At 73.4% G+C, this 115343-nt stretch carries 83 protein-coding genes and 2 pseudogenes (2 of these 85 running past the window's edge); 37 read left to right on the top strand and 48 right to left on the bottom strand.

Annotation, left to right across the window (positions count from 1 at the left end):
- From WMF20_RS16930 to WMF20_RS16915, 4 genes are all read right to left on the bottom strand, one after another.
- A protein-coding gene (locus tag WMF20_RS16930) for a serine/threonine-protein kinase (protein WP_437614885.1) crosses the window boundary here: on the bottom strand, nucleotides 1–1042 show its 5' portion. 419 nt of this gene lie to the left of the window's left edge; 1042 of the gene's 1461 nt are visible here — the first part of the coding sequence; it begins with the start codon at nucleotides 1040–1042; the stop codon falls past the left edge of the window.
- A 157-nt stretch (nucleotides 1043–1199) separates the two neighbouring features.
- Entirely contained in the window at nucleotides 1200–3329 is a 2130-nt protein-coding gene (locus tag WMF20_RS16925) for a DUF2169 domain-containing protein (RefSeq protein WP_437614884.1), read from the bottom strand.
- A 182-nt stretch (nucleotides 3330–3511) separates the two neighbouring features.
- Entirely contained in the window at nucleotides 3512–4372 is an 861-nt protein-coding gene (locus WMF20_RS16920) for a hypothetical protein (protein WP_437614882.1), read from the bottom strand.
- Nucleotides 4373–4381: 9 nt separating this feature from the next.
- Nucleotides 4382–6001, bottom strand: coding sequence for a hypothetical protein (locus WMF20_RS16915; RefSeq protein WP_437614880.1), 1620 nt, complete (start codon nucleotides 5999–6001; stop codon nucleotides 4382–4384).
- A gap of 269 nt (nucleotides 6002–6270) precedes the next feature.
- On the opposite strand from WMF20_RS16915, the gene argJ reads away from it, so the two are divergent.
- From argJ to WMF20_RS16885, 6 genes are all read left to right on the top strand, one after another.
- Nucleotides 6271–7446: a bifunctional glutamate N-acetyltransferase/amino-acid acetyltransferase ArgJ gene (gene argJ / locus WMF20_RS16910; RefSeq protein WP_437614878.1), complete on the top strand. Its 1176-nt coding sequence runs from the start codon at nucleotides 6271–6273 to the stop codon at nucleotides 7444–7446.
- A 332-nt stretch (nucleotides 7447–7778) separates the two neighbouring features.
- Complete coding sequence (locus WMF20_RS16905; RefSeq protein WP_437614876.1) at nucleotides 7779–8639, top strand: hypothetical protein; 861 nt, start codon at nucleotides 7779–7781, stop codon at nucleotides 8637–8639.
- A gap of 164 nt (nucleotides 8640–8803) precedes the next feature.
- A complete protein-coding gene (locus WMF20_RS16900) occupies nucleotides 8804–9382 on the top strand; it encodes an OmpH family outer membrane protein (RefSeq protein WP_237245400.1) in 579 nt (192 codons plus the stop codon).
- A gap of 41 nt (nucleotides 9383–9423) precedes the next feature.
- Nucleotides 9424–9891, top strand: a complete 468-nt coding sequence (gene fabZ, locus WMF20_RS16895; protein ID WP_020735442.1) for a 3-hydroxyacyl-ACP dehydratase FabZ — start codon at nucleotides 9424–9426, stop codon at nucleotides 9889–9891.
- 23 nt (nucleotides 9892–9914) lie between these two features.
- Complete coding sequence (locus WMF20_RS16890) at nucleotides 9915–10565, top strand: TlpA family protein disulfide reductase (protein ID WP_437614874.1); 651 nt, start codon at nucleotides 9915–9917, stop codon at nucleotides 10563–10565.
- A 28-nt stretch (nucleotides 10566–10593) separates the two neighbouring features.
- A complete protein-coding gene (locus WMF20_RS16885) occupies nucleotides 10594–11694 on the top strand; it encodes an enolase C-terminal domain-like protein (protein WP_437614872.1) in 1101 nt (366 codons plus the stop codon).
- 33 nt (nucleotides 11695–11727) lie between these two features.
- On the opposite strand, the gene WMF20_RS16880 is transcribed toward WMF20_RS16885, so the two are convergent.
- Both WMF20_RS16880 and WMF20_RS16875 read right to left on the bottom strand, forming a co-directional pair.
- Nucleotides 11728–12402, bottom strand: a complete 675-nt coding sequence (locus WMF20_RS16880) for a pseudouridine synthase (RefSeq protein WP_437614869.1) — start codon at nucleotides 12400–12402, stop codon at nucleotides 11728–11730.
- A 14-nt stretch (nucleotides 12403–12416) separates the two neighbouring features.
- Nucleotides 12417–13643, bottom strand: coding sequence for a protein phosphatase 2C domain-containing protein (locus WMF20_RS16875; protein WP_129575335.1), 1227 nt, complete (start codon nucleotides 13641–13643; stop codon nucleotides 12417–12419).
- Nucleotides 13644–13879: 236 nt separating this feature from the next.
- Here WMF20_RS16875 and WMF20_RS16870 point away from each other — a divergent pair, with 236 nt between their 5' ends.
- Both WMF20_RS16870 and WMF20_RS16865 read left to right on the top strand, forming a co-directional pair.
- Nucleotides 13880–14029, top strand: a complete 150-nt coding sequence (locus tag WMF20_RS16870; protein WP_020735437.1) for a hypothetical protein — start codon at nucleotides 13880–13882, stop codon at nucleotides 14027–14029.
- Between the two features lie 261 nt (nucleotides 14030–14290).
- Nucleotides 14291–15253: an FHA domain-containing protein gene (locus tag WMF20_RS16865; RefSeq protein ID WP_437614866.1), complete on the top strand. Its 963-nt coding sequence runs from the start codon at nucleotides 14291–14293 to the stop codon at nucleotides 15251–15253.
- A gap of 132 nt (nucleotides 15254–15385) precedes the next feature.
- On the opposite strand, the gene WMF20_RS16860 is transcribed toward WMF20_RS16865, so the two are convergent.
- The 7 genes from WMF20_RS16860 to WMF20_RS16830 all read right to left on the bottom strand — a co-directional run bounded on the left by WMF20_RS16860 (nucleotide 15386) and on the right by WMF20_RS16830 (nucleotide 22135).
- Entirely contained in the window at nucleotides 15386–16525 is a 1140-nt protein-coding gene (locus WMF20_RS16860; RefSeq protein WP_437614864.1) for an acyl-CoA dehydrogenase family protein, read from the bottom strand.
- Between the two features lie 77 nt (nucleotides 16526–16602).
- Nucleotides 16603–16746 carry a hypothetical protein gene (locus tag WMF20_RS16855; RefSeq protein ID WP_020735434.1) on the bottom strand — a complete coding sequence of 48 codons (144 nt, stop codon included), beginning with the start codon at nucleotides 16744–16746 and terminating at the stop codon, nucleotides 16603–16605.
- The gene (locus WMF20_RS16850) at nucleotides 16746–17024 is read right to left on the bottom strand and encodes a CcmD family protein (protein WP_437614862.1); all 279 of its coding nucleotides are present in this window, start codon (nucleotides 17022–17024) and stop codon (nucleotides 16746–16748) included. The genes WMF20_RS16855 and WMF20_RS16850 overlap by 1 nt, the downstream gene beginning before the upstream one ends.
- Before the next feature lie 4 nt (nucleotides 17025–17028).
- Nucleotides 17029–17814, bottom strand: a complete 786-nt coding sequence (locus WMF20_RS16845) for a cytochrome c biogenesis protein (RefSeq protein WP_437614860.1) — start codon at nucleotides 17812–17814, stop codon at nucleotides 17029–17031.
- 118 nt (nucleotides 17815–17932) lie between these two features.
- Entirely contained in the window at nucleotides 17933–19324 is a 1392-nt protein-coding gene (locus WMF20_RS16840; protein WP_437614858.1) for a TolC family protein, read from the bottom strand.
- A 62-nt stretch (nucleotides 19325–19386) separates the two neighbouring features.
- The gene (locus WMF20_RS16835) at nucleotides 19387–20967 is read right to left on the bottom strand and encodes a sigma-54-dependent transcriptional regulator (RefSeq protein WP_437614856.1); all 1581 of its coding nucleotides are present in this window, start codon (nucleotides 20965–20967) and stop codon (nucleotides 19387–19389) included.
- A 22-nt stretch (nucleotides 20968–20989) separates the two neighbouring features.
- The gene (locus tag WMF20_RS16830; protein WP_129575329.1) at nucleotides 20990–22135 is read right to left on the bottom strand and encodes a diguanylate cyclase; all 1146 of its coding nucleotides are present in this window, start codon (nucleotides 22133–22135) and stop codon (nucleotides 20990–20992) included.
- Nucleotides 22136–22314: 179 nt separating this feature from the next.
- Here WMF20_RS16830 and WMF20_RS16825 point away from each other — a divergent pair, with 179 nt between their 5' ends.
- A complete protein-coding gene (locus WMF20_RS16825; RefSeq protein WP_437614853.1) occupies nucleotides 22315–23289 on the top strand; it encodes a COX15/CtaA family protein in 975 nt (324 codons plus the stop codon).
- 12 nt (nucleotides 23290–23301) lie between these two features.
- Here the strand turns inward: WMF20_RS16825 and WMF20_RS16820 are convergent, their stop codons facing one another.
- Nucleotides 23302–23997 carry a hypothetical protein gene (locus WMF20_RS16820; RefSeq protein WP_437614850.1) on the bottom strand — a complete coding sequence of 232 codons (696 nt, stop codon included), beginning with the start codon at nucleotides 23995–23997 and terminating at the stop codon, nucleotides 23302–23304.
- Nucleotides 23998–24058: 61 nt separating this feature from the next.
- Between WMF20_RS16820 and WMF20_RS16815 the strand changes: the two genes are divergently transcribed.
- Entirely contained in the window at nucleotides 24059–24634 is a 576-nt protein-coding gene (locus tag WMF20_RS16815) for a DUF99 family protein (protein ID WP_129575326.1), read from the top strand.
- Between the two features lie 9 nt (nucleotides 24635–24643).
- Here WMF20_RS16815 and WMF20_RS16810 read toward each other — a convergent pair whose 3' ends face one another.
- Complete coding sequence (locus WMF20_RS16810; RefSeq protein ID WP_437614848.1) at nucleotides 24644–25720, bottom strand: hypothetical protein; 1077 nt, start codon at nucleotides 25718–25720, stop codon at nucleotides 24644–24646.
- Nucleotides 25721–26355: 635 nt separating this feature from the next.
- On the opposite strand from WMF20_RS16810, the gene WMF20_RS16805 reads away from it, so the two are divergent.
- From WMF20_RS16805 to WMF20_RS16790, 4 genes are all read left to right on the top strand, one after another.
- Nucleotides 26356–26925: a bactofilin family protein gene (locus WMF20_RS16805; protein WP_437614846.1), complete on the top strand. Its 570-nt coding sequence runs from the start codon at nucleotides 26356–26358 to the stop codon at nucleotides 26923–26925.
- 168 nt (nucleotides 26926–27093) lie between these two features.
- Complete coding sequence (locus WMF20_RS16800) at nucleotides 27094–27927, top strand: SRPBCC family protein (protein WP_437614844.1); 834 nt, start codon at nucleotides 27094–27096, stop codon at nucleotides 27925–27927.
- Between the two features lie 472 nt (nucleotides 27928–28399).
- Nucleotides 28400–31531 (top strand): PD-(D/E)XK nuclease family protein, encoded by a 3132-nt coding sequence (locus WMF20_RS16795; RefSeq protein ID WP_437614841.1) that lies wholly within the window; start codon nucleotides 28400–28402, stop codon nucleotides 31529–31531.
- Nucleotides 31528–35502: a UvrD-helicase domain-containing protein gene (locus tag WMF20_RS16790; RefSeq protein WP_437614839.1), complete on the top strand. Its 3975-nt coding sequence runs from the start codon at nucleotides 31528–31530 to the stop codon at nucleotides 35500–35502. Before WMF20_RS16795 ends, WMF20_RS16790 begins: the two co-directional genes overlap by 4 nt.
- 48 nt (nucleotides 35503–35550) lie before the next feature.
- Here WMF20_RS16790 and WMF20_RS16785 read toward each other — a convergent pair whose 3' ends face one another.
- The 5 genes from WMF20_RS16785 to WMF20_RS16765 form a co-directional block, all read right to left on the bottom strand.
- The gene (locus tag WMF20_RS16785) at nucleotides 35551–36339 is read right to left on the bottom strand and encodes an SDR family oxidoreductase (protein ID WP_437614837.1); all 789 of its coding nucleotides are present in this window, start codon (nucleotides 36337–36339) and stop codon (nucleotides 35551–35553) included.
- A 265-nt stretch (nucleotides 36340–36604) separates the two neighbouring features.
- On the bottom strand, nucleotides 36605–39019 hold the full coding sequence (lon, locus tag WMF20_RS16780) for an endopeptidase La (protein WP_437614835.1): 2415 nt from the start codon (nucleotides 39017–39019) through the stop codon (nucleotides 36605–36607).
- A gap of 51 nt (nucleotides 39020–39070) precedes the next feature.
- Nucleotides 39071–39916: a hypothetical protein gene (locus tag WMF20_RS16775; RefSeq protein ID WP_437614833.1), complete on the bottom strand. Its 846-nt coding sequence runs from the start codon at nucleotides 39914–39916 to the stop codon at nucleotides 39071–39073.
- 110 nt (nucleotides 39917–40026) lie between these two features.
- Nucleotides 40027–42003 (bottom strand): hypothetical protein, encoded by a 1977-nt coding sequence (locus tag WMF20_RS16770; protein WP_437614832.1) that lies wholly within the window; start codon nucleotides 42001–42003, stop codon nucleotides 40027–40029.
- The gene (locus WMF20_RS16765) at nucleotides 42003–43007 is read right to left on the bottom strand and encodes a PEGA domain-containing protein (protein ID WP_129575317.1); all 1005 of its coding nucleotides are present in this window, start codon (nucleotides 43005–43007) and stop codon (nucleotides 42003–42005) included. The genes WMF20_RS16770 and WMF20_RS16765 overlap by 1 nt, the downstream gene beginning before the upstream one ends.
- A 151-nt stretch (nucleotides 43008–43158) precedes the next feature.
- Here WMF20_RS16765 and WMF20_RS16760 point away from each other — a divergent pair, with 151 nt between their 5' ends.
- Complete coding sequence (locus WMF20_RS16760; protein ID WP_437614830.1) at nucleotides 43159–44901, top strand: OmpA family protein; 1743 nt, start codon at nucleotides 43159–43161, stop codon at nucleotides 44899–44901.
- Between the two features lie 85 nt (nucleotides 44902–44986).
- Nucleotides 44987–47194, top strand: coding sequence for a thrombospondin type 3 repeat-containing protein (locus WMF20_RS16755; RefSeq protein WP_437614827.1), 2208 nt, complete (start codon nucleotides 44987–44989; stop codon nucleotides 47192–47194).
- A 170-nt stretch (nucleotides 47195–47364) separates the two neighbouring features.
- On the opposite strand, the gene WMF20_RS16750 is transcribed toward WMF20_RS16755, so the two are convergent.
- The 3 genes from WMF20_RS16750 to WMF20_RS16740 are packed head-to-tail and all read right to left on the bottom strand — an operon-like array spanning nucleotide 47365 to nucleotide 51145.
- Complete coding sequence (locus tag WMF20_RS16750; protein WP_437614825.1) at nucleotides 47365–48270, bottom strand: hypothetical protein; 906 nt, start codon at nucleotides 48268–48270, stop codon at nucleotides 47365–47367.
- Nucleotides 48267–49400, bottom strand: a complete 1134-nt coding sequence (locus tag WMF20_RS16745; protein WP_437614822.1) for a PEGA domain-containing protein — start codon at nucleotides 49398–49400, stop codon at nucleotides 48267–48269. The genes WMF20_RS16750 and WMF20_RS16745 overlap by 4 nt, the downstream gene beginning before the upstream one ends.
- A 44-nt stretch (nucleotides 49401–49444) precedes the next feature.
- Nucleotides 49445–51145 carry a protein kinase domain-containing protein gene (locus WMF20_RS16740; protein WP_437614820.1) on the bottom strand — a complete coding sequence of 567 codons (1701 nt, stop codon included), beginning with the start codon at nucleotides 51143–51145 and terminating at the stop codon, nucleotides 49445–49447.
- A gap of 249 nt (nucleotides 51146–51394) precedes the next feature.
- Here WMF20_RS16740 and hisB point away from each other — a divergent pair, with 249 nt between their 5' ends.
- Nucleotides 51395–51982, top strand: coding sequence for an imidazoleglycerol-phosphate dehydratase HisB (gene hisB / locus WMF20_RS16735; protein WP_020735415.1), 588 nt, complete (start codon nucleotides 51395–51397; stop codon nucleotides 51980–51982).
- Between the two features lie 3 nt (nucleotides 51983–51985).
- Complete coding sequence (hisH, locus tag WMF20_RS16730; protein WP_129575312.1) at nucleotides 51986–52663, top strand: imidazole glycerol phosphate synthase subunit HisH; 678 nt, start codon at nucleotides 51986–51988, stop codon at nucleotides 52661–52663.
- A 16-nt stretch (nucleotides 52664–52679) separates the two neighbouring features.
- Here the strand turns inward: hisH and WMF20_RS16725 are convergent, their stop codons facing one another.
- Nucleotides 52680–53579, bottom strand: a complete 900-nt coding sequence (locus tag WMF20_RS16725; protein WP_437614816.1) for a sensor histidine kinase — start codon at nucleotides 53577–53579, stop codon at nucleotides 52680–52682.
- Nucleotides 53580–53945: 366 nt separating this feature from the next.
- Here WMF20_RS16725 and WMF20_RS16720 point away from each other — a divergent pair, with 366 nt between their 5' ends.
- Nucleotides 53946–54422, top strand: a complete 477-nt coding sequence (locus WMF20_RS16720) for a pyridoxamine 5'-phosphate oxidase family protein (protein WP_129575310.1) — start codon at nucleotides 53946–53948, stop codon at nucleotides 54420–54422.
- Between the two features lie 57 nt (nucleotides 54423–54479).
- Here the strand turns inward: WMF20_RS16720 and WMF20_RS16715 are convergent, their stop codons facing one another.
- The 9 genes from WMF20_RS16715 to WMF20_RS16675 all read right to left on the bottom strand — a co-directional run bounded on the left by WMF20_RS16715 (nucleotide 54480) and on the right by WMF20_RS16675 (nucleotide 67972).
- Nucleotides 54480–55895 (bottom strand): HAD family hydrolase, encoded by a 1416-nt coding sequence (locus WMF20_RS16715; RefSeq protein WP_437614813.1) that lies wholly within the window; start codon nucleotides 55893–55895, stop codon nucleotides 54480–54482.
- A 103-nt stretch (nucleotides 55896–55998) separates the two neighbouring features.
- Nucleotides 55999–56790, bottom strand: a complete 792-nt coding sequence (locus WMF20_RS16710; RefSeq protein WP_437614811.1) for a Cof-type HAD-IIB family hydrolase — start codon at nucleotides 56788–56790, stop codon at nucleotides 55999–56001.
- A 262-nt stretch (nucleotides 56791–57052) separates the two neighbouring features.
- Complete coding sequence (locus WMF20_RS16705) at nucleotides 57053–57937, bottom strand: PP2C family protein-serine/threonine phosphatase (RefSeq protein WP_165374029.1); 885 nt, start codon at nucleotides 57935–57937, stop codon at nucleotides 57053–57055.
- A gap of 931 nt (nucleotides 57938–58868) precedes the next feature.
- On the bottom strand, nucleotides 58869–61397 hold the full coding sequence (locus WMF20_RS16700; RefSeq protein ID WP_437614808.1) for a penicillin acylase family protein: 2529 nt from the start codon (nucleotides 61395–61397) through the stop codon (nucleotides 58869–58871).
- 768 nt (nucleotides 61398–62165) lie between these two features.
- On the bottom strand, nucleotides 62166–62849 hold the full coding sequence (locus tag WMF20_RS16695; protein ID WP_437614806.1) for an HAD-IB family phosphatase: 684 nt from the start codon (nucleotides 62847–62849) through the stop codon (nucleotides 62166–62168).
- A gap of 47 nt (nucleotides 62850–62896) precedes the next feature.
- Complete coding sequence (locus WMF20_RS16690) at nucleotides 62897–63934, bottom strand: aldo/keto reductase (protein WP_437614804.1); 1038 nt, start codon at nucleotides 63932–63934, stop codon at nucleotides 62897–62899.
- 177 nt (nucleotides 63935–64111) lie between these two features.
- Nucleotides 64112–64654: a non-canonical purine NTP pyrophosphatase gene (locus tag WMF20_RS16685; protein ID WP_129575305.1), complete on the bottom strand. Its 543-nt coding sequence runs from the start codon at nucleotides 64652–64654 to the stop codon at nucleotides 64112–64114.
- Nucleotides 64655–64666: 12 nt separating this feature from the next.
- The gene (locus WMF20_RS16680; RefSeq protein ID WP_129575304.1) at nucleotides 64667–65509 is read right to left on the bottom strand and encodes an SIR2 family NAD-dependent protein deacylase; all 843 of its coding nucleotides are present in this window, start codon (nucleotides 65507–65509) and stop codon (nucleotides 64667–64669) included.
- Between the two features lie 282 nt (nucleotides 65510–65791).
- Nucleotides 65792–67972, bottom strand: coding sequence for a response regulator (locus WMF20_RS16675; protein ID WP_437614801.1), 2181 nt, complete (start codon nucleotides 67970–67972; stop codon nucleotides 65792–65794).
- Nucleotides 67973–68371: 399 nt separating this feature from the next.
- Here WMF20_RS16675 and WMF20_RS16670 point away from each other — a divergent pair, with 399 nt between their 5' ends.
- The 6 genes from WMF20_RS16670 (at nucleotide 68372) to WMF20_RS16645 (ending at nucleotide 74756) form a co-directional block, all read left to right on the top strand.
- Nucleotides 68372–70018: a protein kinase domain-containing protein gene (locus tag WMF20_RS16670; RefSeq protein WP_437614799.1), complete on the top strand. Its 1647-nt coding sequence runs from the start codon at nucleotides 68372–68374 to the stop codon at nucleotides 70016–70018.
- A gap of 76 nt (nucleotides 70019–70094) precedes the next feature.
- On the top strand, nucleotides 70095–71087 hold the full coding sequence (locus tag WMF20_RS16665; protein WP_437614797.1) for a hypothetical protein: 993 nt from the start codon (nucleotides 70095–70097) through the stop codon (nucleotides 71085–71087).
- A gap of 77 nt (nucleotides 71088–71164) precedes the next feature.
- Nucleotides 71165–71890, top strand: a complete 726-nt coding sequence (hisA, locus tag WMF20_RS16660; RefSeq protein WP_437614795.1) for a 1-(5-phosphoribosyl)-5-[(5-phosphoribosylamino)methylideneamino]imidazole-4-carboxamide isomerase — start codon at nucleotides 71165–71167, stop codon at nucleotides 71888–71890.
- Between the two features lie 37 nt (nucleotides 71891–71927).
- Entirely contained in the window at nucleotides 71928–73610 is a 1683-nt protein-coding gene (locus WMF20_RS16655; RefSeq protein ID WP_437614793.1) for a tetratricopeptide repeat protein, read from the top strand.
- Nucleotides 73600–74256 (top strand): CDP-diacylglycerol--glycerol-3-phosphate 3-phosphatidyltransferase, encoded by a 657-nt coding sequence (gene pgsA / locus WMF20_RS16650; RefSeq protein WP_437614790.1) that lies wholly within the window; start codon nucleotides 73600–73602, stop codon nucleotides 74254–74256. The genes WMF20_RS16655 and pgsA overlap by 11 nt, the downstream gene beginning before the upstream one ends.
- A gap of 44 nt (nucleotides 74257–74300) precedes the next feature.
- Complete coding sequence (locus WMF20_RS16645) at nucleotides 74301–74756, top strand: hypothetical protein (protein WP_437614788.1); 456 nt, start codon at nucleotides 74301–74303, stop codon at nucleotides 74754–74756.
- A gap of 82 nt (nucleotides 74757–74838) precedes the next feature.
- On the opposite strand, the gene WMF20_RS16640 is transcribed toward WMF20_RS16645, so the two are convergent.
- Nucleotides 74839–77100, bottom strand: a complete 2262-nt coding sequence (locus WMF20_RS16640; RefSeq protein ID WP_437614786.1) for a hypothetical protein — start codon at nucleotides 77098–77100, stop codon at nucleotides 74839–74841.
- Nucleotides 77101–77323: 223 nt separating this feature from the next.
- Between WMF20_RS16640 and epmA the strand changes: the two genes are divergently transcribed.
- The 3 genes from epmA to WMF20_RS16625 all read left to right on the top strand — a co-directional run bounded on the left by epmA (nucleotide 77324) and on the right by WMF20_RS16625 (nucleotide 79919).
- The gene (gene epmA, locus WMF20_RS16635) at nucleotides 77324–78610 is read left to right on the top strand and encodes an EF-P lysine aminoacylase EpmA (protein WP_437614783.1); all 1287 of its coding nucleotides are present in this window, start codon (nucleotides 77324–77326) and stop codon (nucleotides 78608–78610) included.
- Nucleotides 78607–79158, top strand: coding sequence for a hypothetical protein (locus WMF20_RS16630; protein ID WP_437614781.1), 552 nt, complete (start codon nucleotides 78607–78609; stop codon nucleotides 79156–79158). Before epmA ends, WMF20_RS16630 begins: the two co-directional genes overlap by 4 nt.
- A gap of 368 nt (nucleotides 79159–79526) precedes the next feature.
- Complete coding sequence (locus WMF20_RS16625) at nucleotides 79527–79919, top strand: DUF423 domain-containing protein (protein WP_437614778.1); 393 nt, start codon at nucleotides 79527–79529, stop codon at nucleotides 79917–79919.
- A 30-nt stretch (nucleotides 79920–79949) separates the two neighbouring features.
- Here the strand turns inward: WMF20_RS16625 and WMF20_RS16620 are convergent, their stop codons facing one another.
- The 4 genes from WMF20_RS16620 to WMF20_RS16605 all read right to left on the bottom strand — a co-directional run bounded on the left by WMF20_RS16620 (nucleotide 79950) and on the right by WMF20_RS16605 (nucleotide 90810).
- Entirely contained in the window at nucleotides 79950–83243 is a 3294-nt protein-coding gene (locus WMF20_RS16620; RefSeq protein ID WP_437614776.1) for an efflux RND transporter permease subunit, read from the bottom strand.
- Nucleotides 83244–84449 carry an efflux RND transporter periplasmic adaptor subunit gene (locus tag WMF20_RS16615; protein WP_437614774.1) on the bottom strand — a complete coding sequence of 402 codons (1206 nt, stop codon included), beginning with the start codon at nucleotides 84447–84449 and terminating at the stop codon, nucleotides 83244–83246.
- A gap of 284 nt (nucleotides 84450–84733) precedes the next feature.
- Nucleotides 84734–86290, bottom strand: coding sequence for a hypothetical protein (locus WMF20_RS16610; RefSeq protein ID WP_437614772.1), 1557 nt, complete (start codon nucleotides 86288–86290; stop codon nucleotides 84734–84736).
- 98 nt (nucleotides 86291–86388) lie between these two features.
- Nucleotides 86389–90810, bottom strand: a complete 4422-nt coding sequence (locus tag WMF20_RS16605) for a DEAD/DEAH box helicase (protein ID WP_437614770.1) — start codon at nucleotides 90808–90810, stop codon at nucleotides 86389–86391.
- Nucleotides 90811–90934: 124 nt separating this feature from the next.
- Between WMF20_RS16605 and WMF20_RS16600 the strand changes: the two genes are divergently transcribed.
- Nucleotides 90935–91588, top strand: coding sequence for a Uma2 family endonuclease (locus WMF20_RS16600; RefSeq protein ID WP_437614768.1), 654 nt, complete (start codon nucleotides 90935–90937; stop codon nucleotides 91586–91588).
- Nucleotides 91589–91764: 176 nt separating this feature from the next.
- On the opposite strand, the gene WMF20_RS16595 is transcribed toward WMF20_RS16600, so the two are convergent.
- The 5 genes and pseudogenes from WMF20_RS16595 to WMF20_RS16575 form a co-directional block, all read right to left on the bottom strand.
- Complete coding sequence (locus tag WMF20_RS16595) at nucleotides 91765–92976, bottom strand: alpha/beta hydrolase (RefSeq protein ID WP_437614766.1); 1212 nt, start codon at nucleotides 92974–92976, stop codon at nucleotides 91765–91767.
- Between the two features lie 455 nt (nucleotides 92977–93431).
- Nucleotides 93432–93644: pseudogene (locus tag WMF20_RS16590) on the bottom strand (dihydrodipicolinate synthase family protein); the annotation flags it as partial.
- Between the two features lie 179 nt (nucleotides 93645–93823).
- The gene (locus WMF20_RS16585; RefSeq protein ID WP_437614764.1) at nucleotides 93824–95134 is read right to left on the bottom strand and encodes an MFS transporter; all 1311 of its coding nucleotides are present in this window, start codon (nucleotides 95132–95134) and stop codon (nucleotides 93824–93826) included.
- A 269-nt stretch (nucleotides 95135–95403) separates the two neighbouring features.
- A complete protein-coding gene (locus tag WMF20_RS16580) occupies nucleotides 95404–96039 on the bottom strand; it encodes a hypothetical protein (protein ID WP_437614762.1) in 636 nt (211 codons plus the stop codon).
- Between the two features lie 334 nt (nucleotides 96040–96373).
- Nucleotides 96374–96616 carry a hypothetical protein gene (locus WMF20_RS16575; protein ID WP_437614759.1) on the bottom strand — a complete coding sequence of 81 codons (243 nt, stop codon included), beginning with the start codon at nucleotides 96614–96616 and terminating at the stop codon, nucleotides 96374–96376.
- 9 nt (nucleotides 96617–96625) lie between these two features.
- Between WMF20_RS16575 and WMF20_RS16570 the strand changes: the two genes are divergently transcribed.
- On the top strand, nucleotides 96626–96787 hold the full coding sequence (locus WMF20_RS16570; protein WP_437614757.1) for a hypothetical protein: 162 nt from the start codon (nucleotides 96626–96628) through the stop codon (nucleotides 96785–96787).
- Between the two features lie 76 nt (nucleotides 96788–96863).
- Nucleotides 96864–98018: an NADH:flavin oxidoreductase/NADH oxidase gene (locus WMF20_RS16565; RefSeq protein WP_437614755.1), complete on the top strand. Its 1155-nt coding sequence runs from the start codon at nucleotides 96864–96866 to the stop codon at nucleotides 98016–98018.
- Nucleotides 98019–98067: 49 nt separating this feature from the next.
- On the opposite strand, the gene WMF20_RS16560 is transcribed toward WMF20_RS16565, so the two are convergent.
- Together WMF20_RS16560 and WMF20_RS16555 are read right to left on the bottom strand one after the other, a co-directional pair.
- On the bottom strand, nucleotides 98068–98910 hold the full coding sequence (locus WMF20_RS16560) for a helix-turn-helix transcriptional regulator (RefSeq protein WP_437614752.1): 843 nt from the start codon (nucleotides 98908–98910) through the stop codon (nucleotides 98068–98070).
- Nucleotides 98911–99342: 432 nt separating this feature from the next.
- Nucleotides 99343–99672: a DUF6289 family protein gene (locus WMF20_RS16555; RefSeq protein WP_437614750.1), complete on the bottom strand. Its 330-nt coding sequence runs from the start codon at nucleotides 99670–99672 to the stop codon at nucleotides 99343–99345.
- 343 nt (nucleotides 99673–100015) lie between these two features.
- Between WMF20_RS16555 and WMF20_RS16550 the strand changes: the two are divergent.
- Nucleotides 100016–100786 (top strand): annotated as a pseudogene (locus tag WMF20_RS16550) (TauD/TfdA family dioxygenase); the annotation flags it as partial.
- A 20-nt stretch (nucleotides 100787–100806) separates the two neighbouring features.
- On the opposite strand, the gene WMF20_RS16545 reads toward WMF20_RS16550, so the two are convergent.
- The gene (locus WMF20_RS16545) at nucleotides 100807–101919 is read right to left on the bottom strand and encodes a D-alanine--D-alanine ligase family protein (protein ID WP_437614748.1); all 1113 of its coding nucleotides are present in this window, start codon (nucleotides 101917–101919) and stop codon (nucleotides 100807–100809) included.
- A 166-nt stretch (nucleotides 101920–102085) separates the two neighbouring features.
- Complete coding sequence (locus WMF20_RS16540; protein ID WP_437614746.1) at nucleotides 102086–102832, bottom strand: 2TM domain-containing protein; 747 nt, start codon at nucleotides 102830–102832, stop codon at nucleotides 102086–102088.
- 87 nt (nucleotides 102833–102919) lie between these two features.
- Between WMF20_RS16540 and WMF20_RS16535 the strand changes: the two genes are divergently transcribed.
- The gene (locus WMF20_RS16535) at nucleotides 102920–104110 is read left to right on the top strand and encodes a serine/threonine-protein kinase (RefSeq protein ID WP_437614744.1); all 1191 of its coding nucleotides are present in this window, start codon (nucleotides 102920–102922) and stop codon (nucleotides 104108–104110) included.
- 45 nt (nucleotides 104111–104155) lie between these two features.
- Here WMF20_RS16535 and WMF20_RS16530 read toward each other — a convergent pair whose 3' ends face one another.
- Complete coding sequence (locus tag WMF20_RS16530) at nucleotides 104156–108040, bottom strand: M36 family metallopeptidase (RefSeq protein ID WP_437614742.1); 3885 nt, start codon at nucleotides 108038–108040, stop codon at nucleotides 104156–104158.
- 338 nt (nucleotides 108041–108378) lie between these two features.
- On the opposite strand from WMF20_RS16530, the gene WMF20_RS16525 reads away from it, so the two are divergent.
- From WMF20_RS16525 to WMF20_RS16510, 4 genes are all read left to right on the top strand, one after another.
- A complete protein-coding gene (locus WMF20_RS16525; RefSeq protein WP_437614739.1) occupies nucleotides 108379–109137 on the top strand; it encodes a CDP-alcohol phosphatidyltransferase family protein in 759 nt (252 codons plus the stop codon).
- Nucleotides 109138–109291: 154 nt separating this feature from the next.
- Nucleotides 109292–111892, top strand: coding sequence for a hypothetical protein (locus WMF20_RS16520; RefSeq protein ID WP_437614737.1), 2601 nt, complete (start codon nucleotides 109292–109294; stop codon nucleotides 111890–111892).
- Nucleotides 111893–112395: 503 nt separating this feature from the next.
- Nucleotides 112396–113751, top strand: a complete 1356-nt coding sequence (locus tag WMF20_RS16515) for a hypothetical protein (RefSeq protein ID WP_437614735.1) — start codon at nucleotides 112396–112398, stop codon at nucleotides 113749–113751.
- Between the two features lie 152 nt (nucleotides 113752–113903).
- Nucleotides 113904–115343 carry the 5' portion of a L,D-transpeptidase gene (locus WMF20_RS16510; RefSeq protein WP_437614733.1) on the top strand. 255 nt of this gene lie beyond the right edge of the window, so 1440 of the gene's 1695 nt are visible here — the first part of the coding sequence; the start codon lies at nucleotides 113904–113906; its stop codon lies beyond the right edge, outside the window.

Genomic DNA, 115343 nt, shown 5'->3' with positions numbered 1-115343 from the left:
CGTCCGAGCTCACGAGCGCGTCGGCCGACACGGACGCGATGTTCGCGCGCACGATCGACAGCGTCCTGTCCCCGTGGAACTGGAACGAGGTGACCGGCCCGACCGGGCCGCCCGCCAGGATGACGGGGCGGACGCGCTGGTACTGCTCCAGGTACACGCGGAGCGTCAGGTCGTGCGGATCCCCCCAGCGCGTACTCTGCGCGCCCAGGAGCGCGGCCTCGATCTCCTCGAACGACTGGAAGCGGTCCTTCGGGTCCTTGGCCAGGCAGCGCTCCAGGATGACCTGCACGTCCTCGTCGAGCTCGGGCCGGAGCGCCCGCGGCCGCGTCGGGATGTCCTGCCGGTGCGCGAGCAGGAGCGGCAGGAGGTCCTGCTCCTCGAACGGCCGCTGCCCCGTGGCCGCGTGGTAAAAGGACGCGCCGTAGCTGTAGATGTCCGCGCGCGTGTCGCTCTCCTGCGGGCTCCACGCCTGCTCGGGCGCCATGTAGTACGGCGTCCCGAGCACGGTCCCCATCGCCGTGAGGGGCTGCTCGCGCAGGGCCGTGGGCCCGGTCGTGGCGGTCAGGCGCGCGAGGCCGAAGTCGGCGACCTTCAGCTCTCCGGACGGCGCGATCAGCATGTTCGACGGCTTCAGGTCGCGGTGCATCACCCCGAGCTCCGTCGCGGCGGCCATCCCCCGCGCCGCGTGGAGCATGTAGCGCCGCAGGTCGTCGAGCGGCAGCGGCCCGCCCTGGAGCCGCGCGGCCAGCGACGGGCCGCCCACGTACTCCATCACCATGAACGGCGACCGGCTCGAGAGAAAGCCGAAGTCGTAGCAGCCCACCACGTGCGGCGACTTGATGAGCGCCGAGATGCGCGCCTCGCGCAGCATCCGCTCGCCTGCGTTCGGCTCCGCGTGCCCCGTGAGCACCTTGATCGCCACGTCCCGCGCGAGCGCGAGGTGGCGCGCGCGGAAGACGGCGCCCATGGAGCCCACGCCGAGCAGCCCCTCCACGCTGTACCGGCCCACGAGCTCCTTGCCCAGGGTCAACGCGTCTATCATGGACGAACCATCGCTTGCACCAGCAGCGATGTTCGGAACCCCGCGCGCCGCGGTCAAGGGGCACGGCGCGCCGCGCATTTCGCGAGCGCGGCGTGGGGGCCGGGGCGAGATCGCCCTCGGGCCGGACGGCGCGATGACGGCGCGCGATCCGGCGCGATCAGAGGGCGTGGGCCGCCAGCGCGCCGCCCTGCGCGCGCGGCCGCGGCGCCTCGCGGAGGCTCGCGATCTCGGCCTCGACCCGGGATCGGAGGCGCGGATCGTCGGCGAGCCGCCTGGCCCAGAGCCGCCGCATGCGCGCCCACACGGTGCGCCGGATCGCGCTCTCGCCGAGCGCAGCGGAGACCCCGTTGCGCTCGGTCGCGACGACCAGCCGGGCGTAGTCGGTCGCGCTCAGGGCGCCGCGGACGGCTTCCCACGCGGTGACATAGGCCTTGTCGAACCGGTCGCGGAGCGCGCGCTCGCGGCGCCTGACCTCGTCCGCCATCGCCTCGCGCCAGCGCCGGTCGGCCTCCTGCCAGCGCGCCTCGGAGAGGCCGTGCGCCTTGAGCACGTCGGCGCGGGGGATCGGCCGCTCCTCGAGCTCCGCCGCGACGATCGCGCACCGCTCGAGGCTCACCTCGTCGCCCTCGCCGAGCGGCGGGAGCGGCTCGGAGGGCGGCGGCTCGCCCGCGCACCGGAGGACGTGAAAGAAGCGGGAGGCGGCCGGCGGCTCGGGCCCGCGTCCGAGGGCGCCCAGGGCCGGGAAGGCCGGGAGGACGGCCTCGACGCGCAGGGGCGCGACCTCGACGCGCAGGGGCGCGACCTCGTCGTCCAGCGCGAGGGTCGTGAGCCCCGCGGACGGATCGGGCGCCGGCGAAGGGCGCTCGCTGGACCACGGGGCGCCGGGGATCGGCGCGTCGATCGCGAGGCGCGGCGTCGGCTGGAGGAAGAACGGGGTCGCCGGCCGCTCGCTGGCGCGCGCCTCGTCCGCGTCCGACAGGGCGATCGTCCTGCTCGAGGCGGCGACGTCGCCCTGCGGTGGCGCGAGCCCCGGCCAGCCTGGCCGCGCCGGCGCTGGCGCGGCGGGCGCGGGCTCGAACGGCAGCGCCGGCGCGCGCACCGCCGCCTCGCTCAGCTCCTCGGAGAGCGCGATCGTCTGCTGCGGCCCCTGGATCAGATCGATGATCTCGATCTCGTCGTCCGAGAGGTGGATCGTGCGCCCCGGATCCGCGCCCCACGGGCAGGCCGGGGCGGAGACGTCGGGCGGCTCCTCGATCAGCACGGTCCCCTCCGGACCGATCCGGGGCTCGGCCGGATGCGCTTCCTCGGCGCGCCCGGCTCGCCCGGGGCGCAGCTCGGGCCACGCGAGCTCCTCGCCGTCGATCGCGACGCCGGCGGCGATCCGCACGGCCGCGAAGGAGCCCTCGCCGGGGACGGGCACGATCTGGCGCCACACGACCGTGCAGCGCTGCTCGGCGCCGTCGATGCGGAGCGTATCGGCGCGGAGCTCCAGGATCTCGCCCCCGGACGCCGCGGACGCGGCGAGCCCCTCGATCCGCGCCACCCCGCGCGCGCTCGGCAGGCGCATCTCCAGGCGCGGCGCGGCCGGGTGCAGGTTCTCGAGCACGATCCACTCGTCGCCGCGCAGGAAATCGATCTGCTGGTCCGGGGGCGCCGCCTGGAAGTACGACCAGTCGAAGCCTGCGGGGATCTCCGCGTTCGGGCCCTCGAGCGCCTCGCGCCGGATCTTGCCGAGCAGCCGCTTGCGCGCGGGCCAGGCGCGCGCGATCGGGCCGAACCCTGCGGGCCGCGCCGGGTCCTGCGGATCGACGACGATCGCCTCGCGTTCGCGCGGGTCGACGCCGAACGGGTTGTCGCACCCGTTCGCGCCGCGGACCGCCTTCTCGTAGACGAGCGGCATCCGCTGGAACGGCTCACTGTCGCGGACCAGGAGGCGCTTGTCGAGCGCGCAGCCGCTCGCGCCGAAGACCGCGAGCCGCACCGGCAAGGACAGGACCTGCGCGCCGGGCGGGGCGTGCGCGTCGCCCGTGAAGAGCACGTCGGCGCGGCCCAGGTAGGGCGCGAGGTCGCCGGTGAACCGCACGCTCCGCGCGGGGTTCTTGCCGTGATGGACTTCGGCGCGGAGGATCTCCTGCGGCTCGGTCCGCCACATGGCCGCGCCGGGCGTGAACGCGAAGCTCGCCTTGACGATGATCGTGATGTACCGCTGGCCCTGCGTGCGCCATGCGACGGCGGTGGCCTCGGCGCCGGGGAGCGCCGTGACGATGTCGGGGGGGAGCGCGCTCACGCCCGCGCGCTCCGGCTGCTGCGACCTGCCATGGCTCGCCTCGTCGTCACCATTGCTTCCCGACAGGAGTACCTCGCGGGTGGTGAAGGTCGTGTTGCAGTTCGGTGATCAGCGTGTGGACGCGGCGCCCTCGCGGCCGCGTCGCGGCGCGCGCCGGCGCGGGCGCGACGCGGCGCCGGCGCTCACCCGCCGCGCGGCGTCACCCGGCATGCCCGGACGAAGCCGATCTCGCTCTCCCCCGACTCGATCCGCTCGATCCACCAGGAGAGCCCCGGGTAGGTGGTCCGGATGAGCTGCGCCGTCTCCGCGAGCCGCGCCGCGTCGCCCCGCGCGCCATAGAGCTCGGCGCGGAGCGCCTGGGCCTCCGGCGCATAGACGCCGTCGAGCACGTCGAGCACGGCCGGATCCACGTCGCAGAGCGACTCCGGCCCGTACAGCAGGGTTCGCAAGATGCGGTTGAAGCGGAGCGGATCGTCCGGCTCCACGCGGCCCGTGACCGGCGCGCCGCCCTCCGGGGGGAGGATCGTCCAGCGGCCCCACGAGCCCGCGCGGGCGAGCTCGGGCGCGAGGCGCACGAGCTCGCGCTGCTCCTCGGCGCTCGGCGCCGCGAGCTCGATCGGCACCGGCGCGCTCTCCGCCCGGTCCGGCGGCCCCACGTAGACGACCGCGAGCGTGTAATGCCCGGGCTCGATCCCCGCTGGCAGGAACGACGAGACATCGATGAGCATGCGCCTGCACGCCCCCGGGCACAGGCGAAACACCGGCGTGCCGTGCTCTGGGAGCGCGACCGGTGAGGGGTCGGTCCTCACGACCTCCTCGCCGGTGCCCGCCCGCGCGAGGTGGACGCCGATCGCGCCGGCGTTGCCCGCCCAGCTCGGGCGCGGCAACCGCCGGAGGCAGGTCTCGGGTCGGTCAGCGCACAGCGTGATGGCCACGTGCAGGGGAAAGCCGAGCACGTAGCGCCGATCGTGATCGAGCGAGCGCAGCGATAGGCCCGGCGGACCGGCCGGATCCCGGTCGCTTCGCGCGTGTTCATCGGACATGACAGCCCCTCATCTCCATCGAAGTCCCTTGTTGCTCTCCAGGCGCACGCGCCGGGTCTCCTTCACGTGGCGCCCGCACAGGTCAGCGCCGACCAGCCCGGCGGTCCCTGGGATGAGCTGCTTGTCGGCGTCGATCATCCAGTGGGAGCGGTAGTTCATGCAGCACGTCCTCGAGCGCGGCGTCCGGTAATCGAAGTAGCCGCACTTGTGCGGCATCCCGAAGGCGTGCGTGAGCTCGTGAACGATGGTGTGGAGCGTGCCTTGCTCGTAGCCGCGCCGGGGCTGCTCGCGCTCGGGGTCCCACCACGCCCTGTGGTGGGTGAAGAGGATGGTCCTGCCGGCGAAGTACCTCGCCGTTCCGACGTCGATCGTGGGGCTCATGCCGGCGACGTAGGCGGCGCCCGCCCCCCGCACGACGGCCTCGACGCGCGCCGGGATGCCGTAGCCCGGGGGCTCCCACGCGGCGCCCCTGCGGCGGGCGCGAGGGAAGAAGAAGAGGCGGTCCCTGTACGCGTGCGCGAGGGACCCGTCGCCCGCGGTGAACTGGCTCTGGATGTCGTGCGGCTCGAGCCAGAGCTGCGTCCGCGGCGGGTCGGACAGGACGGCCGCCATCGCGACCGAGAAGCCGATCTGCTCGCCGTCCCAGCGGAACGTGACAAGGCTCGCCTCGGGGTGATGGCCCGGGATCTCCACGTACTCCCGTCGCCTCTCTCCCTGTCCGCCGTCCAGGATCGTGACCACCCCGGTGAACAGCGGCGCGCCCTGGACCTCGGGCACCGGGTGCGGCTCGAGCGCGGCGACCAGGCAAAACCAGCCCGGCTCCCCGGCGCGCGAGAAGGCCTCGCTCACGAAGCGGGACGCCAGCTCGCCGAGCGTGCTCGCGTCGGGCGCGAGGCGCTGCCGGTCCTGGATCACCCGCTCTTCGGAGAAATCGAGCTGGGTGAAGGCCGGCTCGAAATGGCTCGGCACCTGGTCCAGCGGCAGCGGGAGCGCGCTCTCCATGCGGACGTACTCGACGTCGATCCGGCGCCACATCGTCATGATCCCGGTCTCGTCGGCGGCGGCCTCCGCGAGGCCCTCGGCCTCGAGCTCGGCGCGGACGATCAGGTTGTCGCCGGCGATGTCGGTCACGTGGCGTCGGATCGTGCTCCGCATCCCCACGATGGCCGTGCTCGCGCTGGTCTCCGTGATGTCGGACAGCGGATAGCCCTCCACCTCTTCCCAGCTGGGGCTCCTGTCCGACGTCCCCTCGTTGTCGTCTTCGACCGGCCCCACGTAGGCTCCCGAGGCGTCGAAATCGTTCTCGTCGAGGGTGGGAGCCCAGTCCGGGTGCACCTCCGGCCGCTCGTTGAACGGGTCGTCCGGATCGCGCGCGCTCCAGCGGATGCGCGCGCCCTCCAGCGAATGCGCGCCGTCGGGGCTCGTCACCTCGACGGTGATCTCGATGAGCTGCGTATTCCTCGCCCATCGCCCGTCGAGATCTCGATTGATGTAGACGCGTCCCTGGTTGTCCAGGCTCGTGTATCCGGGGCTGTATCCAGCCGCTCGCGTCGTCCCCGGCGGCGCGGAGACGTCCGGAGAGCCCGGGAGATACAGGCCTTTGATATCGACGATCCGGACGGTGGCCATCGGTCCGGAGCATTGCAAATGCCGCGCTCAGCCCGGCCGCCTCCGGACGTCTCATTCGCGGCCAGCAAATAGAAGGAAGAGCGGAGCGGCCCCGAGAAACGCGCCGCATCCGAGCTCCCTGGCGGCGCGCCCCTCCCGAGGAGGGGCTCCGCCGCCGGAGCGCGGCGCCGAGCTCCGCGAGCGATCCGCCCGACAGCGCTCGACGTGGCCTCCGGGCCCCCATTGCCGCTTTCTCCCGGCGCGCGTTCGTGCGTAGACTCCGCGCCCTCATGAGCTTCGAGCCAGTTGCAGGGTTTCGCTTCGGCGCCATCAGCGCGGGGATCCGGAAAGACGGACGTATCGACGTCGCGCTCGCGGTGGCCGATCAGCCGGCGGTGGTGGCCGGCATGTTCACCCGGAACCTCGTGCGCGCCGCGCCCGTGGACATCGCCATGCAGCGCGTCCGGTCGGGCCGCGCGCGCGCCGTCGTCGCCAACAGCGGATGCGCCAACGCCTGCACGGGCGAGGCGGGCTGGAAGGCCGCCCTCGACACGACGCGCGCCGTCGCCGAGGCCATCGGCGCCCCGGAGGACGAGGTCCTCCCCGCGTCGACCGGCGTCATCGGCGCCGTCCTGCCGGCGCACCGGATCGTTGAGCGCGTCCCCGAGCTGACGGCGCGCCTGTCGCCGAAGGGCTACCTCGACTTCGCCCAGGCGATCTGCACGACCGACCGCTGGCCGAAGCTCTCCCAACGCAAGCTGGGCGGGGGCGCCACGCTGCTCGGCATCGGCAAGGGCGCCGGGATGATCCACCCCGACGTCGGCCCCCCCCACGCGACGATGCTCGTCTTCCTGTTCACCGACGCCGTGCTCGACCCCGGCGAGGCGAACGAGGCGCTCGCGGCCTCCTGCGACGTGACGTTCAACGCGTGCACCGTCGACGGGGACACCAGCACCAACGACACGGTGCTCCTCCTGTCCTCCGGCGCGTCCCAGCGCCGCGCGTCGCGCGACGAGCTCACGGCGGCCCTCACCGAGGTCTGCGGCGAGCTCGCGCGCTCGATGGTGGCCGACGGCGAGGGCAGCACGCACGTCGCCGAGATCCGCGTCCGCGGGCTCTCGACGCGCGACGCGGCGCGCGCCGTGGCGCGCACGGTGGCCACGTCGATGCTCGTGAAGACCGCGCTGTTCGGCAAGGACGCGAACTGGGGGCGGCTGCTCGCCGCCGCCGGGCGCGCCGGCGTGCCGTTCGATCCGGCCGAGGCCCAGGTCCTCGTCGGCGGCATCCCGATCGTGCAGAACGGCGCGCCGATCGGAGCGGAAGCCGAGCGCAAGGCGAACGAGGTGCTCGCGCGCGACACCTACGTCATCGAGCTCGTGCTCGGCAGCGGCCCGGGCGACTTCTCCTACCTGACGAGCGACCTCGGACACGGCTACGTCGACGTGAACGCCGGCTACCGCTCGTGAGCCGCGCGGGGCGACCGGCCGGGCCGCTCGCGGCGAGCGCGCCCGCGCCTGCGCCCTGACCGGGACCCCTGCTGCGTCCGGCGGCTCCGCGGCGGCCGGGAGCGACGGCCGCCCCGCCTCGCGCTGCGCCCGCGGGCCAGTGAACCTCGCGCGACGAGAGCTGGTGAACGCAGGTTCACAAAGCGAGAGGCCGATCGGGCTTCCCCGCGATCCTCTGCGGCCGCCCCGTGGCACGCCTCGCCGGCCGCCCCGTGGCACGCTGCGTGTTAGCGCGCGGCATGGTAGTCGTGCGGGAGGGCCGCGCCGGTGCCGGCCGCCGCTGGAGGACTTCGATGCTTCTTCATTCCCCCCTTGCGAAGATCCTGGGTCGAGGCGCGCTGTTCCTGATGCTCGCCGCGACCGCGACGGGCTGTGGCGGCTGCGGTGACGCCGCGATCCATTGCGACCGCGACGGCGAGAACTGCCTCATCTGCGACGGCTACGGCTGTCGCCCGGCGGAGCCCGACGTCGGCGGCCAGGGCGGCGCCGGCCAGGGCGGCGTGGCCCAGGGCGGCGCCGGCCAGGGCGGCGAGGGCGGCGGAGAGGCCGCCTGCGACGCGGAGCTCACCACATGTCCCTGCGACGGCGACGACGCGTGCGCGGACGGCACGCGGTGCGTCGACGGGCTCTGCATCGCGGCGTGCGAGTTCAGCTACGAGTGCGGCGCGGGCCGGCTGTGCGTCAACGGCGAGTGCGCCGACGGCTGCTCCGACAGCGTCCCCTGCGAGGCGCCCGGCACGCGCTGCGACCGCGGGGTCTGCGTCCCCGACGCCGAGAACCCCGAGTGCAGCGACGCGGCGCCGTGCGAGGGCGGCGCGCTCTGCGTCGACGGCGCCTGCGCCGCGGGCTGCACCACCCACGACGACTGCGCCCCCGGCGAGGTCTGCAACGCGGTGACCGGGGCGTGCATGGCCGACCCGTCGCCGCAGCCCGGCTGCGCCGCCACGTCCTGCGCGGCCCAGGGCCAGGAGTGCATGGACGACGGCTACTGCCACTACCCCTGCGAGAGCGAGCAGGCCTGCAGGCTCATCGACAGCCGCTTCGTCCGCTGCGAGGACGGCTTCTGCAAGACGCGGGAGGAGGTCGCGCCGGAGTGCACGCTCGACGACCCCTGCCCCGACGGCAAGGACTGCATCTCCGGCGAGTGCCTCTGATCCACCGCCGCTGACCGAGGCCGCTCCGCCGCCGTTCCGCCGCGGCGGAGGCGGCGGCCGAGGGGCCGCCATCGACGCACCCTCACCTTCCGCGGCCCTGCCCCGCACACCTTGACCGTCCGTCACGCGGCGGGTAATCGCCTCGAATGGTCGCCCGCTCCCCCGTGCATCGTCCCGCGCCGCTCCTCGTCCGGATCGCCCGCGCCGCCGTCGTGTCGCTCGCCCTCGCCGCGCCGAGCGTCGCCGCCGCCGAGACCCGGATCGCCGTGGTCGACGTGCAGCACGCCGTCATGCAGACCGAGGACGGCATCCGCGCGCAGGCCACCCTGAAGAAGCTCTTCGACCGGCGCCAGCAGGAGCTCGACGCGAAGCAGACCGAGCTCCAGCGAGCGCGCGAGGACATCGAGAAGCAGTCGCGCGTGCTCTCGCGCGAGTCGATGCAAAAGCGGATGGAGGACTGGCAGCGCCAGATGGTCGAGCTCCAGACCGTGTTCGTCGATTACAACAAGGAGCTGCAGAAGAAGCAGGGCGAGCTCACCGGGCCCATCATCAAGAAGATGATGATCATCGTCGCCCGGGTCGCGAAGAAGTCGGGCTACGAGATCATCCTGGACAAGCAGGCGGCCCCCTACGTGCGCGCCGATCTCGACCTGACGGAGCAGGTCGTCCAGCTCTACAACACCGGCGGCGGCGAGGACGACGCGGGCGGCGACAAGGCGGAGAAGAAGGACGACGCCAAGTAGCGCGCTGCCCGCGCGCTCCACGCCGCGGAAAGGAGCCGGCCTTGCCCGACCGAACCCAAGAGCCCGTCTCGCTCGAGATCCATCAGATCCTGTCGATCCTGCCGCACCGCTATCCGCTCGTGATGGTCGATCGGGTGACGGAGGTCACCGCCAACAAGAGCATCCGCGGCTACAAGTGCGTCGCGTACAACGAGCCCTGGTTCCAGGGGCACTTCCCCCAGCGGCCGATCATGCCCGGGGTGCTGATCCTGGAGTCGCTCACGCAGCTCGGCGGCATCCTCGCCTACGCGTCGGACCCGTTCGACGCGACGTCGAACCTCATGTTCTTCCTCGGCATCGACAAGGCGAAGTTCCGCCACACGGTGACGCCCGGCGATCGGCTCGATCTCTACGTCGAGGTGCTGCACCACCGCTCGAACGTGTGGAAGCTGCGCGGCGAGGCGAGCGTCGACGGGACGCTCTGCGCCGAGGGGGAGATGCTCGCCTCCGTCGTCGATCGCGAGCCATGATGATCGGAGAGGGAGATCGCCCCATGAGCCGGAGCCCATCGTTCGCCCGCGTCGCCGCTGTCCTCTTCGCCTCCTTCGCCCTCTCGCTGCCGGCCGGCTGCGGCGGCGCCGCGCCCGCCGCCCCCCCGGCGCCCGAGGCGGGCGGCGGCCTCGTCGGCGCGGCGGCGCCCGAGCTCGCGGCCGAGGTCGTGAGCGGCGAAGGGCCCTCCACGCTCAAGGAGGCGGGCGGCAAGGTGGTGCTCGTCGACTTCTGGGCGACCTACTGCCACCCCTGCCGGAAGTCCTTTCCCAAGTACCAGGAGCTCGTCGAGCGCTTCGGCGGCGGGCTCGCCGTGCTCGCCGTCGCCCTCGACGCCCCCGAGGACGTCTCGAAGGAGCAGCTCGTCGCGTTCGCGGACGAGGCAGGCGTCAAGTTCAAGATCCTCTGGGACAAGGACCAGAGCGCGGTGAAGAGCTATAACCCGCGGAGGATGCCGACCGCCTTCATCGTCGACCGGCGCGGCGTCGTGCGCCACGTCCACGCGGGCTACGAGGACGGCGAAGAGGAGAAGATCGCCCGCGAGATCGAGGCGCTGCTCGGCGAAGCGGCCCCTCCGCCGGCGGCCGCTCCGAACGCGGCGCCTCCCCCGGCCGAGGCGCCCGCGCCGAGCGGCGGCCCAGGCTCCTCCCCGTGAGCCTCGCGCGAAGGCGGCGACTATCCTCATGTCCCCTACCCTGATCCAGCGCGTCTCGGTCGAGGCGCTCGACATCCCGCTGCACGAGCCGTTCGGCATCGCCGGCGGCGCGCAGGAGCGCGCGGCGAACCTCCTCGTCACCGTGGAGCTGGCCGACGGGACGCTCGGCTTCGGCGAGGCGGCGCCGCTGCCCGCCTTCAACGGCGAGACGCAGGAAGCGTCGCGCGCCGCCGCCCTCTCGCTGCGCGCCGCCGTGGTGGGCGCGGACGCGCGCGCGTGGCGCGCCATCGCGGTCGCGCTCCGCGCCGCGGCGGGCGGCGGCGCCGGCGCGGCGCGCTGCGCGATCGAGACGGCGATCCTCGACGCGCTCACGAAGCGCGCGGACATGCCGCTCTGGGCCTTCTTCGGCGGCGCGGGGACGGCGCTCACCACCGACATCACCATCACCACGGGCTCGCCGGAGCGCGCGGAGGAGGCCGCGCGCCGCGCCTCGGCCATGGGCTTCCGCGCGCTCAAGGTCAAGGTCGGCGGCCGCCTCGCCGCGTCGGATCCGGCGCGCATCGAGGCGATCGTCGCGGCGGCGCCGGAGGCGTCGCTGATCCTCGACGGCAACGGCGGGCTCACGGCGGCCGAGGCGCTCGCGCTCGTCGCGCACGCGCGCCGGCTCGGCGCGACCGTCGCGCTCCTGGAGCAGCCGGTGCCGCGCGACGACTGGGACGGCATGAAGGAGGTCACGCGGCGCGCCGGGGTCGACGTGGCCGCCGACGAGAGCGCCGCCTCCGCGGCGGACGTCCTCCGCGTCGCGGCGGAGCGCGCGGCGACCGTGGTCAACGTCAAGCTGATGAAGGGCGGCATCGCCGAGGCGCTCGACATCGCGGCGGTCGCCCGCGCGGCGGGGCTCGGCCTGATGATCGGCGGGATGGTCGAGTCGGTGCTCGCGATGACGACGTCGGCCTGCCTCGCCGCCGGCCTCGGCGGGTTCTCGTTCGTCGATCTCGACACGCCCATGTTCCTCGCCGAGAACCCCTTCGACGGCGGCTTCGCCCAGCGAGGCCCGGCGCTCTCGCTCGAGGGGATCCGGGCGGGGCACGGCGCCGCGCCGAAGCGCCGCGATCCGGAAGCCGGCTAGCGCGCCCCCGCGGAGAGAGGACCGCGGGCGCGCTCACGCCGCGGGCGCCGCGCCGATCCACGCCGGCACGCCCAGCTGGTCGAACGGCCCTCGCAGGTCGTCGGGCAGCGGCGCGGCGATGCGCAGCGGGGCGCCCGTCTCGGGGTGGGCGACGACGAGCTCGGCCGCGTGCAGCGCGAGGCGGTGCAGCGCGTAGCGCTCGCGGAAGAGGCGGTTGTGCTCGCCCTTGCCGTAGTTCACGTCGCCGATGATCGGGTGGCTGATGTGCTTGAGGTGCCTCCGCACCTGGTGCAGCCGCCCCGTGCGCGGGCGCGCCTCGACCACGGCGTAGCGCTCGAGCGCGTGGAGCCGCTCGAACTCGGTGACGGCCGGGACGCGCGGGCCCCCCTCGCGCCGCGGGATCGGGTGATCGATGCACCCGCGCTCGGGCGGGACGCCGCGGACGAGCGCCAGGTAGCGCTTCCGCGCGAGGCCCTGCTCGAACTGCGCGCCGAGCAGCGCCGCCGCGGCCGCGTCGAGCGCGACGAGCAGCACGCCGCTCGTCGCCCGGTCGAGGCGGTGGACCGGGAACACCTTCCGGCCGAGCGCCCGCTCGGCGAGATCGACGAACACGACCGGCGCGCTGCCCCAGCCGCGGTGCACGAGCAGCCCGGACGGCTTGGCGAAGGCCGCGACGCGATCGTCCAGGTGGAGCAGGGAGAGCTGCATCGCGGAGGCGCCGCTCAGCCGGTCCCCAGGGCGAGGTACCGCGCGAGCCGCTGGTACAGGGCCGCCGCGAGCTCGGCGTCGTGCTCGCACACCTCGGCGAAATCGTCCTTGCGGATCCGGATGAGCCGCGTCCGCGCCGCGGCGACCGGCAGGTCGCCCTTGCGCCGCGCGCCGACGAGCGACTCCGGGAAGAGCAGGCCGGACGAGATGATCCGCCGCCCGTCGGGCAGATCCACGGCCCCGTCGAGCACCAGGTAGGCGACCAGATCGCTCGCGACGTCGCGCGGGATGCGATCGCCCGCGCCGAGCTCCACCTCGACGCCCGCCGCGAGCGCCCCGAGCACCGCGGCCGGGCTCATGCCGGCGAGGAGCGGGCACGCGGACAGCACCGAGAGGTCGCGCGAGGACGGACCGGCGTCGTCCGCGCGCTTCACGAAGCGATCCATGATGTCGATGACGATCACGCTCGCGTTGTCGAGCCCGCCGCGCTCGCGCGCGTGCTTGAGGAGGCCCTCGGCGACCTCCTTGGGGCCGCCCTTCGCGCAGAAGCGGGAGAGCGACGCCTCGCTCTCGATCGCGTTGTGCACCCCGTCGGTGCAGAGCAGGATGCGATCGCCGCGCGAGAGATCGACGAACAGGGTGTCGACCGAGACGGTGCCGGCGAGCCCGATCGCGTTCACGAGCGGGTTGCGCTGCGGCTTCCTGGCCGGGGTCGGGGTGCCGGCCGCGCGGAGCGTGTCGTAGAGGGCGTGGTCCTGCGTGAGCTGGACGGTGGTGGTCGGGCGGACGAGGTACGCGCGGCTGTCGCCCGCGTGGGCGAAGAACGCCCGGCTGTGCGCGAGCACAACGAAGTCGAGCGTCGTGCCCATCCCCTGGTAGCTCGGCTCGGTGCGGCGCGCCTCCAGGATGGCCGCGTGCGCCGCCTCGCCCACGCGGCGGAGCAGCGCGAACACCTCGCGCCGCGCCTCGATGTTCGGGTCGGCCACGTACGCGTCGAGGATGGCGGCCGCGGGCGGGCGGAGCACCTCGTCGCGCACCGTGTCGATCGCGATCTGGGCGGCGACCTCGCCGGCGGCGTGGCCGCCCATGCCGTCGGCGATGCCGAAGAGGGCGAGCTCGGGGCAACAGAGGATCCGGTCCTCGTTGCTCGGGCGGACGAGGCCGACATCGGTCGATGCGGCGAACTCGATGCGATAGTCGAAGCGCGGGAGGATCCGGGACACCGCGACCAGGATAGACACCGTGCGGGCGGCGTCAAAATCGCGCGGCGCTCGACGACCGCGCGGTCGCTCCGCGCCCGCTCGCCTGCGCTCGTCCGCGCTCGCCCCCCGCGCCGCGCGATCGTTGCCGGGGCCACGCCGACGCGGCCCGGCACGCCCTGCGCACCGGCCCCGGCGAGGCCGTGCCCCCGGCGGACACACCAGCGTGCAACGCGCACGGATCCACGGTTGGCCCGACTCTCGCGTCTTCCGGGGGCATGCAACTCATCGAGGTGGACGTCGGGCGCTTTCGGCTCGAATTCGGCGGTGGGCTCGGGCTGGAGGTCATCCTCCTGTTCAGCCGCTCGGTCGCCTTCTGGCGCTGGGGCGGCGAGCTCGTTGCGGAGGTCAGCGTCGGCGTGAGCTGAGCCGGACATCCGTCGTCTCGCCCCTCGCCCAGCGGCCGCAGCAGATTCAGGACGTGCAGCGAAAGAGCCTCAGACGAAAAATTCCGGTAGGATTCGGCTCGACCGCATGAGGCCTTGCTGCTGTCTGCCATCCACCACGCTCGCCCCTGCCGCGGCGCCGCCGCAGGCCCGCTCAGCGATTCCGCCGTTCACGCTCGAGCCTGGCAGGCCGGCGCCGCGAACGATGCCGCGCGCGGCTGGGCGCGTCGCCTGGAGCGCGCGATGACCGTGCAACCGCGGATCGACGTCGCGACGATGCGGCGCGCCCTGTCCACCGCCGAGGCGGTGATGGCGCTGAACCCGCCCGAGTCGCCGATGATCGAGGGCTACCGGCTGTTCCGGGTGTCGGGCGGCGACGTCGCGTGGCTGGACATGCCCGCGAACACCGGCGCGTACGCCGTGTTCGGCTCGCACCCGCGCTGCGACGTGAAGTTCGCGTCGGGCGACGACGTGTGCGTGCGGCACCTGGTCGCCACGTGCTGCAACCTGCCCGACGGCGGCTTCGGCCTGCGGCTCATGGATCTGCAGACCTCGATCCCGTTCTTCGTGGACGACGACGTGCCGCGGCGCTCGATCGTGGTCAGCGGCCCGCTGCTCGTGCGCATCGGCAAGCACGTGGTGGGCGGGCTCCCGGTCGGGCCGCGCGCCTCGTCGCGGGTGATGCAGGTGAGCTCGTGCGGGATGAGCGAGCCGCCGCGCGGGCTCGAGAGCGTCTCGGAGAAGCCCGTTGACGGCGCCGTGCCCCCGGCGCCGACCGAGGGCATCACGACCAGCCACCGCTTCGCCCGCGGGGAGATCTCGCACATCACGTCGGTGCGGCCCGTCTCGCACATCGAGGAGATGGTCGCGCCGCGGGCGAAGACCGGGTACGTGCGGCTCACGCTGCAGTCGAGCGAGCGCAGCGCCGCGGTCGAGCTGCCAGAGCAGGCGCTCGACGACGGCGTGCTGCTCGGGCGCGCGGACAACTGCCTGGATCGCGGGCTGCGCGCCGTCCTGAGCACCCACATCTCGCGGACCCACCTGCTGCTCCTGCGCGACGGCACCGAGGTCATGGCCCTCGATCTCTGCTCGACGAACGGGACGAGGTACGCGGGCCAGAAGGTGCGCCGCGTGATGATCCCCGCCGAGGGCCTGGCCCTCACGCTGGGCCCCGAGCTGACGCTGATCTGGCACCCGCACACCTGACGCCGTCCGCCCTCGCGGCGGGCCGGAGCGGAGGCGGGCGCCGTCGAGGGCATCGCGGGCCGGCGAAGGGCGGGACGCCGGAAGAGGCGACCGCTCCCCCGGCGCCCTGCCGGCCCCGCGACGCGCCGCGCGCTACGACAGGAGCTGGCGCGCGATGACGATGCGCTGGATCTGGCTCGTGCCTTCGTAGATCTGGAGGACCTTCGCGTCGCGCATCATCTTCTCGACGGGGTACTCCTTGACGTAGCCGTTGCCGCCGAACACCTGGACGGCGTCCACGGCGGTCTGCATGGCGCTGTCGGCGCCGTAGGCCTTCGCGAAGCTCGAGACGATGGGGTCGCGCACCCCGTGATCGAGGTTCCACGCGGCCTTCTGGTAGAGCAGGCGCGTCCCCTCGACGCGGATCGCCATCTCCGCGAGCATCCACTGGATCAGCTGGTGGTTGCCGATCGGCTGGCCGAACGTCTTGCGCTCCTTGGCGTAGGCCACGCACTCGTCGAGGCAGCGCCGCATCAGGCCCGTCGCGGCCGCGCCGATGTCGGGGCGGGTCTGGTTGAAGGTCTCCATCGCGAGCTTGAAGCCGTGCCCCTCCGCCGCGAGGAGGTTCTGCTTCGGCACCTTCACGTCCTCGAGGAACACCTGCGCCGTGTCGCTCGCCCGCTGGCCGAGCTTGTCCTCCTTCTTGCCGACGCGGAGGCCGGGCGTGTCCCGATCGACGATGAACGCCGCGATCCCCTTGTGCCGGAGCTCCGGGTTCGAGGTCGCGAAGATCACGTAGTAGCGCGCGTAGCTCGCGTTCGTGATCCAGCACTTCTGCCCGTTGAGCACGTAGTCGTCCCCGTGCTTCGTGAAGCGGGTCTTGAGCCCCGCGACGTCGCTGCCCGCGTCCGGCTCGCTCGTGCAGTAGCTCGCCATGATCGGCTCGGCGGTGAGCATGCCGAGGTACTTCTTCTTCTGCTCCTCGCTGCCCGCGAGCTTGATCGGCGTGAGCGCGAGCCCGTTCGCGAGGAAGCTCGTCTGGATGCCGGTACACCCGTACGAGAGCTCCTCGGCGAGGAGGGCGTTCTCGATCTCGCCCATCCCCGGGCCGCCGTACTCGGCCGGACAGGTCGGGTTGACCAGGCCGATGTTCCAGCCCTCCACGAAGACGTCCATCGGGAAGTACGACTTCTGATCGCAGTCGGCCGCGATCGGGGTGATGCGCTCCTTCGTGAAGCGACGCGCCGTATCGATGAGAGCCTTGTGCTCTTCGCTCACAGAGAAATCGACCACGTGACCTCCGGCTAGTACGGCAGGGACGGCGCTCGCCGAGCCCGCCGGCAACGGGGACGAGGGCTCGCGCCCCCGGCTCACTCCTTCATTCTGCGCTTGCGTCGCTCGAGCTCGGCGCGCACGGCGCGGCTGCCCAGGATATAGCCGATGATCAGCCCCAGCATCAGCACCACGGGGATGTAGAGCGCGTGCTGCGGGGTCATCTCCCCGAGGTTCGGCATCAGCTCGTCCCCTGGCCCTCGCCCGCCCGCGCCTTCCGCACGGCGGCCTCGAGCGCGTCGATGCGCCGGTCGATCTGCTTCTGCCGGCGCCAGGAGAGGAAGACCAGCCCGAAGATGATGAGCCAGATCGCGGCGTAGGCCTCGACGAGCAGCTTCTCGCCGCTCTGCATCTCGTTCCCGCCCTGCACGGGGCGGAACGCCTGCGCTCGGTCGTCCGTGGCCGTGCCCGTCGGTTGCTGCAGGGCCGCGTGGGAGAACAAGGAATGAAGGGATTTCACGTTGTCAGTCCTCTCCGATACCGACTTCGAGGGCCTCTTGCTCGATCTCCGCGAGCCGCGCGGACGCGAGATCGACGCGGAGGCGCGCCCACAGGAGCGCGAGGGAGAGCAGGGTGAACGAGAGGAAGCCGAAGCCGAGCGCCAGCTTCATGTCGGGGTGCCCGAGGCCACCGCCCTTGCCCGTGATGACCGTGGGGTGGTTGCCGCCCCACATCTTCACCGAATAATGGATGATCGGCAGGTTGGCCGCGCCGAGGACGCCGAGGGCCGCGGCGAACTTGCGCTCGGCGTCGCTGTCGCCCGTGAAGGCGCGGAGCACGACATAGGCGATGTAGATAAGGACGCTGAGGAGCGAGGTCGTCAGGCGCGGGTCCCACGTCCAGTACACGCCCCACGCCTTGGCGGCCCACAGCGGGCCGGTGATGAGGACGATCAGCCCCATCGCCACGGCGACCTGCGCGCCGGCCTTCGCCAGCGAGTCCCACCACTGCGTGCCGCGCGCGAGGTAACCGGCCGAGCCGATGAAGCAGGCGGTGGCGCCGAGGTACATCGCGTAGCCGGCCGGGGCGTGGAAGTAGAAGATCTTCTGCACGACCCCCATCGAGGCCTCCGTCGGCACGACGTAGGCGACGAAATGGAGCGTCCCGATGATGGCGAGGGCCGACGCGGCGAGCAGGACCGAGAACGCGATGCTGGAGGCGCCCGACGCGCCGCCCACGCGGGGCCCCGCCGCATCCCCGCTCGCTGCCAAAGCCCCCCTGCGCGGCGCCCGCTCGTCGTTGGCTCCCATGTGCTGGCGCGCCACCGTAGTGCCAAGGACGGTCACGTTCAAGCCGCGGTGAAGGTCGGACGGGGGCGGCGGGGCGCCGGCGAGGCAGCCCACGCGCTCAGCGCGGCCGCCCCCTCGGTCACGTGCCGTCCGGAGCGATCGCGTCCCAGCCGGTCGCTTTCGCGAGGCGCGACATCGCCATGTCGAGCTCCATCGTCGCGTTCAGCTGGCTGAAGCGGTTCGTGGCGTACGCCTTGGCTGGATCAATCAAGTCCTTCTCCGCCATCGTCCCGACGTCGATTCCTTGCTGGACCATCACGAGCCAGCGCTTCCCGTACTTGGCCGCCTTCGTGTAGGCGTCGAGGCGCTTCTGGGCCTCCACGACCTCGGCGTAGGCGGTCTCGACCTCGGTCGCGACCCCGCCCATGGCGAAGCGCTGCGTCGCGGCCATCTCCTCGAGCTGCGCCTCGGCGAAGCGGATGCGCGCTGATTGGGGGAGCAGGTCGAGCTTCCACTGCAGCACGAGCGCGGCGCCGTAGTGGAAGTAGTTGCCGGGGTCGCTGGTGAACGGGTTCAGCTGATCTGCGACCTCGGGCGCGGCGCTCACGCCGGCCTGCAGCCCGATGCCGATGTCGGGGAACAGCTGCGCGCGCGCGAGCCGCACCTGCGCGGACCTCGCGTCGAGGCCCGCGCGCGCCTGCGCGAGCTCCGGCCGGTACAGGCGCGCCGCGGTCAGGTAACGGCTGACGTGCCCGAGCCGGTGCTTCGGCGGGCGGATCGGGACGTCGGGGATGTCGAGCTCCGGGACGCCCGTGTAGAAGCGCAGCCCGGCCAGCGCGACCGAGATGTACTTCTCGACCTCGGCCCCGCGCGCCTCGAGCTCGGCCCCGAAGGTCTGCAGCTTGAGCAGCTCGATCGGATCGCCCTCCTCGCGCTCGACCTGCTCCTCCAGGCGCCGGAGCGCCTTGTCCATCTCGGTCCGCACGTCGGTGAGCAGGCTCCGCGAGTCGCGCGCGAGCTGGAGGCCGAAGTAGGCCTTGCGGACGTCGAGCCGCACCGCGTCCCGCTCCTTCTCCACGCTCGCCTGGTTCACGCGGACGTTCGCCTCGGCGGCGTCCCAGAGGCTCGTGATCTTCCCGAAGGTCCAGAGCGGCACCACCCCGTCGATGTTCGCGCGCCAGGCGACCCCGAGGCTCGAGGTGAGCGAGACGTCGGTGTTCGGGCTGAAGATGTTGTTGCCGCGGACGGTCGGCGCGAGCGCGACGCCGCCGGTCAGCTTGAACTGCGAGAACGGGGCGTAGTGGGCCTCGTCGAGCTGCGCGCGGACCTGGCTCAGCTTCGCGCGGGCGGCGAGGACGTGAGGGTGGTTGCGGTCGGCGAGCGCCAGCACGCGCGGGAGATCGAGGACCACCGCCGCCTGCCGCCGGGGAGCGCCGCCGGTGTCGGCAGCGGCGACGGGGAGCGGGGCGAGCCGAACCGCGAGGGAAACGGCGGCGGCGACAAGAGCACCTCGTGCAGCGCGTCGGGCCATTTTCGGCGCAACGTAGCACGAGCCGGCCACGCGCTTGCGCGGCGCGCTCTGCCGCCGCGCGGTCAGGCCGCGCCGCCCCTGCGCGGCGGCGCCGCCGCCTCCGCGCCGTCCACGTCTCCCTCCCCCGGGCCTTCCCCCTCCTCCGGGCCTTCCCCCTCCCCGGCGCCGTCTCCCTCCCCCGGGCCTTCCCCCTCCCCTGCCGCGTCCCCCACCGCCGCCTCGTCCCCTCGCGACGCGACCTTTTTCTTGAGCCTCCGGAAATTCGAGCGATCCATGCCCGCCTGCCGCGCCGCCTCGCTGAGGTTGTTGCCGGTGCGCTGCAGCAAGCGCCCGATGTAGATCCGATCGAACGCCTCGATGGCGCGCTCCTTGGCCTCCGCGTACGGGAGCTCGCAGAGCTGCGCGGGCAGGACGAGCGCGTCCCTCGGAGGGCGCCGATCCGGCCCGGCGCGCCCCGACACCGCGGGCGGCAGATCCACGGGCAGGATCGCGTCACCGCGCGCGGAGAGGACGGCGTGCTCGATCGCGCTCTCGAGCTCGCCGACGTTGCCCGGCCAGGCGTGCTCGCGCAGCAGGCGCGCCGCCTCGGGGCCGATCCGCGCGACGCCGCGCCCGTGCCGGCGCGCGCACCGCTGCAGGAAGTGGCTCGCGAGCAGCGCGATGTCCTCCCGGCGCCGGCGGAGCGGCGGCAGCTCGATGACGATGACGCCGAGGCGGTAGAGGAGGTCCTCCCGGAACTCGCCGGCGGCGGCGCGCGCCCTCAGGTCGGCGCACGTCGACGCGATGACGCGGACGTCGGCCCGGCGCGGCTCGCCCGCCGCCCCGGCGGCCCCCGCCCCGGCGACCTCGCCGTGCGTGAGGACCCGCAGCAGCCTGGCCTGGGCCGCGAGCGGCAGCGCCGAGACCTCGTCGAGGAAGAGCGTGCCCCCGTCCGCGGCGTCGATCAGGCCCCCGCCGACGCCCCCGTCCGGCGAGGCGCCGCGGCCCTCGCCGAAGAGCTCCTCCTCGGCGCGCGGCGCCGGGAGCGCGCTGCAGTCGACCGCGACGAACCGCCGACCGGCGCGCGGCCCGCGCCGGTGGACGGCGCGCGCGACGAGCTCCTTGCCCGTGCCGCGCTCGCCCACGAGCAGGAGGGGCGCGGCCACGGACGCCACGCCGAGCGCCCTCCGGTAGGCGTCCTGCATCGCGGCGGAGCTCGCGATCACCTCGCCGAGCTGCTCGTGCTCGCCGACGCGCTCCTCGAGGGCCCGCGCGCGGGCTTCGAGCCGCCGGCGCTCGATCGCGCGCTCGACGGCGATCGAGAGCGCGGCCTCGGGCTCGACCGGCTTCGTCACGAAGGCGTACGCGCCGGCGCGCACGGCCGCGACCGCGGCGTCGAGCTCGGCGTGGCCGGCCATCACCACGACCTCGACGTCGGGGTGCGCCGCCTTGATCTGCTCGAGCACCTCGGCGCCGCTCATGCGCGGCATGGCGAGGTCGAGCAGCACCGCCTCGACGCGGGTGGTCGCGAGCAGCCCGAGCGCCGCGGGGCCGTCCTCCGCGGTGAGGACGTCGAAGTCGCGCACGAGCGCGCGCGCGAGGTTGCGGCGCTGGGACGGCTCGTCGTCGACGAGGAGGATGCGGGCGCGAGCTCGAGCGTTCACGAGGCGGAGCGGCGGGGCGGGACTAGAGCGGCTTGCGAGGGGGGAGATCGGTGCCCCTGCGCGTCTGCGGCTCCCTCGGCTCGTCCTGTGCCGCGGCGAAGGCGGGATCGCTGGACTTCCGGAGCTTGGGCGGCGGCGGGGGCGGCGGGGGCGGCGGCTCGGCGCTCCCCGTCGGCGTGTAGATCTGGCCGTGCTGCTGGAAGACGCAGATCCGGTTGCCGCCCTCGCGCTTCGCCTGGTGGAGCGCGCTCTCCGCGGCGCGGATCAGCGCGTCCTTGGAGCGGACGTCGCGCGAGGGGTAGAGCGAGACGCCGATCGACACGCTGCAGGGCCGCGAGGCGCCGCCGAACTCGACCGGGTTGCCGGACGCCTCGCGCCAGATCCGCTCGGCCACGGTCAGCGAGCCGGCGAAGTGCGTGCTCGGCAGGACGATGAGGAACTCCTCGCCGCCGTAGCGCGCGACCACGTCGACCTCCCGGACCGAGCGGCGGATCCCGTCGGCCACGCGCCGGATCACCGCGTCGCCGAGCGTGCGCCCGCCGATCTCGTTCATCGCCTTCAGCCGATCGATGTCGACGAGCACGCAGGCGAACGGCTCGTGATAGCGCTCCGCGCGCTTGAACTCCTCGTTGAGCCGCGTGAAGAGGTAGCGGTAGTTGTAGAGCCCCGTCATCTCGTCGTGGATGGAGAGCTGCTCCAGGTACGCGCGCTGCGCCGCGACGTGGTCGTGCAGCCGCTTGATCCGGAGCATCGCCCCGACGCGCGCGAGGAGCTCCTCCTCCTCGAACGGCTTGCACACGTAGTCGTCGGCGCCGATCTTGAGCCCCTCGACCCGGCTCGCCGTGTCGGCCTTCACCGTGACGAGGACGACGGGGAGGAACGACTCGGCGGTCATGCTCTTCAGCAGCCGGCACGCCTCGAGGCCGGTGAGCCGGGGCATCACGATGTCGAGGAGCGCGAGGTCGACCCCGCCGCGCCCGATGAGCTCGATCGCCTCCTGACCGTCGTCGACCGCCTCGACCTGGAAGCCGGCCTTGTGGAGGATGCTCACCAGCATCTGGCGCGCGAGGCGGTCGTCGTCGGCCACCACGATCCTCGCCGGTCGGCTGCTCAGGAGCTCGGCCGGCACAGAGAGCGGCGCGCCTCGGATGTCCTCGCTGTTCGGCACGGGCACATCCTCCCTTCGGGCGGGGCCGGGCGCAACGAGATCGCACGACAGCGGAAGCCCGCGCGCCGCCGGTCGCGCGGGCCGGTCGCCGGCGCGGCGCCGGCCGCCGCAGGGGTCGCGCGCGCGTTCCCGCTCGCGCGCGGGCTGCCGTCGCGCTGGTTTCGCGGTAAGGACCCCGCATGAATCAGGCGCGGTTCTGGAAGCTCGCGGCGCTCGCGCTGGCCTTCACGCTCGGCGTGATCCTGTGGGGCGCGTTCGTGCGCGCGACCGGCTCGGGGGCCGGCTGCGGCAGCCACTGGCCGACGTGCAACGGCGACGTCTTCCCCCGCTCTCCGAGCGCGGCGACCTTCATCGAGTTCACGCACCGCGCCACCTCGGGCGTCGCCTTCCTGCTCGTGGCCCTGCAGCTCGTCTGGGCCCTGGTCGCCTATCCGGCGGGGCACCCGGTGCGCGGCGGCGCGGCGGCGTCGATGCTGTTCATGGTGACCGAGGCGGCGGTCGGCGCCGGCATCGTCCTGCTCGAGTACGTCGCCCACGACGCGTCGGCGGCCCGCGCGCTCTGGATGGCGGTGCACCTCATCAACACGTTCCTGCTCGTGGGCGCCATGACGTGCACGCTCTACTGGGCGCGCGGCGGCCGGCGGGTGCGCCTGCGCGGCCAGGGCGCGACGGGCGCGCTGCTCGCCGCCGCGCTCGCGGGCGTCCTCACGGTCGGCGTGACCGGGGCGATCGCGGCGCTCGGCGACACCCTCTTCGCTGCGGGCTCGCTCCGCGAGGGCTTCGCGCAGGACTTCTCGCCCGCGGCGCACTTCCTGGTGTCGCTGCGCGTCCTGCACCCGGTCGTGGCGGCGGTCGTGAGCGTCTACCTGCTCTACGCCCGCGGCGCGATCGCGGCCCGGCGCCCCTCGCCGCTGGTCGAGCGGCTCTCCGCGGCGACCGGAGGGCTCGTGCTGCTGCAGATCGTCGCCGGGGTCGTCAACCTGCTCCTGCTCGCGCCGGTGTGGATGCAGCTCGTCCACCTCCTGCTCGCCGACGCGCTGTGGATGGTCCTCGTCACGCTCGCGGCCGCCGCGCTGAGCGAGGAGGTCCCGGCGCCGGACGCGGGCCCGCGCGGTGAGAAGGCGCGGCCGGAGGCGGTCGCCACGCCGGGGTAGGCCGGCAGAGCGCTAGAGCTCGTCCGAGCTCCCGTCGCCCTGCTCGGATTCTCGCGAGATCGTGCGGCGGACCGCGCGCTGCCGCGTCTCCCCGGACTGGGCCGCAGCGCTCTGCGCGGGGATGAACGCGGGGAAGTCGACCTGGAGCACCATCCCCTGATCGGTCTCGATCACGCGGTAGGTCGCGTCGGCCTGCGCGCGCAGCTCGATCACCATGTCGAGATCGTTGCCCTGGTCGACGAGCTGCACCTGGGTCACCGGGGTCGCGAAGAACGAGGTGACGAGCGGGAAGCGGTTCGTCTGGATCGCCCCCGCCCCCTTCATCCGGTAGACGAGGCGCCCCGCGGCCTTCGACTCGGCGACGTCGACCTTGCCGCCGTGGATCTGCACGAACACGCGCGAGCCCCCGGTCGGGAGCATCCGGAAGCCGGGGAAGGTGGCGACCGGCCGCCCGGTGAGATCGGCCTGCGCGCCCTTCGGCTTCGGCTTGCGCGCGCGGGCGGCGCGCTGCCGGACGGGCTGCGCCGCGCCGGCGCTCTGGCCGCGCGGGCTGCCGGCCGCCGCCTTCTGCGGGGCGGCGGCGTTCGCGGGCGCCGGCGCGGCCTTCGGGGCGGCCGGGGCGGCGGGCGCGCCCTGCGCGAGGGCGAGCGGCGAGGCGAGGCCGAGGGCCAGCGAGAGGCTCAGCGAGAGATGCCGGGGAGGTCGCACGCTACCAAGTACAGCACGTGCGCCTGGCCCGGAAAAGACGGCAGCGCGTTAAGCTCGGCGCGTGCCGCCCCGCGTCGCCCGCCTCTCCCACGTCATCGGCGTCGACGACGCGCCGTTCGCCCGCGATCACCGCGGCGACGTGCCGGTGGTCGGGGCCGTCTTCGCGGGGCTGCGCCTCGAGGGGGTGCTCTCCACCCGCGCCCGCCGCGACGGGCGGAACGCCACCCCGGCGATCGCCGCGATGATCCGCGGCTCCCGCTTCTATGCGCAGGCGCAGGTGGTCCTGCTCCAGGGCATCGCGGTGGCGGGGTTCAACGTGGTCGACATCGCGGCGCTGCGCGACGCCCTCGCCCTCCCGGTCGTGGTGGTGGCGCGGCGCCTCCCGAACCTCGACGCGATCCGCGACGCGCTGCTCTCGCGCGTGCGGGGCGGGCGCCGCAAGTGGGCGCTCATCGAGCGCGCCGGGCCGATGGAGCCCGTCGGGGGCGTGTACGTGCAGCGCGCCGGGATCTCGCCGGAGGACACGAGCGCGCTGCTCGCGCGGCTGTCCGTGCACGGCCACCTCCCCGAGCCGCTGCGCGCCGCGCACCTCATCGCCGGCGGGCTGACCACCGGCGAGAGCCGCGGGCGCGCGTGACGCGCGGGGCTACAGCTGGAGGCGGCTCGCGGCGCTGGCGGTGCCCGGCGCTTCGACCTTCTTCCCGCGGCCGGTCACCTTCGAGTAGATGACGTCGAGGTTGGCGGTGATGTCGAGGTAGAACTGCGCTGGGGGGCTGTAGAAGAAGCTCCTCCGCTTGCCGTCGAGGCCGAGCTGGAGGTTCGTGTTGTTGTACCCGAGCGTGAGGTCGACGACCTCGAAGATCGGGTAGTTCAGGCTGACGTCGAAGGCCGTCTGGGGCACGTACGTGGGCCCTTGAGAGCCCTCGTAGGGGGCGCAGCCGGTCGACGTCTCGGCGCATCCCCTCTCGAACTCGTGCTTGAAGTCGCTGAGCAGGGCGAAGCTCGTCCCCAGGGAGAGGTCCTGGTAGAGCGGCAGGTCGACTTGGAGGCTCGTGGCCAGACGATCCGTCGCCAGCGACGTGCCGGTCAGCTGGTCGTCGGGCGCCACCTCGCCGCTCGGGGTCATCCGCTGTCGCCCGAGGCCCTCCCTCACCGGCGTGTACGAATCCGAGAACAGGTGGGAGTAGCTCACGCCGAGCGTCGCCGTCACGTGGTTGAGCCCGTCGGCCTTCGCGCCGAGGATCTTGATCTTCTGGATGAGCTGCGGGCCGACCGATACGGTGAAATACTTGCCGGAGTTCCAGCTCGTCGGGGAGGTCGGCAGGATCAGGCGCAGCCGCATGGCGGCGTCGGTCTTGTACTCGCCGCGGTCCGCGCCGCCGCTCTCCCAGAGCTCGCGGCTGTACCGGCCGTTGAGCGCGATGTCCTTGAACTGCGGCTCCCGGTAGGTCGTCGTGACGTCGCTGTTCGTGAGCTCGGTGACCCAGCCGATCTCGGCGGACACCGACACCTTGTCCTTCGGCCGGTCGAGCACGTAGAAGTTCGGCCGGAAGGTGAAGTCCCAGCCGTAGACCTGGTCGGCCGGGATGTACTCCCCGCCGACGCCGAACAGGGTCGTGCTGCCGCCCTGGTTCCAGGTGAACGTCGACCCGCGCCAGCGCAGGGTCGTCTCCTCTTCCTCCTCGAGCACGGCGTCGGCTGCGGTGCCCTGGCTCCACCGCACCGCGGGCGACGTGATCGGCCCTGGCTCCGGTCCCGGCGTCTGCGCGGGCGACGGCGGCTCCGCCGGAGGCGGCGGCTCTGCCGGAGGCGTCGGCTCCGCGGGCTGAGCAGCAACGGAAGGGGCAGCAGCGGGTGCGCCGGGCGCGGCAGCGGCACCGGGCGCGGCAGGAGCGGTGGGAGCGGCAGGGGTACCGGGAGCGGGCGCGGACGCTTCCGGGGCAGCCGGCACGGGAGCGGTCGGCTGAGCTTGCCCGGCGGGCGGAGCCGGATCGGCTGGCGGAGCTTTCGGCGGCTCGGGCGGCGTTTGCGCGGACGCCACCGAGATGCTGCCCAGGACACCGGCAGCCACAAGCAACGAACGGAACGTCATCTGCACTCCCTCTCCTGGTCGCTTCCGACCCTCACGCTCCACCGCGCGCTCGGCCAGACGTCCGCCCGCGCTCCGCACGCCCCCCGGACCCAACGCGCCGGGAACCCTGCTCGAGCCGCGCTCTTTGCAGAAAACGTACCCCGCCGCAATTCGCCAATAAGTATGCGAAATAATTAACAATTTATGGCCACCGCCGCGCGCGCGTTACCGCGCTGACGCGCGCCGCCGTTGCGAATGTGACGATGGCTGAAGTAAGCCAACGAGCCATGGACCCGATGTCCTTCCCGGGCGACAGGGACTCGCCCCTCTCGTCGCGATCCCCCGGAGGCCCCCGCGGCGACGACGCAGGGGGCCACCGGCCCACCGAGATCAACGCCCTCCTGGGCCGCGGCACGCACTTCGAGGGCAAGCTCTTCTTCGAGGGCCGCGTGCGCATCGACGGCAGCTTCCGCGGCGAGATCCGCGGCGAAGACGTGCTCGTCATCGGCGAGGGGGCGCTCGTGATCGGAGAGATCCACGTGGTCACCTGCATCGTCACCGGCGGCGAGGTCCAGGCGAGCATCCGCGCCCGCGACGCCATCGAGCTCTACGCGCCCTCCAAGGTGACCGGCGCGCTGCACGCGCCCGCCATCTTCATCGATCGCGGCGTGCAATTCGACGGGTCGTGCAAGATGGCCCCGCTCGAAGACGACGCTGGCGAGCGGCCTCTGCGGCCGCCCGCGGCGTCCTCCGAGCCCGACGCCGATGTCGCCGGACAAGGCGCGAAGACCGCCGAGGACAGCGGCGGCGTCGCGCAGCGCGGCGCGACCGCGAAGCGCTCCGACGCCGATCGCTGAATTCCGACCTCCGCCGAAGACAGCACATTTTCTGTAGCGTGCAGGGGTGCGGCTGCCCGCTCAGCGAGTTACATCTATCGAGCGGCCGCGCTCTCGCCGCCCGAGGCGCACGCCCGCGACGTGGCCGGTAGCCACACGCCGACGGACGCTGATCGCACAGGAGAGTCCATGAAGAAGTGGTGGTCCCTGTCCCTGATCGCCTTCTCGCTCGCCGTCCTCGCCCTCTCGCTCTCGCCACGCGCGGCCCGCGCCGCCGACGCCGAGTCCGAGAAGCTCGCGTCGCTCGGCAAAGCGCTCCGGTACACGCTGAAGACCACCGGGCCGGCCTCCACGATCGACACCGGGGGCGCGGCGATCCTCATCAAGGCGCCCCTGCCGGCCGTCCGGAAGATCGTCACCTCCTACGGTAGCTACAAGTCGTTCATCACCTCCTTTGACCAGAGCCGCGTGCTCGCGAAGCGCAAGGGCACGAGCGAGGTCTATCTCCAGGTGCCGATCCTGAACGGCGCCGCGCACATCTGGACCGTCGCCGACATGTCGCCGCCCACGAAGGACGGCGCCGACGAGGTGATCTCCGGGCGCCACAAGCGCGGCAATGTCGCCGATTTCCGCGCCCGGTGGCGGCTCCGCGCGGTCGACGAGCACCACACGATCCTGAAGCTCGAGCTCTTCGTGGACCCGAAGCTCCCCTTCCCGCCCGCGGCCGTCACCACACAGCTCGCCCGGGCGGCCGACAAGGCGGTGACCGCCGTCAAGAATCGCGCGCAGGCCGAGGCGCCCGCCAGCGCGCGGGCGAGCACCACCGCCGCCGCCGTCCCCGGCGCACCGGACAGCGCCACCCCGAGCGCGCCAGCGACCGCGACGGGCGGCGCCGATCCGGCCGCACAAGCCAGCGAGCAGAGCCGCACGAAGGCGGCGCCGGCGCCGTCCGAGGTCGCGTCCGAGATGCCGCCGGCCGAGGGCGACAGCGTGCGTCGCCACAACGACATGGCGCGCCGGTAGCTATCCTCTCCATCGGTTGGCGTCTCCCGACAGAGCGCCCCAGCAAGCCTTCCCCTCAGCCGCTGTCGAGATCGCTCGCGACGCACATCGTGAAGCGCTGTCGCGCCGGTGCGCCGCCGCGGACCGCTGAGCCTGTTGATAACCGGAGAGCGCCCCGGGCGTGCCCTCTTGCCGCCCGGCCGCTTGCAATTCCGCAGGATTGCAGGCGATCGCCGCCCGGACCGCCCGCGGCTCTCAACCGGCTTTTCAACACGCCTTCCGATCTTCCCACAAGAATTCCCACATTCCGCTGGAGTTTTTCAACAACCCACGCGCCCGGCGGAGGTTGCGAGGGGACGGATGCATGAAGTAAAGGCTCTGCGGTGAGGTATCCCTTGCCGGACGAGCATCCACGCGCACCGGCGCCCTCCCAGCGTCCTGCCGCGCCGGGCGCCTGCGCCTCCCAGGAGCGGCACCTGGCCGTCTCGCGGCGGTGATCAGGACGTCGCTCCTCATCGTCCCGACCGAGCGGCACGTCGAGCGCGAGCTGGCCGCGCTCGACCCGCGCGCCGCAGGCCAGGAGGTGCGCTCGCGGTGGAGCTTCGTGTCCGAGGCGCTCGCCCTGCTGGCGCCGGACGTCGCCGTCGCGAGCCCGCAGGCGACCCGCCTGGCCACCCGGCTCGCCCTCGACGCGCTTCCGCCGGACCGGCTCAGGCAGCCGGCCGAGCCCGCCGCGCGCGTCGCGCTCGCGCTCGCCCTGGACCGCGCCCTCGGGAGCTTCCGGCGCGCCGGGACGTCCCCGGCAGACCTGCGGGCGCTCGGCACCGGGTACGCGGTCGCCATCGCCGAGGTCCTCGAGCGGGCGGACGCTGCCCTGCGGGCGGCGCGCCTCGTGGACCCGCGCGGCGCAGGGTTCCTGCTCGGCCGGGCGCTCCGGTCCGCGGGCGCGGCGGGCGCGCTGCCGCTGCCGCGCAGGGTCACGATCCGCGGCGCCGTCGCCTGGGAGCCCGACGATCTCGCCTGGGTCGAGGCGCTCCACGCCGCCGTCCGCGCCTCCGGCGGCGCGGGCGTGACGGTCGAGCTGCCCGCGCTGCAGGGCGACGGCGCGGCGGCGGTCGCCGACGTCCTGGAGCGGCGCTGGGCCTCGCTCGACGACGCGCCGGAGATCGCGTGGGTGCCCGACCGGGAGGTGGAGCCGCTCGCAGCGATCGCCGCGAAGACCGCGGAGGGCGAGGCGCGCGCCGCCGCCGCCGAGGTGGCCGCCGCGCTCGGGCGCGGGGTGCCGCCCGAGCGGATCGCCGTCGTCGTGCCCGCGCTCGACGACGCCGCGCTCGAGCCGCTCCGGGCCGCGCTGGCCGACGCGGGCGTCCGCTTCTCCGAGCCGCGCGGCCGCGCCGCGGCGGGCTGCCCCGACGGGCGCGTCGCGCTCGCGATCCTCCGCCTCGCCGTGGGCCCGGTGCGCCGGGAGCAGGCGATCGAGATCCTCCGCGCGCCCGGGGTCCACGCCGGCGCCTGGGTGGACCGCGCGTCCGCCGCCGAGGCAGAGAAGCGCTCGGCCGACCTCGCCCACCGGCTGCGCGACGTGCCGGTCGAGGTGGATCGCACGGGCCGGCTGCTCATCGAGAGCCTCATCTCGGTCGTGGCCGCCCGCCGCGCAGACCGCCGCGCGGGGCCGCCGCGGGTCGCGGGGCGCGACGCGCGGATCGAGGAGGCGGAGCTCGATCTGGGCCTGGAGACGCTGCGCCGCGCGGGCGACGCGCACGGCGACGACGACGAGGCGTGGATGCCGCACGCGCTCGAGCGGCTGCTCGCCAGCGCCCGCTGGATCGGCGAGGCGACGACGCGGCCCGAGATCGTGCGGCGCTTCGCGTCGCTCCTCGACAAGCTGAGCTTCGGGGAGCCCGGCGTCGACGAGCTCCGCGCGGCGCTGCGCGGGGAGCGGCGGAGCGGCGGCGCGATCGCGCTCGAGGCGCTGGGCGCGATGGGCCAGGGCGCGCGGGCCGCGCGCGCGATCCGCGAGCAGGCCGAGGCGCTCGCGCGGGCAGCGCGCGATCTCGGCTGCGAGGACCGCCCCGCCAGCGCGGCGGAGGTCTACGCGGAGCTCGAGCGGGCCGCCGCCGAGCAGGGCGCCGGGCCGCGCGGCGACGCGGGCCGCGCCGGCGCGGTGCGCGTCGACGTCGCCGCCGGACTCGCGGCGCTCGATCACGACGTGGTGGTGGTGACCGGGCTCGACGCGCGCGCCTACGGCGGCAGCCCCGGGGCGGACGAGACCCTGCTCGGCGAGGCGCTCCGCGCGAGGCTGCCGGCGCCGAGCCGCCCCGCGTCGGGGCGCGAGCGCCAGGCGGCCCAGCGCGCGGAGCTCGGCTGGGCGCTCGCCGGCGCGCGCAGCGTCGCCGTCTGCTTCACGCGCGGGGACGACAGCGAGCCGAACGAGCCGCACCCGGTCTTCGCGGCGGCCGTCGCGGCGGGCGCTCCCGAGCGGATGGAGCCCGCCTCGCGCGTGGCGCCGGACGCGGCGGCGCTCGGGCCGCGCGACGCGGAGCTCATCGCCCTCGCGGGCGGCGGGCGGCCGGCGCCGGACATCGCGGAGCGGGTCCGGATCGAGCGCGCCCGCGCGGACTTCTTCCTGGATCCGCGGGCGCCGATCGATCGCTACACGGGGCGGGTCCTGCTCGACGAGGATCCCGCGCTGGCCGCGCAGCTCCGGGCGGCGATCGGCGGGGCGCACCCGGACCGGCCGATCGCGGTCACCCACATCGAGCGCGCCGTGGGCTGCGCGTTCGCGGCGTTCGCGCGCCGCGTGCTGCAGGTGCGCCGCGCGGAGGACCTCGCGGAGTCGGCCGACGCGCGGGAGCGCGGCACGCTGATCCACCGCGCGCTGCAGGCGTCGTTCGAGGCGCTGCGCGAGCTCGGCCCGGACCGCGATCCGGCCGAGCAGCTCGCGGCCGCGCGCGCGGCGGCCGAGGCGGCGCTCGGCGTGTCGACGCCCATGGCGCCGCTCCGCCGCGAGGCGGTCGAGAAGGCGATCGCGGACGTGATGGAGGTCGTGGTGCGCGCCGTCGACGGCGAGGAGTCGTCGCCGGAGCTCCGCTTCTTCCTGGCCGAGCGGCGCTTCGGCGCGGGGGAGCCGCCCCCCTGGCAGCCGCTCGAGCTTCCGCCGTCGGACGACGACGCGGAGGGCGCGGCGGGCGCGCCGAGCCTGTGGGTCGACGGCCAGATCGACCGGATCGATCGGTCGACCGATCAGCGCGTGGTGCGGGTCGTCGACTACAAGACCGGCAAGCTCCCCGACGCGAAGGAGCGGCGGCGGGCGCTCCAGCTGCCGCTGTACAGCGCCATCGCGGCGCGCGCGCTGGGCGCAGAGGAGGTGCGCGCCGTCTACATCGGCGTGCGCCAGCGCGGGCTCATCGAGCTGTGGCCGGGCAAGGTCGACGAGCAGCGCGCGCTCGCCGAGGGCTGGGCCGAGGCCGCGCGCGCGGCGCGGGCTGCGGTCGTCGCGCTCTGGGAGGGCAAGGCCGCGCCGCGGCCGATGATGGCGACGATGTGCGCGCGCTGCGACGCGCGCGACGTGTGCCGGCGCCCCGCGGTCGTGCCGACGGACGAGGCGGCGGAGGAGGTCGCGTGAGCGCGGCGCCGCACGAGGCGGAGCTCGCGGAGGGCGACGCGCTCATCTACGCGTTCCGCCGCAACGTCGTGGTCGCCGCGAGCGCCGGCACCGGCAAGACCCACCGCCTCACGGCGCTCTACGTGCTGCTCACGCTCGGCCTCACCTCCGTCGGCCAGCCCGACGCCGCGACCGCCGCGCCGCCGGTGCCGCCGGACCGCATCGTCGCGACGACGTTCTCGCGCGCGGCGGCGCGCGAGATCGCCCACCGCATCGAGCGATCGCTCCGGGAGATCGCCCGCTGGGACGGCGAGTCGAGCATCACCTTCGCCGACATCCTCCGCGCGCGGCAGGCGGCCGTCGCCGGTCCGCCCGGCGCGGGCGGCGGCGCGGCGCTGCCGCTCTCCGAGCTGCGCAAGCGCGCGGAGGACGCGCTCGCCCGCCTCCCGGCGGCGCGCATCGACACGCTCCACGGCGTCGCCAAGCAGATCGTCGACCGGCACGCGATCGCGATGGGGCTCTCGCCCTCCGCCCGGATCCTCGACGAGGAGGAGGCGCAGGCGCTGAGCGACCTCGCGGTCGACGAGGCGCTGAGCCGAGCGTTCGCGGAGGGGGGCGAGCGCGCCGAGGCCGCGCGCGCGCTCGTCGCCGCGACGGGCGGCGTGGAGGGCGCGCGGAGCGAGGTCACGCGGCTGCTCGACCGGCTCGACGAGGACGGCCTCGCGCCGCGCCGGCTCGCGATGTCCGACCACGCCGCCGAGGCCCGCGCGCTCGCGCGGGAGCTGCGCCGCCTGGCGGCCGAGAGCGCCGCGCTCGGGAGCGCGGCGTTCCGCGAGCCGGCGGCGACGCTCGCCGCGGCGCTCGGCCGCGAGGGCGACGGCGCGCCGTTCCCCGCGAGCGCGGCGAGCGCCCCGCTGATCGAGCTGCTCACGCAGCGCAGGCCGCACAAGAGCAAGTGCACGCCGGCGGACGAGGCGCTGCTCGCCTTCCGGGAGGCGCTGCCGGGCGAGACGAACCGCGACAAGGCGCTGCAGCTGCTCGGCTTCCTCCGCGAGGCGCCGGCGCTGTCGCGCCGCGAGGCGCAGATCGTCGAGCTGCTGGAGGAGATCCGCGAGCGGCTCGCGGCCATCCGCCGCACCGAGGGCGGCCTCGGGTTCGGGGACCTGCTGCGCGCCGCCCGCGACGGCCTGCGCGACGACCCGGCGATCGGCGAGGCGGTCCGCGGGTCGGTCGACGTGCTGCTCGTCGACGAGTTCCAGGACACGAGCGCGGTGCAGCGCGATCTCGTGTACCTCCTGCGCGAGCGGGACGACGCGGCGCTGGCGCGCCCGGCCGGCGTCGCCCCGACGGCGGCCGGCCTGTGGGGCCACGGGCTGTTCCTGGTCGGCGATCGCAAGCAGTCGATCTACGGGTTCCGCGGGGCCGACGTGTCGATCTTCTGCCGCGTCTGCGCGGAGCTCGCGGGCGCCGCCGCGGGCCGCGCGCTCGAGCTCTCGTCCTCGCTGTGGTCGGCCGAGCCGAGCGCCGATTTCGTCGCGCTCCGCGAGAGCCGCCGGTCGACGCCCGAGCTGCTCGCGTTCATCAACGCGTTCTCGGCGCGCGATTTCGCCCAGGATCGCGCCGCCGGGGCGCGCGACGGCGGGGCGGGCGCGCCGCGCGACTTCGAGATCGCCTACAGCGCGGCGGAGCACCTCGTCGCGGCGCCGGGCGGGGCCGTACGCGGCCCGACGCAGGTCGTGCTCATCGACGACGACGGCAGCCCCCCGGACGGGGTCGACGCCCTCGTGCGGGACGCGCAGCGGCAGCTGCGCGAGGCGCTGATCGCGGCCGCATACATCGCCCGGCGCGTCCGCGGCGCCGCCGCAGGTGGTGGAGCGGCGGAGGGCGCCGGCGGCGATCTTCGCTTCCGCGACGTCGCCGTGCTCGCCCGGCGTCGGAGCACCATCCCGCTGGTCGAGCTCGCCCTCGCGCGGCTCGAGATCCCGTACGTGGTGGCGGGCCGGGCGCTCTTCGATGCGCCGGAGGTGCGCGACGTGGCCGCGATCCTCCGCCTGCTGCTCGATCCGCGCGACCTCCTGGCGCTCGCGACGGTCCTCCGCGGCCCGGTGGTGGCGCTCTCCGACACGGCGCTCGCGGTCCTCGCGCCGCCGGGCCGCGGGCTCACCGTCCCGCTGCTCGGCCGCTGGTCGAGCGCCGCGCTGGCGCCGGGGGGCCGGGCGGCGGGGCCGGAGGACGAGGGGCCCGGCGGCGCGCGCGCCCTCCCCGCGCTCGCGCGGCTCTCCACGGCAGATCGCGAGCGGCTCGAGGCGTTCCGCGCCCGCTTCGCCGGCCTGCGCGGCGCGGCGCTCCGCTCGACGCCCGGCGAGGCGATCCGCGCCGCGATCTCCGCCTTCGATCTCGACCGCGTCCTCGCCGCGCTCCCCCGCGCCCAGGCCCGGCTCGGCAACGTCGACCGGCTGATCTCGATCGCTCGCCGCCGGGGCGGCTCGCTCGCGAGCTTCGTCCGCTGGCTCGATCGCCGGATCCGCGACGAGGCGGACGAGCCCGAGGCCGCCGTCTTCTCGCCCGAAGACGACGCCGTGCGGCTCACGACGATCCACGCCAGCAAGGGGCTGGATTTCCCGGCCGTGGTGCTCCTGGATCTCAACGCGGAGCCCCGCGCGGATCAGCCCGGCCTGAGCTACGTCCCCGCCGCGGGGGATCGCCCCGCCGCGCTGCTCGTGCGCCATCACGCGCGGCGCATCGACCGGACGTCGCGGCTCGGCGCGCTCTACGACGTCGAGGCGTCGGCGCACGGCCCGCTGTTGCCCCTCAGCACGCCCGCGCTCCAGGCGGCGCGCGCCGAGGTGCGGGCGCGGGAGCGGGCCGAGCGGCAGCGGCTCACGTACGTCGCGATCACCCGCGCCAAGCGCGAGCTGGTGCTCGTCGGCACTTCGGCCAAGCCGCGGAGCGGCTCGGCGTGGCTCACGCTGAAGGGGCCGAGCGCCGAGGACGCCGCGCCGCTCGCCGGCGCGATCGGCGCGACGCTCGAGGCTCGCTCGCTCCTCGCGGAGGCCAGGCCGCCTGCGCCCGGCACCGACGCGTACGCGCGCGCCGCGCCGGTCCCCCGGGCCGCGCCGGCCGCGGAGCCTGCGCGGGCGCGGACCGTGCTGATCGCGGCCGCCTCGCTCGCGGCGTTCCAGGGGTGCGCGCGCCGCTTCCGGCTGCGGCACCTCCTCGGGATCGGCGAGCCCGCCGGCGAGGGCCAGCTCGGCCTGTTCGACGTCGAGGGCCCGCCGGAGCTGCCGGGCGAGGAGCGCGTCGAGCTCGAGGACGGCGCGGATCCTCGCCCGCCCGGCCGCGCCGCGCACCGGGTGCTCCAGCGCTGGCCGCGCGCGCGCTGGGGAGAGCCGACCGAGACCGCGGACGTGGTCGCGCGGCTCGCCTTCGAGGGGCTCGCGCCCCACGGCCCGGACGCGCTGCGCACCGCCGAGGGCATCGCCCGCTTCCTGGGCGGGCCCTACGCGCGGCAGGCGCGCGCCGAGGAGGCGGCGCTCCTGCGGGAGGAGGCGCTCGTGCTCGACGTCGAGCCCCAGGGCGCCGGAGAGCGGCGCGGGGCGCGGCTCGCGCTGTCGCTCGCGATCGATCTGGTGGTCTTGCATCCGGGCGGGCTGGTCGACGTCATCGAGGTCAAGCGCGCGCGACCCCGGGCGGATCTCGCGCCCTACGAGCTCCGCCTGCGGGCGTACGCGCTCGCATTGCGGAGGCGCCATCCGGATCGCCCGGTCCGCGCTGGCGTGCTGTTCCTCGGCGCCGAGGTGGAGCCCGTGTGGCTCAAGGGGTCGGGCCCGATGGGGGCGATCGCCGACGAGGAGCACGCGCGGTTCGAGCGCGAGCTCGCCCGGCTCGCCGAGCGCTTCTCCGAGGCGGCGGCGGAGGGCCGCTTCGACGGCGTCCCGATCGAGGCGTGCCGCAGGCTGCGCTGCGGGTTCGTGCGGGCGTGCCACGGCTAGCCTCGTCGCCGGGGCGCGGCGCCGCGCTCCCGGCCTCGGCCGCGCGGCTCACCAGTCTGCGGGCGCCTTGTCGCGGAACACGCCCCCTTGCGGGCCGCCGCTCGGCAGCAGCGCGAGCCACACCGGCGTCTCGGCCCCTTCTTCCACGGACCGCGGCGCCTGCGCGCCGCCCATGTCCGTGCGCACCCAGCCCGGGCACGCCGCGTTGCAGAGGATCTTGCGCCGATCTCCCTCGAGCTCCCTCGCGAGGACGCCCGTGAGCGCGTTGAGCCCGATCTTCGACACCGCGTAGGCCGACGACGGCCACCCTTCTGCCGTGTGCCTCCCCTCGCCCACGTCGCTGACGAACTTGCGCATGAGCTGGACGAGCTCCTCGCGCGTCAGCGCTGCCTTCCCGAGCTGCTCCTGGAGCGGCTTGGAGACGCTGCGTCGATCGCCGAGCCCGCTGGTCACCATGACGATCCTCCCCTCCGCCCGCAGCAGCGGGAGGAGCTCGCTGGTCAGCCGGAGCGGCCCGAAGAAATTGATATCGATCGTGGTGCGCGCGACCTCGGCGTTGAAGCCCTGCATCGCGATGCCCGCGTTGTTGACGACGATGTCGACCCCGCCGTGCTCGGCCGCGAGCGCGCGTGCGAGCTCCTTGACGCTCCGTTCGTCCGACACGTCGAGGCGCCGCGGCTCCACCGAGACCCCCTGCTCCTTGAGCGCGGCTGCCGCCGCGTTCCCGCGGCCCTCGTCCCTGCTTCCGAGCACGACGTGGACGCCGCGGCGCGCGAGCTGCCGGCAAATCTCGAGCCCGATCCCCCGATTCCCGCCCGAAACCACCGCGATCTGCATCGGTCGAGTATACCGCCCCCGCGAGCCCTGAAGCCCGTTCCCGGCGATCTCGACGAGCAGGCTCGACCCAAAACCGTAGGCCCCCGGCGAGGGTGTTCTCGGCGCGGGGCGGGGTGGGGGATGGGCCGATGTCTGAGCCTGAGAGTTGAGCCATCCGGCTTGCCGGATGGTTCAACTCTCAGGCGAGTTCGGCGGGGCCCCCACCCCGCCCCGCGCCGAGAACACCCTCGCCGGGGGCCGGGCGGCCCACGCACGGGCCTCTCGTTTACGCCCCCGCCTGCTCCTCGATCTCGTCCGCCGACGCGCTCTGCGTCGACGCGCGCCGCGGCGGCTCCAGCACGAGCGGCAGGATCTCCTCCATCGAGGACACCATCGTGATCTTGACCTGGTCCTTCACGTCCTGCGGCACATCCTCGAGATCCCGCCGGTTCTTCGCCGGGATGAGCACGTGCCGGATGCCGGCCCGGTGCGCCGCCAGGAGCTTCTCCTTGATGCCGCCGACCGGCATCACCCGCCCGCGCAGCGAGATCTCCCCCGTCATCGCGACGTCGCTGCGCACCGGCGCGCCGAGCAGCAGCGACGCCACCGCGGCGAACATCGTCACCCCGGCGCTCGGCCCGTCCTTCGGCGTGCCGTGCTGCGGGATGTGCACGTGCAGATCGATCTCCTTCAGCCACTCCGGATCGAGGTGCAGCCGATCGGCCTTGCTGCGCACGAAGCTCACCGCCGTGCTCGCCGACTCCTGCATCACGTTCCGCATGTTGCCGGTGAGCACCACGTTGCCCTTGCCCGGCATCTTCGTCGCCTCGATGAAGAGGATCTCGCCGCCCGCCGGCGTCCACGCGAGGCCGGTCGCCACCCCAGGCTGGAGCGTCCGCTCGGCGAGCTCGGGCCGGTGCTTGTGCGGGCCGAGCACCTGCTCCACGTGCTCGGGCGTCGCCACCTCGCGCACGTCGTGGCCCTCGGCGACCTTCACCGCCGTGGCGCGGCACACCGCCGCGATCTGCCGCTCCAGGCCGCGCACCCCCGCCTCGCGCGTGTAGTGGTCGACGACCGACGCGATGCCCGGCTCCGTGAACTCCAGCCGCTCGTCGGTCAGCCCGTGCGCCGACAGCTGCTTCGGCACCAGGAACTCCCGCGCGATCCCGAGCTTGTCGGTCCGCGTGTAGCCGGGCACCTCGATGACCTCCATGCGGTCCACGAGCGGCCCCGGGATGCCGTCCCAGTTGTTCGCCGTCGCGAGGAACATCACCTGCGACAGATCGAACGGCAGGTCGAGGTAGTGATCCTGGAACGTCGAGTTCTGCTCGGGATCGAGCACCTCGAGGAGCGCCGCCGCCGGATCGCCGCGCAGATCGACGCCCATCTTGTCGACCTCGTCGAGCACCAGCACCGGGTTCTTCGTCCCCGCCTTCTTGAGCGCCTGCAGGATGCGCCCGGGCAGCGCGCCGACGTACGTGCGCCGGTGCCCGCGGATCTCCGCCTCGTCGCGCACGCCGCCGAGCGCGATGCGCTCGTAGCGCCGGCCCATGCTGCGCGCGATCGACTTGCCGAGCGACGTCTTGCCGACGCCGGGCGGCCCGATGAAGAGCAGGATCGGCCCCTTCTTGTCCGAGCGGAGCTGCCGGATCGCCGAGTACTCGACGATCCGCTTCTTCACCTTCTCCAGCCCGAGGTGATCCTCGTCGAGGCAGCGCCGCACGCTCTCGACGCTGAGCTTGTCCACCGTCGTCTTGGACCACGGCAGATCCGCGATCCACTCGAGGTAGGTCTTGGTCACGTTGAACTCGGCCGACTGCTGCGCCATCGAGCGCAGGCGGCTGAGCTGCTTGCGCACGACCTTGTCGACCTCCGCCGGCACCTTGGCGCGGCGGATGCGCTCGCGGAGCTCCTCGATCTCGTCGTCGTCGCCGCCCTCGCCGAGCTCCTCCTTGATCGACTTCATCTGCTGCCGGAGGATGTACTCGCGCTGCGACTTGCCCATCTCCTCCTGCACCATCGAGGAGATCTCCTTCTTGACCCGCAGCACCTCGAGCTGCCGCCCGACCATCGCGAGCACGAGGCGGACGCGCGCCTTCACGTCGAACGCCTCGAGGATCTCCTGCTTGTCGCCGACCGACGCCTGCGCCTGCGGGAAGTTCGAGGCGATGAGATCCGCGAGCGCGCCGGGCTCGCGCACGTTGTCGAGGATGCCGGCGGTGTCGCGCGGCAGGTTCGGCATGAGGCCGAGCACCTCGCGCGTCGCCTCGCGCAGGCCCGCGCCGAGCGCCTCGAGCTCCACGTCGCGCACGAGCGACTCCGGGATGCGCTCGATCCGCGCGCGCATGTACGGCTCGAGCGAGAACGCCGCCTTCACGCGGAAGCGGCCGAGCCCGTTCAGCACGACCGAGTAGTTGTTCGGGCCGAGCCGGATGACCTTCACGACGCGCGCGATGGTCCCGACGGAGTAGAGCTCCTTGAACGTCGGCTCGTCCACGTCCGGCGACCGCTGGCTGATCACGCCGACCAGGGCGCGCTCGCGGCCGAGGAGATCCTCGACGAGGCGCACGCTCCGCGGCCGGCCGACGTTGATCGGCACGACCGACATGGGGAACAGGACCGAGTTGCGGAGCGGGAGGATCGGGACGCTGTCGGCGTCGGGCGAGGGGGGCGTTCGCGAAGGAGGATCGCCGGTCGGCATGCCGACAACCCTAGTACAGCGCTCTTCTCGAAGCCATGAGCGGGCGCGCCGCTAGAAGTCCTTGATCTTCCAGACCCCGTGCTCGCGCGTGAAGGCAACCGTGCCGCCGGCGCCGTAGGCCATCGAGGCGCTGTCCCCGGTCTCCTCGATGGTCGCGGTCGGCAGGGCCGCCTTGATCGCCTGGACGACCCGGTTGATCTGCTCCTTCTGCGGCCCCTCCCAGGCGGCCTTCAGCTTCTCGGGGGTGAGCTGCGCCGCGCCCGCCGCGCCCCTGGCCGTCCCGGGCCGACCGCCAGGCTTCTGCGCTGCGTCAGCGCCCGCGCTCCCCGCCGCGCCGCCGGGCGCGGCGGGCTGTGCCGTGCCCTCCGCGCGCGGGGCGCCCGCCTCACCGAGATCGCCCGCCTCGCCGGCCGCGCCGCCCGCCGGCTCCACGAGGCCTTCCTTCTCGGCGTCGGGAACGTAGCGCATGATGATGTCGTAGCGCCTCCGCTCGAACGCCCTCAGGAACCCCACGAGCGCCTGCCGGGGCGTCGCCTGGCCGTAGAGATCGACCGCCGCCGCGTCGAGCCGCCAGCGGCCCCCCTCGAAGACGAGCAGGAGCTCCTCGCCGTTCGGCATGGTGACCGTCGCCGTCACCACCGGATCGGCCGCGGGCCGCGCGATGGCGCGGGCGATCTCGAGCGCGTCGTCCGGGTTGTCCTGGACCGCGCGCCGGAAGGCCTCGAGCGACATCGACCGCTTGGCCTCGTCCGAGAGCAGCCGGTAGGCCGCGTCGACGCGCCCCTCCTGGAGCGCCTGCGCGTAGGCCCGGAGCGTGTCGCTCGGGCCCTGCTGGGCGTAGCTCGATCCGCACGCGGGGAGCGCGAGGGTGAACAGGAGGAGGGCCGTGCGCTTCACGCGTCGGGCCATAGCACACGCGGCGCCGAGCGCGCAGGCGCCGCGCGGGGCGAGCCCGCCGCGGCCCCCGCGCCGCGCACGCGCGCGGCCCCGGACGCCGCCGCCCCCCGTCACTTGGCGAGCTTCAGGACGGCCCCGTCCTTCACCACCGGGGTGCCGTCCTCCAGATCCGGCGAGCCCTCGTTGATCCAGTAGACCGTCGTCGCGTCCACCGCGACGTCGCCGGGCCGCATCTGCTGCGAGGCGAGCACATCCGGCTCCCCGCCGTCCTTCGGCATGCGCACGACCGTCCCCTCGTCGCGGCGCGTCCAGTAGACGTACTCCGCGTCGACCGCGATGCCGTTCAGCTGCCCCTGATCCGAGGCGATCTCCTCGGGCTCGCCCACGGCCTCCCCGCTCAGGTCGGCGCGGAAGACGCTGCCGCCCTCGAAGCTCGCCCAGTAGACCGCCGCCGCGTTCCCCTGAGCGTCCACGTCGAGCGCGAGCTCCCGCGGGGTGAGCTGCTCGGCGGCGACCGTCAGCGTCTCCCCGCGCACGCGGCACGCCACCGCGCCGTCGGCCCTGCGCAGCGTGCCCTGGTAGGTCCAGCACGCGACGTCCCCCGCGCTGGCCACGCGGTACGGGGACGCGAACGCCGAGCCGGGCTGCGCGAGGTCCTCCGGCGCGCCGAGCGCGACGTCGGCGCCGGCGCCGCTCAGCGTCGCCCTGAAGACGCCGCCCCCCCAGAGCTCGGTCCAGGTGAGCGCGTCGCCCGAGAGCGAGAGCCCCTCGGGCTGCTTGAGATCCGCGAGCAGCACGCGCGTCTCGCCCCCCGCGAGCGGGGCGGCCCTCAGCGTGCCGTCCGCCGCGTTCGTCCAGAAGACGACCTGCCGCACATCGTCGACCACGAGGTCCCGCGGCGAGGCCTGCGCCGCGCCGAGCACCAGCGGCTCGCCGCCGCCCCGCGGGGCGGTCTTCAGCTCCCCGTCCTCCCGGGCCATGCCGGCCTTGTCGAAGGTGGTGCCGGAGATCCACGCCACGCCGCCCGCGGTCACCCGCAGCGACACCGGGTGGACCTGCGCGACCGCGACCGGGATGGGCGCCGCCGCGTCGGGCCCCGTGTACTGGCCGCCGGCCAACGCCGACCACGGGCCGCACGTCGGCAGATCCGTGCCCTTCGTGCGGCACGTCCCCGCGCCCTCCCCCTCGCCCGCGATCGCGATCGCGAGCCCCGCGAGCTTGCCCTCCTTCACCCGCTTGCACACCGCGGCGGGGAGCCGGAGGACGTTGCCCTCCTCCACCCGGAAGCCCGCTTCGCTCTCGGCGTCGAGCGGAACGTAGCACGCGCGCTCGCCGCAGATACCGCCGCCCTGCGTGAGGAGCGCGACGTTCACCGCGCCGCTCGGCGCGGTCGCCACGCAGTCGGCCGGGTTCGCCTCGTACCTCGCCAGATCGACCTGCGCCGACGTGGCCGCGGCGAAGCACCGGACGGTGTCGAAGCAGAGCCCGTCGGTCTCGCCGACGCCGCCGCCGAACACGGCCTGGGCCTCGAACTCGGGCAGGGCGCGCGAGTCGATCTCGCGCGGCTTGCACTCGCCGGCGACGCAGCTCTGGCCCTCGGGGCAGCTGTTCTTGACGAGCACGTTGCCCTGCGCGTCGCGCAGCACGTTGCCCTGCGCGTCGCGCTCGACGTCGGCCGAGCCGTCGCACAGGAACTGGATGGGCATGTGGAGCGTCGCGGTGCGGCCCTCGGGCACCGTCGTGAGCACCTCGCGCAGCACGCGCACCCCCTCCTTGCCGCCGCGGCTCGCGATGACGCGCACCCGGAGCGCCTGCGAAGGATCGTCGGGGGTGAGGAAGCCGAGCGTGGCGGGCAGGCGGATCGAGTCCTCGCTCCCGAGCCGCTCGAACGTCTCGTCGTAGACGATGGACCCCTCGAGCGTGGCCTCGACCCGGATCGTGTCGATGTCCTTCGGCAGCGACATGTCCGTCTGGAAGACGACCATGAGCTGCCCCCTCTCCCCGCTGCAGGACGCGGCCCCCGCCGCCCCCGCGAGCGCGAGGAGCGCCGCCGCCATCGACCTCGATCTCGTCCGCTTCGCGCGCATCAACGCCTCCCTCCAAACCCGAGCGGGACCGTGCCGAGGCTGCCCCGCTCCGCCGGCGTCCCCGGCTCGAACAGCAGCGCCCCCGCGACGAGCGCGCCGGCGAAGATCGCCGCGCCGCCGCCGATCCAGAGCCACTTGCTCGCGCCGCCCCGCTCCGGCGCGCGCTCCAGCGAGACGTCGATGCGGCGGAGCTCCTCGTCGCGGACCAGGACGTCGACCTCGTGCGGCGTCATCCCGGGCGCCGTCACGCGCAGCGCGTGGGTCCCGCTCGCCACCGCGCCCTCCCAGCGGCCCTTGCCTACCACCTTGCCGTCGATCGCGATGAGATCGTCCGGGCGCGCGGCGATCGCGAGCCGCCCCCGGTGCACCGCCCGGTCGAGCCGCGCCACGAGGGCGAGGGTGCCGCCGCCGACCACCGTCTCCCGGCGGACGACGTCGACGAAGCCGGGCTTCGAGACGCGGATGCGGCGGTCGCCGATGTCGATCGGCACCGGCTCGGCGAGCGGCGTCGTCCCGACCGGCTCGTCGTCCACGAACACCGTGGCCCCCGGCTCGCTCGCCGTGATCTCGAGGCGGGACACGAACGCCCCGGCGGCCTGGATCAGGTCGGCGATGTCCTGCCTGTCGCGGGGCGACAGCGCGGCGCCCGCCTCGGCCTCCATCCGGCGCAGCGTCGCGAGCATCTTGGCGTAGCGCCGCAGGTTCTTCTGGCAGAGCGCGACCTTCCAGAGCAGGCGGTGATCGCGCGACAGCTCATAGGCGCGCTCGAACCGCGCGAGCGCGCCCGCGTAGTCGCCGTCGGCGAACAGCGCGTCGCCCGCCCCGTGCTCGGCCCTGGCCATCCCGGTCAGCGACTCCGCGAGCGGCTTCTCCGCGGGCGGTGCTGGCGCGGCCGGCGCGGGAGCGGCCGGCGCGGGCTGGGCCGCCGCACCGCCCGCCGCGAGCCCCACCCCGAGCGCGGCCACGACGGCGCGCCCCCACTGGCCCAGATGCTTCCCTCGCATCGATGCTCCTTGCTGGCGGAGGCGGCCCTCGCAGGCCGCGCTCCGGTCAGCGTGATGCTAACCGATGCGCACGCCGGGCGAGCAACATGGAAACGCCGCGGACAAATCGCCTTTGCTCCGCCTGCGCTCGCGAGGATACCATCCGCCGCTCATGAGAGGCCTGATCACGGTGGGCGCGGCGCTCGCGGGCGCGCTCCTCGGCATCGCCCTGGGCGCACCGCCGGCGTACGCGGAGGGGCCCGGCGCCGTCGCGCTGAGCCGGTTCGAGCCGACCCCCGCGGGCGACCCGCTCTTCGGCGTGCCGTCGCCGTCCATCGGCGGGCACCTGGTTCCGCGCGGGCTCGTCCTGTTCGATCACGCGGAGGATCTGCTCACGCTCTCGGACGGCGTCTCGCCCGAGCGGGTGATCGTCGGCAGCCAGTCGCACCTCCACGTCGGCGGCTCGCTCTCGCTCTGGGACCGGCTGCTCGTGTCGGCCTCCCTGCCGATCGCGCTCGCCCAGAGCGGCGACGGCCCCGCGGCCGCGGCCGGCGCGGGCGCGCCCGAGGCGCCGTCGTCCCCTGCGCTCGGCGACCTGCGCGTCGGCGTGCGCGTCCGGTTGCTCGGCGACGATCGCGGCGCGTTCCAGATCGGCACGGGCGCGGCCCTGCACCTGCCGACGGGCAGCTCGGACGCGTACGTCGGCGAGGGCGCCGTGCGCGTGACGCCGCAGCTCCTGCTCGGCGGGCGGGTCGCGCGCTTCGTGTGGAGCGTCGCGGGCGGCGCGGTGATGCGGAGCTCCGAGAACCCCTCGACGCTCACGTACGGCGGCGGCGCGGCCGTGCTGCTCTGGGACGAGCGGCTGCAGATCGGCCCGGAGGTGTACGCCGAGACGATGCTGCAGGGCGGCTCGCTGTCGCTCACCGATCGCGAGCGGGTCGCCGTGGATCGGACGACGAGCGCCGAGCTCCTGCTCGGCGCCCGGCTCCGCCCGCTCGCGGGCCTCGTCGTCGGGGCGGCCGCCGGTCCAGGCCTCGGGGACGCGATCGGCGCGCCGTCGTTCCGCGCGATCGGGACCGTGGCGTGGGCTCCGCCTGCGGGGCCGCCCGAGCGGGCGGCGGACCCGGACCCGGACGCGGACGGCGTCGTCGGCGCGGCGGACGCGTGCCCGTACGCGTACGGGCCGGCCAGCGCGGACGCGCGGCGAAACGGCTGCCCCGTGGAGGACCGGGACGAGGACGGCGTCGCCGATCCGGACGACGCGTGCCCCGACACGGCCGCGGGCGGCGGGGGCGGCGATCCGGCGCGGCGCGGCTGCCCCGCGGATCAGGACGGCGACGGCCTGCCCGACGCGCTCGACGCGTGCCCCGCGGAGAAGGGCGACGCGGCGGGCGGCGCGACGCGCCCGGGCTGCCCCGCAGCGGCGCCGAGCCCGCCTGCGGATCAGGACGGCGACGGCCTGCTCGACGACGCCGACGCGTGCCCGCGCGAGAAGGGCCCGGCGAGCGAGGACGCGTCCGCGCGCGGCTGCCCGACGCGGGTGCGGGTGCAGGGCGAGCGGGTCGTGCTGCTGGAGCCCGTCGCGTTCCGCGTGATGAAGAGCGACCCGGCGCCGATCGATCCGAAGAGCGAGGCGGTGCTCGCCGAGGTGCGCGACGTGATCGCGCAGCACCCGGAGTGGGTGAAGATCGAGGTCGGCGCGCACACGGACGGCGCCGGCAACGCCAAGTTCAACGAGACGCTCTCGACGGCGCGCGCCGAGGCGGTGCGCAGGTGGCTCGTCGAGAAGGGGGTCGAGGCGGAGCGGCTGGTCGCGAAGGGGTACGGGGCGAGCCAGCCGATCGCGGACAACAAGAGCGCGGCCGGCCGGGAGAAGAACCGGCGGATCGAGCTCGTGGTCGTGGAGAAGAAGTAGCGCGCGGGCGGCGCCGCGCAGCGCCGCCGCGTCGACGCGCGATCGGGCCGTGAGACGCGGACCCGGGGAGCAGAAGAGAGAGAGCATGAAGCGAACCGTCATGGCCACGGGGCTCGGCGTCGCGCTGGCGCTCGCGGCGGCGCCGCGGAGCGCGGCGGCGCAGTGCATTGCGGCGCCTCCCATTCAGCAGCTCGTGGATGGCCGCAGCTTCCTGTGGGACGTCGGGACGGACGGGGTGATCAACAACGGGAGCATCGACGCCTTCGACACCGGCATGCTGCTGCGGGTGGACGGGGTGAGGTTCCCGTCCTCGGCCCGGGCGGCGGAGATGGACGGGCGGCAGCTCGTCCACGGGCCGGCGCTCCTCGGCAGCTTCGAGGTCACCCGGAAGGTGTATGTGCCCACCGAAGAGGGCTGGGCGCGCTTCCTGGAGATCGTCCACAACCCGACGGCCGCCGCGCTGCGCGCGGTCGTGCGGATCGAGACGAACGTCGGCTCCGACACCGACACCGCGATCACGCAATCGCACACCGGAGACCTGGAGTTCACGCCGGCGGACCGGTGGCTCGCCACGGACGACTTCGATGCGGGCGGGGATCCGAGCCTCCACTTCAATTTCTACGGGCCTTCGGCGGCGGTGGTGCCGGGGAGCGTCGGGATGGTCACCGACGACTGCGCGGCGACGCAGGGGCCCGTGGTCGAGTTCTCGCTGTCGGTGCCCCCCGGGGGGACGCAGATCCTCATGCACTTCGGCGGGCAGCACGCGAGCCGGGCCGACGCGCACGCGGGCGCGGACTACCTCGACGCCCTCCCGGCGGCCGCGCTGCTCGGGATGACGGCGGCCGAGCGAGCCGGCGTCGTCAACTGGGACCTCGGTGACGACGACGACGACGACGGGGTGGACGACGCCGACGACAACTGCCCGTCGGTGCCGAACCCCGACCAGGCGAATCACGACGGCGACGGGCTGGGCGACGCCTGCGACGGCGACGACGACAACGACGCGGCGAGCGACGAGGCCGACAACTGCCCCTTCGTCCCCAACCCCGAGCAGACCGACACCGACGGCGACGGGCTGGGCGACGCCTGCGACGGCGACGACGACGACGACGCGGCGAGCGACGAGGCCGACAACTGCCCCTTCGTCCCCAACCCCGAGCAGACCGACACCGACGGCGACGGGCTGGGCGACGCCTGCGACGGCGACGACGACAACGACGCGGCGAGCGACGAGGCCGACAACTGCCCCTTCGTCCCCAACCCCGAGCAGATCGACACCGACGGCGATGGGCTGGGTGACGCCTGCGACGACGACGACGACGACGACGCGGCGAGCGACGAGGCCGACAACTGCCCCCTCGTCCCCAACCCCGAGCAGACCGACGCGGACGGCGATGGGCTGGGCGACGCCTGCGACGCGGGCGCGCTCGACAGGGACAACGACGGCGTCGAGGACCGCGCGGACAATTGCCCCTCCACGCCCAACGCCGACCAGTCCGACATCGACCGCGACGGCGACGGGGATGCGTGCGACGACGACGACGACAACGACGGCGCGCCCGACGGCGCCGACAACTGCCTGTTCCTGTCGAACCCGAGCCAGAGCGACACCGACGGCGACGGCCAGGGCGACCGGTGCGACGACGACGACGACAACGACGGCGCGCCCGACGGCGCCGACAACTGCCCGCTCCTGCCGAACCGCGGGCAGGAGGACGCGAACGGCGACGGCGTCGGTGACGCGTGCGCCTGCGACGCGCCCCCGAAGCCCGACGGCACGCCCTGCGACGACGGCGACCCCTGCACCCTGGCCGACGCGTGCAACGGCGGCGTCTGCAGGGGCGGCGCGCCGGTCGAGTGCGCGCCCTCCGGGAACGTCTGCACCGCTGCGCGGTGCCACCCGAGGTACGGCGAGTGCACGCTGTTCCCGAACGAGGGCGCGCGCTGCCCCGGCGGCACCTGCGTGGCCGGCGGCTGCGTGCCCGACGACGCCGGCAATGGGAGCGGCGGCGCAGGCGGCGATGCCGGCGCGGGCGGCGACGCTGGGGAGGGCGGCGCAGGCGGCAACGGCGGCGCAGGCGGGGACAGCGGCGCGGGCGGCGGCGATGCCGGGAACGGCGGCGGTGGCGGCGCCGACGGCGGCGGCGCGGCTCCCCGGCCCGGAGGCACGGATCCGCGGGCGCATGGCAACGGCTGCGGGCTCGCGGTGCGCGCCGATGGGCCGGCGACCTCGGCGGCTGCGTGGCTCGCCGCTGCCGCGCTCCTCGCCGGATGGCGGCGACGGCGCGCGTGATGCCGCGCGCGTGACGCCGCGCGCGCGACGCCGGGCGGCTGCGCGGCCGCTCTCGTGACGCGCCGCTCCGGCGTGCGCGGCGCGAGGCCGGCTCCGGGCCCGCCCGCGGCGAGCGTTCTCCCGCGGCGCTGACACCGCTGGGCGCTATCCCCGCAGCGATGGCCCCTCGGTCAGGGCTCCTCGGACCCCGACGCGAGCCACGACCCGCACGTCGGCAGCCCCGCGGTCTTCTGGGCGCAGTCGGTCGCAGGCGCCGTCAGCACGGCCGCGATCTTCTTTTGCGCCATCTGGTCGCACACCGCCGGCGGCAGCTGGATCCGCCCGTCGTCCACCACCTGGAAGCCGTTGTCGCTGTCGGCGTTGAGCGCCACCAGACAGCGGCGGTCCTCGTCGCCCTCCTCGCCGTCGCAGATGCCGTCGCCCCCGGCTGTCTCCAGCGCCACGTTCCGCGGGGCAGCGCCGTCGCCGGCGATCGTGCAACCCGCCGTGTCGACCTCCGCTGGCGTCGCCTCCGCGAAGCACACCGTCACGTCGAAGCACTTCCGGTCCCCGCTGCCGTAGACGTCGCCGCGCGAATAGTTGGGCAGCGAGCTGGAGTCGATCTCGTTCGACACGCACGTCCCCGCGACGCAAGTCTTGCCCTCGCCGCACGTGTTCTCGACGTCGGGCCCCGCTCTCGTCCCGGAGCCGTCGCAGAGAAAGTCGAGCGGTACGGTGAGCAAGGCGACGCGATCCTTCGGGATGGTCGTGACCACCTCCCGCAGGATGCGCACCCCGCCGGTATCTTCCTTGATGCGGGCGGCGACCTTGATCGTGATGGCTTCACCCCCGGCATCCGAGGAGAAGACCCCGATGGTCGCCGGGAATCTCGCCTCGGCATCGGACGCGCCGAGCCGCCGATACGCGCGGCTGAACTTGCCGTTGACCCCCTCGAACACCTGGACCTGAAGGACGTCAAAATCCTTCGGCACGGCGAGATCGGTCGAGATGGCGACGACGATCTCGTCCACCTCCCCGCAGCCTCCGCACGCGAGCGCCGCGAGCGCGGCGAGCGCGAGCCCGCGGGCGCGGCTCATCGGCCGCCCCCGAAGGGGATCGAGAACGAGGCGCCGCCCCGCGCGGACAGGGCGACCGAGCCGGGCGACAGGTTGCCGTTGACCGGCGGCTCCGACGCGAAGACGCCCAGGCCGACCAGGAGCGCGCCCGTGAGCACGGCCACGCCGCCGCCGATCCAGATCCATTGCTCGATGTTGCTCTTCTTGGGCGCCGGCTGCAGCGAGACCTGCACGCGGCGCGTCTGGTTGTCGTAGATCATGACCTCGGACTGGTGCGACACCATGTCGGACGCCGTGACGCGGAGCGAGTGACCGCCGCTCGGCACCGGGCCGTCGTAGCTGCCGCGGCCGACCACGCGGCCGTCGATCGAGATGACGGCGTTCGCCGGCGCCGCGACGATGAGCCGCCCCTCATGGACCTCTTTCTCGAGCGTGGCCGCGACGGTGACGACGCCGCCGCCCGGCACCTGCTGCGCGACCTCGAAGGCCTCGAAGCCCTTCTTGGTCACCCGGATCTTCCGGGTGCCGACGTCGAGCAGGACGGGCGCGCGCAGCGGGGTCTGACCGACCTCCTCGCCGTCGACGAAGACGGTGGCGCCCGCCTCGCTGGCCCGGAGCTCGAGGCGGCTCACGTACGCCTTCGTCGCCTCGATGAGCGCCGCGGCGTCCTTGCGATCCTGCTCCGAGAGCTGCGGGCCCGCGTCCTGGAGGAGCTTTTCGACCGTTCCGAGCAGGCGCGCGTAGCGCTGCAGGTTCTTCTGGCAGAGGGCGATGTTCCAGAGCAGCCGCGGGTCGCGGGAGAGCTCGTAGGCGCGCTCGAACTTGATGATGGCGTTGCGGAAGTCGCCGTCGCCGAAGAGGATGCGCGCGGCCTCGTACTCGGCCTTGGCCTCCCCCGTGAGGGTCTCGGACAGCGGCCCCTGGGGGGCAGGTGCGCTCGCGGCAGGCGCGCCGGCCGGAGGCGCCGGCGGAGCCGCGGCGCCGGCGGCCGGCGCGGGCTGGGCCGCCGCGGGCGCAGGCCTCGCCGCCGGCGGCGCCGGCTGGGCCGCCGCGGGCGCAGGCCTCGCCGCCGGCGGCGCCGGCTGGGCCGCCGCGGGCGCGAGCCCCGTCAGCGCGGCGCTGCCGAGTGCGAGCGCGGCGCAGACGCGCAAGCTGGCGCGGCTCCGCAGCGGGAGCCGTTCGCTTCCAGGCCAAATCATCTGGGCTTCCCTTTGTCGTTCAGCACATCGAAGACGCTGCGGCTGCCGTCCCCCTGCGACGTCGGGGGCGACGCGGCCGAGGGCGCCGCCGTCGCGGCGGCCGGGGTCGAAGCCGCCGTGGGGACCCTCGGCCGAGGCGCCGTGGCGGTGGCCGTCGGCGGCGCCTTCGCGGTCGCCGTCGTGGCCGTCGGCGTCGTGGGGTTCGACGAGGGCGCCGAGGCCGTCGGTGGCGCCGAGACCGTCGGTGGCGCCGAGGCCGTCGGCGGCGCTGAGGCCGTCGGCGGCGCCGCCGTGGTCACGGCGGTGACCTCCGGCGGAGGCGGTGCGGCCGTCGTCGCGACCGCCGGCGGCTCGGCCGAGGTGCTCGCAGCCAGCGGCTCGACCGGCGGATCCGCCGCGTTGCCGCGGAACGTGGCGAAGCGCAGCACCCCGCCGAGCGCCGCCGCGACGCCCACCCCGGCGATCGCGAGCACCACGCCGGTCCGCCTGCGCCCAGAAGGCGCGGGCCCCGCGGCCGTCCAGCCCGGAGCCGTGCCCGCCGTGGGGCCGACCGCGGCGCCTGCGGTCGCGGCGGCGGGCGGCGCGCTGGACCGCCCCTGCGCGGTCGCCGCCGGCACGCCGCTCATCCGGTCCTGCGCGGTCGCCGCCGGCACGCCGCTCATCCGGTCCTGCGCGGTCCCTGCCGGCACGCCGCTCATCCGGTCCTGCGCCGTCGGCCACGGGGGGATGCTCCTCCGATCGCGCGCCGCGCTGGCCCGGTCGCGCCAGGCGACCGCGGGCACGAGCCCCAGCGTCCGCTCGATCCGCTCCAGCGACGCGAGCGCGAGCGGAGGGCCGAAATCGACGATGGCGCCCGCGAGCTCGGCGACGGACTTGAAGCGCTTCGCGACGTCCCTCTCGAGGCAGCGCAAGATCGCCGCCTCCAGGCCCGGCGGAAGATCGCGCCGGTAGGTGCTCGGCGGCGGCGGCGGCTCGGTGTTGATCATCAGGATGAGCTCGGACAGCGAGGTCGCGTCGAAGGGCACCCGCGCCGTGAGCAGCTGGTAGAGGATGGCGCCCATCGACCAGATGTCCGCGCGCGTGTCCACCGTGCGCGCCGAGCGCATCTGCTCCGGCGCCATGTAGAGCGGCGAGCCGAGGACCATCGCCGTCTTCGTCAGCCCGAGCTCCGGCTCGGTCCCGGCCGCGGACGGGTCGGCGAGCGCCTTGGAGATCCCGAAGTCGAGCACCTTCACCATGCCGCTGCCGTCGGCCCCGCGCGTGAGGAAGAGGTTCGCCGGCTTGAGATCGCGGTGGATGATGCCGGCCGCGTGCGCCTCGGCGATGGCCTCGCAGGCCTCGAGCACGTAGCCCACGGCCTCCTCCAGCTCGAGCGGGCCGCGCTGCCGCAGCGTCTCCTGCAGGTCGCTCCCGTCCAGGTACTCCATCACCATGAACGGCGCGCCGGTCTCGAGCGTCCCGACGTCGAGCACGCGCGCGACGTGCTCGCTCTTCAGGCGCACCGCCGCGCGCGCCTCGCGCACGAAGCGCTCCACCATATCGGCGCTCGCGCCGGGGTGGAGCATCTTGATGGCGACCCGCTGGTGGAGCTGCTCGTGCAAGGCGGCGACGACGACGCCCATGCCGCCTTGCCCGAGGATGCGCTCGACCCGGTATTTCCCCGACAGAATTTGACCTTCGGCAACCGGTGCGCTCACGGACGCTCCTGCCTGGGGCTGCCTTCAGGGCGCCACCATCGCCACGTTATCCAGGGGGCCACCTTATTCCATCCGGCGCTCGCATCCAAGACCTCGCCTCGGCCGGTCACGCCCGGTCGAGGCGCGTGGTCACCGCGCGCTGGGCGCCGCGCTTCGGGCGACCACGCGCCCGGCCAGGAGGGGCGAGCCGGGCGACCGGCTCATCCGTGGCGCTCCCCATCCCCGGCCGGGGCGACTACCCTACACGCCATGCCCCGCATCGCCAAAGTCGAGCGCAAGACGCGCGAGACCGACATCCGCATCGAGATCGATCTCGACGGCCAGGGCCGCTCGTCGATCAGGACGCCGCTCCCCTTCCTCACGCACATGCTCGATCAGATCGCCCGCCACGGCCTGTTCGACCTCACCATCCACGCCGAGGGCGACGTCGAGATCGACGGCCATCACACCACCGAGGACTGCGGCATCACCCTGGGCGCGGCCGTGCAGCAGGCGCTCGGCGACAAGGCGGGCATCGCGCGCTACGGCGAGGCGACGCTCCCCATGGACGAGGCGCTCGCGCAGTGCGCGCTGGACCTCTCCGGCAGGCCGTACTTCGTCTGGCGCGTGCCGCTGCCCAAGGCGAAGCTCGGCACCTGGGACGTCGAGCTCGCGCCCGTGTTCTTCGAGGGCTTCGCGCGCGGCGTGGGCGCGAACCTCCACGTCCGCCTCCTCGAGGGGGACAACCTGCACCACATCGTCGAGATCTGCTTCAAATCCTTCGCCAAGGCGCTGATGAAGGCGACCCGCATCGAGCCGCGCGTCGCCGGCATCCCGTCCACCAAGGGGAGCCTCTGACCCATGCAATCGATCGCTCTCGTGGATTTCGGGATGGGCAACCTGCGCTCCGTCGAGCGCGCGCTGCTCCAGGCCGCCGGGGACGCCGGCGCGCCGTGCGCGGTGACGCGCACGGGCGATCCGGAGGTCATCGCGCGGGCCGACAAGGTGGTGGTGCCAGGCCAGGGCGCCTTCCGCGACTGCGCGGCCGCGCTGCAGAGCGGCATCGGCGAGGCGCTGCGCGAGCAGATCCGCAAGGGGACGCCGTACCTCGGCATCTGCCTCGGCATGCAGGCGCTCTTCGACTCGAGCGAGGAGGCGGAGGGCGCGCGGGGGCTCGGCGTGTTCCCCGGCACCGTCCAGCGCCTCACCCCTCAGCCGAGCGCGGCCGAGGCGACGGCGGCGGCCGGCGGGCCGTGGGTCGGGATCAAGATCCCCCACATGGGGTGGAACCGCATCGCGATCACGCGCGACGTGGCGGGCCCGCTCGGCGTGTTCGCCGGCGAGAGCCCGTTCGTCTACTTCGTCCACAGCTACCACGCCGTCCCGCGCGACCCGGCGCTTGTCGCGGCGACGACGGAGCACGGCCCGCACCGGATCACCGCGGCGATCGAGCGGGACAACGTCACCGCGACGCAATTCCACCCCGAGAAGAGCCAGGAGACGGGCCTGCGCCTGCTCGTGCGCTTCCTCGACGGGTGAGCCGACCGCGGCCGGCCTAGTGCGGCCGCTGCGCGCGGTGGTGCGCGTGCTTGACGTGCGCCAGCTTGAGGTGCGCGCTCAGCGGCAGCTCGGGCGGCCGCCGGGCGAGGCCGCGCCGCGACGGGCGCGCGCGGCCCGCGCGCGCCGCGCGCTCGCGCCCCAGCGGCCGCGGCGCGAGGGGGAGATCGACGATGAACACAGCGCCGCGACCCAGCTCGCTCTCCACGCGGATCGCGCCGCCGTGCGCGCGCGCCGCGGCGTGCGCGATGTAGAGGCCGAGCCCCAGGCCGCCGAAGCGCTCCGCCGGGACCGCCCGCTCGAAGCGCGCGAAGATCCGCTCGTGGTCCTCCCGCGCGATCCCCATGCCGTGGTCGCGCACGATGAGCCGCGCCCGCGCGCGCGTCGCGCGCACCTCGATCGAGATCGGCTTGCCCTCGCCGAAGGTGAGCGCGTTCTTGATGAGGTGGAACGCCATGCGCTCGAGCTGGGATCGGTCCCAGCGGCCGATGACGGCGCCCTCGGCCGCGACCGCGATGGCGCCACACGCGACCGGCCGATGCGCGACCGCCGCCGCCACCACCTCGCGGACGAGGGCGACGAGATCGACCGGCGAGCGGGCCGGCGCGCGCTGGGCCGGCTCGGCGCGCCGGACCTGGAACATGTCGTCGCACAGCCGGGCGAGCCGACCGAGCTGACGGTCGAAGACGGCCAGCATCGCCGCCGCCCACGCCGGCGTGTTCTCCGGCTCACGCTCGCTCATCCGCTTCGTCAGCTGGAGCTGCAGGAGGAGCGAGGTGACAGGCGTCCTGATCTCGTGCGCGGCGAGCACGAGGAAATCCTCCCGGAGCCGGGCGATGTCATCCCGGATCGGGACGGCGGGGACGCGGTCGTCGAGTTCGTCGCAAAACGCGGTCATGGCGGAGCCTGCTGGCGGAGTGGGGTCGTGACCCGGCAAAGCACGGCTCGTGCCGCTCATGGCCATTCGCAGATTGGCACTTCCCGCGGCAGGCCAGGGCCACGTCTGCCGAGCGGACGCGCTTCAAGGCGTCGCATCGCGCAGCCGACTGCGCAAAACCTCGCGTAGGGAGCCGCCTGGACCGTCGGGCCGCGCGCGGCGCCTCGGGCCGCCCCGGAGCGCCGACGGGCCACCGCGTAGGCGGGTCCGGGCGCGCCCTTGCTTGGCGGGGGAGCGCGCGCGGAGCAGCTTTTCCGCATGCAACACCAGAGCGGAGAGCAACACCAGGGTGGAGAGCCAGGAGCCAGGGCTCAGGCCAGCGGATCCATGGGTGAGCTGCACGCGATGCTCAGGGAGTTCGACACGGCCATGCTCGTCACCATGACCCCGGAGGGGCTGATGCGGGGTCGGCCGATGGAGATCCAGGAGCCGGCCGAGCTGATGGACTGCGATCTCTGGTTCGTGACGCACGACGAGACGCCGAAGACCGGCGAGATCGTCCGCGAGCACCAGGTGGCGGTCTGCTGCTACCGGCCGCGGGATCGGGCGTACATCTCGATCTCGGCGCGCGCGACGCTCGACAGGAACGAGGAGAAGATCCGGAGCCTCTGGAAGCCCTCGTGGAAGGCGTGGCTGCCCGGCGGCCCCGATCACCCGCACGCCGCCATCCTGAAGCTGTACGTGGAGCGCGCCGAGTACTGGGAGCCCGAGGGCGGGCGGCTCCGGATCCTGTACGAGAAGGCCAAGGCGCTCGTTCAGGGGAAGTCGGCGAGCGACAAGCTGAACCCGCCGAAGCACATCTGACCGCCGCGCGCCGCGGCGGCCCGGCTCCCCGCGCCGGGCGGCGGCGAGCGTTCGATATCAGTAGACGTTGTCGGCCTGGTCGGGGATGACCGCGCCGGCCTCGTCGAGGCACGGGGCCGCGGCGCCGTGCTCGTCCACGCAGGCGGTGGTCGAGCACGGGTAACCCGAGGCGAGGTGGCCCTTGGGCGCGATGAACATCGGGTTGATCAGCCAGGTGCCCGCGTAGTTCCTGTACGCGTTGCACATCAGCTCTTTCTTGTTGCGGTTGATCGCGAGCCTGAGGCCGGTGGCGTCCTGGAGGAAGCTCAGATCGGTGTCCGAGTCGCCCGCCCCGAAGACCTGGCGCTGCGACGCGTCCGGGTTCTTCTCGAGCGCGGCGGGGCCCGACGCGCCGAAGATCACCTGGTTGATCCAGCACCGCTTCCCCTCGATGTAGGTGATCAGGCTGTTCCCCGAGAACTCGCCGGCGCCGTCGTTGGTGCCGTCGGGGATCGGACCGCACCCCTGCAAGTTGGACGTCAGCGCGCCGTCCTCGGTCGTCACCTGCCGGATGCCGATCACCCGGTCCGCGGCGATGTTCACCTTCGCCGCGAACGGCTCGACCACGAACTGCGGTGAGGCGGACACCACCCAGACGTCGAAGCCGTTCTTTTGCAGCACGTCGATCAGGTCCCGGATCGGCGCGTAGATCCGGAGCCAGGCGGCCAGCCCCGCGCGCGTCCCGATCGTCTGGACGGCCCCCTCGTCCGCCGCCAGGTTCTCGTCGATCGCCGCGGCGGCGAACGCCGCGATCTCGTCGGGCGCGCGGCCCGCGCCGAGCTGGGCGAACCAGGCGTAAGCCGGCTCCAGGGTGCGGCGGTCGTGACCGTCGAAGGCCGCGTCGCCGCCGGTGGTCTCCCCGTCGACATAGACGCTGAGGATCTCGTCGGCGCAGGCGGCCACGGTGCTCGTCGGCAGCGGCTCGCCCGGCTCGGCGGCCGCGCCGCACGCCTCGCCGAGCGAGGTGACCGCGGCGGCGGTGAGGTACGGGCTCGTGAACGCCCAGTTCCCGTCCGGCGGCTGGAGGATCTTGTCGTTCCGGAGCATCCAGAACATCGTCGCGTCGCCGACGTCGTTCTTGATGACGGTGTTGTCCCAGTCGAACACGGCGACCGGCTTCCGGTCGGGGTCGTAGGCGGGGCTGGAGACGCCGTGCTCGTCGATCATGGCGTCGAGCCGCTGCCGGTTGTCGCCGTACCACTCGAGCGTCGGATCGAGGTCGGGGAGCGCGCCGCTGCCGCCATCGCCCCCGCCGCCCCCGCCGCCGGCCGCTCCGCCGTCGCCGCCGCCCGTCGCGGCGGAGGATGTCGTCGCGGAGCCGGTGGTGTTCTTCACCGGCTCCGTGGACTCGTCGCCGCCGCAGTGAAGCAGCAGCACGGAGAGCGGCGCCACGACCAACGCGGTGATGTGCGCCTTCAGCGCTCGTCCAAGCATAGAAACGCACCCCCTCGCGTGTAGAAATTTACATACCAGAAGGAACGCCTGCGCGTCGCGCCGAGGCGACCAGCGCGCCGTGGGCAGGCCGACGCCGCGCGAGCTAGCGCGCCGGAGCGGCCCCGAAGATGCGGCCGATCGCGTCGGTGAGGGAGCTGTCGTCGTTGCTGCCGACGATCAGCTCCGCCGCCTCCTTGAGCGGTTGCGGGCCGTGGCCCATCGCGATCGGAAGACCGCAGGCCTTCAGCATGGGAATGTCGTTCTCGCCGTCGCCGGCGGCGACCATCTGGCGCGCGGACAGCCCTCGGCTGGCCGCGATGAGCGCGAGCGCGCGCCCCTTGTCGATCTCGCGGCGCGTGATCTCGATGTAGTTGTCCTTCGAGCGCGCGACCGCGATGCCGTCGTCGAGCGCCGCGAGCTCCTCGGCCAGCCGAGCGTTCTCGCGGCTTCCTTCGTCGGTGATCATCAGGAGCTTCTCGGTCGCGGGGCGGCTCGCGAAGCCGACATCGACGACGGGCGCGAAGCCCACGATGTCGGCCTCGGCCCTGACGCGCCGGTCCATGGCCTGAACGATCCAGTCGAAGCCGGCGTAGAGGTTCAGGCTGATCCGCTCGTCGCGTCCGTAGCGCGCCAGGATGTGGTCGACGGTGGCTTCCGGCAGGGGTGAGCGGCCGAGGCTCTCCCCGCCGGAGCCGACGACGAAGGCGCCGTTCAGCGCCGCCCACGGGCCCGCAAGCCCCAGGCTGGCGGCGATCTGCTCCACGGAGCGAGGGGGGCGCGAGCTGATCAGCGTCACCAGCAGCCCTCGCCCGGTGAGCGCCGAGCACAGCGACCGCATCTCCGGCGAGATCGCGTGATCGGACCGCAGCAGGGTCCCGTCCAGATCGAAGGCCACACCGCGAAAGCTCCCCGGGACCATGCGCGCTCTCCTGCCTGCCGCCCGCCCGTACCACAGCCGAGCGCGCGCGCGAGCTCTCCGGCGGTCGCCGCGCGCGGCGGCGGCGGAGAGCGCGCGCGCGAGCTCTCCGGTGGTCGCCGCGCGGCGGACGAGCGGCGCGGAGAGGCGCCTGACGTCACCTCGCGGCGCGCGGGTGGACCGGGGCTCGGGCGGGGCTCGGGCGCTCTCTGGGTGCTCGCGGAGCCGACGTGGCTCGACGTCAGGCCTTTTTTCTGGGGTCGTACTCGGTGACCGTGTGGAGCGTCTGGGCCGCCTTCTCGCCTCGCCTCGGCGGCGTGAGCCCTCCTCCGTGCAGCTCGGCGACGATGGCGGTGATGTTGTCCTCGCCGCCGCGATCGTTCGCGAGCGCGACGAGCCGCTCGCACGCGGCCTCGATCGAGGGGCCCCGCTCGATCACGGCGAGCATGTCCTCGGCCGAGAGCTTGTTCGAGAGCCCGTCCGAGCAGAGCAGGAGGCGATCGTCGCGCCGCAGATCGAGCCGCGCGACGCTGGCCTTGACGTCGGGATCGAGGCCCATCGCCTGGAGCAGCATGCTCCTCATCGGGTGCTGCTCGGCCTCCTCGGGTTGGATCATGCCGGCGTCGATGAGCGCCTGCACGAAGCTCTGGTCGTGCGTGATCTGGAGGATTTGCCCGTTGCGGATCAGGTAGGCGCGCGAGTCGCCCACCTCGGCGACGTGCGCTTCGGTCCCGTGCACGCAGATGGCGGTGAGCGTCGCTCCCATGCCGTGGCGGCCCGGCTGCTGCGCGGCTTGCCACACCTCGCGGTTGGCGCGCTGTACGGCCTGGAGGGTCGCGTCGTCCCAGTTGCCGCGCGCCGAGGCCATCGCCCGTCGGAGCGCCTCCACGACCAAGGCGCTCGCGACCTCGCCGGCCGCCGCGCCGCCCATGCCATCGGAGACGGCGAGCAGGACGGGATAGGAGGCTTCGAAGGTGACCTCGTGGGCAGGCGGCGCGGTCTTGGCGACGGAGGTGAGGTGCGCGATGAGGAGCGTGTCCTCATTGTTCTTACGAACCCGCCCGAGGTCGGTGATACCGCAGGCCTTCACGGTGATGTCCCCGGCTCCCAGTGTCGCTTCTGTCATGTGATGTCTCCTGTTTCCTCGTTTCCATCCATGAACCGACCGTTCCCGCCGAGCAGCAGGCATGGGAGCGGCGAGCTGCGCGCGCTGCTGAGCGCAGGCCGACGTGGGCGCCGACCGCCGGCTCCACCGTTGCACCGTGTCGTCGCGCGGGCGAGGCCGGAGGGGCGCGCTGCGCCGGCGAGGCGGAGAATGTAGGGCGGAGGGGCGCCACCGCAGCGCGCCCGACGTGTCCACCGGGCGCGCGGCGCGGTGTGGCGGAGCGGGAAGGGCATGGCGCATCCGGCTCGCGCCAGGAGAGGGAGCTCACGACGAACCCGGGTGCGCGCATCCGCCGCGTGGCGGGCCTCCTGGATTCCCTGATGGCTATAAGGCGGGAACGCAGAAACTGTTATGCGGATCACGTCATGTACCCGCATCGGTCTCCGGAATGCCGTGGGTCGGTCGCTGGTCGCCGCCATCGCTACGTCGTCTGGTGCGGCGGCGGGCCACGTCAAGCAGTGCCTGGCGCCCTGGCCGGCGGAGGCCTGATCCGCGGCGGCCTCACCCGGGTTCGGTGGCCGGCAGCGCGACCGAGGTCCGTCGGTCGCGGGTGGGGTACCGACCCGGGTTGAGGTCACCGAGGTCACCGACCCGGGTTGAGGTCACCGACCCGGGTTGAGGTCACCGACCCGGGTTGAGGTCACCGACCCGGGTTGAGGTCACCGACCCGGGTTGAGGTCACCGACCCGGGTTGAGGTCACCGACCCGGGTTGAGGTCACCGACCCGGGTTGAGGTCACCGACCCGGGTTGAGGTCACCGACCCGGGTCGGGGTCACCGGTGGCGGGTGGCAGCGCGCAGGTGGGAGGTGGCCGGCGGCGGCCGGCGGCAGGCAGGGAGTCGCTGTCAGGACGGGCCCATCACCGTCGGATCGCCCGCCAGCGGCGGTCCACTCAAGGGATCGCTGCGGACGTGAACGGCATCGGGAAGATCTGACCCGACCTCCACGCCTCGGCATGATCCGAGTAATGGCACGTCCGCGGATCCCCGCTGATACCGGTGCTCATCACCCCGAGCGAGCCGTCGAGCGGGGCGAGGTTCCAGACCAGCCGCGTCGCGCTGAGCGAGTCCTGGTCGAGCGCGCCCCGCACCCCGCCTGCGGCCTCGAACTCGCCGGGCGGAAGCGCCAGGATCCCGACCTTCCCGAACCACCCGCCGATGTTCACCGTCTCCGCATCGCCGGTCGCCGGGAAGGTGCCGATATCGAAGCGCTCGTCCTCGCTCGCCAGCGGGTGGTTGTAGGTCAGCTCGTGGATCCCGCCCCAGGTCCACGCGCTCACGTCCGGCCCCATCGCTCCGCGGAGCATCGCGTCCGCCTCGCCGAGCGCCCGGCGCACGGCCTCGTCCCGCGCGCCCCCCGGATCCACGCCCTCGCTGATGCCGAAATACGGCGCGCGCGGGTTCTCGAGCACGTCCATCAAGCCGTTGAGCTGATTCGTGAGGAACACGTTGGGCGCGAAGAACGCATACTCGTCGGGACCGATCACGTCCGTCACCGTGTTGCGCAGCAGGATCAACGTGAGCATCTCGTAGACGGCCGCGCCGCGGCTGCTCGCCGCCGCGTTCCCGTCCCACTGCTGCAGGGCCTCCACCGCCGCGACGGCGCTCGGATCGTCCGCAGGCAGCCCGACGCGCCCGAGCGCAGCCAGGTAGCTGTCGCGCAGCGGCAACCCGATCGTGGTCTGCGTGTCGAGCTGGATCGACGCCATGTCCTGCGGCGTGAGCGGCTGCGTCGCCGTCGTCAGCCGGGTCATGATCCGCTGCGCGCGCCACGGCATGTCCCAGTAGTTCGCGAGGTGCACCGGCCGCCCCTGCGGCGCGTAGTTGCGCGGCACGATCCGGTTGTTCGCCGTCACCAGGATATGCGACGGCGGATCGTAGACCGAGGGCAGCTCGGCGTTCGTGGCGTACCCGGTCCACTCGTGTCCGCCCGTCCCCGGCACCGGATAGAGCGCGTTGAGCGGGCTCTGGCGCTGCGGCGCGAGCCCCGAGTTCTGGTAGCCGATGTGGCCGTGCGCGCCCGTATAGTCCGCGAAGATGAAGTTCCAGCCGATGCTCTGCTTCAGCGCCGCCGCCTTGAACTGCGTCCAGCTTTGCGCCGCCGGCATCTCGAAGTAGCCGTCGACCTTCCACTCGGGCTGACCCGCGGTCGACTTGAGCGCGAGGGTCCCGAACGCCTCCAGCCCGTCCAGACCATCGTTGAGGATCGGCCCGTGGGGCGTCGAGCGGAACGTCCGCTGCACATCCGGCTGCCCCTTCACACGGATGGTCTCCACGCGCTTGGTGACCGGCTTCCACTGGCCGTTGATGAGCACCTCCTCCCGTCCTCCGCTCGCCGGGCGGAGCGTCTCCACGTACAGGTCGACGCTGTCGAAGAGCGAGAACGTCGGCACCCAGGCGATGCTGTCGGTGTGGCCGCTGATGAACCCGGGGAACCCGGGCACCATCCAGCCTGCGACGTTGTACTGCCCGCTCACCTTGAGCTGGGCCAGGTAGACGGCGGACGGGGTAGCGTGGGGGAAGTGCGGATCGGTCGCGAGGAGGGGCTTCCCGGTCGAGGTGAGGTGCCCGTCCACCGCCCACGCATTGCTCGCGCGCCCGCTCACAGGCGTCATCCGCCGGAGCTGCTCCGCGAGCTGCCGCGCCCCCGCCAGGCACGTCGGCGGGGGCGGGTTGACGATGGTCGCAGACGGCGAGGTCGGGCCGGGCGGCACGAGGTAATTCGAGATCGGGTTCAGGTTGCCCTGCGCGTCGAACATCGACACCTCGTCCGCAGCCTCCTTGATCAGCGTCGTCGCGACCTCCGTCCCCGCGATCGAGGCGACGGCCGCGCGCTCGAGCTTCGTGAACCACGTCAGGGTGTCGAAGGTGACACCGACGTAAACGTAGGCGAGGACGCTGTCCTCGGGCGTCCAAGGAGCCGGCTGATAACCGAGGGTCTGGAACTCGATCGGCAGGCCGCCGCTCGACGCCTTGGCTTCGGAGATGTACTTGTTCACGCCAGCGGCGCAGCCCTGCAGCGCGCGCTTCGTCCGCGAGGCCGCCGCGGCGTAGCGCGCCGCCGCGAACGCGCGCAGGTTCTGCGCGCGGGCGAGGAGATCCTGGCCGAGGATGCCGCCGTCTTCGCCGGGCCCGTAGATCTCCGCGAGGCGCCCCTCTGCGCTCCGGCGCAGCACGTCCATCTGGAAGAGCCGGTCGCGCGCCATTGCATAGCAAAGGCCGCCGTAACCCGCCTTCTCGTCCCACGCGGTGACGTGGGACATCCCGCGATCGTCCACGCGGATGTACGCCGCGTCGAGGCCACTGATCTCGACCGCGGTCTCCTTCGCCGCGGTCTGCTCTGCCAACCCCTGATCATCCTGGGCCACGCTGCACGCGGCAGCAGACAGCAGGAATGCCACGCTGGTCATTCGCCTGGTCATGCCGTTCTCCTTCTGCTGGCCCCCTCGCAAGGGCCGCAGTTTGCAGGTCACGTGCGCCACGCCCACCCTGAGCCGCATGCCGCCCCGCATGGGCGATGCGCGGCGAGCGGATGTCAGCACAAAATGCTGCCCCGAACGATCAGGCGATCAGACGGGTTGCAGAGTGTTCACTGACAAGCCGAACGAGCGCCTCCTACGTTGCTTTCACACGCACGAGATAAGCGGATAGGAACTAACCAATGGGATTCGAAAGTCAAGTTATTCGTCAATCACACTCATTATACAGACACACTGTACACCGCCGCTAACAGACACTGTCTCAAACCATCTGGGTCGCCGGATCGCGCACTGTTTGCGCGAATTGCGCATGGTTGCGCGAGGATTGCGCGCCGGTTGCGCACGGACAGCCCGTAAAATCTGCAACCTAGCACCCAGTCGGCATACGCGCCATGCGGCACGGGCCCTGAGCTCGATTCAGACGCCCTGGCCGGTTCACCGCCGCTGCTCCCGCGTTGTTCCCGCCTCGTGCCGTGATGCGTGGTTCACGGGCCGCCGCCGATCGATCGTCCGCGGCGCTGCACGAGCAAGAAACCGTCGCCGGACGGTGAGGTCACCCCAGGAGGTCGCTTTGCCGCAACGCCGTCTGGCACGCTTGACCGGCCTGGCGCTGCGGTGCCCCCATCTCCTCCCGTATCTCCCGTATCAGGACCGTATCAGGACCCTTCGAGCCCCGGCGAGGACGTCGGGCGAGGGCCGAGGCGGCTCGCGTCAGCCGCGTCCGGGAGATCGCTCTCCGGCACGGGCGGCGCCCGACGGACGATCGCCGCCGACGTCGAGCGCCGCGCAGACCTCGGTGAAGCTGTCGAACGGCGTGCACGGCACCCCGTCGCGCGCGCAGAGCACGTCGAGGGCGCTGCCCCGCACCGCGAACACACGATCGCAGCGCCGCGCCGCGGGGTAGTCCAGCCGACCGTCGCCGATGTAGACGGTCGCCGCCTCGCCGGTCGCGGCCTTCAGCTGGTCGAGGACGCGGATCTTGAAATCGTCGCCGGGGCCGAGCTGCACCGCCTCCGGCACGGTCACGCGCCAGCGCCCGTCGAAGACGGCATCGAAGCAAGAAAACGCGGTGTCCGGCGGCAGGAACTCGCGGATGTAGAACGGCAGCCCGTGGCTGACCACATGGAACACCCACCCCCGGCGGGCGCACAGCGAGAGCAGCTCTTCGAAGCCCGGGCGCAGCCCGGCGTGGGGGCGGAGCAAGGCCAGGAGCTCGTCCGCCGGGCGATCCACGTCGGCATAGCCGCGCCGCAGGAGCTCGAACGGCGTGATCTGGCCGCTGGCCGACAGCGTGAGCAGCTCCTGCCGCCAGTCATAACGGAGGTGGGCGTCCCAGACTTCGTTCGTCAGGTCGGCGCAGGTGATGGTTCCGTCGAAGTCGCTGAGGATGAGCACGGCCGCGGATTGTGCACGCCTTCGCCCCGGCCGCCAGCGCAGACCGGTCAGACCGCGACGGGGAACGGGTTTCGCTCGGCGAACCCGGTCTGGTGAAAGTAGGGGTACGGGAGCGGCGTCCTGCTCGCGGCGTCCAGCTTCGCGATCTGCTCCGGCGTCAGAGACCACCCGACCGCGCCGAGGTTCTGGCGAAGCTGCTCCTCGTTGCGCGCGCCGATGATCACGTTCGCGACGCTCGGCCGCTGGAGCAGCCAGTTGATCGCGATCTGCGGGACGGTCTTGCCCGTCTCCTTCGCGACCTCGTCGAGCGCGTCGACCACCCGATAGAGGTACTCGTCATCGATCTGCGGCCCGCCCTCGGCAGCCAGCTTGTTCCGGAGCCGGCTGACCTCCGGCAACGGCTGTCCGCGCCGGATCTTGCCGGTGAGCCGCCCCCAGCCGAGCGGGCTCCAGACCACCGCGCCGACCTTCTGATCGAGCGCGAGCGGCATCAGCTCCCACTCGTAGTCACGCGCGACGAGCGAATAGTACGCCTGATGCGCCACGTACCGAGAGAGGCCGTATTTCTCCGACACCGCGAGCGACTTCATCAGGTGCCAGCCGGAGAAGTTCGAGCAGCCCAGGTACCGGATCTTCCCCGCCCGCACGAGGTCGTCGAGCGCGCCGAGCGTCTCCTCGATCGGCGTGAGCGCGTCGAAGCCGTGCAGCTGAAAGAGGTCGATATAATCCGTCTGCAGCCGGCGCAAGCTGCCCTCGATCGACCGGAGCAGGTGGTGCCGCGAGGAGCCGACGTCGTTCGGGCCCGAGCCGAAGCGAAAGGTCGACTTGGTGGAGATGATGACCCGATCGCGCCGGCCCTTGATCGCCTGGCCGAGGATCTCCTCCGCCAGCCCGTTGGAGTAGATGTCGGCCGAATCGAACATGTTCATCCCGGCCTCGAGCGAGACGTCGACCAGCCGGGTCGCCTCGGCCACGTCGGTCGCGCCCCAGCCCCGGAAGAACTCGTTGCCTCCGCCGAACGTGCCCGTCCCTAGACTCAGCACGGGCACCTTGAACCCTGACCCGCCCAGCAGCCTGAATTCCATGGATCTCCTCCGCGTAATGAGGACAACCTCCGACGCAGGGAGCAGACGCCGGACACCAGGCGCTCGCCCCTTTGCCGCGGTCGTGGACGGTTAGGAACTCCAGGGCGATCCGAAAGTCAAGCGCCATCGGGCGGCGCGCGTCGCCCTGGGTGCGCAGGGCGCGCCGCGCGGCGCCGATCACAGGCCGATGTCGCTCCGGAACGCCCGCAGGGCCTCGGTGCGCGCCGCGCAGCGGAGGCGCTCGGCGCGGGGCATCTGCCCGAGCGTCCGCGCGTGCCCCGCCGGGATGAACATCGGCTCCCAGTGGATCCCCTCGTCGCCCCGCCGCTCGCAGGCGATCTCCCCGACGACGCTGCCCGTGTAGATGCGGAGCGTCCGGCCGTCGCAGTAACACACCTTCTGGACGACCCGCGCGGCGCGCGACGTCCCCGGGGGGATGAGGGAGCATATCCGGTCTTGCAGCCGCTCCCAGAACGGCTTCACGAGCGGCCCCGGAAAGCCGTTCAGATGCTCGATGAACAGCCCGCCGTGCTCCACGAAGAGCGGCACGAGCGCCAGCCGGTAGGCGGCGAGCGCCTTCTCCCGCACGACGACGTCGAGATCCGAAGAGAGCACCTCGGGCACGTCGAGCCGCAGGACCCGGAGCGGCGTCGGGCCGTCCTTCCACGCGTGGATCATGTCCTCGAGCTCGTCCTCGTTCGAGGAGACGAAATAGACCATGATGGTCGGCCCTCATCCATCCAGCGCGTCGAGCAGGTCCACCACGCTCTTCGTCTTGTCGTTCGGGTCGAGCTCGATCACGTCGATGTGCCAGTCCTCGAGCAGCGCCGGCTGGACGAGCCCGGCGCCGAAGGTCGCCCAGTAGCCGCGGCGGTTCAGCGCGCGCTTCGCGCCGGGCGCGCTGCCCTCGAGGCGCATCTGCTCCATGCGATACCAGATGTAACGGATGTCCACGTCGCTGAAGCTGTAGCCGAGGAAGAGAAAGGTGTTGCTGAGCAGATCGGCCCGCAGGCGCTGATCGGGCGCGGCCTCGAGCCGGAGGCGGCCGAAATACTGGGCCTCGGTCAGCACCACGGTCTCGGGCCAGTCGAGGTCGCCATGAAACTTGATGACGTGGCACGCCCCCTGGGCCGGGCAACGCGCGAAGTCGTCGAACGTGGAGAGCGCCACGGCTTGCTTGCCCGCGTCCCGGAGCGCCTCCTCGATGTGATGCTCGAAGTTGGTCGTGTAGATGGTCCGGAAATGGCGGCGCGCCAGCGCCTTGTGCTGGCGCGAGCTCCTGCGGCGCTCGTCGACCTCGCGCGCGTGGAAGCGCGCGCGCATCTCGGCGATGAAGCTGTCGAGCCCGCCCCCGCACTCCCGGGCGAAGAAGCCGGCGAGCTGCGGGGGCAGGCCGTGCAGCTCGAAGAGCGCAGGCTCGAAGCCGAGCGCCTGGCCCATCCAACCCATCAGCTCCTTCCACATCGGCAGCTGCAGCGGGGCGGAGAAGCCTGCGCCCAGGAAAGGGATGAGGCGCCCTTCCCGGTACGCCTGCCGGAGCGGGACCGCCGCTTGCTCGAGCGTCAGGACAGCCATCGTCAGCGAGCGATGGTATCCCCCCGCCGACCTCGCGCAACCAGCGCTGGCCCGGCCAGGGCGCTTCGCGATCCCGTCCGGGCCGCTCGCCCGCGGCGCCGCTCGGCCACGGCGGCAGGCTCGCCCATCGGGGCCCATCGGCGGACAGGCGCTCACCTCGCGCGCCCATGCGCGGATCCGGTCAGCGACGCCTCGGCGCTCCGTACCGCGGCTCCGCGCCTGCTCCAAGGCGCTGGCCGGCGCCGAGCGCGGCATGGCGCCGCGTCGATCCGAGGCCGCGCGCTACGAGCGGGAGAGATCGGGCCGCTCGGGGTGGGCCAGGCGGGCGATCACCTCGATGAGCGCGGCGGGGTCGACCGGCTTGGGGATGTGCATCTGGTATCCCTCGGAGAGCGTCCGATCGCGCGCGCTCTGGCCCGCATACGCGGTGAGCGCGATCGCGGGCGTCGCGCCGCCGCGCTCGGCCGGGAGCGCCCGGACGCGGCGGATCAGCGCGTGGCCGTCCTCGCCGGGCAGGCCGATGTCGCTCACGATGACGTCCGGCCGCCACGGCTCGACGAGCTCGAAGCCCTCCCGCGCCATGCCGGCGACGCGGACCTCGGCGCCCGCCCCCGAGAGGAGGCACGCCATCAGCTCCCGCATGTCCGGCGCGTCGTCGATCACGAGGACGCGCAGGCCGGCCAGGAGCGGCGAGGGGGCCGCGCCGCGGCCCCGGGGCGCGAGCGCGGCGCCCGGAGCGGCGGGCGCCTCGACCGACGGCAGCAGCGGCAGCTCGACGGTGAACGTCGCGCCCCGGCCCGGACCGGCGCTCTCGACGCGGACCGCGCCGCCGTGCAGCTCCACGAGGTGCCGCACGATGGAGAGACCGAGGCCGAGCCCGCCGCGCTGGCGCTGGATCGAGCTGTCGGCCTGGCGAAAACGCTCGAACACGAGGGGCAGAAACTCCGCGCCGATCCCCTCCCCGGTGTCGCTGACGCGGAGCTGGGCCGCGGCGCCGACCTTGTCCAGCGACACGGCGACGCGCCCGCCAGGCGGCGTGAACTTGACGGCGTTGCCGAGCAGGTTCCACACGACCTGCTGCAGGCGACCGCCGTCTCCCCAGACCTTGCCGGCCTCGGGATTCAGCGACAGGGAGACGCTGACCCCCTTGGCATCGGCGGCCAGCGTCAGCGTGTCGAGCGCGGCGCGGAGGACCGAGGCGAGGCAGACCGGCTGCGCCTTCAGGGTCATCTTGCCGCTCACGATGGCGGAGACGTCGAGCAGATCCTCGATGATCTGCAGCTCGGCCAGGCTGTTGCGCTCGATGGCCTGGAAGCCGCGCCGCATCGTGGCGGCGTCCAGCGTGCCCGTGCAGAGGAGCTGCGCCCAGCCGACGATGGCGGTGAGCGGCGTGCGCAGCTCGTGGCTGAGCGTGGCGAGGAACTCGTCCTTGAGGCGGTCGGCGGCCTCGGCCTTCTCGCGCGCGGCCTGCTCGCGGGCGAGGAGCGCCTCCCGCTCCTCCTCCGCCCGCTTTCGGTCGGTGATGTCGGTCGAGATGCCGCAGACGGCCCACGGCTCGCCGGCCGCGTCGCGCAGCGGGCACTTGATCGAGATGTAGGTGTGCAGGCCGTCGTCCTGCATCACGAGCTCCTCGGCCTGGAGCGGCGTCCGGGCGTCGAGCACCCGCCGGTCGTGGGCGCGGAACGCGCTGGCCTGCGCGGGCGGGAACAGCTCGTCATCGGTCCTGCCGAGGATCGACGCCTCGGTCACATGAAAGAGCGTCTCGAAGTGGCGATTGATGAGCACGTATCGCCCCGCCACGTCCTTCACGTAGATGACGGCCGTCGAGTTGTCGATGACGGCCCGGAGGAGGCTCTGACTCTCGCCCAGGGCCGCGAGGGCCCGCTTGCGCTCGGCGATCTCCTCCTGGAGCGCGGCGTTCGCCGCCGCGAGCTCGGCCGTGCGCTCGGCGACGCGCTGCTCCAGGGCGCCGTGGGCGAGCCGCAGGGCGGACTCGAACTGCTCGCGCATGGCGATCTCCCGCTGCAATTGCGCGTTCTGGGCCGCGATCTTCCGGCGCATCGCGTGCATGGCCAGGTGCGTCCTGACGCGCGCGACGACCTCGTCGAGCTGGAACGGCTTGGTGACGTAATCGACCCCGCCGGCCTCGAACCCCGCGACCTTGTCGGCGGTGTCCGCCAGGGCGGTCATGAAGATCACCGGGATGTCCCGGGTGCTCGCGGACGCCTTCAGGCGTCGGCACGTCTCGAAGCCGTCGATCCCGGGCACCAGCATGACGTCGAGCAGGATCAGATCGGGTCGCAAGAGCTCCGCGCGCTCCAGGGCCTCCTCGCCATCCTGGGCGATCGCGATCTCGAAGCCCTGGTCCTCCAGGTGAGCGACGATGACAGCCAGGTTGGCGGGCGCGTCGTCGACGATCAGGAGGGTCTCCGGTCGAGCGCCCTCCGGCCCGTTCACGTCCATGGCCTCGGCCTGCCGCTCAGCGAGGGCTTCGTGTCCGCGCGCAGTCGACTCTGTGATGTGCATCCCCGCCTCGCCCACGATCCGCAGTCACAGGGGCAGGACGAGCGCGCCGCGCGTGCGCTCCTCCGCTCCCCCATGCTCCTCCTGCCTCACGCCCGCTCGCCGCTCCGGGCCACGTGGAGATCGAGCCCGCGCCGGAGCTTACCACGACACTGCTCCCCTCGGACTTCCAGGAGCGCAGCACCGGCGGGGAGCTCGCGGGCGCCGGGCTGCGGTGCGCGCGCGGTGATGGGCCCGCTCCGCCATCGCGGCCGCCGGCAACCGATCGAGGAGCGCGCGCTGCCCTTCGCCGCCCCCTGAATCCTTGACGCGACCGCCGCCGCGCGCGACCCTCCCGCCGTGTCGGCCACGCTCGCGGACGGAACGGTCTTTGCGCACCGCTATCGCGTGGCGCGCCTCCTCGCCGTCGGCGCGATGGGGTCCGTCTACGAGGCGGTGCACCTCGAGACCAACCGCCGCCGGGCGCTGAAGGTGATGCACGCGTACCTCTTCCAGAGCGAGGAGATGCGCAGCCGCTTCAAGCGCGAGGCGCAGATCACGGCGGACATCGAGAGCGAGTACATCGTCGACGTCTTCGACGCGGGCATCGACGACGCGACCGGGATGCCGTTCCTGGTGATGGAGCTGCTCCGCGGCGAGGAGCTCGGACAGCGCCTCAAGCGCCTCGGCCGGCTGCCGCCCGGCGAGGTCGCGACGTACCTCCAGCAGACCGCGTCGGCCCTCGACCGCACCCACGCCGCGGCCATCATCCACCGGGATCTGAAGCCCGAGAACCTGTTCGTGACCCAGCGGGACGACGGGACGCCCCGCATGAAGATCCTCGACTTCGGCGTGGCGAAGCTGCTCGCCGAGGGCGGCACCGCGGCCGGCCTCACGCGGAGCCTCGGGACGCCGATCTACATGGCGCCCGAGCAGTTCCGCGTCGACACGAAGCTCACGAGCGCCGTCGACATCTACGCGCTCGGGATGATCGCGTACACGCTGCTCGTGGGGACGCCGTACTGGAGCCCGGAGGCGCTCAGCGCGGGCGACGTGATCGCGTTCGCGCTGGTGGTCGTCCACGGGCCGCAGGAGCCGCCGGTGAAGCGCGCGATGGCGCATCGGGTGGTGCTGCCGCCGGGCTTCGACGCGTGGTTCGCCAAGGCCGCGGCCGTCGATCCGGCGGCGCGGTTCCGCACCGCGAGCGAGGCGGCGCAGGCGCTCTCGGAGGTGCTCGGCTTCGCCGCGGCCAGCAGCGGACCTCTGCCCCACCCGAGCGCTCCGTCCTGGTCCCTCGCGAGCGCCCCCACGCCGGCGCTCGCCACGCCAGCGCCCGGGACGACCGCGCCCGGGATGCCGGCGCTCGCCACGGCGGCGCCCGGGATGACGGCGCCTGGGACGACCGCGCCCGGGATGCCGGCACCGGGGACGGCCGCGCCCGGGATGCCGGCGCCGGGGATGACCGCGCCCGTGCTGATGACGCCCGCGATGACGAGCGTCGCCCCGCTCGGTCCGGAGCACCCGGCCCGCGCGCCGGGCGTGCCGCTCGCGGCGACCATGATGGAGACCTCGATGACCTCCGTCCCCGCGGGGCCGCTCGCGCCTGCGAAGCCCGGCCGGGCGCCGCTCGTCGCCGCGGCGGCCGTCCTCGGGCTCGGGGTGCTTGTGGTCGCGGGGAGCTGGCTGCTGACGCGCACCGGGGCCGATCCGGCCGTGGCCGCGTCGCCGGAGGCCGCCGCGCAGGACGCCGGCGCGCCGGGCGCCGCCGTCACCCCCGCGCCGACCGCCGGGCCCTCGATCGCGGCGGCCGACCCCTCGGCCGCGGCGGCCGACCCCTCGGCCCCGGAGCCTGAAGCCGCGGCGCCCGCGACGAGCGCCAGCGCGAGCGCGGGCCCGGCCGCGCACAGGCCGGCGAGCGCGCCCCCGAAGGCGCCGCCGAGGCCGGCCCCGAGCGAGCGAAGGGGCTCCTCGACGCGCCCCAAGGTCCCCTTGCTCGGACGGGAGTGAGATCCATGTCCGCCGCGATGCCGGCTCCCTCCTCGCCCACGCCGGCCGACCTCTCGCCCTGTGGATGCGCCAACCCATGACACGTTGCCTGCGCCGGATTGCCCCTCTCGCCCTCGTCCTCTGCCCGCTCGCCGCCGCGGCGCCCGCCGCGGCGCAGGAAAGCGCGGCCGCGGAGGCCCTCTTCGACCGAGGCCTCACCGACATGGAGGCGGGCCGGTACGAGGCGGGCTGCAAGGCCATCGCCGAGAGCCATCGGCTCGATCCCAAGCTGGGGGCGCTCTTCACGCTCGCGACCTGCGAGTCGCGGTGGGGCCGCGTCGCCGCCGCGTCCGCGCACTTCGGCGAGTACCTGGCGCAGTACGAGCAGCTGCCGCCGGAGCAGAAGAGCCGGCAAGGGGAGCGACCGAAGGTGGCCAGGCAGGAGCGCGACAGGCTGGCCCCGCTCGTGCCGGAGCTCTCGCTGGCCCTCCCGCCCGGCGCCCCCGCAGGGACGGTGGTGAAGCGCGACGGCGACGTCGTGGACAGCGCCGCGCTCGGCGCGAGCGTGCCCGTGGAGCCGGGGGAGCACGTCGTGTCGACCCAGCCGCCGGGAGGGTCCGTCTGGGAGACGCGGTTCCAGCTCGCCCAGGGCGAGAAGAAGCGGGTCGAGCTGCAGGTGAACGATGTTTCGGCGGCCCCCGCGGGCGGCGCGTCGGGCCGGCGGACGGCCATGTACGTGGCCGGCGGCGTCGGCGTGGCGGGCCTCGTGCTCGGCGGGATCACGGGCGCGCTCACCCTGGGCCGGAAGAGCACCGTCGAGAAGCACTGCGGCGGCGGGATCGGCTCGAGCGACGAGACGGCGTGCGACGAGACCGGGCTCGACGCCGCCGAGAGCGCGAGCGCCACGGGGCTCGTGAGCACGATCGGCTTCGGCGTGGGGCTGGTCGGGCTCGGGGCGGCGGCGGTGCTCTACCTGACCGAGCCGAAGCAGAGCGAGGCGACCGCCGGCGCGACGTCAAGGCGGATCCGCGCCGGGGTGCTCGCGGCGGGGCCCGAGGGCGTGGTGCTGGGGGCGAGCGGGGCGTGGTGACGCGGCGGCAGCGCGGACGAGCGCGCGCGCCCTCGCCGCCTCTACCCGCCGGCGCGGAGGCGCGCTAGACCCGCCGCGTGCAGCTCATCCCCGCCATCGATCTCCTCGGAGGCCAGGCCGTGCGCCTCCATCAAGGGCGCTACGATCAGGTCACCGTCTACGACCAGGACCCGGCGGCGCTCGCCGCCCGCCTCCGCCGCTCCTGCGATCGGCTGCACGTGGTCGATCTGGAGGGGGCCCGGGCCGGCCGGCCCGTGCAGGCCGACGCGGTCAGCGCCGTCGTCGCGGCGTTCGGCGTGGACGGGGGCAGCGTGCAGGTGGGCGGCGGCATCCGCTCCGCCGCCGCGGCCGAGAGCTACCTCGCGCTCGGCGCCGATCGCATCGTGCTCGGGACCGCCGCGGTGAACGACCCCGCGCTCGTGCGCGACCTCGCCGGCCGCTTCCCGGGGCGCGTCGTGGTCGCCGTCGACGCGAAGGACGGGCGCGTGGCCGTGCAGGGCTGGGAGCAGGTCTCCTCGGTCACGGCCCTGGACGTCGCCCGCGCGCTCGCCGGCGCCCCCATCGCCGCGCTCCTCTACACCGACGTCTCCCGCGACGGGACGCAGGTCGGCCCCAACCTGGAGGCCACCCGTGAGCTCGCCGGCTCGTGCGGCTTCCCCGTGCTGGCCTCCGGCGGAGTCGGCTCGCTCTCTCACCTGCGCGCGCTCGCGCAGATCCCCGGCGTGAGCGGCGTCATCGTCGGCCGCGCGCTCTACGAGGGGGCCTTCACGCTCGCCGAGGCGATCGAGGCGGCGAGCGCCTGACGGCGCGTGTGCGTTTTCGTGTACGCTCCAGCCGACGATGCCCGAGCGCGACGACCCCCGGCCTTCCACCCGCGAAGTCGCAGCGGAGGAGTTCCTGTTCCACCTGCACCGGGGCAGCGAGCTCCTGCAGGACAACCGGGTCCACGCCGCGAAGGCGGAGCTCGAGCGCGCGCTCTCGCTCCAGCCGAGCGATCCCAAGGGGCAGGACCTCCTCGGGATCGTCTACTTCAGGCTGGGGCTCTATCCGCGGGCGATCGCGATCTACGAGCGGCTGATCCAGGCCCACCCGGAGGCGGTCGAGCCGCGCATCAACCTCGCGCTCTCGTACCTCAAGACGGGGCAGCCCGCGCAGGCGCGGTCCGAGCTCGAGAAGGCGCTCGAGCAGAACCCGAAGCACCAGCGCGCCTGGGGCTACCTCGGGCTCGCGTTCCAGCGCATGGGCGACTACGAGCGCGCGAGCCACGCGTTCGCGGCGGGCGGCCATGACGCGATGGCGCGCCGCCTGCTCGACATGACGGGCGGCGGATCCACGGGCAGGTACCCGGCCGAGCCGCCCGACACCGAGGATCAGCCGCCGATCGAGGCCAAGGCGGAGGCGAGGGCCGAGGTGCAGCGCGCCGCGGGCGAGGCGGTGCACGCGCTCGACCGCGCCGGCGCGGGCTTCCGGCACGACTCGGATCTGCCGCGCATCCCGTCCGGGACCTGGTCGGCGATCGAGCCTGGCCGCGAGACGATGCCGACGATCCCGGCGCCGCCGTCGCTCCGGAGCCTCGGGGCGGACGGCCGCGTGGGCGGCGCGGCCGGGCCGAGCCGATCGCCCGCGCCGAGGGGCGGCGCGTCGCCGACGGTCCCGTCGATGACGGCGGTCCAGGCGCCGCCCGGCGGGGGCGCGGTGCGGCGCGGCTCGATGGCGCCGGAGGAGCCCTCGATGACGGGCCGCTTCACGGTCCCGGTCTCCGCGGCCGGGGACGCGGCGCTCGCGGGCAGGAAGGCGCCCGCGCGGGCGTCGTCGTCGTCGCTGCCGCCCCCCACGGCGGCGCCGGGCACGCCGCCGCCGTCCACGACGCCGCTCGCGGTGCAGCCGCCGGAGGCGCTGCTCTCGGTCGCGCGCGAGCGGCTGCTCGTCTTCCCGCGCGACGTCGCGGTCGCGCGGCACGCGAGCGGCGTCGTCCTCGTGCAGGCCGCGAAGGGCTTCGTGGCGCGGATCGACGCGCTCCGCACGATGAGCACGCTCCCGGGGACGGCCACGCACGTGCTGAAGCGGCAGGCGCGCGGCCGCGTCTTCGACGAGCCGCTCGGCGGGCCGAGCACGCCCTTCGTCGAGATCGGCGCGCGCTGCGAGCTCGTGCTCGGCGCGCCGGAGGGGCGGCGGCTGCACGCCGTGACGCTCGGGGAGGAGCCGATCTTCCTGCGCGAGGACGTGCTCGTCGGCTTCGAGCTGCCGATCGGCTACGAGAACGGCCGCCTGCCGGCCGGCGACGGCGAGGCGGTCGCGATGGTGCAGCTGCGCGGCCGCGGCCACATGGTGCTCTCGGTGCCCGAGCGCGCCGCGGCGCTGGAGATCGCCCCGTCGCGGCCGACGTCGATGCGCGCGACCGCGGTGCTCGGGTGGATGGGCCGGCTCCTGCCGCGCACGCTGCCCGCGACCGAGGCGCCCGGAGGGCTGCAGGGCTTCGTGACGTTCGGTGGAGAGGGGATGGTTCTCGTCGATGGTCGCTAGCGCGGACACGTCCCTGCGGGGCCTCAAGGCGCAGCGGCGGAGGACGCTCTGGGAGGACGCGAGGAACCTCCCGAACCTGCTCACGTTCGCGCGGATCCTCATGATCCCCGCCGTCCTCCTGCTGCTCTCGAGGGGCGCGCCGCGGGACTGCTTCTGGGCCGCGTGCGTCTACTCGCTCGCGGCGATCACGGACATGCTCGACGGCTACCTGGCGCGCCGGCAGGGCCTCGTGAGCGTGCTCGGCAAGTTCCTCGATCCGCTGGCCGACAAGCTCATCGTCGCCGGCACGCTGGTGTGGCTCGTCCCGATGGGCCGGATCCCGGCGTGGGCGGTGGTGCTGCTCATCTCGCGCGAGATCACGATCACCGCGCTCCGCTCGATCGCGTCGACCGAGGGGCTCGTCATCGCGGCGGGCGACGGCGGGAAGATCAAGACGGCGCTGCAGATGATCGGCATCGTCTGCCTGATCCTCGGCTACCCGTACCACATCCACCTCGGCGTCGACTTCGGAGAGGTCGACGTGGTGCACGTGGGCCGGCTGCTCATCTATCTATCGCTCGTCTTCTCGATCACGAGCGCCGCGCAGTACATGGGCCTGTTCATCGACGCGATCGACGCGAAGAACCGGGCCGCTCCTCCGCCGTAGATGGGCAATAGGCAAGCCCGCCGGGTTCTGCTAGACCAGCGCGCGTGAAAGCCCTGAAGACGTCGCGCAACGCCTTGCGCCCCGCGCTCCTCTTGGCCGCGCTCGCCGCGGCGTTCGTCGCCTCCGCCGCGAGCTGCAGCCAGCAGCAAGAGGGCGAGCCCTGCGAGATCGCGAACGGCAACGACGACTGCGCGAGTGGCCTCGAGTGCAGGGGCATCGGCCAGCAGCAGCAACAACACCGCTGCTGCAGGCCCGGCGTGGTGACGCAGGTCTGCGATCCGACCCAGAATCCGGCGACGGGCACCACGACCACCACGACCACCACGACCACCACGAGCGGCACGGAGGGTGCTGGTACGGGCGGTAACGGCGGCGCCGGCGGCAACGGCGGCGATGGCGGCGGCGGCGGCAACGGTGGGGCGGGCACGGGCGGCGCCGTCGGCAACGGCGGGGCGGGCACGGGCGGCGCCGGCGGCAGCGGCGGCGCCGGCGGACGTTAGCGCAGCGGACGCCGCGTCACGGCTCCAGCAGCGAGGCGCGTGATCGCTCCGCGCCTCGCCGGCCATCCCGGCCCGCGCGGCTTCAGCGCTGCTCCCGCTGCTCCCGCGGATTCCGGCGCGCGCGGCGCCTGAGCGCGGCCGCCCCGGCGAGCGCGATCCCGGCGAGCGCCGTCCACGGTGCGACCGGCGCGCTCGGCGCGGCGGCGCGGCACGCGCACCCCGCTGCGGGCGTCTCCTCGGCCGGATCGGTCGGCTCCGGCGTCGCGCCGCCCGTCGATCCGGGCTCCGGCTCGACCGGATCCACGGGATCGACCGGCGCCGGCTCGACCCCGAGATCGGCGCTGTCCACCGACACGGCGGTGGACGGGCAGTTCGCGTGGCCGATCACCATGTAGTACGTCTGCGTGGGATCGAACGGCGGATCGGACGTCTCGTCGATGACGATCTCCCCGTACGTGTCCGTGATCCCCTCGACGCTGTAGTCGTAGTTCCTGGCCTTCGGCATCACGTCGCCCATCGCGAAGCCGACGTGCCGGCCGCTCCTCACGTAGATGCTCCAGTCGAGATCGCTGCCGCCGCGGGGCTGGAGCTGCACGGTGAAGCGGATGCCCTTCGCGGCCGGGTCCGGCGTGCTCTTGAAATGGAAGAGGCTCTGGAGGCTGAGCTGGCTGCGCCACTCCGCGCACGACGCCCCGGTCCCGAAGACCAGCGAGTCGATGCCGAACATGTGCGTCCTGCGCGACTTGCCCCCGCTCAGGTCGAGCACCTCCTCGCAGTCGTCCAGGCCGCGGCTCTTGAGCAGCGCCTCGACGGTGCCCGCGTCCGCCGCCGTGAGCTCACCGGAGCCCACCAGCTTGTCGGCCGCCCTCGTCAGCGCCTTGGCGAAATCGCCGAGCGAGGCGTTGCGGGTCAGCAGCGTCAGCGCGCTCCAGACGAGCTTGTCGCCCAGCGCGGCCCCGAATTTCTCGTGCAACGACCACGCGACGCTGCCGATCAGCTCGCCGTCGTCGTGCACCTCGCCGACCAGATCGTCGGGGCACACCTTGACGTCGTCCGAGAGCTCGCGCTGCGCGCCGAACGGCTCGAGCGACGCCTCGCCGAGCGTGGAGTCGCCGTTCACGGTGCACGCGAAGTAGTCCGCGAGGCCCTCGTCGATGCTCCCGGCCCAGGGGGAGAGCCCGTACTCGCTCACCGCGAACTGGCCCTCGCTGTAGCCGACCGCATTGGAGGTGACGTAATGGGTGAACTCGTGGAGGAACACGTCGGAGTCGTCCGAGAAGTCGAAGAACGAGCCCTGGCCGATGGCGATGAGGTTCGGCGCGCTGAAGGGCGGCTCCGAGCCCATCGGCGAGAAGAACGCGTTGTCCATCGGCCGGCCCGACTCCAGCATGTTGGCGATCGCGACGAGCTTCCAGCTCGGCGAGGCCATGTCGAGCTGATGGGCGCTCGTGAAGTAATCCCGCATCCGGGTGAGGTGGTAATAGACGCCGACCTGCGCGAACTCGTCGTGCGCGTCGTCCGCGCTGCGCGGCGGGTCGTAGAGGAAGTCCTCCCCCGCGTTCGGACGGACGCTCTGCTCGAGGGTGAGCGGGACGCCGCTCATGAGGTCGCCACCCACGTAGTTCACCACCCTGAGGTTGCCGCCCCAGCCGCTCAAGGTCTGCGGGTCCCCCGCGTCGAGGTCGACGAGCTCGCGATCCTCGAGCTCCGGCGTGACCGCGGAGCTGATCGGGTAGACGCGCCCGCGCGCGTGGACGGCGAGCGATCGCCGGTGGACGATCTTGCCGGCGTGCGCGTCCACGAGGAAGCGCTCGCCGCCGAGCTCCGACCGGACGTCGACGACCCAGACGAGCCTGCCGCCCGTCTCCCCCTCGGGGAACACCGCGAGCGCCGCGCTCGGCCGCTCTGGCAGGCTCATCCCGTAGGTCGCCTCGACCGCGCGCCGCGCGGCCTCCTCTCGGTACTTCGGCGCCGCCGGGACCGACAGGTCGCGCGCGACGTCGAGCACCACGAGCTCCACGCGGCCCTCCGGGGCGACGTGGACCGCCGCGGCGCCGCCGATCACGGGGAGCCCTGCGTGGAACTGCGCGAACCGGACGGTGCGGTGATCGCCGTCCTTCAGCTCGCGCTCGTAACGCAGCGAGACGCCCTGGAGTCGGAGCTCGGAAACGGCGCGCTTCAGGTACGCCTCCGCCGCGCTGCGCGCGCCGCCGGCGACGCGCAGGGACGGGTCGGCCGCGACCGAGCGCGGCGGTACGGTGTGCCACTCGGACGCGGCAGCGGCCCCCGCAAAGGTCAACGTTGCGAGCGCGGTCAACGGAAGCAAGAGCAGCTGTCGTCCCATGATTCTCCTCTCCGGCTGGGTTTCTGCGAGCGGCGCTCGCGCGAGGCGCGGCATGGCCGGACCGACGAGCGCGACCAACGTATCGAGTTACGTTGGCTCATCAAGGAGGAGAGGCGCGGTGCCCTCCCGGAAAAATAAAGAGTTGTAGCGGCCGTTGGCTTCTTGCCTGACGTCTTTGGGCAACTTGCGTGATATGTCTCCGGCACACCCGGCGCAGGATCCTGTGACTCTCCTCCACAACGACGTCTTGACTGGGGCCCCGGCGACGCTCGCGCCGAGCGACATCGCCTCCGCAGGTGCGACGCTGCCCGGAAGGGTGCGCGTCGGCGGTCGCGTGCTCGACGTCGCGGAGGGCGCCGTCGTCCTCGGCGACGCCTTCGGCGCGCTGCGCGTCGCGCTGGACGGCGCGCCCGCGCCGCCGGTCGAGATCGGCGATCTCGCGGTGGTCGAGGGGGCGCCGGCCGGCGGCGCGCTCGCCTCGGCGCGGCTCGTCGAGCGGATCGCGCCGCGGAGGCCGCCGCGGGGGCGCTCGGGGGCCGCGGCGCCGCCGTCGAGCGAGACAGAACGGGCGATCCACCGCGGCCTCGGCCTCGCGCTCGCGCGGCGCGCGGCGGCGATCGCGGCGGTGCGAGCGCTGTTCGCCGAGCGCGGGTTCCTCGAGGTGGAGACGCCGAGCATGGTCCCCTCCCCCGGGCTCGACCTGCACCTCGACGCGTTCGCGGTGGACGCGGCGCGGCCGACGTTCCTGATCACGAGCCCGGAGTACCAGATGAAGCGGCTGCTCTCGGGCGGCGTCCCGCGCTGCTTCCAGCTCGCGCGCTGCTTCCGGCGCGGCGAGCTCGGGGACAGGCACAACCCGGAGTTCACGATGCTCGAATGGTACCGCGCCTTCTCCGGTGTGGACGAGGTGATGTCCGACACGGAGGCGATCGTGCAGCGCGTCGCGGGCGCGCTCGGCGCGGACGGCGCGATCTCGGTGTCCGGCAAGGCGGTGCAGCTCACGCCGCCGTTCCCGCGCATCTCGGTCGGCGACGCGTTCGCGCGCTGGGCGGGCGTGCCCGCGGACGACGCGATCGCGCTCGCGTCGAGCGACGAGGAGCGGTTCTTTCGCCTGCTGGTCGACGCCGTGGAGCCGGCGATCGCGGCGCTGCCCCACCCGGTGTTCCTGGTCGATTTCCCCGCGCCGTTCGCGTCGCTCGCGCGGCTCAAGCCGGGCGATCCCCGGGTGTGCGAGCGGTTCGAGCTCTATGTCGCGGGAGTCGAGCTCTGCAACGGCTTCGGCGAGCTGACCGACCCGGTCGAGCAGCGCGCGCGGCTCCTCGCCGATCAGGCGGCGCGGGCGGCCCGGGGCAAGCCGGTCTACCCGATCGACGAGCGCTTCCTCGGCGCGCTCGAGGAGGGGATGCCGCCGGCGGCGGGCAACGCGCTCGGCGTCGATCGCCTCGTCGCGCTGTGCCTCGGCGCCACGTCGATCGGCGACGTCCTCGCGTTCCCCCACGGCTGGCTGTGACCTCCGGGGCGGTCCCCGAGGGCGGCGCGCGCCTCTCGCCGGAGATCCTGGCGCAGCTCGCCCGCAAGTACCGCACGCTCGCGGAGCTGCGGCGCGCGCGGGCGGCCGGCGAGGCGATCCCGGGCAAGGAGGTGTTCCGCGCGCTCGCGGGGGAGTTCCCTGGCGCGCTGAACGAGCTCGACAACCTCCCGCTCGACGAGATCGAGCGGCGCCACGGCGCGCTCTCGCGGGCCCTCGCCGGGGGCGCGGAGGAGCGCTGGATGGCGTGGATGCACGGCTACCACGCGCTGATGCGGGCGGCGCTCTACGTGAAGATCCGCGTGGCGCGGCGGCAGGAGCTCTCCGAGGGCGAGGCGGCGGCGCTCGCCGAGCGGGCGGCGAGGCACGCCGGCGCGCCGGTCGACGCCGCGTTCGTGGTCGCGGTCAAGGCGCCGCCGGACGGCCGGCTGAACCGCGTCGTCCTCGGCCGCCTCGCGGCGATGTCCGGCGCGTCGATGGCCGAGATCCGGGGGACGCTCTTCCCGCGGCGGCCGGCGCCGGGCGGCTGACGCGCCTGGCGGTGTGGAGCAGCCGCCGCTCGGCGCCCACCCTGACGGAGAGCGCCCGATCGAGGCGCCGCTGGCGACCGGTGACCTGCGTGTCCACCCAGCCGAGCGGCTCGATGGGCTCGGCCGTGCCGAGCAGGGCGCGCGCCACGTCGCGCGGGAACTGCCGCGATACGTGGCGGAGGATCAGATCGACGTCGTCCTGCTCGTCCTGCGGCGTCCTGGTCCCCGATCGCTGCCTGCGGTGTCGCTTGCCCATGTCGACGCGCCGTCCTCCTGCACCTCGACCATCGACGCGCGCGCGCCGCAGTTGCGTCGGAGCCGCGCGCGCCTCGTGACGCGCTCCGGCGTTGGGCTAAGCTCCGCGTCCGATGGAACGGCTCTTCTTCCTGCTCTCCGGTGTCTACGGGTTCCTCGGGGTGGCGCTCGGCGCCTTCGGCGCCCACGCCCTCAAGGCGAAGCTCGACGCGCTGCCGGACGGCGCGCTGCGCGCGTCGTGGTGGCAGACGGGCTCGCTCTACCACCTCGTCCACGCGCTCGCGCTCGCGCTCGCCGCCCACCTCGCCGCGCGCACCGGCGGGGCAGCGGCGACGGCCGCCGGCTTCTGCTTCGCGGCCGGCGTGCTCCTCTTCTCCGGCAGCCTCTACGTGATGACCCTGACCGGCGTCCGCGTCCTCGGCGCGGTCACGCCGCTCGGCGGGCTGTTCTTCCTCGCCGGCTGGGGCGCGGTGACCGTGGCCGCGCTCGGGCTCGCGAAGGGCTGAGGCGCCCCCGGGCCGACCGCCCCGCCCGGCCTACGTCGACCTGCGCGCGCGCGCGAAGAGCCGCCCGAGCCGCGCGGACGTCCGCTCGTGCAAGGCGCCGATGCGCGCCCGGACGCGCCCCCAGCGCTCGCTGTGCGCGAGATCGTCGAGCAGCGAGTACGAGACCGGCGTGACGATCAGGGTGAGGAGCAGGCTCAGCGACTGGCCGCCGATGACCACCACCGCGATCGTGTGGCGCTCCTCGGCCCCAGGCCCCGTGCCCAGCCAGAGCGGGAGCATGCCCGCGACCAGGGCCAACGTCGTCATCAGGATCGGCCGCAGCCGATCGCGGTTCGCGTGGAGGATCGCCTCCGCCCGCGGCATGCCCTCGGCGCGGAGCTTGTTCATGTGATCGACCTGGAGGATCGAGTTCTTCTTCACGACGCCGAACAGCACGAGGAAGCCGAGCGCCGAGTAGAGGTTCAGCGTGTTCCCGGTCGCCCACAGGCTCAGCAGCGCGAACGGCACCGACAGCGGCAGCGAGAGCAGGATCGTGACCGGGTGCACGAGGCTCTCGAACTGCGACGCCAGGATCATGTACATGAGCACGATCGACAGGAGGAACGCCCAGATGAACTCCCCGAACGTGCGCTCCAGCTCCGCGCCGCGGCCGCGCACGCTGGTCGTGTACGCCGACGGCATGTCCATCTCCCGCGCCGCGCCGCGCAGCGCCTCGAGCCGGTCGGCCAGCGCGTAGCCGGGCGCCACGCCGGCCCGCAAGCTCGAGACCCGCTGGCGATCCAGCCGATCGATGCGCGACGGGCTCTTCGCCTCCTCGATGCGCACCAGGTTGTCGAGGCGCACCAGGTCGCCCCGGAGCAGCGGCGCGCCCGCCGCGGCGCCAGCGCTGCCCGCCTGCGGCCGCGCCGTCCGCGGCACGTAGAGCCGGCGGACGGCCGCCAGCTGATCGCGATCCTCCTCGACGAGCCGGAGCTGCACGTCGTAGTTCTCGTTGGCCTCATCGTCGCGGAAGCGCGAGACCTCCTGATCGCCTCCCACCATCAGGCGCAGCGCGCTCGCGATGTCCTGCGTCCGGACCCCGAGCGCCGCGGCGCGCTCGCGATCGATGATCACCCGCAGCTCGGGCCGGTCGATCTTCAGCGTCACGTCCGCGTCCACGATGCCGCCGAGCTGCGCGGACCGCTCCCGGAGCTCGTTCGCGTAGCGCTCGAGCGCCTCGATGTCCGGACCCTGGATCGCGAAGTCGATCTCGAAGTTCCCGCCGCCGATGTTGAACGACGGCACGTTGCGGACCGAGATCCGGAGATCGGTGTACTTGCGCAGCTTGCGCCGCACCTCCTGCATCACCTCGCTCTGCGAGTAGTTGTCCTTGAACGCGCGGAGCGGGTTTCCGGAGAACGTCTCCCGGAACAGCCGCGTCAGTGAGAACGTGCGCTCGTCGTGCGGGGCGATGCGGACGAACGCCTCGCCCGAGCTGACGCCGCCCACGAAGCCGCCGCCCGCCGTGGCGAGCACGCTGCGCACCCCGCGCACCGAGCGGACGTCGTCGCTGATCCGCCGCATCACGTCGTCCATCGCGCCGATGCTGGCGCTGAGCGGACCCGTGACGCGGATCTCGAACTCCGCGTCGTCCGCGCCGGAGGGGATGTACTCCTGCTTCACGAGCCCGTAGAGCGGCACCGCCGAGGCCGTCACGAGGACGGCGAAGGTGGCGACGAGCGCGCGGTGCCGCATCGCGAACGCGAGGGCGCCCATGTACTTGGCCTCGAGCCGCCCGTAGAAGCCCGTGCGCGTCGCCGCCTCGCCCCCGCCGCCCGCCTCGCCCGACCCGTGAGCGCGGCTCGCCTCCTTGCGGAGCAGGCGCGCGCTCATCATCGGGGTCAGCGAGAAGCTGACGAGCAGGCTCACGAGGATCGCGACCGTGGCCGTGATCCCGAACTGGAACAAGAACCGCCCGGAGATCGACGACATGAACGACACGGGGACGAAGATGACGACGAGCGACAGCGTCGTCGCGAGCACGGCCAGCCCGATCTCCTGCGTGGCGGCCCTGGCCGCCTCGAAGGAGTCCATCTTCTTCTCCTCGACGAAGCGGAAGATGTTCTCGAGGACGACGATGGCGTCGTCGATGACGATGCCCACCATCAGGACGAGCGCCAGCATCGTCACGCTGTTCAGCGTGAAGTCGAGCGCCCACATCATGCCGAACGTCGCCACGACCGACGTCGGGATCGCGACCCCCGCGATGATCGTGGACCGCCACGACCTCATGAACAGGAGCACGACCGCGCACGCCAGGAAGCTGCCGAGGACGAGGTGCACGTTGATCTCGTGCAGCGCGGTGTAGATGTAGCCCGACTGGTCGCGGATCACCTCGAGCTTCACGTCCGAGGGCAGCTGGTCGGAGAGCTTCGCCACGTTCGCCTTCACGGCCTCGATCACCGCGACCGTGTTCGCGCCCGACTGCCGCACGACGTCGAGGACGACCGTGGGCCTCCCGTCGAGGCGCGCGAGCGACCGCTGCTCGTAGGTGCCGTCCTCGGCGCGGCCGATGTCGCGCACCCGGATGGGCCTCCCGTCGACGCTCCCGACGACCAGGTTGTTGAAGTCGCCCGCGTGCTCGAGGCGACCCATCGTGCGCAGCGTCCGCTCCTCTTCCTTGCCGGTGACGTTGCCCGCCGGGATGTTCGCGTTCTGCTGGACGATGGCCTCGCGGACGGCGGTGATCGGGAGGCCGTAGGCGGCGAGCCGATCGGCGGAGAGCCAGATCTTGATCGCGCGCTCCTGCCCGCCGACGACGCGCACCTCGCCGACGCCCGAGGAGCGCTCGAGCTGCACGCGCACGAGCTTGTCGGCAATCTCGGTGAGCTCCCGGATCGAGCGATCGGCGGAGAGGGCGATCGTCATCACGGGGGTCGAGTCGTTGTCCTGCTTCGCGATGACGGGCGGATCCGTGCCCACGGGCAGGCGGCGCAGCGCCGCTTGCACGCGATCGCGCACGTCCTGCGCCGCCGAGTCGACGTCCCGGTCGAGGTTGAAGGTGGCGATGACGACGGAGCTGCCGCTCGTCGAGATCGAGCGGAGCTCGGTGATCCCCTCGACCGTGTTGACCGCCTCCTCGATCTCTTCGGTGATCTCCGCCTCGACGTCCTCGGGCGCGCCGCCAGGGAGCGTGGTGCGGACCGAGACCGTCGGCAGGTCCACGGCGGGGAAGCGATCCACGCCCAGCCGGAAATACGCCACGGCGCCGACGACGATGAGGGCGAGCCCCAGCATCGCGGCGAACACGGGCCGCTGGATGCAGATCCTGGCGAGCGCTTGCATCTAACTCCCCTCCACCACGCGCACCGGCTGCCCTTGCTGGAGCGAGCCGGGGCGGGCGACGACCGACTCGCCCACCGCGAGGCCGGAGACGATCTCGACGCGATCCTCCGCGGTCTTCCCGGTGACGACCTGCTTCTCCTTCGCCTTGCCGTCCTCGATTGTGATCACCTTCGCGAGGCCGGCGAACCGGACGATGGCCGTCGCGGGCACCGACGGCGCCGGCTTCGCGGTCACCACGATCTGCGCGGTGACCAGGCTGCCCGGCCGCAGGTGGCCGGGGTTCTTGATGTCGCTCTCCACGAGCAGGGTGCGGCTCTGCGGATCGATCGCGGGCGCGAGGCGCGCGACCGTCCCCGCGTAGACGGCGCTGTCCCCCGGGACGGTGACGCGCACCTGCTGCCCGGCGCGCACGCCGGCGGCCTCGGTCTCCGGGATGGCCACGCGCAGCCGCAGCGGGTCGATGCGGACGATGTCCGCGATCGGCGCCCCCGCGGCGAGGAACTGGCCCGCGCTCGCCCGCCGCGCCTGGACGACGCCGTCGATCGGCGACCGCACCAGGGCGTCCGCGAGCTGCTGCCGCGCCATGCGCAGCTCCGAGCGCCGCTGGCGCACCGCCGCCTGGCGGATCCGCACCTCCTCGCGCGCCGACTGCACGGCCGTCTCCGCGCGGACCGCCGCGGCCTCGGCCGCGTCGAGGTCCATGCCCGACATCAGCCCTTCCTTGGCGAGGCTCCGCGCGCGCACCTGGTTGGCCTGCGCCTCCTTGAACGTCGCGAGGGCCTCCCTCACGATCGCGACGCTCTCGACGTCGAGCTCCTCATCGGGCCCGTCCTGAGGCAACCCGAGCTGAGCGCGGCTCTGCGCCAGCGCGGCCGCGGCCTGCTCGATGCGCAGCTCGTAATCCCTCGTCTCCAGCTGGGCGACGACCTGATCTTTCTTGACCGGGCTCGCCAGATCGACCGCGATCGACGCGAGGCGGCCTGGCACCTTGGCCCCGACCGTCACCTGCTCATCGGCGTCCAGGGTCCCTGAAATGTCGATGGTTTGTTCAACGACGAGCTCCGTCACCGGCGCGAGCGTCACCTCCTTGGCGCTCGGCGCGGCCTTCGCCCCCTTCGCGCCTTCCGGCTGGGACGCTGCCTCCTTGCCGCACGCAGCGCACTGCAGAAGCACCACCAGGAGCGCGGCCCAGGATGTCCAGAACACCCTGAGCTGACTGCGGGAACAGCTGACCGAGTTGGAGGGTTGGTTGGAGGGTTGGCAGAGCGCTGGATGGGCAATCCACATGTCGGCGGCCTCAGATGACCAGGAACGCCCCCCCGAGCGCGTGCAGCGAACGGATATTGACGCATCAGCGTTGGGGCGCAACGTGCGCTCAGGCACGCCGGGGCCGCGATCGCCGGAGCGCAGGCGGCCCGCGCCGCGGCGCTCGGAGCCGGGCGCGGGCTCCGGCCGAGCGGCGGCGCGGCGGCTCCCGCGCCGGGCGTCGCTCAGGGGTCGAGCTTCACCAGATACCCGTCGGCGTCGCCGCGCGTGGTCACGGGGCCGCCGCCGAAATCCACGGTTCCGCGGAACCCCCCGACGGCGAACACCTCGCCCTTGGGGCCGAGGGCCACCCCTGTCCCCATCTGCATGTCGGGATCGCCGATCTGGCGGCTGAAGAGGTGCTTGCCGTCGAGCCCGAGCTTCGCGATGAAGATGTCTCCGCCGCTGAGATAGCCGTTGCGATCCTCCTTCGTGCCCTGGCTCTCGAGCACGGTGCCGTCGAAATCGATGCTCCCGAGGAACGTCCCCGTGATGACCGCGTTGCCCGCCGGATCCACGGCGAGCGAGGCGACCTCCTGCAGCTCGGAGTCGCCGAACCCACGGCTGTAAAGATGGTTTCCCGCCGGGTCGAACTTGGCGACGAAGAAGTTCGGCTTCGTGCCGAGCGCGACGAGCGGCCCGCCGCCGAAATCGACGCTCCCCTGGAACATCCCGGCCAGGAACACGTCGCCTGCTGCGTCGAAGGCCACTTGAGAGGCCGCGTCGTAAAGGCTGTTGCCGAACGCCTTCTGCCAGAGCAGCCCGCCCTTCGGCCCGACCTTGGCAAAGAAGATATCGCGTCCACCCTTGGAGACGAGGGGCGGCGCGCTCGTCGGGTCGAGGTTGAAGCTCTGGTCGAACGTGCCCGCGATCGCGACGTTGCCCTCCGCGTCCGCGGCCAGCCCGCCGGCCGCGAGCGACGCCCTGCCATCATCGATGTAGAGCGTGAAGGCGTGATTGCCGTCCGCGTCCAGCTTCGCGACATAGACCGCATTGCCGCTGATGGCGTCGCCGACCGGCCCGCCGCCGAAATCGGCCGTGCCGCCGAGGGTTCCGGAGATGAGGACCGCTCCCTGCCCGTCGACGGCGACGTACTCGAGCTCCTTCACGTACTGATCGCCGAACCCCTTGCTCCAGACGTGGTCGCCGGTGCCGCCGTCGAACCTGGCGAGCCCGAGCCCGCCGTTGCTCTGGGGCAGCGGACCGCCACCGAAATCGAGGTTCTGGAAATAGCTCCCCCCCACGAAGAGCCCTCCGCCGGGGCCGTGCGCGACGTGCTGGCCGCCGGCGAGGCTCAGGCCGAACGACCTGCTCCAGAGGTGCTTGCCGTCGCGATCGAACTTCGCGAGGTACGACGCGGAGCCGTCCTGCGCGACGATCGGGCCGCCGCCGAGATCGATCGCGCCGGAGAACCGCCCGATGACGATCGGATTCCCCTCGGGGTCCACGGCGACGCTCGTGGCCCAGTCGAAGCCGTTCTCGCCGATCTGGATCGCCCACTGGAGCCGCCCCGGTTCCGCCGCGGCGCCCCCCTCGCCGCCGCTGCCGCCGCCCCCACCGTCTCCGCCGCCGCCGGCGGCCGGCTCGCGCCCGCCCGCGCCGCCACCGCCGCCCCCCTCGCCGACACCGCCGCTTCCATCGCCGTAATTCCTCACCTTGGGCGAGCAGGCCGCGGCGCCGAGGGTGGCGATCGAGAGCAGCACGAGGGCGCGAACATGAGTGTCATGGTTGAGTGAACGCATCCCTCGAGTATATAAACGGCGCGGCCGCGAGGTTCCTTTGAATCCGCGGGCCGCCGCTCAACGCTGTAGCGGAGGAGGCGAGGAGCGCGGCGGAGAGCTCACACCGCTGCTCGCGAGAACGCGGCCTGCGCCCGGGGCCGCTCGCCCGCCGCCGGGGCGATGGGCGCGAGCGGCACCCCATCGCGGTAGATCACCACGTGACCGAGCGCGGCCGGGATGCGCGGCCCCGGCGTGACGATGCCCACGAGGTTCAGCGGATCGCACGCGCACAGCTGGACGATCTCGCCGGACGGGGGCTCCCGCCGGACGGCGCGGAGCCCGTCGAGCGCCTCGGGCAGCGCGAAGTGCTCGCCCACGAAGCCGGCGATGAGGTGGCCGCCCCGGATCTGCCCCGCCATCTCGAGCCGCCGGTAGACCCGCAGGAGATCGCGCCACGCCGGCGGCCGCGGCTCGCGTGCGAGCAGCTCGCGGCAGACCACGCCGTAGCGGCGGAGGTACTGGTGCGCGAGCGCCTCGACCACGTCGAGGCCGTCGGCCCCGTCCCCGCCGGCGGCGGGCGCGTCCGGGCGCGCCCGCAGGAGCGACCACCGGCCCGACGCGACCGGCCCCGCCCGGCGCGACCCGCCCCGCAGCCGTCCGGCGCCCAGCGCGACGGTCGCCGCGGCGCCGCCGCCGAGCAGCGAGCGCAGCGCCGCGAAGCCGTCGCCGGTCACGAGCCCGGCGGCGACGAGCTCCCAGAGCGCCTCCTCGACCTCGGCCCGGGACCGGCCCGCGCCCGCGGCGATGTCGTCGAAGAACGACGCGCCCGCGCGCGCGAGGAACGACAGCACGCCCTGCGCCGGCTCCGAGAGCGACGCCGGCGGCGGCTCGCCCTCGGCCTCCCGCGGCGCGAGCAGCCACGAGAGATCGCGCCGCAGGGCCAGCGTGATCGGCGCCGCGCGCGTGGGCGCCGACGCGTCGCGCGGGACCACGCGGCCCCAGGCCACCTCGCCGGACAGGCAGAGCGCGTCGAGCAGCCCCTCGTCGTAACCGGCCACGCGCGCGGGCAGCACCTCGCTCTCCCACGCCCCGGCGGCGAGCTCGAAGCCCTGCAGCTGCTCGATCACCCGCCCGAGGCCCCCCGGCCCGCGCGCCTGGGTGCCCCGCGCCACGCCCTGCCACGCGAGGAGGAACCGGATGAGCTCCGCCGCGGTCGCCGGCTCGATCGCCTTGCGCAGGCCCGTGACGGTGCGGCGGTGGATGCGCGCGAGGAGGCGGCGGTCGCACCACTCGATCGACAGATCGCACAGATCGCCCGCCGCGCCCTGCGCCGGCGCGCCCCTCAGGAAGCGCCCGCGCAGGGCGCCGCCCGCGAGCTCGATCCGCGCCAGCGCGGACAGCGCCTCGTCCGTGGGCACGTCGAGCCGCCGCGCGAGCTCCGCGGTCGAGACCGGCCCCGCGGCGCTCAGGAAGCCGCGCACCAGCGCCGTGATCGCGGCGCCGCGATCTTCGCCCCCGCCCTCGGAGCGCAGGGCGGGCGGCACGGCGACGTCGGGCGCGAACACGGCCCCCGGCCAGATCGCCTCGACGAGCGGCCGCCGCTCCGTCGCGACCCAGCGCGGCGCGGCCGGCGCCCCCGCGCCGGCGTCGCGCGCGGCGCGCACCTCCGCCGCCCGGCCCGCGGCGCAGAGCGCCTCGAAGAGCCGCGCGAAGCCGCCCCGGAGCCCCTCCTCGGCGGGGAGCGCGACCCGGTCGAGCAGGAGCTCGTGCAGCTCGTCCGCGTCGCGCACGTCCGGCCGCGCCTCGGCGACGACCTCGGCGATGACCTCGGGATCGAGCCCGCCCAGCCGCTCGGAGACCTCCGCCGGGAGCCCGCGCCGCACCCGGACCGCGCGGGCCCGCCGCTCCTCCAGCGGGGCGTCGTCGAGGAACGCGTAGGGGTTCGCGTTCAGGATCTCGTGCGAGAAGACGCTCGGCTCCGGCGTGTCGAGCGCGACGACCCGGATCGCCCCGCTGCGCAGGCCGACGAGCAGGCCGCGCAGCCCCTCGACGTCCATGAGCTCGGTCAGGCAGTCGCGCAGCGCCTCGCGGACGAGCGGGTGGTCCGGCGGCTCGACGTGCGCGAAGAGCCCGTGGTTGTCCTGGCACCCCTGCTGCTCGGGGAAGATCGAGAGCAGGAGGTCGTCGGCGCGCATGCGCTGGAGCGCCGGCGGCACCCGCCGGCCCCCCCGGAAGCGGAGCAGCGCGAGCGCGCGGGACGCGGCCCAGCGGAAGCGCGTGCGGAACATCGGGCCCTGGAGCGCCGCCTGGACCAGCACCTCCTCGAGGCCCTCGGGGCGGACGAGATCGAGCACGTCCTCGATCGGCAGCCCGTGCTCCGCCGACAGCGACAGCAGCACGCCGTCGTCGGTCGCCGCCGCCTGGAGCTCGAAGTCGAACGAGCGGCAGAAGCGCTTGCGGAGCGCGAGCCCGAGCGCGCGGTTCACCTTGCCGCCGAGCGGCGTGTGCACGACGATCTGCTGCCCCCCGGCCTCGTCGAAGAAGCGCTCGACCACCACGGTCGCGCCGCCCGGGACCGCGCCGAGCGCCGCGCGCCCCGCCTCGATGTAGTCGCGCACGAGCAGCGCGCCGCGCGCGTCGAGCGCGCACTCCTGCATGAGCCAGCGCGCGGCCCGCGACCTCGCCGCGCGCGCGTCCTCGCCGCCGCCCTCGCCGCGCCGCGCCCCCGGCCGGCCGACCTCGGCCCGCTCCTCCTCGAGCCGCGCGGCGACCTCGGCGCGGAGCGCCGCGACCTCGGCCGAGAGCTCCGGCGTGCGCGCGGGCGCCTCCCCGAGCCAGAACGGCACCGTCGGCGCGGCGCCGTGGGCGTCCTCGACCCACATCTGCCCGCCCTCCAGCCGGAGCACGCGCCACGAGGTGTTGCCCAGCAGGAACACGTCGCCCGCGGACGACTCGATCGCGAAGTCCTCGTCGAGCGTGCCGACCTTCGTGCCGTCGGGCTGGAGCACCACGTCGACGGCCGCGAGGTCCGGGATCGCCCCGCCCGACGTGAGCGCCGCGAGCCGCGCGCCGCGCCGCCCGCGCAGCCGGCCCCCGATGGCGTCGCGGTAGACGAGCGACCCGGCCCGCTGCCGCGCGCCCCGGGCCGCGGACGCGCCCTCGCCGCCGGAGCCCGCGGCGCCGCCCGACACCATGGCCACGATCGCGTCGAACTCGCGGCGCGACAGGCCCTCGTACGGCGCGGCCCGGCGCACGAGCGCGTAGAGCCCCTCCTCGTCCCGCTCCTCGCACGCGCACGCGGCGATGATCTGCTGCGCCAGCACGTCGAGCGGCCCCTCGCGCGACGTCATCCGGTCGAGCTCCCCGCGCCGCGCCGCGCGCACGATCGCCGCGCACTCGACGAGCTGGTCGCGCGTCAGCGGGAAGAGCCGCCCGCGCGGCGTCGCGGCGAGCGCGTGGCCCGAGCGGCCGATGCGCTGGAGGGCGACGTTGATCGACCGCGGCGAGCCCACGAGGCAGGCGAGGTCGACCGCGCCCACGTCGATGCCGAGCTCGAGCGACGCGGTCGCGACCACGACGCGGAGCTCCCCCGCCTTGAGCCGCCGCTCGGCCGAGAGCCGCCGGGCCCGCGAGAGGCTGCCGTGGTGGGCCGCGACGACGTCCTCGCCGAGCCGCTCGGCGAGCGCGTGCGCGACCCGCTCGACCAGGCGGCGCGTGTTGACGAAGACCAGGGTCGAGCGCGCCTCCCCCGAGAGCGCCGCGATGCGGTCGTAGATCTCGGCCCACTGCTCGTTCGTGCAGACCGCGCCGAGCTCGTCGCGGGGCACCTCGACGGCGAGGTCGAGGTCCCGCCGCTGCCCGACGTCGACGATCTCGGGCAGCTCGCGCGCGCCGGCGACGAGGCGGGCGGCGATCTCGATCGGGCGCACCGTGGCGCTGAGGCCCACGCGCTGCGGCCGGGCGCCGCCGCGGGAGGTCACGAGGTCCTCGAGCCGCTCGAGCGTGAGCGCGAGGTGGGCGCCGCGCTTGTCCCCGGCGACGGCGTGGACCTCGTCGACGATGACGGTGCGCACCCCGGCGAGCGCGCGCCGCCCCGACTCGCTCGTCAGCAGGATGAACGCCGACTCCGGCGTGGTGACGAGCACGTGCGGCGGCCGGGCGGCCATGGCGCGCCGCTCCTGCGCCGGGCTGTCGCCGGTGCGCACGACGGCGCGGATGCCCGGCGCGGGCAGGCCCGCTTCCCGCATGGCCGCCGAGATCTCGGCGATGGGCTGCTCGAGGTTGCGGTGGACGTCGTGGGAGAGCGCCTTGAGCGGCGAGATGTACAGGACGTCGGTGCGGTCCTCGAGGGCGCCCCGCGCCGCGTCGCGGACGAGCCGGTCGAGGCAGAAGAGAAAGGCGGCGAGCGTCTTGCCGGCGCCGGTCGGCGCGCAGATCAGCGTGTCGCGGCCGGCCGCGATGACCGGCCAGGCGCGCTCCTGCGCGGGGGCGGGGGCGCCGAAGCGCCCCTGGAACCACCGGTCGACGACGGGGTGAAACATCCCGCCGAGGGTAGCCGGGGCGGCCGAGGGGCGGAAGCGGGAGGCGGAGCGCGCCGGGCCGCCGCGGGGCCCGGACGATGCTCCCGGGAGACCGGCAACGGCGTGCTACGCTGGACCCGTCGTCATGATGCAGAGCGCAGTCGTCATCGGGCAGAGCGCGGTCAGCGAGGCGCCGGCCGGGCCGAGGCTGACCCTGGCCGACTGGACCCGCCTGCCGGAAGACGAGCCTGGCGAGCTCGTGGACGGCGTGCTCGCGGAGGAAGAGGTGCCGGACGCGGTTCACGAGGTCGTCGTGGCCTGGGTCGTCGGGGTGCTCCGGAGCTGGCTGATCGCGCGGGGCGGGCTGGTGCTGGGCTCCGAGGCGAAGTTTGCCGTGACCTCCTCGTCCGGCCGCAAGCCCGACGCCTCCGCGTACCTGCCCGGGAGCCGCAAGCCGCCGCGCCGCGGCCTGATCCGCGTCCCGCCCGACATCATGGTCGAGGTGCTCTCTCCGTCGCCGCGCGACGCGCGCCGGGACCGCGTGGAGAAGCTGCACGAATACGCGCTCTTCGGGGTGCGCTGGTACTGGCTCATCGACCCGCAGGCAGCGACGGTCGATCTCCTGGAGCTCGGCGCGGACGGCCGCTACGTGCACGCGCGCGCCGCGGCGGACGGCGTGGTCTCCGGCGTGCCTGGCCTCGAGGGGCTCACGCTCGACCTCGACGCCCTCTGGGGCGAGGTCGAGCGGCTCGGCCCTGAATCCGGCGAGGCGCCGCTCGGCGAGCAGCGCTCCGAGTAGCGGAGCCAGCGCGCGGTCCGATCCTGGCGGGCCCCGCGTCGGCGCGTCATCGGGTGCTTGGGCGGAGCGCCTCGATCGCTGCTCGATCTGAGCGCGCTCGGCCTCGTGCCCCCCGCTCCAGCAGCCATCGGTCGGCGAGGCGCGACGCTGTACGAGCCCGAGCGACGCTCGACCGATCAGCCTCGATTCCGTCTTGCTCGCGCTCTGAAGAGGACGGCGCCGATTGCCGCAAGATAGAGCCCGAAGTGCCAAGGCGGCGATCCGGGTTTGGACCCGGGGACCGAGCAGCTGCAGCCAGAGTCGTTCGTCGAGGGCGTACCTTCGTCGGTGCCGCTGCTCCCACTGCTCGCGACCTGCCCGCCAGTCGCCTGAGAACCGCCTGTCGTGACGGCATCACCTCCGGTCGCGCCCCCGCCGTTTCCGCCGCCGTCCCCTGCACTACCGCCGTCGCCCGAGGCCCCGCCCGCCCCGCCGCCGCCCGCTCCACCGCCGCCCCCCCCGCCGCCGGCCGCCCCGCCGCCGCCCCCCCCGCCGCCGCCCGTCGCGCCATCGTCGAGGAAAATGCGTTGGGCGAAGTTGTAAAAGCTGCGGTTCCAGACGGTCTTGGTATGGCCTTCGTTCGGCTCGATCTGGTAAATATGGTCGATGTTGTTCGCGTCCAGGAAGTCGTGATAATTTTTGCTATTGCCGATCAGCCCGTCCGTACTCCCGCAAGAGATGAAGATGAGCTTCACGTTGTCCTTGACCGCAGCCACATCCCGGATGGTCTGACTTGGCTGCTGGGTATTGGGCGCAGCCGAATACGGCCCGATGTAGTGAAAAACATCGGTATTGGGGAACCCGAAGTTGAAGGTTTGCCCCCCGCCCATTGACAGGCCGGAGATGGCCCGCAAATCGGCATCCGTCGCGGCGGAATACGTCTTCTCGACCCAGGGGATCAGGTCGTGGAGCAGGACGTCCCCGAAATTTGCGAAGCGCGCGAAATCGTCCGCTCCGTCCATCTTGCCGCTGGGCATCACAACGATCATGGGTTTGGCCATACTCTTCGAGTACAGATAGTCCATGATGTTGTCGGCATTGCCTTCGTTGCTCCCCTGGCCGATCCAGGAAACCTCATTGCCGCCGATTCCATGATGCAGGTAAACGACAGGATATTTCTGGTCCGTCGAATACCCCGGCGGCGTATAAACCGTCACCTTCCGCATTCCGTAGTTCCGGGTCGGATAGCTGACGGAGACGTCCAACTTCCCATGGGGAATGCTGGGGTTCCTGGCATCGAAACCCGCAGGCGGAACGGGAAGGTTAGCGGGGTCGCTGGCATACACCGCGGCGGGGAGGACTGAGATGACCGAGAACGAAAGGACAGCAGGCAAGTTCTTTAGGTGCATGAGGACCTCCAACGCGCGTAAGAGCCAAACTCGAATTCCGTAGACCGCGCTATGAGTGCCTTGGCGAATTTTTGCATTGTCACCGTGGTGTCCTATGCAATCGGCGCGTGCCGACGCACGGGTCGCGCAGCGCGCTGCAGGCGGTGTGCAAAACTATGCCTCAGGCGTTCCGAGGAGCAGAGGGGCTAGGAAATCAAAAAGGTATCCGAATGTCAAGCTCCTCGTCGCCGAGCTCGGCCTCTCCGCGGGACATCAAGGTCGCATTCACAGGCCTCGTGCCCTCCATAGCGACAAGGACCTGCTTCGTGAGGTTGATATCTGTCGGTTTTTCGCCGCTCTTGCCCCAGACCGGCATCTTCTAAGCCGGTCCACGCGGCCGGCGTGGTGGATCGTCGATCCAGGAGCCGTCCTTCGTCTCATCATGCAGCTTGCCGGCGGTCCGCCACGGCCAGGCCGCTGCGGATCACGCCGCCTTCGGCCATCGCCGCCTTGGCGGCGCGCAGGCCGCATTGGCGGTTCTCGTAGTTGATGAGGGGGAGAATGCGCGCGTATTCCGCGGCCGCCTCCTTGCGCCGCCCGGCCCGGTGATGCTCCACCACCGGCTTGATGAGATCCGGCGAGAGAGCGCTCGGCATGGTGCCGGTCGCCCCGGCGTCGAGATCTGCCATGGCGGAGCATCGTCTCGCCGAGCTACACCACCGGGAATTCGAGGGGGAAGCCGCCGGCCTCCAGGATTCCCCAGCGGACATGCTCGGCGATCGTCCTGAAATGCGAATTGCAGGGCGAACGCGGAAGAGGGCGTTCGCCACCGGCACGCTCGGCGCGTCCGGCTGATTCCGCCGGCGCCCTACCAGTCTGCCAGCCGGGGGACGAGCACCTGGATGCTGACGCCGGCGATGATGAGGCAGCCGGCCAGGAACAGCATGGGGGCGAGCTGGCTGCCGGTCGCGTCGTAGATGCGCGGCACCACGTTCTGGACCACGAATCCGCCGAGGTTGCCCACCGAGTTGATGGCGGCGATGCCGGCGGCGGCGTGCGGGCCCGCGAGGATCTTCTGGGGCACGCTCCAGAACACCGGCTGGCCGGCGAAGATGGCGGCGGCGGCGACGCACAGCAGGGCGAACTTGGGCGCTGCGCCCGGCATCACCACGCTCAGCACCAGGGTGAGGGCGCCCAGCAGCATGGGGCCGGAGATGTGCCAGGCGCTGACGCCGTTGCGGGCGGCATGGCGCGGCACCCACCAGAGCGCCAAGGCGACGAAGACCCAGGGGATGACGTTGATGAAGCCGTTCTGGATGTTGGAGGCGCCGAAGCCCTTCACGAGGGTGGGCAGCCAGTAGCTGAGGCCGTAAGCGCCGAGCGGCAAACCGACATACAGGCCGGCGAGCGCCATCACTCGTATATCCAGCAAGGCCCGCCAGGGGGAGCCTTCCGCCTGTTGGCGGGGCTCCGCGGCGAGGGTCCTGGCGAGCCAGGCCTTCTGGTCGGGGGTGAGGAAGCGGGCCTGCTCGGGGTGGCTCGGCAGGCGCCAGAGGACGTAGGGCGCGAGCAGGACGGCGGGAGCGCCGGTGGCCACGAACACCCACTGCCAGCCAGCCAATCCCAGGAGGCCGTCGAGGTCGAGCAGCGCGCCGCCGATGACCGAGCCCACCGCGTTGGCCACGGCGCTGGCCATCATGAAGGCGCCGATCATGCGGGCGCGGTGCGCCTGCGGGTACCAGAGGGTCAGGACATAGAGCACGCCCGGGAAGAACCCGGCCTCCGCCACGCCCAGCAGGAAGCGCAGGACGAAGAACATGGCCGGGCTCTGGGTGAACCCCAGCGCGATGGTGACGAGACCCCAGGTGCCCATGATCCGGCTGAACCAGACCCGGGCGCCGACGCGGACGAGGATCAGGTTGGCCGGCGCCTCGAACAGGAAGTAGCCGAGGAAGAACAGCGAGGCGCCGAGGCCGTAGGCGGCTTCGGTGAGGCCCAGGGCGCCCACCATCTCCAGCTTGGCGTAGGAGACGTTCTGCCGGTCGATGTACGCGATCAGGTACATCAGGCAGAAGAGCGGCATCAGGTGACGGGTGATCCGCTTCAGGGTCGCGGGGCCGATGTCCGGGTTCAGGGTCGCGGGGCCGATGTCCGGGGCCGCGCCCCCTGCGTACCGCATGCCATCCTCCAATCCTCTCGATATGCTATGAAATCCAAACTCGATCCGAAAGTCAAGCTCTCGTAGCGGCCGTCCCAGCGTACAGCCATACTGCACGTGCTGGTTGACATGCGTTTGGCTGTGGGTTGCCGTTACGCCCCACATTGCGCTGTTCGACGTCACCGCACGGATCAGACGAAGTCGCGGTGCCACTCTTGAAATTTTCAGAGGAGCCTGGATCCCAGGATCCTCGAGCGGTTCCATGACCGCAAGGTCCTCTACATTCGCAATTACGACCGCCAACGGATCTGAAATCGGCGACCGTCTCGGGCTGGCAGCTGTCCTTCAACACCTCGGACAAGGGCAAGGTAAGCGAGATCTGCCGCGATCTTGGCCTTGAGGCGGAATGGCGCGGCGAGAGGCTCCGGACGAGGCACATCGCGCAAGGCGCGGCCTATCACCCGATCACCGGCGAGCTGTTCCTCCATAACCAGTCGTACTGCGCACGATGGCGTCGGACGTCCGGGGAGCCATGACCCCCGGCGGTGAGGCTGTTCGAGCCCGGGCTCTCGCGTGAGCAGAGGAGCGCCATCCTGACGCTCGCGCCGGACGAGCAGAGCACCAACGCCTTTTACGGCGATAGCGGCGCCCTGATCGAGCAGTCGATCGGCCTCGAGGACGTAAAGACGCCCATGCTCGTCGGCGCGCAGGTCGATCCGGATCAGCGACCTCAGCCGGAGCCTCGAGTAGAGCTCGCGAGCGAATGCCAAGAGGGCCCGCTTGAGGGCTTGGTCCGTGTCCGGGATAGGCATCGTGCGGTCGTGGTCGATGGCCCTCCTGTCCATCGAGGTGAAGATGCGCTCGCCGGGCTCGAAGCGGCGCTCCAGCGCGGAGAACGCGTGGGGAGAGCGGCTGCCGAAGAACATACCCCCGCGCGATCCGGAGGGTTCGGGTGAGCGCATCCATCCACTTCTTGAGCGCGGGGAGAGCGACCTGCACGCTGGAGCTCCGGCTGGCCTGACACGCCTCCTCGAGCTGGCTGATCAGCCTCGAGCACGGCTCTCGAACACGAGGGATGGCGCTGCGTGCTCGCATGGATGGGTGCCTCGAGGACAGCCTACTTTTCCCGGAGTGGGCCCGTGATGGTCCCATACGTCTCGCCGCCCGGCTGGGCAAGCGGGCCGGCCGCCACAGCACCTGGGAGGCGCGCAGGCCGCTCGCGTGCGGGGGAGAGCGGCGGCGCGGCCTGCCCCCCCGCCCTCAGCGCCCGCCGCCGCGGCCTCGCCGGGCCGCGCGATCCGCCTCCTCCGCGCCGAGCGCCTCGGACTCCGCGTCGTCCACCCCGGCCTCGTCCGCGTCGAGCGGCGCGATCCGCCGCCCGCGCGGCGCGTCTTCCGGCGGCGCCGGCGGAGCGCTGCCGCGGATCTCCTGCGCGATCCGCGACAGCACCGTCGCGACGCCCTCCTCGACGGCGTGCCCGAGCTCCTCCGCGCTCCGGTTCACGAGGTCGTCGTGGCCTGGGTCGTCGGGGTGCTCCGGAGCTGGCTGATCGCGCGGGGCGGGCTGGTGCTGGGCTCCGAGGCGAAGTTTGCCGTGACCTCCTCGTCCGGCCGCAAGCCCGACGCCTCCGCGTACCTGCCCGGGAGCCGCAAGCCGCCGCAGCGCTCCGAGTAGCGGAGCCAGCGCGCGGCCCGATCCTGGCGGGCCCCCGTTGCCATCCGGGGGTGCGGCGCCCCAGGCAGCGATCACCATGGCAGAACCGCACCGCGACAGCCGCGAGCGGGCGCACGGCAGCGTGACCGATGCCGTGCATGACTTCGATGTCCCGGAGATCGATCTGCTCAGCCCGATCGAGATCCGCGGCGTGACGCTGCGCTCCCGCGTCGCCATGTCGCCGATGTGCCAGTACTCCGCGAGAGAGGGGCTGGCCAACGACTGGCACCTGGTCCACCTCGGCAGCAGGGCCGCCGGCGGGGTGGCGCTGGTCATGGTCGAGGCGACGGCGGTGACGCGCGAGGGGCGCATCACGCCCGGCGACCTCGGCCTCTGGGAGGACGAGCAGCTCCGGGCCCTGGGCCGGATCGTGCGCTTCGTGCACGAGCAGGGCGCGGTCGCGGGCATCCAGCTCGCGCACGCGGGGCGCAAAGCGAGCTGCGACGTTCCGTGGAAGGGCGGCGCGCGGCTCGGCCTCCAGCAGGGGGGCTGGGCGGTTGTCGCGCCCAGCCCCATCCCGTTCGCCGACGGCGACCCCAGCCCTCTGCCCCTCGACGCCGCGGGCATCGAGGGGATCAAGGCCGCCTTCGAGGCCGCGGCGCTCCGCGCGCTCGCCGCCGGCTTCCGCGTCTTCGAGATCCACGCGGCGCACGGCTACCTGCTCCATGAGTTCCTCTCGCCGCTCGCGAACCAGCGAGACGACGAGTACGGCGGCAGCCTCGTGAACCGGATGCGCCTCGTGCTCGAGGTCGCCGAGCGGGTCCGGCGCATCGTGCCGGAGTCGCTGCCCCTGTTCGTGCGCATCTCGGCGACGGACTGGGTCGAGGGCGGCTGGGGCGCGGACGACTCGGTGGCGCTGGCGCGGCAGCTCGGCGAGCGCGGGGTCGATCTCATCGACGTCTCCTCCGGCGGCCTGGTGCCAAAGGCCACCATCCCCGTGACCAAGGGCTACCAGGTCCCGTTCGCGCGCAAGATCCGGGAAGAGGCGGAGATCTTCACGGGCGCCGTGGGAATGATCTGCGAGCCCGAACAGGCCGATCGGATCATCACCAGCGGCGACGCGGATCTCGTGTTCCTGGCGCGGGAACTGCTGCGCGAGCCGTATTGGGCGCAGAAGGCGGCGCGCGCGCTCGACGGCGAGCCCCGCTGGCCGATCCAGTATGGATATGCGCTGAAGCGGCGGCAGAAGTAGGGCGCGCCGAGCACGGAGCCCGGGGAGGACGCTCCCTGAGCTGGAGGGGTCACGCGGCGACGCTCCTGGGCGCGGCGCGGCGGGGCGCGCCGCGCGCCCGCGCCCGCCACTCGCTCGGGCTCTGCCCCGTCGCCTTGCGGAACATGGCGCTGAAGTGCTGCGCCGACGCGCAGCCCACGTCGATCGCGATGGCCGTCAGGCTGTCGTCGCCCGCGAGCATTCTCCCCTGGGCGACGCGCACCCGCGCGGCGTTCACCTCCGCCTGGAACGTCGTGCCGGCTCGCCGCAGGTGCCGCTGCAACGACCGCTCGGAGAGGTGGAGCGCGCGCGCCGCCTCGGCCAGGGCGGGCCGACAGGGCGACGCGCAGAGCAAGCGCCGGAGCGAGCCGAGCACGCTCGCGGCCCCGTCGGCCTGGTCCCGAAGCCCGATCAAGCGCCCGACCAGCGCCTCGCGATCGCGTTGGCCGAGCCAGGCGAGCGCCTCGCCGATGCCGTCGAACACCGCGACCGGGAACGAAGGCTTCAGGACCTCGTAGAAGCCGGAGACCACGGCGCCGGCGAACCCCGGCGGCCGCACCAGCGCCTGCCGTACGACCAGCTCGCGAAACGGCTGCCAGCGCGCCGAGAGGTAGGCCGCCATCGACGCGAACGCCGCCGGGTCGGCGCCCTCGAGGCCCTGGAGGTCGACGAACGACACGTGACGGCCGCCGTGCGGCGTCAGCACCGCGTCGTTCAGCCGATTGAGGCGCTCGATGTCGTCGGCGCTCGGCCGCCCCCACAGCGAGAACCCTTTGAAGGCGCGCTCGGGGTACCAGAAGACGAACGTGGGGTCGACGAAGTACCTGCCGACCGGATCGGCCAGGAGCTCATCGATGCTGGAAGCGCTCTTCAAGTCGTCGAGAGAGATCATCGGCGGGCGTCGGACACGCGCCTTCGATCGAGCGCTGTGCGCCGCGGCGCGCGGAGCGCGCTGCGCAGCGGCCGTTCAGCGCCGGCGCGGAGGGCTCGGGTTGTCGGTTGGTCAGCTCGTTCGCCTGACTAACGCATTCGACATGCCACGCCCGGCCGACCCCCTCGCGCTCGGCGCGAGCCGCCTCCCCGCGCTCGCGGGGCCCGCACCTCCGCGCGCTCTCCGGAGCGCGCGCGGCGCGGCGCCCCCCCGCGCCGTCCGCACCAGCGCGCGTAGGCCGCAGCCGCCCCGAGTGCCGACGTCATGACAGCGCCAACCTGAGCCATGGGGCTGGCGCAGGTCGGCGCAGCACCGGGCTCCGGCGCTGAGCCTGCTCAGTCCGCGCCAGACCTGCTCAATCCGCGCCGAGCTCGCTCAGAAGGCCGGGCACGAGGATCCGACGCACGCCACGGACGGCGGGCCGCCAGGGACCGCGTTGTCGTAGCAGATGTAACAGTTCGTCGAGGGCAGCCCGGGCATGGTGCTGCCGGGGCAGTTGTAGCGACGCTGCTTGTAGTACCTCGACGATTCTCCGAAGAACTCATTATAATCGGGGTCGCAGTCGCGGGTCTCGACGCCGATCGGGGTCTTGAACGAGCTGTCGCTGTAGTAGGTTCGGGTGAAGCCGGTCGACATCAGCGGCTGCTCGGCGGAGCCCACGGCCTCCTCGCCGGCGGCCGCCTCGGCCTCAGGTGCCGATTCCATCGGCTCGGCCATGCAGGCGGCAAGAGCGGTGGCGAGGCCGAGAGCGATCAAGATGTTCTTCAGCATGGTCTGCGTACTCCCTCGTTGTGGCGGCGCGAGCGCGCGCCCCGGCGCCCGCCCGCCGCCGCGGGTCGGCGCGCGGCCGGGGTGAGCGAAGGGCGCGCCGGTCGCGCGATCGTCGTGAGGATGTCTACGCGCGGGGCGCCGGGCGCGCGTTCATAAACGCGCCATTCGGTTGTGCTTTCGCGCCACCCGACGCCGTCAGCGCCCGCCGCGGCCTCGCCGTGCCGCGCGAGCCGCAAAGCGTACGTGCCTGCATCGACGCCGCAAGCATCGGCGCACCATGCATCAGATGCAGTCGTGCGATCCGATCGCGCGGGCGGATCCCGTTTTTCCTGGCATGGCAGGCGATCCAGGAGGCGCGAGAAAAACCGTGAAACCAGACCAAAAGAAGCAGATCGCTCCGCCGTTCAAGGATCTGCTGGACGGTGTCAGGTGCTCGGTCCGGTTCCCTGAGCACGGCTTTATCCTGCAGCTGGAGCCGACCGGCACTCCCGAATCCATCGCCCGCTGGATTCAGGAGCACGAGCAGCTCATCGGCGACGCGACGCTGGAGTACGGGGGCATCCTCTTCCACGGCTTCGATCTGGACGTCGCGTCTTTCCGGCGGCTCGTGGGCCTGCTTTCCGACGAGATCCGCTTCGACTACATCGGTGGAACAGGCCCTCGGGAGCGGTACTCGGATGACGTCTATGTATCCACGTATGCGCCGCCGGGAGTGAAGCTCGCGCAGCACCATGAGATGGCCTACATGCCTTCGTGGCCCATGATGGTCTTCTTCTACTGTGACCTGGCCCCGCGCAAGGACGGGGAGACGCTCGTCTGCAGCTCCCGAAATTTCCAGAGGAGCCTGGATCCCAGGATCCTCGAGCGGTTCCATGACCGCAAGGTCCTCTACATCCGCAATTACGACCCGCCGACGGATCTGAAATCGGCGATCGTCTCGGGCTGGCAGCTGTCCTTCAACACCTCGGACAAGGGCAAGGTAAGCGAGATCTGCCGCGATCTTGGCCTTGAGGCGGAATGGCGCGGCGAGAGGCTCCGGACGAGGAATATCGCGCAAGGCGCGGCCTATCACCCGATCACCGGCGAGCTGCTCCTCCATAACCAGTCGTACCTGCGCACGATGGCGTCGGACGTCCGGGGCGCCATGACCCCGGCGGTGAGGCTGTTCGAGCCCGGGCTCTCGCGTGGCGACCTCAGCCGGAGCCTCGAGTAGAGCTCGCGAGCGAATGCCAAGAGGGCTTGCTTGAGGGCTTGGTCCGTGTCCGGGATAGGCATCGCGCGGTCGTGGTCGATGGCCCTCCTGTCCATCGAGGTGAAGATGCGCTCGCCGGGCTCGAAGCGGCGCTCCAGCGCGGAGAACGCGTGGGGATAGCGGCTGCCGAAGAACATCCCACCGCGGTGCAGGATGCCGCCGCAGACGGCCACGCAGAACTCCCGGCCGCTCATGTACCGCTCGACGATGACATTCGCGCGCGTCAGGGCGAACACCTCCTTGACGAACGAGGAGAGCTCCTCCCTCTTCTCGACGAAGTGCACGTTGAGCGACGCTCGCCCCGTGCTCGGCTTCACCACGAAGGGACCGGGATGGCTCTCGAACGCGCCCCGGATCCGCCCTTCCGGCGCGCCGTCGAGCGGGTGCCAGACCACGAACTCGGGCGTGGCGATCCGGAGCGACTCCAGCTGCCGCTTGAAGCAATCCTTGGAATCCAGCAGCGACGCGTCCAAGGGGCTGTGTCCGATGTAGGGAATACCCAGCATCTCGAGCGTGGCCGCGGCATGGCAGATCGAGCTCTCTCCCTGCATCCCGGCCGAGTTGATCCAGGCGAGATGGGCTCCGCATTCCTTCAGGCGCGCAGGCATCCTCATGTCGTCGGGAATGAGCGCCACGTCGCTGAACCCGATCCGCTCGAGGGCGCGCTGGATGTCGGTGGCGACCTCGTAGTAGCTCTTCCACGGCCGGAGATTGGTGGACCAGTACAGCGCGGCGTCGGGCTCGGACCTGTTGCCGCCATAGATCACCGCGATCCGGAGGGTTCGGGTGAGCGCATCCATCCACTTCTTGAGCGCAGGAAGGGCGACCTGCACGCTGGAGCTCCGGCTGGCCTGACACGCCTCCTCGAGCTGGCTGATCAGCCTCGAGCACGGCTCTCGAACAGAGGGGACGGCGCTGCGTGCTCGCATGGATGGGTGCCTCGAGGACAGCCTACTTTTCCCGGAGTGGGCCCGTGATGGTCCCATACGTCTCGCCGCCCAGCTCGGCAAGCGGGCCGGCCGCCACAGCACCTGGGAGGCGCGCAGGCCGCTCGCGTGCGGGGGAGAGCGGCGGCGCGGCCTGCCCCCCCGGCCCTCAGCGCCCGCCGCGGCCGCGCCGGGCCGCGCGAGCCGCCTCCTCCGCGCCGAGCGCCTCGGACTCCGCGTCGTCCACCCCGGCCTCGTCCGCGCCGAGCGGCGCGATCCGGCGCCCGCGCGGCGCGTCCTCCGGCGGCGGCGGCGGCGGAGCGCTGCCGCGGATCTCCTGCGCGATCCGCGACAGCACCGTCGCGACGCCCTCCTCGACGGCGTGCCCGAGCTCCTCCGCGCTCCGCTCGAGGCGCTGCTTGCGCTCGATCTGCTCCATCCTGCGCCGCTCCTTCAGCCGCCGGTGCTCCTCCCGCTGCGCCAGCGCGGCGCTGCGCTCGACCTCCCGCCGGAGCTGCCGCGGGGACACGTCGCTGGAGAGCCCGGCGCGCGCATGGAAGGCGAGCCCCAGGCCCCAGCCGAGCAGCGGCCAGAAGAACCACCACGGCCCGGGCGTGAGCGCGTTGATCGCGAAGAGGAACGCGTTCACGACGAGGAACGAGAACAGGTGCGAGCGGAACCCCGTGCGCCGGCGCGCGAGGATCGCCGCGCGCGCCTCCGCCTCGCCCCGGACATGCTCGATCTCGCGCGACGCGGCCTCGATCGCGCCCCGCGAGATGCCGATCTCCTCCGCGGCCGCGACCAGCTCGTCATGGCCGACGTCGCGCGCCTGCGCGTCCCGGAGGGCGCGCTCCAGGATCGCCCGCACCTCGGCCTCGGTGTACCGCCGCCCGCTCTGCTTGTCCGGTTTCGTCATCGCTCTCCTTCCCGCGCGTCCCCGCGCGCAGAGCATACGCTTGACCGCGTGCGCCCGCCCCGCTTCCATGGGCGCAGCAAGGACCCCATGAGCAGCGATACGGCCTTACAACGCGTGGGGACCACGATCCGCAACAAGTGGACGCTGGAGCGGCTGCTCGGCGCCGGCGGCATGGCCGCGGTGTACGTCGGCGTCCACCGCATCGGGCGCCGCGACGCGCTCAAGATCCTCCACCCGCAGGCCGCGAGGTCGAAGGAGATCTGCGACCGGTTCGAGCGCGAGGCGCAGGCCGCCAACCGCTTCCGCCACCCGGGCGCCGTCGAGATCCGCGACATCGACGTCGCCGAGGACGGCGCGCCGTTCCTCGTCATGGAGCTGCTCGAGGGCGAGTCGCTCGCCGAGCGCGAGCGCCGCCTCGGCGGCCTGCCGCTCGCCGAGGTGCTCGGCTTCGCCGCGCAGGTGCTCGACACGCTCGGCGCGGCGCACGCGCAGGGGATCATCCACCGCGACATCAAGCCGCCCAACCTGTACGTCGTCCGCGAGGACCCCGCGTCCACGCCCGCGCCCGCCGGCGGCCCGCGCATCAAGGTCCTCGATTTCGGGCTCGCGCGGATCCGGCAGGACTCCAGCCTCCAGGGGGAGCTCACCCGGATGGGCCTCGTGCTCGGCACGACGCCGTACATGCCGCCGGAGCAGGCCAAGGGCCGCGACATCGACGCCCGCGCCGACCTGTTCGCGGTCGGCGCCACCATGTTCCGCCTGATCGCCGGCCGCCACGTGCACGAGGCGAGCACCGACTTCGACCTCCTGCTGAAGATGGGCCGGGAGCCGGCGCCGCCGCTCGCGCGGCGCGCGCCGTACGCGCCCCGCGACGTGTGCCTCGTCGTCGACCGCGCGCTCGCCTTCGACCGCGACCAGCGCTACCCCGACGCGCGCCGCATGCTCGAGGACGTGCTCGCCCTCCTGCGCCGCGAGCCGCCCCCGTACGCGTCGCGGTTCGCGCACGCGCTCGATCCCGACGCGATCACGCTGCACGGGCAGCGCTCGCCCGCCGCCCCGGACGACGAGAACGGGCCCACCACGGTCCCGGTGGGCCCCGCGAGCAGCCCGACCGTCATCGACAGCATCGCGGTCGAGTGGAGCGACGAGCCGCCCATGAGCGGCGGCTCGATCACCACCGAGTGGGAACGCCCCGCGAGCGCGAACGAGGAATCGATCGCGGTCGAGTGGAGCGACGAGCCGCCGGACGCGCCCGCGTCGCACCGCGCGCGGCGCTGACGGGCTCGGCGGCTCGTCAGCCCGCGCCCCCCGGATCGCGCCCGGTCAGGCCGCGCCCCGGCGCCGCCGCAGCCCGAACAGCGCCATCGCCAGCAGCGTGGCCAGCGGCCCCGCGGCCCTTGTCGCGCCGCCGCCGGGCACCTGGCAGCCGCAGCCGTCGCCCTCGCCGACCACCGCGGGGCCGTCGGTCGGCGCGTCGGCCCCGCCGCTGCCGCCTGCGCCGCCCTCGCCCGGGGCGCCTCCCGCGCCGCCGGCGGCGCCCTCACCGCCGGCGCCGCCCGCCCCGCCCTCGCCGCCGGCGCCGCCCTCGCCGACCGGATCGCCGCACCCGGGCGCGTCCGGCACGAGCGCGCCGAACGGCGTGTTCTCGATGCCGCGGACCTCGATGTCGTCGATCTCCCAGCCGAAATCGCCCGAGTAGGCGTCGGTGCCGATGCGGAACCGGACCTTCACCGTCTTCCCCGCGAACGCGTCGCCGAGATCGAGCGTCACCTGCTCCGGATCGGGCCAGGCCTCGTTCGCGCCGACGAAGCCCTGGCGGCCCGCGAGCGGGTTCACCGACGGCTCGTCCACCGTGTTGCCGATCGGGCCGCCGTACCCGGGATCCGCGTACGCCGCGACGTCGTGCCACGTCTCGCCGTCGTCGTCGCTGATCTCGATGAGCCCGCCGTCCCAGTGGATCGCCGCCTCGTCCTCCGTCGCCGGCGAGATCTCGAACGAATACCGGTGCTTGAACGAGATCACGAGCGGCTCGCCCTCGCCGACCGAGAGCGGCGGCGAGACGAGCTGCGTGTCGGAGAGGCTCGGGTAGTCGACGCCGCGCCACGCGTGGTTCGTCAGGTCCGTCTTCTCGCGCGACCAGATGGCGTCCGCGTCCTCGCCGTCCTTCGACCAGACGGGCGCCTCGCTCTCGACCGAATCGACGGCCGACGCCTCCGGCACGTCGTCGACGTTGAGGCGCGCGCCGGCGACGCCGGCGACCGTCACCTCGCAGGCCCGGGGGGCGGCGACGTCCACGCGGAGCTCCAGCGTCTCTATCCCGGCCGCGGCCTCGTCCACGTCGACCTCGATCTCGACCGTCCCGGCCCCGAACGCCGGGATCGTGGGCAGCACGATCGCGTTCCCGTCCGGGAACGACACGTGCTCGTTCGTCGAGGAGACGGTCGCCGCGGCGCCGAGGAGCGGCAACGGGCCCGCGTTCCGCACCTCGATCGCCACCTTGCCGCGCTCGCCCGCGTCGAGGAAGCCGTCGCCGTCGCACGAGCGCACGCCGTCGTCCGGCTCCCGCAGCGAGACGGCGGCCAGCGGCGCCATCGCGAAGCTCTCGACCACGCCGACGAAATCCTCCGAGTCGCGCGGCGCGGACACCGCGCACGTCCCCGCGCCGCGCCGCGCGAAGCCGTGGGCGAGCGCGAGCATGTCGGCCTCGCTCCGCGCGTACGCCGCCGCGAGCAGGGCGTCCCGCTGCTCGGTGTAGGTCGCGTCCACCGGCGCGAGCTTCATCCCCGCCACCACGATGTCCGACATGAGCCGCCGCGCCTCGTCGTGCGTGTAGATGCGGCCGCCCTCGTCCTCCCGCGCGAGCAGCTCGACGTAGCCCTCGAACAGCATGAGCGCCCAGATCTCGCCCGCGTTGTGCTCCTCGGAGTTCCTCGGGTCGCTGCCCTCGAGGATCGGGTGATCCGGGAGCTCGACGCCGTCCGAGATGTGCCTGAACGTGAGCCCGTTCTTCGAGAAGTTGATCGTGTAGGGCGCCCGGCGGCCGCCATAGTAGGCGCTCTCGCCGCTGTCCTCCGACGCGTAGATCCCGGTCGCGAAGGTGCCGCCGAGGTCGTCGCCGTCGCGGATAGCCATGTGCAGCGCGATGAAGTCGCCCCAGCCCTCGCTCTGCGCGCCGCACTGCGCGGTGAAGCACTGGGTCAGGCGCCGGTGGATGTAGTGCCCCCACTCGTGGGCGGTGACGGTGTTGTCGATCGTGCCGTCGCGCACGACGCCGAGCACGCGCTCCATCGCCGCCCTGACCGGCCCTTCCAGGAGCGCGGCCTTGAGGCTGCTCCCTTCCTCGTAGGAGGTGGAGAGCACCGGGATGGTCACCACGGCGTCCTCCGGCGCGCCGTTTCCCATGCCCGGCGCGGGGACGCCGGGCGCGTTGTTGGCGATGATGAGCGCGGCCGCGCCGGCGGCCTGGGCGTTCACCGCCTTCTGCTTGAAGGTGCAGCCGCCCCGATCGACGAGCAGGATCTTGCCCGTGACGTCGGCGAGCGGCGCCTCGCACCCGTCCCGGGTTCCATCGACCGCGTCGTCGGGCGTGGCGTCGACGCCGTCGTCGACGAGCGCGATCTCGGCGGAGAGGTTGAAGTTCCCGGCCCCGAACACGGCCGTGCCGGTGCTCAGGCTCGCGCCGCCCGGGTCGAGCGTCAGCGTGCGCCGGACGTCCTTGCTGTTCCAGAGGTACATCTGCATCCGCGGCGAGGCGCCGTCGGACATCGCGTTCATGTTCGCGTTATTGCGCTGGGCGTTCGGCACCAGGGCGCCGTCCTGCGCCTCGGCGTGCATCGGATCGCCGTCGAGGCCGCCGCGACCCATGTTGTCGAGCTGGGCGTTGCCGGCGGCCTCGTCGAAGCCCGAGTCGTAGTACCAGTCGTGCAGCCAGTTGTTCACGTAGAACAGCTGGGTCACGGCGGCCATGGTCTGCGCCTCGCTCGACAGCGGATCGAGCGTGGGGTCGTAGACGTGGTCGAACGTCCGCTCCGCGGTGAGGGTCGCCCGGACGTCGCCGTTCGAGTAGCCGTCGGGGGCCCTGTGGTCCGCATAGGCGTCCACGTTGTTGCCGAAGGTCTGGACCGCGTCTCTCGGCAGCCAGGGGTCGGCGGCGCCGCCCGGGCCCTTGTTGAACCCCTCCATGGAGACGAGCGGCGCCGGGATGAACGCCGGCTGCGACCCGTCCGGCATGCCGGTCGGGTGCGGCAGGAAGTCGGCCTGGGGCCCGTCGAGGGGCCGCCGGTCGCCGGTGGTCTCGGCCCAGACGCGGTAGTTGAACGCGTCGTACTCGATCAGGTCGCGGCGGTAGAGGATGCGGCCGTCGTCGGCCGCGATCACGTAGTCGTAGGCGTCCGAGGAGACGGACTCGACCTCTCCCGAGATGAACTCGACGAAGTACGCCGGGATCAACGCCTCCGGCATCGGGAAATAGACCTTCTTCACCCGGGCCGGCTCGACCAGGTGCAGGCCCGCGGCGCGCAGCGCGCTGTCCGGCGCGAGGTCGAACGCCTGGTAGTCGCCCGCGGGGCGCTGGAGATCGACGACGCCGCGCTGCCCCGGGTGGATCCCGTAGAGGTCCTCGAGCGCCCGGCCGAGCGCCTGCCTCGGCGAGAGGCGGAACGCATGGCGGCCCGCGCGCCCCATGGCGGGCACGGCGGCCGGGTGCAGGTTGCCGGAGATCGCGACGAGCTCGAGGTCCTGGCGCATGAGCACCTTCACGTCGGTCTGGAAGACGTCGGCGCCGTCCACGCGCTGCCGCAGGACGACGACGACGGGCCCCTGGCCGAGGTCGTGGACGTGGACCACCTGCGCCGCCGCCAGCGCGGCCCGGGACAGGCCGTAGGCCGCGGCGAAGCGGGCGAGGTGGCGCCGGGCGGCGGCCTCCGGCGTGGCGCCCGGGGCGACGGCCGACGGGGCCTCGGCAGGCGCGGCCCCGCTCGCGGCCCACAGGAAGGTCGGCGCGCCGCGCTGCTCGTCGATGGACGTGACGACCCCGCCCGCGGCCGCGGCGCGAGCGGCGGCCGCGGCGCGCGCGTCGCCGAGGGCGCGCGCCGCCCTGGGCGCGCGCAGGGTTGCGTTGAGGTCGGGCCGCTTGCCGGGGGCCGCGTGCGCGAGCGAGCCGGCGAGGAGCGCGAGCGAGAGCGTGAGACCGCGAATGGAACGCTTCATCCGATCTACTCCGTGCGTGGCTGGACAGCGGTCGTGCCGCCGGATCGCTTCGTTCCCGAGCGGGAAACCGGCCTGATGAATGGAGATCCTTTGATAGACGTTCTCGCCGCACGAGGGAAGCCGCTCGGCGGCTCGGGGCGGGCCTTACGCCGGCGAAGGCGGCCGCGGCGGCGGCAGGCGGCCTCTTCGCTACCGGGGCGAAGCCCGGAGGAAACGAGCCCGGTGGGCGGGAGGAGACGGGGCGCGCGCCGCGCGCGGGGCGGTTTGTGCGTCGGGCGGGGCGGCGCGGAGCGGTTTGTGTCCTTCCCGTCGGACCGCCGCTCTAGGATGCGCCCGCCATGCTCGGCGAAGCGAAGCGGATCTACCTGGCCACGCGGAAGAAGCACGATCAGCTCTTCAACACCTACTTCATGCGCCCGCTCGCCGGCGGCGTCGTCGCGCTGCTCGCGCGGACCTCGATCACGCCGAACCAGGTCACGCTGCTCAACCTCGCCGTGTTCGTGGTCGCGGCGGCGCTGCTCGTCGCGCTGCCTACGGCGGCGGGGGGCCTCGTCGCCATCGGCGTGCTCGAGCTGAGCTACCTCCTCGACTGCTCCGACGGCATGCTCGCGCGCCACAAGCAGATCGCGTCGAAGGAGGGCCACTTCTTCGATTTCTTCACGGACGAGCTCAAGGCGGTGCTCCTCTCGGGCGCCCTCTCGGTGCGCTTCTTCCGCGCCGGCGGCCTCGGCCTCGATGGCGCGCTCTGGCCCGCGGGCGACCCGCGCTTCCTGCTCGCGGGCGTCGTCGGGGTCGCGGTGATCGCCTCGGCGATCTCGCTGACGAACTTCGTCCGCCGCCCGGAGATCAGCGGCAAGGAGGCGTCGGTCTCGGCGTACTACGAGACCGCCACGGAGGAGCGCCCGCGGTCGCCCGTCGCCCGGGCGGCGGCGCTCGTGACGATGTTCCTGCGCTTCCTGAACCACTACCCGAGCCACATCTGGGCGTTCGCGCTCGCGGATCGGCTCGACGTGTTCTTCTGGATCTACGTGCTGATCAACGGCCTTTACCTGGCGCGGGGCTGGCTCGGGCTGCTGCTCAGGTTCGGGCGGGGCTAGCCCTCCGGGGGGAGCGTCGGATGCGGTGCGCGACCGAGCGCGTGGCTTCACGGGCGACGTGCGTGTCGCAGGAGCGGGCCGGCGGGAGCCGCGGGCAGTACGGCGTGTACCGGAAGCCCAAGGGCTATTGAGCGACGCGGAGCGGGAGACGGCGATGGAAGACGGCTTCTTCGGGCGCAGCCAATCCGCGGCCTTCGACGCGATCCGCGCCTGGCACGGCGGAGGCAGCGCCGGCGCCTGCGTCGTGTACGGGCCGGCCGGCGCCGGCAAGGGCGCGGTGCTCGACCGCTTCTTCGGCTCGCTCGACGGGTCCGGCGCGCAGCGCGTCCTCGTCCGCGGCGGCCGGGCGGCCGGCGCGCCGTTCGAGCAGGAGGTGCTGGCGCGGCTCGCGGACGGCCTCTGGCCCGACGACGCGCCGCACGCCGAGGATCGCCAGGGGCTCTGCGAGCTCCTCGCGAACGAGATCGCGAACCGGGACGCCGAGGACGGCGAGCCGGCGCTCCTCCTCGGCCTGGTCGGCCCGGACGCGTGCGCCGACTGGCCCGAGGAGCGCGAGCGGTCGGTGCTGGGCGAGCTCGGCCCTTCCGTGCGCGTGCTGGTCTCGGTGTCGGCTCCCAGGGAGGCGGCCGAGCGGTGGGCAGAGCGGCTCGCCCTCGACGTCTCCACGATCGCCTGGGTGCCCGTGAGCGGCTTCCGGCTGGTCGAGATCGACGCCCCTCTGCGCGATCGGCTGGCCTGGGCGGCGATCGACGGCCCGGGGCCGGCCGCGGCCGTCGAGGCGGCGATGGGCGCGCTCCGCGAGGGCGGGGCGGCGCGGCTGGAGGCGCTGCTGTCGATCCTGGCGCGCGCGTTCGCGCCGCTCGATCTCGGGGACGCGGCGGCGCTCCTCGGCGAGGAAGAGGCGGAGCTCGCCGCCGCGCTCGACGCGCGCCGCGCGGTGCTCGATCCGGTGATCGCGTGGGAAGAGCGCTGGAGCGCGCTCCGGTTCCGGCACGAGGCCCTGCGCGCGGCCTGGGTGGCCGCGAGCGAGGACGGCGCCGCCCTCTGCGAGCGGCGGTTCGTGGAGGCCGCCCGGGCGCTGCTCGGCGCCCGCGCGCGGGCGAGCGGCCGCCCCCCCGAGGGCCGCGCCGCCGGCTACCTCCGTCGGTACGCGGGCGATCATCTGCGCACATCCGGCGCGCCGCCCGCCGATCTCCTCGCGCTCTGCGATCCGCGCTGGGCGTGGCCGTCCTCGCTCGGGGACCTCGCCGCGCGCCGGGCAGAGCTGCGGCGCCTCCGGCGCTCGGTCGCCGCGCCGCTGACGGCCGCCGGCGAGCCGCCGACGGCCGCCGGCGCGGGCGAGGCCCTGGCGGAGCCGGTGCCCCGCCTGGTAAGCGTCGCGCTCGCGCAAGGCGCGCTCGGCACGCTGCACCGCGCAGGCGATCCGCGGGACGCCCGGCCCGGCGACGTGGCGCGCGGCGACGCCGAGCGGGCGCTCGCCGTCGCGCTCCTCGCGCTCTCGGCGCGCGCCTCGGGGCGGCCCGGCGAGGACATCGCGGCGAGGGCGCGCGAGCTCGTGCGGCGGCGCGGAGCCGCCTGGCGCGGCGAGCCCTGGGGCGATGCGCGGGCGCTGCTCGCGGCGGCGCGCGCCAGCTCGGGCGACGATGCCGCGAGCTTCGCGCGCTGGGCGGTATCGGCCACCTTGCGCGACGAGCAAGGGCCCAGCCTGCCGGTGTGGCTCGCTGCGGCCCGATTCCTTCCGCCGTCCGAGGCCGAGGCGCTGGTCGCGGAGGCCGTCGAGCGCGCGCGCTCGGATGCGCGACCGGGCCACGCGCTCGCGCAGCTCGCCGCGGCGCCGCCGCTGGACCCCGGCCAGGCGCGCTCGCTCCTTCGCGCGGCGATGGATCTTCCGCCGGGATCGCGCGCCAACGCGCTGGCGCCGCTCGTGCGGGCGCTGCACGAGGAGGAGCGCTCGCGCGGCGTGTCCGCGCTCTTCGACGCCTTGCTCGCCGGCGCGGGCGCGGACGGCGAGCCGATCGACGCCCCGTCGTGCACCGAGGCGCTCGCCCCCTTCCTCGGTCTGCCCGAGATCTCGAAGCTGCTGGACGACCCGATGACCGGCATGGGCGCGCCGCTCGCCGTGCGGCTCGCGGAGCTCGGCGAGACCGCGCGCGCGCTCGACGTCATCGAACAGCTCTGCGGCGCTGGGGTCCACGGCGCGGGGCCGCTGCTGCGCGCCGCCGCCACCCGGGGGGGTCGTCCGCTCGTCCACGCGGCGCGCGAGGCGGTGGCGTCGCTCCAGCCGGCGTGGGCTGCGGCCGCGCTGGTGGCCGACCATGCGGCCCAGGCGATCGATGCGCTGGGGCTCGACGCCTCGGTCGAGATCGCCGAGCGCGGTGGGAGCTCGGGGCAGGCGCGCATCGCGGCCCTCGCGGCGCTTTGCTGCGCCGCCCCCGCGCCGTCGCGGCCGACGCTCGCCGCTCGCGCCGTCGCGGCCTACCGCGAGAGCGGGGACACGGACGGGCTGGAGACGGTGATCCGCTGCGCTGACTGGATGTCGCCTCACGACGCAGCGTGGCTGTTCGCCAGGAGCCTCGGCGACGCTGCCGGCTCGGTCACGCTGGCATCGACCCTGAGCGGCTGGGGAGGCGTGGAGATGCTCGCGCCGCTTGTGGCGCGGATCGGCGGCGACGGCGCGCTCGCCGCCGTGGCGGATGCCCTGCACGGAGCGGACGCATGGCTCGCGTGGATGGAATCCGGCGACGGGAGCGACTAACGCATCGCGTTGCACGCAGACGGGTCGCGACCTGCCCGCGCCCCCTCGCGAGGGGGGTCGGGTCGATCCGAAACCGAACCGGAGCGCCTCCGGAGCCCGCTCCGGCACGTCGCGACCTACCGCGAGCCCTTCCGAGGGGGGTCGGCTCGATCCGAAACCGAACCGGAGCGCCTCCGGAGCCCGCTCCGGCACGTCGCGACCTACCGCGACCCCTTCCGAGGGGGGTCGGCTCGATCTGAAACCGAACCGGAGGGCCTCCGAAGCCCGCTCCGCCATGTCGCGACCTGCCCGCGACCCCTCCCGAGGGGGGTCGGCTCGATTCACGACCTTGCCGGAGGGCCTCCAAAGCCCGCGCGGGCACGTCGCGACGTGCCCGCGGCCATCCCGAGGGGGTGCGGCTAGGTCGAGACCCTGCCGGAGGACCTCCGAAGCTCGCTCCGTCCCGGTTCGGATGGTCCTGGCCGCCTTGCGGGCTCGCCGATGGCTCAGTTAGAGGGTCGACGATGATCAAGCCCCTGGCGTGGCTGGCCTGCTCTCCCCTCGTCCTCGCCGCCGCCGGCTGCGGCGCGGAGGCCGGCGATACGACCCGAGCCACGTTTCCCGAGTACACGCATCCCTTGTCCGAAGGGGAGAGCGCCTGTGGGCGAGCCGACTTCGAGGAGCTGTTTCCCTTCTCGATCCGCTCCGCGACGCTCCCCGTGCTCGTCCATTACTACCGGGAAGAGGAGCGCGACACCGCCCGCCAGGTCCTCGCGTTCGTCGAGAAGGGGTGGGACTACCACGTGAATCGGATCGGCATGCGCCCGCCGCTCACGGATGCAGGAGAGTGCGGGCCCGACGACGCGTTCGACGTGCTCGTGTGGAGAGGCCACCGCAGCTGCCTCGTCGACGTCCTCGGCGACGAGCCGTCGACCTCCTGGAACGACTGGCACGCTTTCATGATCGTCGACCCGTGGGGGCCTTACGGCGGCCCCGATCTGGAGGAGACCGTCGTGCACGAGATGGCGCACGCGTCGCAGGCCGCCGACGACTGGAACGAGAGCCCCGTCCTCTTCGAGATGTCGGCCAGCTTCCTCGACCAGATCTACATGGATCGCTACGCGGACGAGGGCCTGGACGATTTTCAGCGGCACCCGGACCGGGCGATCGACCGCGACGACGGTTACGAGACGTGGGCCATGTACGGCTCGTCCATGGTCCTCCTGTACCTCAAAGATCGGTTCTTCGACGGCGATCCGACGTTCGTCTCCCGCATGTGGCTCGACGCGCGCAACCCTCGCGGCGCCGAGGGCGCGCTGGATCGCAACGAGCCCGACTTCGTCGATTCGCTCGACGACATGCTGCGCGAGGTGGCGGACACCAGCTATATCGAGGTCGTCCCCGAGCTCGCGCGCTGGCGCTGGTACACCGGCGATCACGTCGACGACCGGCACTTCCGTCACTTCGCGGGGGGCCTCGAGAACCTCGAGGCGGCCAGGCTGACGCTGGCGGCCCAGGTCGAGGCCGCGCCGGGCAGGATCGACATCCGCGAGGGCGCGCCGATGATGCTCGGCACCAGCTATATCGAGCTGTCGGCCGGCGCGGACGCCGCGCGGTCGGTCTGCGTATCCCTCGAAGCGCCCGACGACGCGGGGCGCCGCTTCGTCGTCCAGGCCGTGCCCGGGCTCACGCCCGATTCCGACGGCGCGCTCCTCGACCTCTCGTCCGGCCCCGCACCCCTGGAGCTCGCGGCGGACGGGCAGCGAACGCTCGTCGTGACCGTCCTGCCCACGGGCCCTTACGACCCCGACACCCGAGGAGAAGAGCGGTATCCCTTCACGGTGCTCCTCCATCCAGGGAGCGGCGGCTGCTCCGGATGAGCGAGAGCATGCTGTCTGTCGGATCGAGCGCCCGCTGGCCTCCGGCGCCGCGCTCGGCGCCACGGCGGGATGGAAGCTCACGAGATGACGCCCCCGCCGGCGCGCCGAAAACTGGCCCTCCTCCCCCTCTCGTGCATTACCGTCGCCCCGCCATGGACACGCCGCCCCGAACGCGCCCCGCAGCACCGCGCGCGGCGCGCCGCCCTGCGCTCGCCTTCTTCGCCCTCGCCGCGCTCCTCTCGGGCTGCGGCCAGTCCCGGTCCGGGAGCACCCCCGACTCGCCGGCCGAGGCCAACGGCGGCGCCGCCAAGGAGGCCGCCGCAGAGGGCCCCGCCCCCGCCGCCTCCGCTGCCTCCGCCGCCTCCCCTGCCCCGGCCGAGGACGAGCCCCCGCCCGGCCAGCCCCAAGGCCCGCCCATCGTCTCGCTGAGCGGCGTCGCCACCCCGCCCCCGCCGCCCGCCGAGGGCAGCCCGCGGCTCGCGAGCGTCGCGATGCTCACCCGCGTCTACGCCCGGCCCAGCACCGGCGCCAAGCGCGTCGGCTTCCTCCGCGCCGGCGCGGTCGTCGAGATGGATCCCGAGCCCGCCGGCACCGACGGCTGCCCCGGCGGCTTCCGCAAGATCAAGCCGTACGGCTACGTCTGCCTCGGCCCCGACGCGACGCTCGACCTGAACCACGAGATCGTCCGCGCCGCGGCCCGCCGCCCCGACGTCACCCACAAGCTCCCGTACATGTACGGCACCGTCACCCGCGGCGGCCCCGCCTACGCGCGCATCCCGACGCAGGACGACCTCGCGCGCTACGAGCCGAGCCTCAAGAAGCACCTCGATCGCTGGGCCAAGGACGAGGAGAGCGGCGCCACCTACGGCCTCGACGTGTGGCTCAAATGGAGCAACGAGCCGGCCCCGCCCGCGCTCGACGCCCTCGCGCAGCGCATCACCGATCGCGAGATCCCGTGGTTCCTGCGCGACGGCCGGAAGGCGCCCAACCTCTCCGGCCTCATCAAGTCCGACGACGCCGTGAAGATCGACGAGGTCTCGCGGCGCAACGGCATGGCCTTCATCGAGTCGTTCCTCCACGAGGGCCGGCGCTACAACGTCACCACCGACCTGCGCGTCGTCCCCGCCGATCGGTTCCGCCCCATCCGCGGGTCCGACTTCCACGGCGTCGAGATCGGCAAGGACGTCGACTTCCCGTTCGCGCTCGTGCGCCGCTCCGGCGGCAAGCGGTGGCGCGTGGAGGGAAAGAAGCTCGTCGACGCCGGAGAGCTCGAGTGGCGCGCCGCGGTGCCCCTCACCGGCAAGCAGCAGTTCTTCGGCGGCAAGCTGCACTACGAGACCAAGGACGGCGACTGGATCGACGATCGCCACGCCGGCCGCATCGACCCCGCCAAGAAGATGCCCGCCTGGGGCAAGAACGGCGAGAAGTGGCTCGACGTCAACATCACGAAGCAGGTGCTCGTCGCCTACGAGGGCACGAAGCCGGTCTACGCGACCCTGATCTCGAGCGGCGAGGCGGGGCTCGAGGACCACGCGTCGAGCACCGCGACAAAGCGCGGGATCTTCCGCATCCACACGAAGTACATCTCCATC

Origin of the sequence: Sorangium sp. So ce834 (assembly GCF_051521425.1) — a bacterium.
In the GTDB taxonomy this organism is placed as follows: domain Bacteria; phylum Myxococcota_A; class Polyangia; order Polyangiales; family Polyangiaceae; genus Sorangium; species Sorangium cellulosum_D.
Note: the sequence above shows the minus strand (reverse complement) of the source record. Positions and strands in the feature narration are given on the sequence as shown.

Bases quoted from the DNA above. Each gene is read 5' to 3' on its own strand.
- WMF20_RS16920 (WP_437614882.1), bottom strand. From the start codon at position 4,372: ATGTCCGATGAACACGCGCGAAGCGACCGGGATCCGGCCGGTCCGCCG.
- WMF20_RS16915 (WP_437614880.1), bottom strand. From the start codon at position 6,001: ATGGCCACCGTCCGGATCGTCGATATCAAAGGCCTGTATCTCCCGGGC.
- argJ (WP_437614878.1), top strand. From the start codon at position 6,271: ATGAGCTTCGAGCCAGTTGCAGGGTTTCGCTTCGGCGCCATCAGCGCG.
- WMF20_RS16905 (WP_437614876.1), top strand. From the start codon at position 7,779: ATGCTTCTTCATTCCCCCCTTGCGAAGATCCTGGGTCGAGGCGCGCTG.
- WMF20_RS16890 (WP_437614874.1), top strand. From the start codon at position 9,915: ATGAGCCGGAGCCCATCGTTCGCCCGCGTCGCCGCTGTCCTCTTCGCC.
- WMF20_RS16885 (WP_437614872.1), top strand. From the start codon at position 10,594: ATGTCCCCTACCCTGATCCAGCGCGTCTCGGTCGAGGCGCTCGACATC.
- WMF20_RS16880 (WP_437614869.1), bottom strand. From the start codon at position 12,402: ATGCAGCTCTCCCTGCTCCACCTGGACGATCGCGTCGCGGCCTTCGCC.
- WMF20_RS16870 (WP_020735437.1), top strand. From the start codon at position 13,880: ATGCAACTCATCGAGGTGGACGTCGGGCGCTTTCGGCTCGAATTCGGC.
- WMF20_RS16865 (WP_437614866.1), top strand. From the start codon at position 14,291: ATGACCGTGCAACCGCGGATCGACGTCGCGACGATGCGGCGCGCCCTG.
- WMF20_RS16855 (WP_020735434.1), bottom strand. From the start codon at position 16,746: ATGCCGAACCTCGGGGAGATGACCCCGCAGCACGCGCTCTACATCCCC.
- WMF20_RS16845 (WP_437614860.1), bottom strand. From the start codon at position 17,814: ATGGGAGCCAACGACGAGCGGGCGCCGCGCAGGGGGGCTTTGGCAGCG.
- WMF20_RS16840 (WP_437614858.1), bottom strand. From the start codon at position 19,324: ATGGCCCGACGCGCTGCACGAGGTGCTCTTGTCGCCGCCGCCGTTTCC.
- WMF20_RS16825 (WP_437614853.1), top strand. From the start codon at position 22,315: ATGAATCAGGCGCGGTTCTGGAAGCTCGCGGCGCTCGCGCTGGCCTTC.
- WMF20_RS16805 (WP_437614846.1), top strand. From the start codon at position 26,356: ATGGACCCGATGTCCTTCCCGGGCGACAGGGACTCGCCCCTCTCGTCG.
- WMF20_RS16800 (WP_437614844.1), top strand. From the start codon at position 27,094: ATGAAGAAGTGGTGGTCCCTGTCCCTGATCGCCTTCTCGCTCGCCGTC.
- WMF20_RS16785 (WP_437614837.1), bottom strand. From the start codon at position 36,339: ATGCAGATCGCGGTGGTTTCGGGCGGGAATCGGGGGATCGGGCTCGAG.
- lon (WP_437614835.1), bottom strand. From the start codon at position 39,019: ATGCCGACCGGCGATCCTCCTTCGCGAACGCCCCCCTCGCCCGACGCC.
- WMF20_RS16770 (WP_437614832.1), bottom strand. From the start codon at position 42,003: ATGCGCGCGAAGCGGACGAGATCGAGGTCGATGGCGGCGGCGCTCCTC.
- WMF20_RS16765 (WP_129575317.1), bottom strand. From the start codon at position 43,007: ATGCGAGGGAAGCATCTGGGCCAGTGGGGGCGCGCCGTCGTGGCCGCG.
- WMF20_RS16760 (WP_437614830.1), top strand. From the start codon at position 43,159: ATGAGAGGCCTGATCACGGTGGGCGCGGCGCTCGCGGGCGCGCTCCTC.
- WMF20_RS16755 (WP_437614827.1), top strand. From the start codon at position 44,987: ATGAAGCGAACCGTCATGGCCACGGGGCTCGGCGTCGCGCTGGCGCTC.
- WMF20_RS16750 (WP_437614825.1), bottom strand. From the start codon at position 48,270: ATGAGCCGCGCCCGCGGGCTCGCGCTCGCCGCGCTCGCGGCGCTCGCG.
- hisB (WP_020735415.1), top strand. From the start codon at position 51,395: ATGCCCCGCATCGCCAAAGTCGAGCGCAAGACGCGCGAGACCGACATC.
- hisH (WP_129575312.1), top strand. From the start codon at position 51,986: ATGCAATCGATCGCTCTCGTGGATTTCGGGATGGGCAACCTGCGCTCC.
- WMF20_RS16725 (WP_437614816.1), bottom strand. From the start codon at position 53,579: ATGACCGCGTTTTGCGACGAACTCGACGACCGCGTCCCCGCCGTCCCG.
- WMF20_RS16720 (WP_129575310.1), top strand. From the start codon at position 53,946: ATGGGTGAGCTGCACGCGATGCTCAGGGAGTTCGACACGGCCATGCTC.
- WMF20_RS16715 (WP_437614813.1), bottom strand. From the start codon at position 55,895: ATGCTTGGACGAGCGCTGAAGGCGCACATCACCGCGTTGGTCGTGGCG.
- WMF20_RS16705 (WP_165374029.1), bottom strand. From the start codon at position 57,937: ATGACAGAAGCGACACTGGGAGCCGGGGACATCACCGTGAAGGCCTGC.
- WMF20_RS16700 (WP_437614808.1), bottom strand. From the start codon at position 61,397: ATGACCAGGCGAATGACCAGCGTGGCATTCCTGCTGTCTGCTGCCGCG.
- WMF20_RS16690 (WP_437614804.1), bottom strand. From the start codon at position 63,934: ATGGAATTCAGGCTGCTGGGCGGGTCAGGGTTCAAGGTGCCCGTGCTG.
- WMF20_RS16685 (WP_129575305.1), bottom strand. From the start codon at position 64,654: ATGGTCTATTTCGTCTCCTCGAACGAGGACGAGCTCGAGGACATGATC.
- WMF20_RS16680 (WP_129575304.1), bottom strand. From the start codon at position 65,509: ATGGCTGTCCTGACGCTCGAGCAAGCGGCGGTCCCGCTCCGGCAGGCG.
- WMF20_RS16675 (WP_437614801.1), bottom strand. From the start codon at position 67,972: ATGGACGTGAACGGGCCGGAGGGCGCTCGACCGGAGACCCTCCTGATC.
- WMF20_RS16665 (WP_437614797.1), top strand. From the start codon at position 70,095: ATGACACGTTGCCTGCGCCGGATTGCCCCTCTCGCCCTCGTCCTCTGC.
- WMF20_RS16655 (WP_437614793.1), top strand. From the start codon at position 71,928: ATGCCCGAGCGCGACGACCCCCGGCCTTCCACCCGCGAAGTCGCAGCG.
- pgsA (WP_437614790.1), top strand. From the start codon at position 73,600: ATGGTCGCTAGCGCGGACACGTCCCTGCGGGGCCTCAAGGCGCAGCGG.
- WMF20_RS16640 (WP_437614786.1), bottom strand. From the start codon at position 77,100: ATGGGACGACAGCTGCTCTTGCTTCCGTTGACCGCGCTCGCAACGTTG.
- WMF20_RS16625 (WP_437614778.1), top strand. From the start codon at position 79,527: ATGGAACGGCTCTTCTTCCTGCTCTCCGGTGTCTACGGGTTCCTCGGG.
- WMF20_RS16620 (WP_437614776.1), bottom strand. From the start codon at position 83,243: ATGCAAGCGCTCGCCAGGATCTGCATCCAGCGGCCCGTGTTCGCCGCG.
- WMF20_RS16610 (WP_437614772.1), bottom strand. From the start codon at position 86,290: ATGCGTTCACTCAACCATGACACTCATGTTCGCGCCCTCGTGCTGCTC.
- WMF20_RS16605 (WP_437614770.1), bottom strand. From the start codon at position 90,810: ATGTTTCACCCCGTCGTCGACCGGTGGTTCCAGGGGCGCTTCGGCGCC.
- WMF20_RS16600 (WP_437614768.1), top strand. From the start codon at position 90,935: ATGATGCAGAGCGCAGTCGTCATCGGGCAGAGCGCGGTCAGCGAGGCG.
- WMF20_RS16595 (WP_437614766.1), bottom strand. From the start codon at position 92,976: ATGCACCTAAAGAACTTGCCTGCTGTCCTTTCGTTCTCGGTCATCTCA.
- WMF20_RS16585 (WP_437614764.1), bottom strand. From the start codon at position 95,134: ATGCGGTACGCAGGGGGCGCGGCCCCGGACATCGGCCCCGCGACCCTG.
- WMF20_RS16580 (WP_437614762.1), bottom strand. From the start codon at position 96,039: ATGTTCTTCGGCAGCCGCTCTCCCCACGCGTTCTCCGCGCTGGAGCGC.
- WMF20_RS16565 (WP_437614755.1), top strand. From the start codon at position 96,864: ATGGCAGAACCGCACCGCGACAGCCGCGAGCGGGCGCACGGCAGCGTG.
- WMF20_RS16555 (WP_437614750.1), bottom strand. From the start codon at position 99,672: ATGGAATCGGCACCTGAGGCCGAGGCGGCCGCCGGCGAGGAGGCCGTG.
- WMF20_RS16545 (WP_437614748.1), bottom strand. From the start codon at position 101,919: ATGCGAGCACGCAGCGCCGTCCCCTCTGTTCGAGAGCCGTGCTCGAGG.
- WMF20_RS16540 (WP_437614746.1), bottom strand. From the start codon at position 102,832: ATGACGAAACCGGACAAGCAGAGCGGGCGGCGGTACACCGAGGCCGAG.
- WMF20_RS16535 (WP_437614744.1), top strand. From the start codon at position 102,920: ATGAGCAGCGATACGGCCTTACAACGCGTGGGGACCACGATCCGCAAC.
- WMF20_RS16530 (WP_437614742.1), bottom strand. From the start codon at position 108,040: ATGAAGCGTTCCATTCGCGGTCTCACGCTCTCGCTCGCGCTCCTCGCC.
- WMF20_RS16525 (WP_437614739.1), top strand. From the start codon at position 108,379: ATGCTCGGCGAAGCGAAGCGGATCTACCTGGCCACGCGGAAGAAGCAC.
- WMF20_RS16520 (WP_437614737.1), top strand. From the start codon at position 109,292: ATGGAAGACGGCTTCTTCGGGCGCAGCCAATCCGCGGCCTTCGACGCG.
- WMF20_RS16515 (WP_437614735.1), top strand. From the start codon at position 112,396: ATGATCAAGCCCCTGGCGTGGCTGGCCTGCTCTCCCCTCGTCCTCGCC.